Source organism: Wohlfahrtiimonas populi (assembly GCF_002006795.1).
Lineage (GTDB): Bacteria > Pseudomonadota > Gammaproteobacteria > Cardiobacteriales > Wohlfahrtiimonadaceae > Wohlfahrtiimonas > Wohlfahrtiimonas populi.
This window is the reverse complement of the sequence record NZ_MVDN01000001.1, coordinates 1-115,343: the sequence shown is the minus strand read 5'-3', so window position 1 is coordinate 115,343 and position 115,343 is coordinate 1. Positions and strand designations below refer to the sequence as shown.

General features: G+C 36.6%; 107 protein-coding genes, 15 tRNA genes, 1 other RNA gene and 1 riboswitch (1 of these 124 running past the window's edge). Of the genes, 89 read left to right on the top strand and 34 right to left on the bottom strand.

Translation table 11 applies throughout. The features are described from left to right. From BZK16_RS00605 to BZK16_RS00590, 4 genes are all read left to right on the top strand, one after another. A protein-coding gene (locus tag BZK16_RS00605) for an insulinase family protein (protein ID WP_077926966.1) crosses the window boundary here: on the top strand, positions 1-2,539 show its 3' portion. Its footprint begins 356 nt before the window's first position; only the last 2,539 of its 2,895 coding nucleotides appear in the window; its start codon lies off the left edge, out of view; the stop codon is at positions 2,537-2,539. 81 nt (positions 2,540-2,620) lie between these two features. After that, the gene (locus BZK16_RS00600) at positions 2,621-4,345 is read left to right on the top strand and encodes a coiled-coil domain-containing protein (RefSeq protein WP_233145137.1); all 1,725 of its coding nucleotides are present in this window, start codon (positions 2,621-2,623) and stop codon (positions 4,343-4,345) included. A gap of 21 nt (positions 4,346-4,366) precedes the next feature. Beyond that, complete coding sequence (locus BZK16_RS00595; RefSeq protein WP_077926965.1) at positions 4,367-5,125, top strand: Nif3-like dinuclear metal center hexameric protein; 759 nt, start codon at positions 4,367-4,369, stop codon at positions 5,123-5,125. Positions 5,126-5,134: 9 nt separating this feature from the next. After that, positions 5,135-8,404: a translocation/assembly module TamB domain-containing protein gene (locus BZK16_RS00590; protein ID WP_077926964.1), complete on the top strand. Its 3,270-nt coding sequence runs from the start codon at positions 5,135-5,137 to the stop codon at positions 8,402-8,404. 60 nt (positions 8,405-8,464) lie between these two features. On the opposite strand, the gene BZK16_RS00585 is transcribed toward BZK16_RS00590, so the two are convergent. From BZK16_RS00585 to BZK16_RS00575, 3 genes are read right to left on the bottom strand one after another with little or no spacing between them, the layout of a single operon-like run. Beyond that, positions 8,465-9,529, bottom strand: a complete 1,065-nt coding sequence (locus BZK16_RS00585; RefSeq protein ID WP_077926963.1) for a PilW family protein — start codon at positions 9,527-9,529, stop codon at positions 8,465-8,467. A gap of 19 nt (positions 9,530-9,548) precedes the next feature. After that, entirely contained in the window at positions 9,549-10,424 is an 876-nt protein-coding gene (locus tag BZK16_RS00580; protein WP_077926962.1) for a pilus assembly FimT family protein, read from the bottom strand. Positions 10,425-10,427: 3 nt separating this feature from the next. After that, on the bottom strand, positions 10,428-10,724 hold the full coding sequence (locus BZK16_RS00575; protein ID WP_077926961.1) for a pilus assembly FimT family protein: 297 nt from the start codon (positions 10,722-10,724) through the stop codon (positions 10,428-10,430). Between the two features lie 177 nt (positions 10,725-10,901). Between BZK16_RS00575 and BZK16_RS00570 the strand changes: the two genes are divergently transcribed. From BZK16_RS00570 to BZK16_RS00545, 6 genes are all read left to right on the top strand, one after another. Further along, positions 10,902-11,576: a site-2 protease family protein gene (locus tag BZK16_RS00570; protein ID WP_077926960.1), complete on the top strand. Its 675-nt coding sequence runs from the start codon at positions 10,902-10,904 to the stop codon at positions 11,574-11,576. Between the two features lie 9 nt (positions 11,577-11,585). After that, positions 11,586-12,578, top strand: a complete 993-nt coding sequence (gene trpS / locus BZK16_RS00565; RefSeq protein ID WP_077926959.1) for a tryptophan--tRNA ligase — start codon at positions 11,586-11,588, stop codon at positions 12,576-12,578. Further along, the gene (locus BZK16_RS00560) at positions 12,579-13,370 is read left to right on the top strand and encodes a segregation and condensation protein A (protein ID WP_077926958.1); all 792 of its coding nucleotides are present in this window, start codon (positions 12,579-12,581) and stop codon (positions 13,368-13,370) included. Positions 13,371-13,607: 237 nt separating this feature from the next. Further along, positions 13,608-13,682 (top strand) — tRNA-Gln (locus BZK16_RS00555). Positions 13,683-13,804: 122 nt separating this feature from the next. After that, the gene (locus BZK16_RS00550) at positions 13,805-14,755 is read left to right on the top strand and encodes a ribose-phosphate pyrophosphokinase (protein ID WP_077926957.1); all 951 of its coding nucleotides are present in this window, start codon (positions 13,805-13,807) and stop codon (positions 14,753-14,755) included. 66 nt (positions 14,756-14,821) lie between these two features. Next, positions 14,822-15,094, top strand: coding sequence for an oxidative damage protection protein (locus BZK16_RS00545; protein ID WP_077926956.1), 273 nt, complete (start codon positions 14,822-14,824; stop codon positions 15,092-15,094). 38 nt (positions 15,095-15,132) lie between these two features. Here the strand turns inward: BZK16_RS00545 and ddpX are convergent, their stop codons facing one another. Further along, the gene (gene ddpX, locus BZK16_RS00540; protein ID WP_077926955.1) at positions 15,133-15,696 is read right to left on the bottom strand and encodes a D-alanyl-D-alanine dipeptidase; all 564 of its coding nucleotides are present in this window, start codon (positions 15,694-15,696) and stop codon (positions 15,133-15,135) included. Positions 15,697-15,846: 150 nt separating this feature from the next. Here ddpX and BZK16_RS00535 point away from each other — a divergent pair. The 15 genes from BZK16_RS00535 to BZK16_RS00465 all read left to right on the top strand — a co-directional run bounded on the left by BZK16_RS00535 (position 15,847) and on the right by BZK16_RS00465 (position 30,101). Next, positions 15,847-15,923: transfer RNA gene (locus tag BZK16_RS00535), tRNA-Met, on the top strand. Between the two features lie 139 nt (positions 15,924-16,062). Beyond that, positions 16,063-16,365, top strand: a complete 303-nt coding sequence (locus BZK16_RS00530; protein WP_077926954.1) for a hypothetical protein — start codon at positions 16,063-16,065, stop codon at positions 16,363-16,365. 48 nt (positions 16,366-16,413) lie between these two features. Then, on the top strand, positions 16,414-16,647 hold the full coding sequence (locus tag BZK16_RS00525; RefSeq protein ID WP_077926953.1) for an RNA-binding S4 domain-containing protein: 234 nt from the start codon (positions 16,414-16,416) through the stop codon (positions 16,645-16,647). Positions 16,648-17,344: 697 nt separating this feature from the next. After that, positions 17,345-18,766, top strand: a complete 1,422-nt coding sequence (locus tag BZK16_RS00520) for an NAD(P)/FAD-dependent oxidoreductase (protein ID WP_077926952.1) — start codon at positions 17,345-17,347, stop codon at positions 18,764-18,766. Positions 18,767-19,126: 360 nt separating this feature from the next. Next, entirely contained in the window at positions 19,127-20,158 is a 1,032-nt protein-coding gene (locus BZK16_RS00515; protein ID WP_077926951.1) for a methionine ABC transporter ATP-binding protein, read from the top strand. A gap of 3 nt (positions 20,159-20,161) precedes the next feature. After that, a complete protein-coding gene (locus BZK16_RS00510) occupies positions 20,162-20,827 on the top strand; it encodes a methionine ABC transporter permease (RefSeq protein WP_077926950.1) in 666 nt (221 codons plus the stop codon). Positions 20,828-20,929: 102 nt separating this feature from the next. Further along, on the top strand, positions 20,930-21,610 hold the full coding sequence (locus tag BZK16_RS00505; protein ID WP_077926949.1) for an acyl-CoA dehydrogenase family protein: 681 nt from the start codon (positions 20,930-20,932) through the stop codon (positions 21,608-21,610). Next, positions 21,565-22,419, top strand: a complete 855-nt coding sequence (locus BZK16_RS00500) for an acyl-CoA dehydrogenase (RefSeq protein ID WP_077926948.1) — start codon at positions 21,565-21,567, stop codon at positions 22,417-22,419. The genes BZK16_RS00505 and BZK16_RS00500 overlap by 46 nt, the downstream gene beginning before the upstream one ends. A 93-nt stretch (positions 22,420-22,512) precedes the next feature. Next, complete coding sequence (locus BZK16_RS00495) at positions 22,513-23,346, top strand: MetQ/NlpA family ABC transporter substrate-binding protein (RefSeq protein ID WP_096777477.1); 834 nt, start codon at positions 22,513-22,515, stop codon at positions 23,344-23,346. Between the two features lie 25 nt (positions 23,347-23,371). Further along, on the top strand, positions 23,372-24,220 hold the full coding sequence (locus BZK16_RS00490) for a MetQ/NlpA family ABC transporter substrate-binding protein (RefSeq protein WP_077927376.1): 849 nt from the start codon (positions 23,372-23,374) through the stop codon (positions 24,218-24,220). Between the two features lie 21 nt (positions 24,221-24,241). Continuing rightward, the gene (locus tag BZK16_RS00485) at positions 24,242-25,099 is read left to right on the top strand and encodes a MetQ/NlpA family ABC transporter substrate-binding protein (RefSeq protein WP_077926946.1); all 858 of its coding nucleotides are present in this window, start codon (positions 24,242-24,244) and stop codon (positions 25,097-25,099) included. Positions 25,100-25,194: 95 nt separating this feature from the next. After that, positions 25,195-26,001: a sugar-phosphatase gene (gene yidA, locus BZK16_RS00480; RefSeq protein WP_077926945.1), complete on the top strand. Its 807-nt coding sequence runs from the start codon at positions 25,195-25,197 to the stop codon at positions 25,999-26,001. Between the two features lie 220 nt (positions 26,002-26,221). Next, positions 26,222-27,613 carry an NAD-dependent succinate-semialdehyde dehydrogenase gene (locus BZK16_RS00475; protein WP_077926944.1) on the top strand — a complete coding sequence of 464 codons (1,392 nt, stop codon included), beginning with the start codon at positions 26,222-26,224 and terminating at the stop codon, positions 27,611-27,613. Between the two features lie 228 nt (positions 27,614-27,841). Then, positions 27,842-28,264: a hypothetical protein gene (locus BZK16_RS00470; RefSeq protein WP_077926943.1), complete on the top strand. Its 423-nt coding sequence runs from the start codon at positions 27,842-27,844 to the stop codon at positions 28,262-28,264. 583 nt (positions 28,265-28,847) lie between these two features. Beyond that, positions 28,848-30,101, top strand: a complete 1,254-nt coding sequence (locus BZK16_RS00465) for a dicarboxylate/amino acid:cation symporter (RefSeq protein ID WP_077926942.1) — start codon at positions 28,848-28,850, stop codon at positions 30,099-30,101. 94 nt (positions 30,102-30,195) lie between these two features. On the opposite strand, the gene BZK16_RS00460 is transcribed toward BZK16_RS00465, so the two are convergent. Continuing rightward, entirely contained in the window at positions 30,196-30,660 is a 465-nt protein-coding gene (locus BZK16_RS00460) for a GNAT family N-acetyltransferase (protein ID WP_077926941.1), read from the bottom strand. 95 nt (positions 30,661-30,755) lie between these two features. On the opposite strand from BZK16_RS00460, the gene pdxR reads away from it, so the two are divergent. Then, complete coding sequence (pdxR, locus tag BZK16_RS00455) at positions 30,756-32,234, top strand: MocR-like pyridoxine biosynthesis transcription factor PdxR (protein WP_077926940.1); 1,479 nt, start codon at positions 30,756-30,758, stop codon at positions 32,232-32,234. Here the strand turns inward: pdxR and BZK16_RS00450 are convergent. Further along, the gene (locus BZK16_RS00450; protein WP_077926939.1) at positions 32,212-32,664 is read right to left on the bottom strand and encodes a YaiI/YqxD family protein; all 453 of its coding nucleotides are present in this window, start codon (positions 32,662-32,664) and stop codon (positions 32,212-32,214) included. The genes pdxR and BZK16_RS00450 overlap by 23 nt on opposite strands. A 152-nt stretch (positions 32,665-32,816) precedes the next feature. On the opposite strand from BZK16_RS00450, the gene BZK16_RS00445 reads away from it, so the two are divergent. Then, a complete protein-coding gene (locus BZK16_RS00445; protein WP_077926938.1) occupies positions 32,817-33,341 on the top strand; it encodes a hypothetical protein in 525 nt (174 codons plus the stop codon). Positions 33,342-33,380: 39 nt separating this feature from the next. On the opposite strand, the gene BZK16_RS00440 is transcribed toward BZK16_RS00445, so the two are convergent. From BZK16_RS00440 to BZK16_RS00415, 6 genes are all read right to left on the bottom strand, one after another. Next, positions 33,381-33,456 (bottom strand) — tRNA-Gly (locus tag BZK16_RS00440). Between the two features lie 66 nt (positions 33,457-33,522). Further along, positions 33,523-33,598: transfer RNA gene (locus tag BZK16_RS00435), tRNA-Gly, on the bottom strand. Between the two features lie 66 nt (positions 33,599-33,664). Next, positions 33,665-33,740: transfer RNA gene (locus BZK16_RS00430), tRNA-Gly, on the bottom strand. 66 nt (positions 33,741-33,806) lie between these two features. After that, positions 33,807-33,882: transfer RNA gene (locus BZK16_RS00425), tRNA-Gly, on the bottom strand. A 66-nt stretch (positions 33,883-33,948) separates the two neighbouring features. Continuing rightward, positions 33,949-34,024 (bottom strand) — tRNA-Gly (locus BZK16_RS00420). A 66-nt stretch (positions 34,025-34,090) separates the two neighbouring features. Beyond that, positions 34,091-34,166 (bottom strand) — tRNA-Gly (locus tag BZK16_RS00415). 164 nt (positions 34,167-34,330) lie between these two features. On the opposite strand from BZK16_RS00415, the gene proC reads away from it, so the two are divergent. The 8 genes from proC (at position 34,331) to BZK16_RS00375 (ending at position 41,503) form a co-directional block, all read left to right on the top strand. Beyond that, a complete protein-coding gene (gene proC / locus BZK16_RS00410; protein WP_077926937.1) occupies positions 34,331-35,155 on the top strand; it encodes a pyrroline-5-carboxylate reductase in 825 nt (274 codons plus the stop codon). After that, positions 35,155-35,724, top strand: coding sequence for a YggT family protein (locus tag BZK16_RS00405; protein ID WP_233145136.1), 570 nt, complete (start codon positions 35,155-35,157; stop codon positions 35,722-35,724). Before proC ends, BZK16_RS00405 begins: the two co-directional genes overlap by 1 nt. Beyond that, positions 35,724-36,014 (top strand): DUF167 family protein, encoded by a 291-nt coding sequence (locus tag BZK16_RS00400; protein ID WP_077926936.1) that lies wholly within the window; start codon positions 35,724-35,726, stop codon positions 36,012-36,014. Before BZK16_RS00405 ends, BZK16_RS00400 begins: the two co-directional genes overlap by 1 nt. Continuing rightward, positions 36,004-36,477: a tRNA adenosine(34) deaminase TadA gene (tadA, locus tag BZK16_RS00395; RefSeq protein WP_077926935.1), complete on the top strand. Its 474-nt coding sequence runs from the start codon at positions 36,004-36,006 to the stop codon at positions 36,475-36,477. Before BZK16_RS00400 ends, tadA begins: the two co-directional genes overlap by 11 nt. A gap of 9 nt (positions 36,478-36,486) precedes the next feature. Continuing rightward, on the top strand, positions 36,487-37,611 hold the full coding sequence (zapE, locus tag BZK16_RS00390; protein ID WP_077926934.1) for a cell division protein ZapE: 1,125 nt from the start codon (positions 36,487-36,489) through the stop codon (positions 37,609-37,611). A gap of 9 nt (positions 37,612-37,620) precedes the next feature. Further along, positions 37,621-40,518 (top strand): FAD-binding and (Fe-S)-binding domain-containing protein, encoded by a 2,898-nt coding sequence (locus BZK16_RS00385; RefSeq protein ID WP_077926933.1) that lies wholly within the window; start codon positions 37,621-37,623, stop codon positions 40,516-40,518. Between the two features lie 164 nt (positions 40,519-40,682). Further along, complete coding sequence (locus tag BZK16_RS00380; protein WP_077926932.1) at positions 40,683-40,976, top strand: TFIIB-type zinc ribbon-containing protein; 294 nt, start codon at positions 40,683-40,685, stop codon at positions 40,974-40,976. A 191-nt stretch (positions 40,977-41,167) separates the two neighbouring features. Then, positions 41,168-41,503, top strand: coding sequence for a YegP family protein (locus BZK16_RS00375; protein ID WP_077926931.1), 336 nt, complete (start codon positions 41,168-41,170; stop codon positions 41,501-41,503). Between the two features lie 62 nt (positions 41,504-41,565). Here the strand turns inward: BZK16_RS00375 and BZK16_RS00370 are convergent, their stop codons facing one another. Beyond that, positions 41,566-42,027 carry an Lrp/AsnC family transcriptional regulator gene (locus BZK16_RS00370; protein WP_077926930.1) on the bottom strand — a complete coding sequence of 154 codons (462 nt, stop codon included), beginning with the start codon at positions 42,025-42,027 and terminating at the stop codon, positions 41,566-41,568. Between the two features lie 151 nt (positions 42,028-42,178). Further along, a complete protein-coding gene (locus tag BZK16_RS00365; RefSeq protein ID WP_077926929.1) occupies positions 42,179-43,801 on the bottom strand; it encodes an FMN-binding glutamate synthase family protein in 1,623 nt (540 codons plus the stop codon). A gap of 268 nt (positions 43,802-44,069) precedes the next feature. Here BZK16_RS00365 and BZK16_RS00360 point away from each other — a divergent pair, with 268 nt between their 5' ends. The 25 genes from BZK16_RS00360 (at position 44,070) to purL (ending at position 70,219) form a co-directional block, all read left to right on the top strand. Beyond that, the gene (locus tag BZK16_RS00360; protein ID WP_233145135.1) at positions 44,070-44,576 is read left to right on the top strand and encodes a hypothetical protein; all 507 of its coding nucleotides are present in this window, start codon (positions 44,070-44,072) and stop codon (positions 44,574-44,576) included. Further along, entirely contained in the window at positions 44,566-44,976 is a 411-nt protein-coding gene (locus BZK16_RS00355; protein WP_077926927.1) for a regulatory protein RecX, read from the top strand. The genes BZK16_RS00360 and BZK16_RS00355 overlap by 11 nt, the downstream gene beginning before the upstream one ends. Beyond that, positions 44,976-46,007, top strand: a complete 1,032-nt coding sequence (gene lpxK / locus BZK16_RS00350; protein ID WP_077926926.1) for a tetraacyldisaccharide 4'-kinase — start codon at positions 44,976-44,978, stop codon at positions 46,005-46,007. Before BZK16_RS00355 ends, lpxK begins: the two co-directional genes overlap by 1 nt. Beyond that, a complete protein-coding gene (rnr, locus tag BZK16_RS00345) occupies positions 45,995-48,439 on the top strand; it encodes a ribonuclease R (RefSeq protein ID WP_077926925.1) in 2,445 nt (814 codons plus the stop codon). Before lpxK ends, rnr begins: the two co-directional genes overlap by 13 nt. Before the next feature lie 97 nt (positions 48,440-48,536). Further along, a complete protein-coding gene (gene pyrH, locus BZK16_RS00340; RefSeq protein ID WP_077925176.1) occupies positions 48,537-49,256 on the top strand; it encodes a UMP kinase in 720 nt (239 codons plus the stop codon). Positions 49,257-49,295: 39 nt separating this feature from the next. Continuing rightward, the gene (frr, locus tag BZK16_RS00335; RefSeq protein WP_077926924.1) at positions 49,296-49,841 is read left to right on the top strand and encodes a ribosome recycling factor; all 546 of its coding nucleotides are present in this window, start codon (positions 49,296-49,298) and stop codon (positions 49,839-49,841) included. 6 nt (positions 49,842-49,847) lie between these two features. Next, complete coding sequence (locus BZK16_RS00330; RefSeq protein WP_077926923.1) at positions 49,848-50,567, top strand: isoprenyl transferase; 720 nt, start codon at positions 49,848-49,850, stop codon at positions 50,565-50,567. A gap of 10 nt (positions 50,568-50,577) precedes the next feature. After that, positions 50,578-51,417 (top strand): phosphatidate cytidylyltransferase, encoded by an 840-nt coding sequence (locus BZK16_RS00325; RefSeq protein WP_077926922.1) that lies wholly within the window; start codon positions 50,578-50,580, stop codon positions 51,415-51,417. Further along, positions 51,414-52,586 carry a 1-deoxy-D-xylulose-5-phosphate reductoisomerase gene (gene ispC / locus BZK16_RS00320; RefSeq protein WP_077926921.1) on the top strand — a complete coding sequence of 391 codons (1,173 nt, stop codon included), beginning with the start codon at positions 51,414-51,416 and terminating at the stop codon, positions 52,584-52,586. Before BZK16_RS00325 ends, ispC begins: the two co-directional genes overlap by 4 nt. Before the next feature lie 3 nt (positions 52,587-52,589). Further along, a complete protein-coding gene (rseP, locus tag BZK16_RS00315; RefSeq protein ID WP_077926920.1) occupies positions 52,590-53,513 on the top strand; it encodes an RIP metalloprotease RseP in 924 nt (307 codons plus the stop codon). Further along, complete coding sequence (locus BZK16_RS00310; protein ID WP_077926919.1) at positions 53,506-54,096, top strand: site-2 protease family protein; 591 nt, start codon at positions 53,506-53,508, stop codon at positions 54,094-54,096. Before rseP ends, BZK16_RS00310 begins: the two co-directional genes overlap by 8 nt. Positions 54,097-54,185: 89 nt before the next feature. Continuing rightward, a complete protein-coding gene (gene bamA, locus BZK16_RS00305; protein ID WP_077926918.1) occupies positions 54,186-56,603 on the top strand; it encodes an outer membrane protein assembly factor BamA in 2,418 nt (805 codons plus the stop codon). A gap of 128 nt (positions 56,604-56,731) precedes the next feature. Next, entirely contained in the window at positions 56,732-56,845 is a 114-nt protein-coding gene (locus BZK16_RS00300) for a BamA/TamA family outer membrane protein (protein WP_077926917.1), read from the top strand. 19 nt (positions 56,846-56,864) lie between these two features. After that, positions 56,865-57,380, top strand: coding sequence for an OmpH family outer membrane protein (locus BZK16_RS00295; RefSeq protein ID WP_077926916.1), 516 nt, complete (start codon positions 56,865-56,867; stop codon positions 57,378-57,380). Position 57,381: 1 nt separating this feature from the next. Beyond that, the gene (lpxD, locus tag BZK16_RS00290) at positions 57,382-58,416 is read left to right on the top strand and encodes a UDP-3-O-(3-hydroxymyristoyl)glucosamine N-acyltransferase (RefSeq protein WP_077926915.1); all 1,035 of its coding nucleotides are present in this window, start codon (positions 57,382-57,384) and stop codon (positions 58,414-58,416) included. A 12-nt stretch (positions 58,417-58,428) separates the two neighbouring features. After that, the gene (fabZ, locus tag BZK16_RS00285) at positions 58,429-58,887 is read left to right on the top strand and encodes a 3-hydroxyacyl-ACP dehydratase FabZ (protein WP_077926914.1); all 459 of its coding nucleotides are present in this window, start codon (positions 58,429-58,431) and stop codon (positions 58,885-58,887) included. A gap of 24 nt (positions 58,888-58,911) precedes the next feature. After that, positions 58,912-59,703 carry an acyl-ACP--UDP-N-acetylglucosamine O-acyltransferase gene (gene lpxA, locus BZK16_RS00280; RefSeq protein WP_077926913.1) on the top strand — a complete coding sequence of 264 codons (792 nt, stop codon included), beginning with the start codon at positions 58,912-58,914 and terminating at the stop codon, positions 59,701-59,703. A gap of 12 nt (positions 59,704-59,715) precedes the next feature. Beyond that, the gene (lpxB, locus tag BZK16_RS00275; RefSeq protein WP_233145134.1) at positions 59,716-60,879 is read left to right on the top strand and encodes a lipid-A-disaccharide synthase; all 1,164 of its coding nucleotides are present in this window, start codon (positions 59,716-59,718) and stop codon (positions 60,877-60,879) included. Next, the gene (gene rnhB / locus BZK16_RS00270) at positions 60,879-61,493 is read left to right on the top strand and encodes a ribonuclease HII (protein WP_077926912.1); all 615 of its coding nucleotides are present in this window, start codon (positions 60,879-60,881) and stop codon (positions 61,491-61,493) included. Before lpxB ends, rnhB begins: the two co-directional genes overlap by 1 nt. Before the next feature lie 43 nt (positions 61,494-61,536). Then, the gene (gene mlaD / locus BZK16_RS00265) at positions 61,537-61,992 is read left to right on the top strand and encodes an outer membrane lipid asymmetry maintenance protein MlaD (RefSeq protein WP_077926911.1); all 456 of its coding nucleotides are present in this window, start codon (positions 61,537-61,539) and stop codon (positions 61,990-61,992) included. 2 nt (positions 61,993-61,994) lie between these two features. After that, entirely contained in the window at positions 61,995-62,735 is a 741-nt protein-coding gene (recO, locus tag BZK16_RS00260; RefSeq protein ID WP_077926910.1) for a DNA repair protein RecO, read from the top strand. Continuing rightward, a complete protein-coding gene (locus tag BZK16_RS00255; protein WP_077926909.1) occupies positions 62,732-63,745 on the top strand; it encodes a quinone-dependent dihydroorotate dehydrogenase in 1,014 nt (337 codons plus the stop codon). Before recO ends, BZK16_RS00255 begins: the two co-directional genes overlap by 4 nt. A 158-nt stretch (positions 63,746-63,903) precedes the next feature. Then, positions 63,904-65,319: a branched-chain amino acid transport system II carrier protein gene (gene brnQ, locus BZK16_RS00250; protein WP_077926908.1), complete on the top strand. Its 1,416-nt coding sequence runs from the start codon at positions 63,904-63,906 to the stop codon at positions 65,317-65,319. A 165-nt stretch (positions 65,320-65,484) separates the two neighbouring features. Next, positions 65,485-66,171 (top strand): thiaminase II, encoded by a 687-nt coding sequence (tenA, locus tag BZK16_RS00245; protein WP_198932419.1) that lies wholly within the window; start codon positions 65,485-65,487, stop codon positions 66,169-66,171. A 139-nt stretch (positions 66,172-66,310) separates the two neighbouring features. Continuing rightward, positions 66,311-70,219: a phosphoribosylformylglycinamidine synthase gene (gene purL, locus BZK16_RS00240; protein WP_077926907.1), complete on the top strand. Its 3,909-nt coding sequence runs from the start codon at positions 66,311-66,313 to the stop codon at positions 70,217-70,219. Positions 70,220-70,300: 81 nt separating this feature from the next. Here purL and BZK16_RS14205 read toward each other — a convergent pair whose 3' ends face one another. After that, complete coding sequence (locus tag BZK16_RS14205) at positions 70,301-70,468, bottom strand: hypothetical protein (protein ID WP_158076778.1); 168 nt, start codon at positions 70,466-70,468, stop codon at positions 70,301-70,303. Positions 70,469-70,490: 22 nt separating this feature from the next. After that, on the bottom strand, positions 70,491-70,793 hold the full coding sequence (locus tag BZK16_RS00235) for a hypothetical protein (protein WP_077926906.1): 303 nt from the start codon (positions 70,791-70,793) through the stop codon (positions 70,491-70,493). Between the two features lie 139 nt (positions 70,794-70,932). On the opposite strand from BZK16_RS00235, the gene ruvX reads away from it, so the two are divergent. From ruvX to BZK16_RS00220, 3 genes are all read left to right on the top strand, one after another. Further along, positions 70,933-71,352 carry a Holliday junction resolvase RuvX gene (ruvX, locus tag BZK16_RS00230; protein ID WP_077926905.1) on the top strand — a complete coding sequence of 140 codons (420 nt, stop codon included), beginning with the start codon at positions 70,933-70,935 and terminating at the stop codon, positions 71,350-71,352. A 58-nt stretch (positions 71,353-71,410) separates the two neighbouring features. Further along, a complete protein-coding gene (locus BZK16_RS00225; RefSeq protein ID WP_077926904.1) occupies positions 71,411-72,478 on the top strand; it encodes an ADP-ribosylglycohydrolase family protein in 1,068 nt (355 codons plus the stop codon). 72 nt (positions 72,479-72,550) lie between these two features. Then, positions 72,551-73,645 (top strand): adenosine deaminase family protein, encoded by a 1,095-nt coding sequence (locus BZK16_RS00220; protein ID WP_077926903.1) that lies wholly within the window; start codon positions 72,551-72,553, stop codon positions 73,643-73,645. A 128-nt stretch (positions 73,646-73,773) separates the two neighbouring features. Here the strand turns inward: BZK16_RS00220 and dcuC are convergent, their stop codons facing one another. The 9 genes from dcuC to pyrC form a co-directional block, all read right to left on the bottom strand. Further along, a complete protein-coding gene (gene dcuC, locus BZK16_RS00215; protein ID WP_077926902.1) occupies positions 73,774-75,156 on the bottom strand; it encodes a C4-dicarboxylate transporter DcuC in 1,383 nt (460 codons plus the stop codon). 153 nt (positions 75,157-75,309) lie between these two features. Continuing rightward, positions 75,310-75,825 carry a YcnI family copper-binding membrane protein gene (locus tag BZK16_RS00210; RefSeq protein ID WP_077926901.1) on the bottom strand — a complete coding sequence of 172 codons (516 nt, stop codon included), beginning with the start codon at positions 75,823-75,825 and terminating at the stop codon, positions 75,310-75,312. 118 nt (positions 75,826-75,943) lie between these two features. Next, positions 75,944-76,807 (bottom strand): ABC transporter substrate-binding protein, encoded by an 864-nt coding sequence (locus BZK16_RS00205; protein ID WP_077926900.1) that lies wholly within the window; start codon positions 76,805-76,807, stop codon positions 75,944-75,946. A gap of 355 nt (positions 76,808-77,162) precedes the next feature. Continuing rightward, positions 77,163-79,076 (bottom strand): TonB-dependent receptor plug domain-containing protein, encoded by a 1,914-nt coding sequence (locus tag BZK16_RS00195; RefSeq protein WP_077926898.1) that lies wholly within the window; start codon positions 79,074-79,076, stop codon positions 77,163-77,165. Positions 79,077-79,105: 29 nt separating this feature from the next. Then, a riboswitch (cobalamin riboswitch) is annotated at positions 79,106-79,229 on the bottom strand. Further along, the gene (locus tag BZK16_RS00190) at positions 79,220-80,215 is read right to left on the bottom strand and encodes a FecCD family ABC transporter permease (protein WP_233145133.1); all 996 of its coding nucleotides are present in this window, start codon (positions 80,213-80,215) and stop codon (positions 79,220-79,222) included. It overlaps the preceding riboswitch by 10 nt. Next, on the bottom strand, positions 80,209-80,967 hold the full coding sequence (locus tag BZK16_RS00185; protein ID WP_077926897.1) for an ABC transporter ATP-binding protein: 759 nt from the start codon (positions 80,965-80,967) through the stop codon (positions 80,209-80,211). Before BZK16_RS00185 ends, BZK16_RS00190 begins: the two co-directional genes overlap by 7 nt. Positions 80,968-80,994: 27 nt before the next feature. Next, on the bottom strand, positions 80,995-81,687 hold the full coding sequence (locus BZK16_RS00180) for an energy transducer TonB (RefSeq protein ID WP_096777476.1): 693 nt from the start codon (positions 81,685-81,687) through the stop codon (positions 80,995-80,997). A 90-nt stretch (positions 81,688-81,777) separates the two neighbouring features. Then, a complete protein-coding gene (locus tag BZK16_RS00175) occupies positions 81,778-82,479 on the bottom strand; it encodes a hypothetical protein (RefSeq protein ID WP_077926895.1) in 702 nt (233 codons plus the stop codon). 99 nt (positions 82,480-82,578) lie between these two features. Beyond that, positions 82,579-83,616 carry a dihydroorotase gene (gene pyrC, locus BZK16_RS00170; RefSeq protein WP_077926894.1) on the bottom strand — a complete coding sequence of 346 codons (1,038 nt, stop codon included), beginning with the start codon at positions 83,614-83,616 and terminating at the stop codon, positions 82,579-82,581. Positions 83,617-83,732: 116 nt separating this feature from the next. Between pyrC and BZK16_RS00165 the strand changes: the two genes are divergently transcribed. From BZK16_RS00165 to BZK16_RS00100, 14 genes are all read left to right on the top strand, one after another. Beyond that, positions 83,733-84,020: a hypothetical protein gene (locus BZK16_RS00165; protein ID WP_077926893.1), complete on the top strand. Its 288-nt coding sequence runs from the start codon at positions 83,733-83,735 to the stop codon at positions 84,018-84,020. A gap of 104 nt (positions 84,021-84,124) precedes the next feature. Continuing rightward, the gene (gene dksA, locus BZK16_RS00160) at positions 84,125-84,565 is read left to right on the top strand and encodes an RNA polymerase-binding protein DksA (protein ID WP_077926892.1); all 441 of its coding nucleotides are present in this window, start codon (positions 84,125-84,127) and stop codon (positions 84,563-84,565) included. Between the two features lie 76 nt (positions 84,566-84,641). After that, a tRNA-Glu gene (locus tag BZK16_RS00155) sits at positions 84,642-84,717 on the top strand. A 45-nt stretch (positions 84,718-84,762) separates the two neighbouring features. Next, positions 84,763-84,838: transfer RNA gene (locus BZK16_RS00150), tRNA-Ala, on the top strand. Between the two features lie 11 nt (positions 84,839-84,849). Continuing rightward, positions 84,850-84,925 (top strand) — tRNA-Glu (locus tag BZK16_RS00145). 67 nt (positions 84,926-84,992) lie between these two features. Further along, a tRNA-Glu gene (locus BZK16_RS00140) sits at positions 84,993-85,068 on the top strand. A gap of 67 nt (positions 85,069-85,135) precedes the next feature. Further along, positions 85,136-85,211: transfer RNA gene (locus tag BZK16_RS00135), tRNA-Glu, on the top strand. Positions 85,212-85,265: 54 nt separating this feature from the next. After that, the gene (gene yjgA / locus BZK16_RS00130) at positions 85,266-85,778 is read left to right on the top strand and encodes a ribosome biogenesis factor YjgA (protein WP_077926891.1); all 513 of its coding nucleotides are present in this window, start codon (positions 85,266-85,268) and stop codon (positions 85,776-85,778) included. Positions 85,779-85,850: 72 nt separating this feature from the next. Next, positions 85,851-86,225, top strand: coding sequence for a response regulator (locus tag BZK16_RS00125; protein WP_077926890.1), 375 nt, complete (start codon positions 85,851-85,853; stop codon positions 86,223-86,225). Between the two features lie 11 nt (positions 86,226-86,236). After that, positions 86,237-87,751 (top strand): hypothetical protein, encoded by a 1,515-nt coding sequence (locus BZK16_RS00120; RefSeq protein WP_077926889.1) that lies wholly within the window; start codon positions 86,237-86,239, stop codon positions 87,749-87,751. Positions 87,752-87,753: 2 nt separating this feature from the next. Next, positions 87,754-89,535: an Hpt domain-containing protein gene (locus tag BZK16_RS00115; protein ID WP_077926888.1), complete on the top strand. Its 1,782-nt coding sequence runs from the start codon at positions 87,754-87,756 to the stop codon at positions 89,533-89,535. 8 nt (positions 89,536-89,543) lie between these two features. Beyond that, positions 89,544-90,335 carry an ABC transporter ATP-binding protein gene (locus tag BZK16_RS00110; RefSeq protein ID WP_077926887.1) on the top strand — a complete coding sequence of 264 codons (792 nt, stop codon included), beginning with the start codon at positions 89,544-89,546 and terminating at the stop codon, positions 90,333-90,335. Continuing rightward, positions 90,332-91,108 (top strand): lipid asymmetry maintenance ABC transporter permease subunit MlaE, encoded by a 777-nt coding sequence (mlaE, locus tag BZK16_RS00105; RefSeq protein WP_077926886.1) that lies wholly within the window; start codon positions 90,332-90,334, stop codon positions 91,106-91,108. The genes BZK16_RS00110 and mlaE overlap by 4 nt, the downstream gene beginning before the upstream one ends. 35 nt (positions 91,109-91,143) lie before the next feature. Next, positions 91,144-92,796: a FecR domain-containing protein gene (locus BZK16_RS00100; protein ID WP_077926885.1), complete on the top strand. Its 1,653-nt coding sequence runs from the start codon at positions 91,144-91,146 to the stop codon at positions 92,794-92,796. Positions 92,797-93,269: 473 nt separating this feature from the next. Here BZK16_RS00100 and BZK16_RS00095 read toward each other — a convergent pair whose 3' ends face one another. The 5 genes from BZK16_RS00095 to BZK16_RS00075 all read right to left on the bottom strand — a co-directional run bounded on the left by BZK16_RS00095 (position 93,270) and on the right by BZK16_RS00075 (position 99,857). Then, positions 93,270-95,231, bottom strand: a complete 1,962-nt coding sequence (locus tag BZK16_RS00095) for a MacB family efflux pump subunit (protein ID WP_077926884.1) — start codon at positions 95,229-95,231, stop codon at positions 93,270-93,272. A gap of 4 nt (positions 95,232-95,235) precedes the next feature. After that, on the bottom strand, positions 95,236-96,468 hold the full coding sequence (locus tag BZK16_RS00090) for an efflux RND transporter periplasmic adaptor subunit (RefSeq protein ID WP_077926883.1): 1,233 nt from the start codon (positions 96,466-96,468) through the stop codon (positions 95,236-95,238). A 97-nt stretch (positions 96,469-96,565) separates the two neighbouring features. Further along, the gene (locus BZK16_RS00085; RefSeq protein WP_077926882.1) at positions 96,566-97,192 is read right to left on the bottom strand and encodes a hypothetical protein; all 627 of its coding nucleotides are present in this window, start codon (positions 97,190-97,192) and stop codon (positions 96,566-96,568) included. A 17-nt stretch (positions 97,193-97,209) separates the two neighbouring features. After that, positions 97,210-98,760 (bottom strand): apolipoprotein N-acyltransferase, encoded by a 1,551-nt coding sequence (gene lnt / locus BZK16_RS00080; protein WP_077926881.1) that lies wholly within the window; start codon positions 98,758-98,760, stop codon positions 97,210-97,212. Continuing rightward, on the bottom strand, positions 98,757-99,857 hold the full coding sequence (locus BZK16_RS00075) for a serine hydrolase (protein WP_233145132.1): 1,101 nt from the start codon (positions 99,855-99,857) through the stop codon (positions 98,757-98,759). The genes lnt and BZK16_RS00075 overlap by 4 nt, the downstream gene beginning before the upstream one ends. A gap of 154 nt (positions 99,858-100,011) precedes the next feature. Here BZK16_RS00075 and BZK16_RS00070 point away from each other — a divergent pair. From BZK16_RS00070 to BZK16_RS00055, 4 genes are all read left to right on the top strand, one after another. Beyond that, positions 100,012-100,087 (top strand) — tRNA-Phe (locus tag BZK16_RS00070). Positions 100,088-100,106: 19 nt separating this feature from the next. Beyond that, a tRNA-Phe gene (locus BZK16_RS00065) sits at positions 100,107-100,182 on the top strand. Between the two features lie 102 nt (positions 100,183-100,284). Next, positions 100,285-100,637: a transfer-messenger RNA gene (ssrA, locus tag BZK16_RS00060) on the top strand. Positions 100,638-100,794: 157 nt separating this feature from the next. After that, complete coding sequence (locus BZK16_RS00055; RefSeq protein ID WP_077926879.1) at positions 100,795-102,003, top strand: tyrosine-type recombinase/integrase; 1,209 nt, start codon at positions 100,795-100,797, stop codon at positions 102,001-102,003. A 51-nt stretch (positions 102,004-102,054) separates the two neighbouring features. Here BZK16_RS00055 and BZK16_RS00050 read toward each other — a convergent pair whose 3' ends face one another. Further along, positions 102,055-103,248 carry a hypothetical protein gene (locus tag BZK16_RS00050; protein ID WP_077926878.1) on the bottom strand — a complete coding sequence of 398 codons (1,194 nt, stop codon included), beginning with the start codon at positions 103,246-103,248 and terminating at the stop codon, positions 102,055-102,057. 146 nt (positions 103,249-103,394) lie between these two features. Between BZK16_RS00050 and BZK16_RS00045 the strand changes: the two genes are divergently transcribed. The 3 genes from BZK16_RS00045 to BZK16_RS00035 all read left to right on the top strand — a co-directional run bounded on the left by BZK16_RS00045 (position 103,395) and on the right by BZK16_RS00035 (position 104,544). Then, positions 103,395-103,565 (top strand): helix-turn-helix transcriptional regulator, encoded by a 171-nt coding sequence (locus tag BZK16_RS00045; protein WP_077926877.1) that lies wholly within the window; start codon positions 103,395-103,397, stop codon positions 103,563-103,565. Positions 103,566-103,644: 79 nt separating this feature from the next. Then, positions 103,645-103,824, top strand: a complete 180-nt coding sequence (locus tag BZK16_RS00040; protein WP_077926876.1) for a helix-turn-helix transcriptional regulator — start codon at positions 103,645-103,647, stop codon at positions 103,822-103,824. 234 nt (positions 103,825-104,058) lie between these two features. Then, positions 104,059-104,544 (top strand): hypothetical protein, encoded by a 486-nt coding sequence (locus BZK16_RS00035; RefSeq protein WP_077926875.1) that lies wholly within the window; start codon positions 104,059-104,061, stop codon positions 104,542-104,544. 48 nt (positions 104,545-104,592) lie between these two features. Here the strand turns inward: BZK16_RS00035 and BZK16_RS00030 are convergent, their stop codons facing one another. Together BZK16_RS00030 and BZK16_RS00025 are read right to left on the bottom strand one after the other, a co-directional pair. Then, positions 104,593-106,545, bottom strand: coding sequence for a DUF262 domain-containing protein (locus BZK16_RS00030; protein WP_077926874.1), 1,953 nt, complete (start codon positions 106,543-106,545; stop codon positions 104,593-104,595). A gap of 58 nt (positions 106,546-106,603) precedes the next feature. Further along, a complete protein-coding gene (locus BZK16_RS00025; RefSeq protein WP_077927372.1) occupies positions 106,604-111,607 on the bottom strand; it encodes a type ISP restriction/modification enzyme in 5,004 nt (1,667 codons plus the stop codon). A gap of 664 nt (positions 111,608-112,271) precedes the next feature. Here BZK16_RS00025 and BZK16_RS00020 point away from each other — a divergent pair. From BZK16_RS00020 to BZK16_RS00010, 5 genes are all read left to right on the top strand, one after another. After that, complete coding sequence (locus BZK16_RS00020; RefSeq protein WP_077926873.1) at positions 112,272-112,664, top strand: hypothetical protein; 393 nt, start codon at positions 112,272-112,274, stop codon at positions 112,662-112,664. A 203-nt stretch (positions 112,665-112,867) separates the two neighbouring features. Then, the gene (locus tag BZK16_RS14500; protein ID WP_233145131.1) at positions 112,868-113,257 is read left to right on the top strand and encodes an Arm DNA-binding domain-containing protein; all 390 of its coding nucleotides are present in this window, start codon (positions 112,868-112,870) and stop codon (positions 113,255-113,257) included. After that, positions 113,230-113,715 (top strand): tyrosine-type recombinase/integrase, encoded by a 486-nt coding sequence (locus BZK16_RS14495; RefSeq protein WP_233145130.1) that lies wholly within the window; start codon positions 113,230-113,232, stop codon positions 113,713-113,715. The genes BZK16_RS14500 and BZK16_RS14495 overlap by 28 nt, the downstream gene beginning before the upstream one ends. Before the next feature lie 78 nt (positions 113,716-113,793). Then, positions 113,794-114,012, top strand: coding sequence for a tyrosine-type recombinase/integrase (locus tag BZK16_RS14490; protein ID WP_233145129.1), 219 nt, complete (start codon positions 113,794-113,796; stop codon positions 114,010-114,012). Between the two features lie 382 nt (positions 114,013-114,394). Beyond that, complete coding sequence (locus tag BZK16_RS00010) at positions 114,395-114,655, top strand: hypothetical protein (RefSeq protein ID WP_143691115.1); 261 nt, start codon at positions 114,395-114,397, stop codon at positions 114,653-114,655. A gap of 496 nt (positions 114,656-115,151) precedes the next feature. Here the strand turns inward: BZK16_RS00010 and BZK16_RS14485 are convergent. Further along, on the bottom strand, positions 115,152-115,343 hold a 192-nt coding region (locus BZK16_RS14485), incomplete at its 5' end, for a hypothetical protein (RefSeq protein WP_233145128.1).

Here is a 115,343-nt window from a genome sequence, read left to right as displayed (position 1 = left end):
TGCAGCATTTTTTCCAAATTTAAACTACTACGATTTCTTGCAAGAAGGACATCGTTTTGAGTTTGAAGAAACAGAAAATCCTAAAAGTCCATTGGTTTATAAAGGCGTTGTATTCAATGAAATGAAAGGAGCGATGAGTTCGCCAATTTCGTTGTTATATCAAGAAATTTCAACGAATTTATTCCCAACTGTAACTTATCATCACAATTCAGGTGGTGATCCTAAAAATATCCCTGATTTAACACATGAAGAGTTGAAAGCATTCCATGCAAAACACTATCATCCTTCCAACAGCGTATTTTTCACTTACGGTAATTTAGATCCTAAAGATCATCAGAAAGTATTTGAAGACCGTGTGTTATCTCAATTTGAAGCACAGACTTTTGATTTTGCTGTACCAGATGAACAGCGTTTCACTGAACCAAAGCATGTGACAAGTTATTATCCATTGCCAAAAGAAGAGAGCATGGAAAATAAAACACATGTGATCAATGCTTGGTTGCTTGGCCCAATTTATGATAACTATGATGTTATGCGCGCACGTATTTTAAGCGGTGTATTGTTGGATAACTCAAGTTCTCCATTGCGCCATGTGTTGGAAACAAGTGATTTGGGCGTTGCACCATCTACATTCTGTGGCTTGGAAGATAGCACCAAAGAAATTTTCTTCAGTGCAGGCTTAGAAGGTGCTAATAGCGAAAATGCTGAAAAAATTAATGATTTAATCCTTTCTACTTTAACGAAAGTTCGAGATGAAAATGTAGATCCAGCTGTGGTTGAATCTGTATTGCATCAATTGGAATTATCCTCTCGTGAAATTGTAGAAGGTAGAATGCCTTATGGTTTGAATATGATTCTTCAATGCTTAGCACCAGTTTTACATGGTGGAGAAGCAGTGGATGCGTTGGCGATTGATAATGTATTGTTAAAAATGCGTGAAGAGATTCAAAACCCTAACTTCATCCCAGAGTTAATTGACCGTTTATTGTTAAATAACCCTCATAAAGTGTGTTTGACAGTTAAACCAAGCCATACAATGGCAGATGAAATTGTGGCGGAAGAGAAAGCACGTTTAGCAAAAATTCAGTCAGAATTGACAGAAGAACAAGCAGCTAAAATCATTGCTGAAGCCGTTGAATTGAAAAAACGTCAAGGTCAAGAGGATGATATCAGCGTATTGCCAATGGTAACACGTGAAGATATTCCTGCTAAATTAGCAATTCCAGAAGTTTCTGCAATTCAGTTGAACAATCAAACGATTTATACTGGTGCTGTGAATACAAACGGCATGATTTATCAAAGCTTAATCGTTGAGTTGCCAGCATTAACAGAAGATGAAAGCCGTTTATTGCCATATTTAAATGCTATTTTAACAGATGTTGGTTGTGGCCAATACAGTTATACAGAGCAACAAGCACGTATTTATGCTGTAACTGGTGGATTAAGCGCAACAACTGTTTATAAAACAGATCGTAAAGATGGCAAATTCAAAGGGCTTTGGATGTTATCTGGTAAAGCATTATCAGCCAATAGCCAGCACCTAACTGATTTGTTGAAAGCAACGTTCTTTGATGCACGTTTCGATGAAACTAAGCGTATTCAAGAATTGTTGAATCAATTGAAGTTATCGCGTGAAGAAGGTATTGTTTCTAACGGCCATTTATATGCGATGGGTTCTGCGAGCCAAAATATGTCTCAGATGAACTATTTATCTGAAGAAGTTGGCGGTATGAAAGGCATTCAGTTGGGCAATCAATTGACAGCGCGATTGAAAGAGTCATTGGCTTGTAATGATTTCTGCACGCAATTGAAATCGTTGTTACAAAAATTGAATGGCGCAAAATATGAATTGATGGCGATTTCAAGTGACAATGAATTGACACAGTTTAGTGATTATTTCACAAAAGCGTTAACGCATGATGTAACACAAACAGCGGCTTATAACTTCCCGTTTGCAGTGCCAAATGAACAGTTGAATATTGGCTGGGCGATCAATGCGCCTGTTCATTATTGTGGTAAGAGCTATAAAGTGGCAACAAGTGATCATGAAGATTCGCCAGCATTAACAATCTTAGCTGGCTTCTTACGCAATGGTTATTTACATCGTGCAATTCGTGAACAAGGTGGTGCTTATGGCGGCGGCGGAAATTACAATGGCAATGGTGGCTCATTTAATTTCTTCAGTTATCGTGATCCTCGCTTAACTGAAACATTGGCAGATTTCGATGCTTCTATTCAATGGATGCTCAATACAAAACATGAACAATTAGCATTAGAAGAAGCTGTATTGGGTGTGATTTCAGGTATTGATAAACCAGCTTCGCCTGCAGCTGAATATCAGCAAACTGCATTGGCAAATTATTTTGGTAATACGCCAGATGTTCGTGAAGCATTCCGTGCGAATATTTTGAAAGTAACATTGGATGATTTGAAAGCAGTGACAGAGAAGTATTTCGTTGATAAACCAGCTGATATTGCTGTGTTAGGCCCGAAAGAAGCTTTAGAAAAAGCTAACTTGAAGGTTTATACTTTAGCTTAGAATTGTTAAGATAAGCGCTCGCAAGGGCGCTTTTTTTATGCCTTTCATTTTTATTGATCACTTTAGCCTTGAGGAGACAATGTGTCTAAGAAAAGACTAATCCGTAGTTTTAGCCATGTATTTTTACTTTGGATCGTAAGTTTTGCATCAGTTGCAATTGCGCAAACAGAGCCTGTCGCATCAGCACCTGCAATTGCGCCATTAATAGAAAAAAATAATAATTGCTGTACAGAGTTGAACCAGATTGATCAATCCTTAAGAGAGAATCTGGATAAGCAAAAGCAACTTCAAGCTAGCTTAAAACAAATCAAAGATGAAGAGCGCATAAAGGAAATCAAAGCAAGTTTAGAAACATTGAAAGCACAGGAAAAGAGCCTAGAAAGTATATTTAATAAAATGGCTTTTGGCGGTGTAAATCCTAATGTATTGGTGAATAAAGCACCTGCTTCAGAAGATTTTAAGTGGCAAGAAGAACTATTGGTCATTGTTAAACCGCTATTTGCCGAAATGCGCTCATTGACAGAAAAACCAAGAGAAAGAGATCGCTTAAACTATGAAAATCTAGAGTTAGAAACGAAATATAAAGCGATTTCTGATGGTTTGAAATCCTTGAATGCAATTCCTACAGATCAAGTTTCGCCAGAAGCTAAAAAACGAATGGATGCATTGCGTAAGCAATGGACGAATTATCAACAAGAGTTATTGAATCAAAAAAATATTTTAGCACTTCAATTGAAAGAGTTGGAAGACGCTGAAGTGCCATTGGAAGATCGCATTAAAAATGCTTTAAGTTCAATCTTTTTAGGTCGTGGGCTGATTTTATTGATGGCTTTATTAGCAGGTGCTGGTGTTGTTTTAATTTTTGGCGTTGGCATTAAAAGAGCTATTATTCATTTTGAACATAAGCGTAAGAAACAGCGCAAATCACGCAAAGTAAATACACGTTTACGCTTTTTATGGATCATTTATAACTTAGCTGTTTATGTCTCAGCAATCCTTGCATTTTTAAGTGTAATTTATGTGCAAGGTGATATGGTTCTGTTCGGCTTGGCAGTATTGTTGATCTTCTTCGGCATCATTAGCTTAAGAAATTCTGCCCCCCAATATGTGAGTGAATTGAAAATTTTCTTGAATCTAGGTGCTGTGAGAGAAGGTGAGCGCATTATGTATCGTGGTATTCCATGGGAAGTGAAACGTTTAAGTTTTTACTGTACATGTGTGAATCCTGTTTTAGAAAATGGACGAATTCGTATTTCATTGAGCGAAATTGCAGACTTGAATTCTCGCCCATTTAATTCAGAAGAAGAGTGGTTTCCAACACAAGTGGGAGATAATATCTTCTTACCAGATGGTAATTATGCAAAAGTTAAGCGACAAACGCCTGAAATGGTTTATTTAGATTCATTTTTTAGAGAAATTATGATTCCAACGGCTGATTTTTATAGCATGAAGATCCAGAATGTTGCGGCAGGTTTTTATGTTTCACCAACATTTGGTTTGGATTATTCTCATACAGATTTACCAATTTCAGAAGTTAGCGTAGCATTTGAAGCTAAAGTCAGAGAGCGTTTGAATGATATTGGTGTAACGCAGTATTTACGTAGCATTAGTGTGCAAGTGAAACGAATCATTTACGGGCAAGCCATTGAATATGCTGTTGTGATGGAGTATGAAGGCGAATGTGCAGGATCATACTTTAGAATTGAACGTTTAACGAATCATGCATGCTTGGAGGTTTGCCAAGAGAAAGGCTGGAAATTACCACGCCAACAAATTTTAGTTAGCAATGATAAAGCTGTACAATAGTGGGCTTAGCAGGAGAATATCATGAATGTTTTTGAATTAGAAAAAATCCTAAATAATAAGCTTCAAGCAGATCGCATTAAAGATTATGCACCGAATGGTTTACAGATTGAAGGTAAGCATGAAATTAAAAAAATCATTACGGGCGTGACTGCATCACAACGTTTGATCGATGCTGCCATTGCTAAAAAAGCAGATTTAATTTTGGTGCATCATGGTTATTTTTGGCGCAATGAAGACATGCGAATCATTAACATGAAATACCGCAGAATTGCATCATTGATTAAAAATGATATTAATTTAATGGGTTATCATTTGCCTTTAGATATGGATCCTGAGATTGGTAATAATGCGAAAATTGCTGAATTATTGAATATTTTAGATGTTGAACCATTAGATCCAATGGATACTCAGCCTTTAATTTTTAAGGGCAACTTAAAGCAGCCAATGAAAGGCGAAGTTTTTGCTGAAATCATTGAGCATAGATTCAATAGAAAGCCTTTACATATTGCGCCAGAATCAGACAAATTGATCAGCACAATTGCTTGGTGCAGTGGCGGTGCACAAGATTATATTGATAAAGCGGCGGAGTTTGGTGTGGATGCTTATTTATCAGGGGAAATTAGCGAAAGAACAACGCATAGCGCTCGTGAATTAGATATTCATTATTACGCAGCTGGGCATCATGCAACTGAGCGATATGGTATTGAAGCATTAGGCGAATGGTTAAAACAAGAATACCAGTTAGATGTTGAATTCATTGATTGTGATAACCCAGTATAGAGAATATACATGACAACAGAAATAGCAGAGAATCAGGCGCCACTAGTAGAAGAGCAGCCAACTAAAAAAAAGAAAAGCCCTTGGCGCTGGTTGAAGCGTTTCATTTATTTGATTATTTTTCTATTAGTTTTAATTGTGGGATTTGTGGCTTTTGTTGTATTCACACCCCAAGGATTAAAACTTGTAGATTATGCTTTGAAAAAATCCCCTGTGAATGACATGGTGCAAATTGATGCACTTCGCGGAACATTGTGGCAAGGCATTCAATTTGATCGCTTGCATTTAATGTTGAACGAAGAAAATTACATAGAGCTTTCTAATGCAGAAGCACAATGGGATTTAAATAAAATCCTAGATAAATCTGTAACAGTTAAAAGCTTGTCTGTGGAGCAAGCAGATATTATCTTAACAAAGCCTGGGGAGCCAACACCAGCTGATCCTGATGCAGAACCATTTTTGCCTTTCTCATTTAAGCGCGGACAGTTACCAGTTGATATCACTATTGATTCTGTAAAGGCTACTGATGTCGCTGTGATTCTGCCTGATCTATCTGTCTATATGGAAACCGCTAAAGTGAATAATGGTGTGATCAGCCAAACCACTTGGGCATTTAAAGATGTGGCATATAAAGGGTTATTGAATATTGGTGATAATGTCACCTTGCCTTTGAATGCAACAGCTAGTATTGATGCCAATAAAGAAACTGATGCTGTTAATATTCGTTTAAAAAATTCAACACAAGAAATGCGTATTGGTGAAGATTACTTTGATCATGCCATGAATATTTTGGTGACAGGTACTTTGAATGATTTAAAAGTCCATGATGCGATCACGTTTAATTGGCCAGATATGTTGGCAAAGCCTTTAGTGATTGAAACAAAGTTAAACATTAAGAATCAGGCAGATTTAAGTTGGGATTTAACGCTATTCAATATTTCCAACCAGCTCGCAACAACAGGGCAATGGTCATTGAATAATCCTAAAGCATTGACTGCAAATTTAGATCTGTATATGACAGAACTTAAGGATATTTACCCTGAATTAACAGGTTCTGTGAAAGGTGATTTTAGCTTTGCCGGTGATTTTAAAAAGCCATTATTATCAGGTGATATCACTGGTAAGAATATTAAAGGTTTCGGTGTTGTTTTAGATTCTTTGGATATTAAAGCTGATCATAATGAAGCACAAACAACAGCATTCACAGCAGATTTGAGCCAGTTGAAAGCTCAAGATTTAACCGTAAAATCTGGCAAAATTAAATTACAAGCTGAGAAAGTTGAGCAATTTGATTTCTCTGCCATTATTGAAAATATTGCTAATAAAGATAAAGTGATTGTTGATAAAGTGACATTAACATCAGCAGGTTCTTTAGAAGAGCACAATATTGACTTAAAAGTCCGCAGTATTTTGAATACCACTGATTTTGTTGGTGTTGGTCATGTGAACCGTGAGAATTATAAAGAGTGGTCTTTAGATATTAATAAATTGGATGTTTATAGTGACATCATTGGGAAATATAATCTCTCAAAACCTGCACAATTAAATGTTTCGCCTAAAAATATTAAGTTATCGCTTTTATGTTTGCAGGAATTGCCAACAACATTTTGCCTAGAAGGGCAAAAAACAGAAGCCCAAAGTTTTGGTTCTTTAGTGATTAGACGATTACAACCAAAGAAATTGAAATCTTTATTGCCACCAGAAATAGATATCAATACAACGGCTGATATGGTGATAGTAGGGCAATTTACAGATACAAAAAACTTTAATGGGGTTGTAGATTTATCTTTGGCAGAAGGGAATGTTCGTTATCGAATGCACGGTTATGAGTTGAATGTACCGTTGAAAAAAACAAAAGCTATTGTGCATGCTAAACCTGAAGAAGTGATGACAAAGTTGGATATCGACTGGGGAAAATATTTGCAGATTCATGGGGGTGGTACCATGAAAGAACCGTTAGGTAAGCAGCTTGTGGATGTAAAAGTGACAGGTAATGCGCCAACATTGAGTTGGATTTTACCTATTATTCCAACTTTGCAAAAGTTGGATGGTAAAGTGGATATGAAGCTTGAGACATCTGGAGAACTAGCTAAAGGTTTGGATATTGGATTTAATTTAGATTTGATTAATGGTGAAATTTATAATGCTGAATACAACTCTTTAATTAAGAATATTAATTTGAAAGTGGCTTTACAGAAAGGCAAGCCTGTATTGTCGGTGGATGGTGGATTACTTGCAGGTTCTGGGAAAATGGCTTTGAATGGCGCCATTGATTTGAAAACTATGGAATCTAATATCAAAATTCGTGGTGATTCACTATTATTAGCCGATAGTACAAATGTGAAAGCAGTTGCATCACCCAATGTTGATATCGCCATTAAGAATGGCGCGGCTGTCATCAAAGGAAACTTGTTAATTCCTGAATTGAAATTCTTATATAAGAGTTCTGATGATCCGCGTGGTAGTGTTCATAAGGTTTCAGAAGATACTATTGTGATTTCTTCAAAACGAGCTCCGATTGAGAAAAAAGAGCCATCAAAATTCTGGAATAACTTCACGATGGATTTCAAAATTGTATTGGGTGATAACATTTCTGTTGGCGCGGTTGGTTTTGTCGGAAAATTAATGGGAAGCATTGATCTTAAAAAATCAGTCAATAACCCTTTAACAGCCCTTGGCATTATCAATATGGGCAGTGGTGTTTATAATGTTTTAGGGCAAGAATTGACCTTGGATAAAGGGAAGATTCAATTCACAGGTTTGGATATTGCTAACCCAAATATTGAGTTCCAAGCTTCTCGTATGTTTGAGAATAAACGAACTGGTACAAAAGTGAGCGTAGGTGTTCGCGTGACAGGCACAGCACAAAATCCTAAAGTGAATCTGTTCTCTCAACCAGGTATGCCAACCAACTCAATTGTCTCTTATTTGGCATTGGGGTCAGATGTTGACTCATTGACAGCTGTAGAAATGCTTCAGATTGCTAAAATGGCACAGCGTATTGCATCTGGCGAAATTGTGACATCCAATGATAATGCAATAGCTAAAAGTGTAGGCTTAACTGACTTGGGTGTAATGAAGGATTTATCAGGCAATACAAGTTTGGGGATTGGTAAATACTTAACTGAGAACTTCTATGTGGGTGTCGGTGTGAGTATTTTTGAAGATAGTGGAGGGGCTTTTGCTTTAATACGTTATAATTTTTTAAAATATTTTAGTTTTGATGCTCAGATGAGTGATGAATATTCAACGATGGACTTAAGGTATTTTAAAGAAATATAAAGCATTATATTCTTTATAATTATAAAAATCCCCAGTTTTATTCAGGGGATTTTTATTTTATTACTTTTCTATTTTCATTAAGTGTGTGTTTTTAAAGCGAATAACTCGGGTTAATTTGCGCTCTGGTGCACCGTTATGTGCACCAAAAGTAAAGACAAATTTTATGGCACGAACTTGTTCAATTAATTCTTTTTTTAAAGGATATGTTTTAATAGATTTTCCTGTTACATCTGAATGTATAGTTTGGCTTAATAGTTCTGGGTTTGGAGTATTATTGCTACCGGAATTTTTATTTACAACTAAGTTATAGTTTTGATCAGATTTAAATGGGTCAATCCAGCCTCCTCGTTTAATATCAACCATTTCATTATTTGGAACATGTGTTAAATTTTCTCCTTCAGGAGAAAAACCTAGAAATATATCTACAGTGTTTTTACCGACGGAAATTTTGTCACTATTCTTTTCATCAGATAGAAACATAACTGTTGCATCATTCATTGTTGGGGTATAAAGCATTTCCGTTGTATTACTATTTTTTTCACGTCTTGACTGGACTGCTGATAATGACACAAATGCCATAATATCATTCGCCCTTGCGTTATATGTAGTGTCTGTAGTAATGACTGCATTCATAGGTAGCATTTCTAAGATTGTTGCACCAATATAAATTGAGCTTTTATCTTGACCACAACCAGCATCTTTAATGAGTATAGGCGTATAAGATTTTAAATCTTTTGATGTTTTGTTAAAATCCAACATGCCTAGAGCGGTATGTTGATATTCGGCAATGACAGGGTGGACAAATACAATTTGCTTGCGAGAGAGATTATCTCCAAGAGAAATAATATTAGTAGGGCTCCTGAAAGTATTTGTTGAATTTGCATAGGCATAAACTTGGTCTGGTGCTGCACATTCAAATCCACCTGTATTTTCAATATCCGTTTCTAATAAATTCATCATCTTACGAATCTGCTGTTGATCATTATTTGCTTGTTGGAAATCCACAACATTTTGTGAGCTGATACTATAAAATGCTAGCATTGAAAGGATTAGGATTAACCCAAGAGCAACCGCAACCATCAACTCAATAAGGGAAACACCTCTATTTTTATATATTTTTAGCATATCAAATCCTTAAGTGCAGTTATTGCAAAAATCTAGAGCCACAGATGTTTTGGCTAAATGAAGGTGGTGATCCACTTGTGCCGTTAACTTGAGTTGCGGAAAATGTTAAATCATTTTGGATTAGCCTTTTATTAAATGTATAGTTAATAACATCTATGGTTAATCCACCACCAATACGGCAGCCTGCTAATACCCCAATAGGGTCTGTAAACTTCGTTTTGATGTTGCCCCATGTCTTTGCACTACTAAAACTTTCATTTACAGAAGTTTTATCCAATACAAAAATAGGCATAATCAACGCACCAGATGGATAGAAGACTAAATAAGTTGGCTTTCCTACAACACTACCTTGCTCAGGAGCTTCTCGTACTTTACTATATCCTTCTATTTCAGTGTTAGCGCTAGACCCAGAGATTTTTTTCCGATCAATTGCATTATGTTCCTGACTATCTAATACATTTAAATGAAATGTATTGTTTGAAGTAAAAATTTGTTGTTGTGCGATTAAGTAATTTGGATTAGCTGTCATTTTTCCTCCATCTTCTATCCTTAAAGCTTTATCTTGCTCTACGATAGTTGTATGTTTATAGCCAATTGGCTTAAATGACATTATCCAGTCTTGATACCAATAAGTATCTTTATCTCTATTATGATCATAATCAAAATACCCTGCAGTATAAACATACACAATTCGATTTGTAGATGTTGCAATTTCTTGTGCCGAACGTAAAAAATTTGCAGCCTTAGCCATCTGGCTTTTTGCGCGAGATTGCTCGATAAAATCATAGAAAGCAGGAACGCCAAACATTGAAATGATTGCAAAAATGAGTAAGGTGATCATCAGCTCGATGAGCGTATAACCTTTATTAGTATGAAGTGATCTTTGTAAATTCATTTGTTATAACCTTTTTTGTTTGTNTTGATACCAATAAGTATCTTTATCTCTATTATGATCATAATCAAAATACCCTGCAGTATAAACATACACAATTCGATTTGTAGATGTTGCAATTTCTTGTGCCGAACGTAAAAAATTTGCAGCCTTAGCCATCTGGCTTTTTGCGCGAGATTGCTCGATAAAATCATAGAAAGCAGGAACGCCAAACATTGAAATGATTGCAAAAATGAGTAAGGTGATCATCAGCTCGATGAGCGTATAACCTTTATTAGTATGAAGTGATCTTTGTAAATTCATTTGTTATAACCTTTTTTGTTTGTAATGTAGAGTCTACAAATATTGGTTTTATAAATTCAGCATTATATCATTTCTCAGTGATTAAATTAACACTAAATATCAGTAACTAGGTCAAGTTTATAACAGATAGCTTTTCATTTTTTGTTACAATCAATTCTTTTGAATTTGGAAGATGATATGGAACTAGATTTTACAGTTCTCTTATTGATGTTAGTCCCTTTGGTTTTTGCAATCACTATTCATGAAGCTGCACATGGTTATATGGCATATTGGCTAGGTGATAATACAGCTAAGCTACAAGGAAGATTATCTTTGTCACCCATTCGCCATATTGATCCAATTGGCACGATTGCTGTTCCTTTAGGATTATTTGTATTATCGACATTAACCGGTTCAGGATTATTTCTATTTGGTTGGGCAAAGCCTGTGCCATTTGACCCACGTAAATTTAAGAACCCTCGCAAAGATATAGCCTTAACTGCTTTTGCTGGACCTGCTTCTAACTTTATTCAAGCATTTTTATGGGCGATTGTTTTGATCATCGTTTCTGGTATGGAATCCACTTATGGTGATGAACCAACCTTAACTAAAGGATTGCAGATCATGGCGCAATATGGCGTATTGATCAATGTATTCTTAATGGTATTGAATCTAATGCCAATTCCACCATTGGATGGCGGAAAAATTGCCATGATGTTATTGCCATACAATCTCGCAAAACAATTAGAAAAAGTTGAGCCTTATGGTCTTTGGGTGATCATTGGTTTGTTATACTTAGGGCTTTTACCTTTGAGTTTAATCTCAGGGATGATTGTTAAATTAATTTTGTCTATTTTGGGAATCTTTTTTTAGGATAAAGAAATGTCTAAACAAGTCGTATTAACAGGAATTACTACAACAGGAACGCCTCATTTAGGCAACTTTGCAGGTGCTGTTGGCCCTGCTATTAAAATGAGCCAAGAAAATGATAACTGTTTTTTCTTTTTGGCAGATTATCATGCGTTGATTAAATGCCAAGAGCCTGCGCGCATCATTCAATCTCGTCAAGAAATCGCTGCAACATGGCTATCTTTAGGTTTAGATACAGATAAAGCAACGTTTTATCGTCAATCTGATATTCCTGAAATTACGCAATTAATGTGGTTGTTAACATGCGTAACGTCGAAAGGTTTGATGAATCGTGCTCATGCTTATAAAGCGGCTGTGGATGATAATACTAATAATCAAGAAGATCCTGATAAGGGCATTACGATGGGATTATTTTCATATCCTGTGTTGATGGCTGCGGACATTTTAATGTTCAATGCGCATCAAGTGCCAGTTGGCCGCGATCAGATTCAGCATGTTGAAATGGCGCGTGATATTGCACAACGTTTTAACTATTTATATGGTGAGCATTTTGTATTGCCAGAAGCTAAGATTGAAGAAAGCGTTGCATTATTGCCAGGTTTAGATGGCCGTAAAATGAGCAAGAGCTATAACAATACGATTCCATTGTTCTTGCCTGAAAAACAATTGCGTAAATCAATCATGAAAATTGTGACAGATTCAACTGAACCTGGCGTTCCGAAAGATCCAGATCAATCCACTTTGTATGAAATGTATAAAGCATTCGCAACAGAAGCTGAATGTGCTGAAATCCGTAAAGCTTATGCTGAAGGTATTGCTTGGGGGGAAATGAAACAAGTATTGTTTGAGAAAATTAATGCAATCTTGATTGAGCCGCGCGAAAAGTACAATGAATTGATGGCAAATCCAGAATATGTGGAAGGTGTATTGTTAAAAGGTGCTGAAAGAGCTCGCGAGCATACAGTTCCTTTCATTGCTCAATTGAAAAAAGCTGTGGGTCTGTAAATGTTGTTTGAAGCTGAACAGGATAATGTTGGTGCAATTTATCGAGGTGAGCCTGTTCAGCTCCCTTTAGATCTATTCATTCCACCAGATGCATTGGAATTATGGTTAGAAGCATTTGAAGGACCATTTGACTTACTGTTGTATCTGATTCGTCGCAATAACTTCGATATTTTGGACATTCCTATTTCAGAAATCACGAGCCAATATATGGCTTATGTGGATTTATTGAAGAAAGATCGTTTTGAATTAGCATCAGACTATTTAGTGATGGCAGCATGGCTTGCTGAGATTAAATCGCGCTTATTATTACCAAAACATCCAACGGTAGAAGATGCAGAAGAAGAGAATGATCCAAGAAAAGAATTAATTGAACGATTACAGCTGTATGCTCAATATAAGCAAGCTGCGATGGATATGGATGCTTTACCTAGATTCGATGAAGAAATATTTCCAACATCGCCATCTTTACCTGAATTGATTCGTGAAGAAAGATTGCCTCAGATTCACATTGATGAATTGACAGTAGCATTGAAAAAGTTGTTAAAAGAGCAAGTGCACTTTACACAGCATGTCATTACGACAGAAATATTATCTGTACAGGAGCGTATGGTTAATATTTTGGATCATTTGAGTGATGTGAGTTATTTGTCATTTGAAAAAGTTCTGAATTTGAAAGAAGGGAAGTTGGGTATTGTGGTTTCTTTCATTGCAATCTTAGAATTATCTAAACAACAGATGATTGATATTGTACAAGATAGTGCTTATGGCGTAATTAACCTTAAATTGAAATAAATCGTGAGAAATTGCCTATATTTGAAGCAGTTTTTGAATTCTAGTGCTAGAATATAATCTTTGTTGGAGGTGACAAAAGGGCTGTAATACTATTGGATATGCATTTCATCAATGATTTTTGTATGAGATATAATATCTATGTGTTTGTTTTTGTTTTGATAAATTCATTTGATTAAAAGTTGTGCAGTTAAAGGGGTGGACAAGTGATTAAAAATCCCTATAATGCATCACATCTTTTGGGCTGTAGCCAAGCGGTAAGGCAGCGGGTTTTGATCCCGCCATTCCCAGGTTCGATCCCTGGCAGCCCAGCCAAAATTCTTCTTATGAGTTTGTAGATTACAAGAGCTTATCATGCTTATGCAAAATATAGTAATATATCACGGCTACAAACATCACCTTTATTTTAATCAATCTTTAATCAAGGAAGTATAATCATGAGCAATGCTCAGATGATGATCTTTGCTGGTAACGCGAACCCGGAATTAGCTAATAAAATTGTTGAACATCTTGGTATGACTCTTGGCGATGCCACTGTTGGTCGTTTCTCTGATGGCGAAGTAATGGTTTCAATTAATGAAAACGTTCGTGGTAAAGACGTATTCTTAATTCAGCCTACATGCTACCCAACTAATGATAACTTAATGGAACTTTTAGTAACGATTGATGCACTTCGCCGTGCTTCAGCAATGAGAATTACAGCTGTAATTCCTTATTTTGGTTACTCAAGACAAGATCGTCGTCCACGTTCTGCGCGTGTACCAATCTCTGCAAAAGTTGTTGCTAACATGATCACAAGCGTGGGGTGTAATCGTGTTTTAACAATTGACTTGCATGCGGATCAAATTCAAGGCTTCTTTGAAATTCCTGTTGATAATATTTATGCAACACCTGTAATGTACCGTGACATTATTGGTCTTCAACAAGAAAATTTATGTATTGTATCTCCTGATGTTGGTGGTGTATTACGTGCGCGTGCAATTGCTAAGCAATTGGAAACAAATGATTTAGTTATCATTGATAAACGTCGTCCAGCACCAAACGTATCAGAAGTAATGAACATCATTGGTGATGTTCGTGGCAAAAACTGCGTAATCGTTGATGATATCGTTGATACAGCAGGTACATTGGCAGCAGCTGCAAACGTATTGAAAGAAAACGGTGCAATGTCTGTTCGTGCGTACTGCTCACATCCAATCTTGTCTGGTAAAGCAATTCAGAATATTGAAAGCTCTGCATTAGATGAAATGATCGTAACAGATACAATTCCATTGTCAGAAGCTTCAATGAACTGTGAGAAAATTCGTGTACTGTCAGTTTCTCATATCATTGCTAACACAATTCGTCGCATTCACGCGGAAGAATCAGTCAGTAGCCTTTTTGCTTAATTGCAAAATTGAGTTATATTATAAAGCCAGATTATCTCTGGCTTTTGTTTTATATGAGGATTTAAAATGTCACGCACTGTATTTTGTCAAAAACTCAAAAAAGAGGCGGAAGGTTTAGCACGCCCAATGTATCCTGGTGAATTAGGAACGAAAATTTTTGAAAATATTTCTAATGAAGCTTGGCAGTTGTGGTTAAAGCAACAAACTATTTTGATCAATGAATATCGTGTGAATCCATTGGATCCTAATGCGCGTAAATTCATTGAAGAGCAAATGGTGCAATTTTTCTTCAGTGACAGTGATATTGAATTGCCAGAGCAATTTGTACCACAGAAATAAAAAATAACCGCTCAATGAGCGGTTATTTCATTTTATATTTATGGTTCGATCACGCCTAAGCGTTCATCTTCTAAGAGCGGATATTCATAGCTATTGAAGAATTGATAATGCCACCATTCATGTGAGTAATTATCAAAGCCAGCATTGAGCATAATACCTGCTAGAATTAAGCGGTTTCTTTGTGCTTCTATGGATACATTATAATTGGCATGCCATGATTCAGGTAAGAAGCTATCAAAAGGCGTACCCATTTCTAGCGGTTTTCCTGTGATGATATCTGCTAAACCAACATCAACAGCAACACCGCGAGAATGAGGTGAGCCACGTTTGTGTGGATTGGCTAGAAAATCTGGATTAGTAGAGTGATCCCAAAAGATAAACTGTGCTTTTGGTGGGCGATAAGCATCATAAATAATAAATTTGAGACCAAGGTGCTTGGCTTGCTCGATGGCTTTTTGAAGTTTAACTTCAGCATCTTTGTGGAGCAATACTTTGGCTTGATTGTAAACAGGCTTGCCTGTGAAATTTCTTTCATCGGCATATGGCATATCTATGAAAATATCGTGAGAATCTTCGGTGAGTTCGACTAAATCACTGCTCATGGTTCATCCTTTTAAACCCTGTTAAAACAGTTATAAATGATAACCTTTTAAATAAATTTATGTTGTTTTGTTTAAATAGTGAGCAAAAATTAATATTGGTGTTGACGATCTTATGAAACATCTCTATAATTCGACTCCTTAACACAATATGGACATGTAGCTCAGCTGGTTAGAGCACAGCACTCATAATGCTGGGGTCGGTGGTTCGATTCCACCTATGTCCACCATATTTAAAAAGCCTTTGCATTAGCAAAGGCTTTTTGCATTTAAGCTTTTCATTAAAAACTAATATCAAGCACTTTGATTATTCCTTCATATTCCTTAGATATAATATAGAGAGATTGATCAATCGTAGAGGAAGCTATAATGAAAAAGATTTTAATGATGAGTTTGGCTGTATTGGTAGGTTCAGTTGCTTATGCACAATCTACTGAAACTATTTTTATCATCCAAGACACAAAAGATGGTGAGCAGGTTGTAGATGTTCATTACAGAGAAAAAACATCTGATTTTGAGATTGATAGCTTTACTGAGGCCGATCAAAATGGTGATGGCTGTATTGATCGTACGGAAGCTCGTGATAAAGGCATTATGGATTTTAATCGCTTTGCAACGAGTAATCCGCAATGCTTGAATGAAGAGGAATATTTACGCGCTATGCATGAATAGTGTTTAGTGTAGAATGGCGGAATTTTAAACAACGAAGGTGAGATGGATATGTCACAGAAAATTGACTTCTATTTAGAAGATCATGCACACATTGCATTGAATGATTTATTGAAAATGACAGGAATCGCGGATTCTGGCGGTAGTGCGAAGCATATGGTGGCTGAAGGTTTAATCAATGTGAATGGTGCATTGGAATTGCGTAAAACTGCAAAGATTGTCTATGGTAGCAAAGTTACAGGTAAAGGCTTTGAGATTCTTGTGCATGCTGGGTTTGAAGGCTAATCCATCCAGAAAGAGATTATTGTATTACAGTGGTTGCTAATACATTTGAAGAATTCATTAAGTCTTTGGTTGCAGGAAATAAGTATGGAAGAATATTGGGAATTTTTCAGGTGAGTTTTTATTAGTTATTGTGAATTTTTGAAACATATTATTCGAATATTTATCATAAAATATATTTATTATTGATAAATTTTATTTAATAAGTGGTTTTTCTGAGCACTTTTACTGTATATTTAAGATTATCTTCTTATAAATAAGTTGCTATAAAATCGATAAATTATGATGATTTGTCGATTTTTTTTGTATTTTAAATGGCTTTTAAGCATTTCTGTTTATTTATAAAAATCCACAATTTTCATGTGAATATGGGTAAAAACACCTGTAATGGATAACGCAACTATTTTGTTATTTTCAATATATATCAAATGGATAGTTCTAATTAAGTAGCTTGTCTCTTGATTAACTTAAAATAGTATAAATAAAATAATTCATATTCAATTCAATAATTTATCTGTAAATATTTTCGTATTTTATTTAAAAGTATAAAAATTGATCAATATTTGAAGATAAATTGATAATTATCAATTAAAAAAAATTGTGTTATGCTACGCGCCTCTTATTCCTAGGAATTCTAGGAATTAATCCTAGCGATCCTAGGGATAGACAAACATTCAAGGTTTTATGGAGGTAGTAGTCAATGAAAATTTCACGTAGAAACTTTCTATTAGGGCTTGGCGCAACGGGTGTTGTTGCTGGTGGTGCATCTGTTTTGGTGCCAATGATGCAAAGAGAAGGGACTTTAGTGAATACTAAGTCACGCGCATTGCATGTTGATGGTACAGAAGGTCCTTTACCGAAAGAATCTGACGTTGTAATCATTGGTGCTGGTATCCAAGGCATCATGACTGCGATCAACTTGGCTGAAAGAGGCTTGAGCGTTACGATTTGTGAAAAAGGTGAAGTTGCTGGCGAAATGTCTGGTCGTGCTTATAGCCAGATCATCAGCTATAAAACTTCTCCACATATTTTCCCATTGCATCACTACGGTAAAAAAGTATGGCGTGGTATGAATGAGAAAATCGGTATGGATACAAGCTACCGTACGCATGGCCGTGTTGAAGCAATTCCTCATGAACAAGAATTAGCAGTGGTTGAAGAGTGGATTAAAGTAAACTCGGAAAATCCGGGTTTTGATACTCCATTAAAAACACGCATCATCAAAGGCGAAGAATTAGCAGCTCGTTTACCAGGTGCACAGTCTAAGTGGACAATTGGTGGTTTTGAAGAAGATGCAGGTAGTGTTGATCCAGAAACTGGTGTTTCTATGTTGGCACGTTATGCAATGCAGATCGGTGTAAAAATTTACACTAACTGTGCAGTTCGTGGCATCGAAACAGCAGCAGGTAAAATCTCTGATGTTGTAACAGAAAAAGGTTCAATCAAAACTTCTTCAGTTGTATTGGCTGGTGGTATTTGGACTCGTTTATTCATGGGCAACATGAATGTTGATATCCCAACATTGAATATTTACTTGTCTCAACAACGTGTAACAGCTGTTCCAGGTGCACCAAAAGGCAACGTACATTTACCAAACGGCATTCACTTCCGTGAACAAGCTGATGGTACATACGCTGTAGCACCACGTATCTTCACAAGCTCTATCGTAAAAGATAGCTTCATCTTAGGCCCAGGCTTCTTGCACTTGTTGGGTGGCGGTGAATTACCATTAGAATTCAAGATGGGTCCAGATTTATGGAATTCATTCACAACTAAGACTTCATGGAAAAATGATGAAGTTACACCATTTGAAGAATATCGTGTGGCAATGGCAACACCAAATAATGAACATTTGGATCGTGTATTCAATAAGATGAAAGCTGAATTTCCAGTATTTAAAGACTCTAAAGTTGTAGAACGTTGGGGTGCTGCAATCAACTTAACATCAGATGAATTGCCAATCATCTCTGAAGTTCCACAATATCCTGGTTTATTCATCAATACAGCAACTGGTTGGGGTATGACAGAAAGCCCAGCATCAGGTCAAATCACTGCTGACTTAGTAATGGGTAAAACGCCATTCATTGATGCAACACCATACAGCATGAAGCGTTTCGGTTAATACGAAATTGATGATGCTCAAGAGCCTTGATCGAAAGATCAGGGCTTTTTTATTGTCTGTGTTTCTAAAATAACCTGTATTGCTCCCATCAGGCGAAATACTAAATCTCAATGGTAATTTGTAAAGTGATTGAGCTATAAATATCTTGAAGAATAATTAATAACATTCTTGTCATGTATGTTTTATATGTAAATAATGCTTGCTTCTAGGATTTGTAAATGTTATAAATATTTCCATTCAATAGGATTTTATGGGGGCTTGCTATGAAAAAGTTAATGTCTATGATGTGCTGCTGTGAAATGCGTGTTTCTTCCAAACATTTTTTAAATCCAATTTCATATTTACAACGAGCGCACAATCATGATCGAGTTTCAAAACATCACTAAAGCATTTACAAAGAACAATCAAGAAGTCGTTGCACTTCATCCCATCAATTTAACCATTCAAAAAGGCGATGTATTCGGTGTGATCGGATATAGTGGCGCAGGTAAAAGTACGCTCATCCGCTTGGTTAACGCACTAGAAAAGCCAACATCAGGCGATGTTGTCATCAATGGGCAAGCACTCAGCTCATTAGATACTAAAGCATTGCGCAACGTTAAAAAGCGCATTGGCATGATCTTTCAGCACTTTAACTTATTAGAAACTAAAACGGTTGCTGAAAATATTGCATTGCCACTCAAATTAAACTCAAATTTATCTAAGCAAGAGATTGATGCACGCATTGATGAATTGCTTGCTTATGTAGAAATCCCAGATAAAAAGCATGCTTATCCTCGTGAATTATCAGGTGGGCAAAAGCAGCGCGTAGGTATTGCGCGCGCATTGGCTAATAATCCAGACATTTTATTGTGTGATGAAGCAACATCTGCGCTCGATCCACAAACGACACAATCCATTTTAAATTTACTGCGCAAAATTAATAAAGAGCAGGGTATTACAATCATGATGGTGACGCACCAAATGGAAGTGGTTGTATCCATCTGTAATCGCATCGCAGTGATGGATAAAGGTGTTGTTGTGGAAACGGGTTCAACCAAAGAGATTTTCCAAAATCCAAAAGAGCCAATGACGCGCAAATTCATCAATACATTGATTGAAGAAGAGATTCCAAGAAGCATCATTCGTAACATTGACGATGCATTGCCTAATCACATTTACCGTTTAGAGTTTTTGGGCGATTCAGCGAAAACGCCTGTCGTGAATGAACTGATTTTAACGAAAATTGTAGTCGTGAATATCCTATTTTCCAACATGATCGAGATCGAAGGATCTGTGATCGGCAGTATGTTTGTACAGCTTGTGGGTTCACAGGAATCTATTGTGGAAGCTGTCGGATTTTTAAGAGAACGTGGCGTTCGCGTTACGCTCAACCAGTTGGATAAGGAGTAAGTCATGAAGAGTTTATTTGTCACACAAGTTGGATTGGATGGTTTTTTACTTGCGGGTAAGCAAACATTAATCATGGTTTCAGTTTCCTTAGTGATTGGCGTGATTTTAGGTGGAATCATTGGGATTACCTTAGTGTTAACGCGTCCAGGCGGCATTCGCCCTAATCATGCTATTTATGCAATTTTAAACCCGATTGTGAATGTGATTCGTTCATTACCATTCATTATTTTATTGGTGGCAATCATTCCGATTACGCGTTTAATCATTGGTAGCTCAATTGGTACAGCGGCGGCGATCATTCCATTAACCATTTATATTTCGCCATTCATTGGGCGATTGGTGGAAACATCGCTGTTAGAAGTGGATCATGGGATCATTGAAGCAGCAAACTCCATTGGTGCCTCAACTTTTGAAACGGTTTGGTATTTCTTATTACCAGAAGCAAAGTCTTCTTTAATCTTGAATTTTACAACAGCAACGATCGGCTTAATTGGTGCCACTGCGATGGCGGGTGCAATTGGTGCAGGCGGTATTGGTGATTTGGCCATTAACTATGGTTATAACCGTTACGATAATGCTGTGTTGTTCTACTGTGTTGTGATTCTAGTCATCGTTGTACAAGCTGTACAAATGCTCGGTAACTATTTAGCGAAACGCGTTCGCGCATAATCACAAAATAACGATAGCATCCTTCCCTTCGGGAAGGATGCAGAAAGCTTCTTTTAAGCTGTAATTATTATCAATAAAAATCTCATACTTTAGGAGTATCTTATGTCTTTATTTGCCTATGAAAATATGGCAGATCGTCTTTCGTTGACTCGAAAAACTGCCTTGCCATTCAGAGAGCGTGCATCAGAACATGATCAATCCAATACTTTTCCATTCCAAAACATCGCAGATTTAAAGGCAATTAACTATCCTGCTTTAACATTAAGTAAAGAGTTTGGTGGATTGGGTGCATCATTGGAAGAGATGCTTAGGCATCAACAGATTATTGCAGAAATGGATGGCTCAACAGCTTTGGCGATTGGCTGGCATGTTGGCATCACAATGAATTTAGGTGAGCAGCAAGAGTGGGATGAAGCTGTATTTAAGCGTTTTGCAGATGATGTTTTAGCAACAGGTGCTTTAATTAATAATGCATCTTCAGAAGCTGCAACAGGTAGCCCAACGCGCGGCGGTTTACCTGAAACAATAGCACAGCAAAATGAACAAGGTTGGGTGATTTCAGGCCGTAAGATTTTTACAACATTATCACCAGTTTTGGATTATTTCGTAGTATCCGCAAGAATCAATGATAGTGATGAAGTTGGACAGTTTTTAGTGCACAAAAGTCGTGAAGGTTTATCCATTGATGAAACTTGGGATTCTGTTGCGATGCGCGCAACAGGTAGCCATGATTTAGTATTGGATCAAGTGCAGTTAGNAAGCGTTTTGCAGATGATGTTTTAGCAACAGGTGCTTTAATTAATAATGCATCTTCAGAAGCTGCAACAGGTAGCCCAACGCGCGGCGGTTTACCTGAAACAATAGCACAGCAAAATGAACAAGGTTGGGTGATTTCAGGCCGTAAGATTTTTACAACATTATCACCAGTTTTGGATTATTTCGTAGTATCCGCAAGAATCAATGATAGTGATGAAGTTGGACAGTTTTTAGTGCACAAAAGTCGTGAAGGTTTATCCATTGATGAAACTTGGGATTCTGTTGCGATGCGCGCAACAGGTAGCCATGATTTAGTATTGGATCAAGTGCAGTTAGATGCTGAAGATTTATTAACTAAAATCACACCAGGGAAAAAGCCACCACAAGGTTGGTTGTTACACATTCCCGCTGTTTACCAAGGTATTGCAACAGCAGCGTTTGAGTATGCTTTAAACTTTGCGAATACTTATGCGCCTAATAGCTTGGCTTCAGGCACAATCGCACAATTTCCGACAGTTCAGCAAAAACTGGGTGAGATGAAATTGAAGCTCATTCAAAATGAATATTTATTATATGGCGTGGCTCGTGATTGGGATCAAGCGGATTCTGAAGCGAAATTTGCATTAGCAGATGCATTGGCTGCAACTAAAGTTGCTGTTGTGAATAATGCTTTAGATATTGTGGATTTGGCGATGCGTTTAGTGGGTGCGAAATCACTCTCTGCTAATAATCCTTTACAGCGTTATTACCGCGATGTGCGCGCAGGATTACACAATCCACCCATGGAAGATATGGTGCTCGTCAACTTGGCTAAATCGGCACTGAGCAAGCTCTAAAGCACTCACAATTAATGTTTATGAATAGTCGCATTGACGCAGCAATCAATGCAACGGGATTTTGTACCTTCAATAAAGTGAAAAGGAATGAAAATGTTTAAGAAAATGGCAATTGTGTTGGGTATCGCTTTGGCAGTTTCAGCTTGTGGTAATGGCGATAAAGTTGAACAAGCTTCAAATGAAGCACCCAAAAAACAGAAGATTGTGATTGGTTTTGGTGTCGGCACTTACATTACGCAGTTTGATAAAGGTGTTCGTCCATATTTGGAGCAGAAAGGTTATGAAGTGGAAACAAAAACTTTCTCCCATAATAAACTCATTCCACAAGCATTGAAGGAAGGTGAAGTGGATGCTTCTGTGCATATCAGTACTGCGAATATGGAAGAGATGAACCGCCGTTTACAAGCAGATATGATTGTGTGGGCAGATACGCCAAGTGCGCCACAATCTTTGCGCTCAACAAAACATACATCATTGGATGTGATGAAAGATGGCATGACAATTGGCGTGCCGAATGATCCGATTAATTTAGAGCGTGCTGTGCGCATTTTGGAAGATTTGGATTGGGTGAATGTTGACCCTAATGTGGAAACCATCGTATTCAGCACAAATGCTGTGACGCCAAAGAAATTCAATGTGGATTTAAAACCAATGGATGCAGCGCAATTACCACGTGCGATGGATGATCTCGATTTTGCTGTGATCAATGGCAACTTTATTGCAAGCAAAGGTGAAAGGATTAGCGATGGTTTAGCAATTGAAAAATCCCCACCTGAGCATTTAGTGAAAGTTGCGATTCTTGAGAAAAATAAGGATCAACAATGGGCGATTGACTTAAAAGCAGCTTATCAATCCAAAGAGTTTGAAACATACATTAAAAATGAGTGCTTGTTTGATGGCTTTATCTACCCTGCACATTGGGAATAATTTAAGAGATATGATGATGAAAAGTATGATGAATTTAAAACAATTTAAAATTGCGATGGCTTTGGGTCTAACGCTGTTAGTCTCAGCTTGTGGTAATGGTGAGCCTAAAGCAAATGTTGAAAATAAAAGCACAGAGAAAAAGACAATTGTTGTGGCATTTGGTCCATCTTCTTATGGCACGCAATTTACAACAGCTATTCAGCCAATGTTGGAGGCGCAAGGTTATGAAGTTGTGCCGAGAGTATTTTCTCAAAATGCACAGATCAATCGCAGTATGAAAGATGGCGAAGTGGATGCTTCAATCTTTCAAAGCGTTGCATATATGGAGGATATCAATCGATTGTTGGGTATGGATATGGTAAAGCTTGCTGATACAGCAAGTGCACCACAATCATTACGCTCTTCACGCCATCAAAGTTTGGATGCAATTAAAGATGGTATGACAATCACTGTGCCAAATGATCCTGTGAATGCGGAGCGTGCAGCAAGAATCTTAGAAAATTTAGGTTGGATTAAGATTAAAGCTGGTGTTGATCCTGTTAAATTCAGCGTGAATGACATTGAAAAAGGTCAATATGATTTGGTGATTAAAGAAGTGGATCCCGCGCAGGCTTTACGCTCAATTGATGATGTGGATTTTGCTGTGATTAATGGTAATTACATCGCCAATATGGGATTGAAAATTACAGACTCATTAATTGTAGAAGATACGCCAGCAGAGCATGTTGTGATGGTTTCTATTTTAGGTAAAGATCAAGATCAGCAATGGGCAAAAGATTTGAAGAAAGCCTATGAATCAAAAGAATTTGAAAATTACATTAAAAATGAGCCATTATATGACGGTTTTATTTTCCCCAAACATTGGGATAATTAGTTAATCATAGAAGAGGCGGCAATGAAGTTGAATGGTTTGAAAGTAGCGGTGATGCTATGTGCATCATTGATTGTGTCAGCATGTGGCAATAATGAAGAGGTTGTGAAAACAGCTGAGCCAGTTCCACAAGTGGAAATTAAAGTGGGTTTTGGTCCTTCTAATTATGCTGTGCAATTTCAAGAATCCATTCAGCCGATTTTAGAGAGACAAGGTTATAAGGTAACACCGATCGTTTTCTCTCAAAATCCTATGATCACAAGTAGCATGCGCGATAATGAAATTGATGCATCCATTTCACAAAGTTACGCATTCATGTTGGACTTAAATCGTTTATTGAAAATGGACATGATGAGCGTTGGTCATACAGCAACGGCACCACAATCACTGCGTTCTAAAAAGCATAATTCATTGGATGATGTTCGTGATGGTATGACAGTGACTTTATCGAATGATCCGATCAATATGGAGCGTGGTGCTAGAATTTTAGAAAGCTTAGGCTGGGTAACCATTCGTGAAGGCGCAAAGCCTGCAACGTTCAGTTTAAAAGACATTGAAAAAGGGCAATATAATTTAGTATTTAAAGATGTTGATCCTGCACATTCTATGCGTTCAATGGATGATGTGGATTTTGCCATTGTGAATGGTAACTATGTTGTGAATATGGGCGAGAAGATTACAGATGGCTTATATGTGGAAAAAACACCAGATGATCATCGTGTGATTGTAACCATTCAATCGAAAGATAAAGATCAGCAATGGGTGAAAGATTTGGCAGCCGCTTATGCTTCTGATGAGTTTAGAGATTATATTTTGGCAAGACCAATGTATGAAGGTTTTATCATGCCAAAAGAGTGGAATCCTGTACCTGATCAAAAATAATCATTGAGTTTCGCTTTTTATAATTATAAACCTCGCAAATGCGAGGTTTTTTAGTAGGATAGTGTCATTGATTTTAATAATGATAGGAAATATCCATGAGCATAAAATTAATCGCAATTGATTTAGATGGCACTTTGTTGAATGCACAGCATCTTGTGAGTGATCGTGTGAGACAAAGCATTCAATATGCTCAGGATAAAGGCGTGCAAATTGTACTCGCAAGTGGTCGACCATATTCTGGCATGGCGTCAATCCTGCATGATTTAGGCATTTATAACGATAAAAACTATGTGATCACTAATAATGGCGCGATGATCCGTGACATTACAACAGGCAAAGCGATTCATGAAAATGTCTTAGGTTATGATGATTATCTTAAAATCGAAGCATTATCTCGTGAATTAGATGTATTCATGCATGTTGTGAGCGATCAATGTTTATATACAGCTAATCGAGAAATTGGGCGCTATACCGTTTATGAATCCTATTTATCTAACATTCCGTTGGTTTATCGCCCATTATCCGAAATGAATGAAGATGTTTGTTATAGCAAATGTATGTTTTCGGATGATCCAAATCTATTGGCTGAAGTGGAAAAGCGTGTACCACAAGAGTTTTATGATCATTATGAAGTGTTTAAAAGCGCATCATTCTACTTAGAATTTCTTCGTAAAAACTCCACGAAAGGCTATGCGTTACAAAAGATTGCCAATGAACTTAATTTAAAAAGTTCTGAAATTATGTGCATGGGCGATCATGAAAATGATTTTTCGATGTTTAAAGTGGCAGATACTAAGATTGCGATGGGCAATGCCATTGATTTATTGAAAGAACACGCAACATTCATTACCAAAACCAATCATGAAGATGGTGTGGCGATTGCGATTGAAAAATATATTTAAATCTTAAATGGATGTGTAGATATTAATCAAATATTTCAAGTGGTTAATATCTGTACAGAGTGTTCTGAATGTGAAATTATAAAGATAACTTTATGAAGTATAAGTGATAAATGTCATGATTTAAATTGTTTCTCGGAGTGATATGAATTTTTCGGTTTAACCTTGATGATAAAAGGAATATATTGATTCCGCATTTTGTTATCAACCGGAGGAAATTAATATGGCATTTGCAACAGTTAATCCTTATACCAACGAATTGGTTAAATCATTCCCAAGTGCAACAGACGCTGAAATTAAAGCCGCTGTTGATCGTTCTGATAAAGCGTTCCAAAGCTGGAAAAATTTATCCATTGCTGAGCGTGTGGGATATTTGAAAAATGCATCCGCATTGTTGCGCGAAAAAAGCGATGAATATGCAGCGCTATTAACATTAGAAATGGGCAAGATCTTTGGTGAATCAAAAGCTGAAGTTGAGTTGTCTGCACAGATTTTAGATTATTACGTGAAGCATGCTGAAGGCTTATTGGCACCAAGAAAATTGCCAGTTATGGATCCAGCTGAAGGCGAAGCAGAATTAGTGAATGATCCAATGGGTGTTTTATTGGCGATTGAGCCTTGGAACTTCCCATTCTATCAAGTGGCTCGTATTTTGGCGCCACAATTGTCAGCGGGTAATACGTTGATCTTGAAACATGCTTCAAACGTTCCACAAAGCGCATTAGCATTTGAACAATTGATGAAAGATGCAGGTTTACCTGAAGGTGTATTCATCAACTTGTTTGCTGAGCACGATAAAGTAGAAATGATTTTGGCTGATCCACGCGTTTGTGGTGTTGCTTTGACGGGTTCTGAGTTTGCAGGTTCAGCAGTTGCTCAAGTTGCAGGTAAGCACTTGAAAAAATCCATCATGGAATTGGGTGGTGCGGATGCATTCGTTGTATTAGATGATGCAGATATGGATAAAACCGTGGCTTGGGGCGTTTTTGGTCGCCATTGGAACGCAGGTCAAGTCTGTGTTTCTTCTAAACGTATGATCATTGATGCGAAAGTTTATGATGAATACTTAGAAAAATACACGGCAGGCGTTGCAGCATTGAAAGCAGGTGATCCAATGGATCCTGCAACACAATTGGCGCCATTGTCTTCACAACGTGCGAAAGATGGTTTGTTAAAACAAATCGAAGAAGCGGTTAAACATGGTGCTACAGCAATCGAGGTGGGCGAAAAAGTGCCTGCTCAAGGTTGTTTCGTTCAACCAACAATTTTGACAAACGTAACGCCAGATAATCCTGCTTACTACCAAGAATTTTTTGGTCCAGTATCTATGATCATCAAAGCAGAAGATGAAGCAGATGCGATCCGCATTGCAAATGACTCTCCATTTGGTTTGGGCGGTTCTGTGTTTACTTCTGATAATGCTCGTGGTCGTCGCGTTGCAGGTCAAATTTCTACAGGTATGATCTTTATTAACCATCCAACAATGGTTAAAGCAGACTTGCCATTTGGTGGCGTTCGTCGCTCTGGCTTTGGTCGTGAATTGATCGATTTAGGCTTGAAAGAGTTCGTTAACCAAAAATTGATTGATGTTGTGGATATTGATGCACCATTTTAATTGATTTTTAAATCTACCTAGATGAATAAACGCCACTCAATGAGTGGCGTTTTTTTATGTAGATTTATAGTGATGAAAGAATCTTGATCCATAACAAATAAAAGTTTACTTGATAGTTTTTTACTCACTATTCTCTTTATAATAATCAGGCTTTAATGAATAACAACTATACGTTAGGTATAGAAAAAGAACCCAAGGCTAATTTGTATAAAAAATTAAGGAATAATAATGAAAAAACTATTAATAATTTCAGTTTTAGGATTAAGCTTAGCTTCAGCACAAAGCTTACAAGATCGAGAAATACAGGCACAACAAGAAACTGCATTGCAAGAAACAGTTGTATCCATTAATCAACGCTGTGGCGATGCTAATTTAAAGGCAGGATTTGACTGGGCGCAGTTTACCTCAGAAGATTTAAAATCGTATGGTGTTGCAGGATATTGTGGCGAAGCATTATTGGCTGTAGCAAGAACTTGTGAAAGTTCAGAAATTGCAATGAAAACGGTTAAAGAAAAATTACAATCGGTGACTTGTGGTAAAGCAGCACCTCGTTCAATTGAATTGAATGATGGTAATTTGCGTTTCAATATAGATTTCAATGAAAGCAATGATGCCAATTTTGTTCATGAATTTTTAATGAAAAATTTATAAAGACGAATGGATTAATAAAGCTCTCAATGAATAACATTGAGAGCTTTTTTGTTTTTACCTAAAAAGATTTAGTTGCTGTGTAGCCTAAATATTGCATTGAGCTGTCTTGCTTATGAAACCTTATCGTATTACATATTTGCTGATGTTTTAAAACATAAAAATTACACGTAGTTTAATAAACAATCTTTTTTAAATAAAAATAACAGTGTTTGTTTATTTGATTAAATATATAATTTAACTGTATTTTTTATTTAAAAAATGATAAATTTCTTTCCGCNTAAAGACGAATGGATTAATAAAGCTCTCAATGAATAACATTGAGAGCTTTTTTGTTTTTACCTAAAAAGATTTAGTTGCTGTGTAGCCTAAATATTGCATTGAGCTGTCTTGCTTATGAAACCTTATCGTATTACATATTTGCTGATGTTTTAAAACATAAAAATTACACGTAGTTTAATAAACAATCTTTTTTAAATAAAAATAACAGTGTTTGTTTATTTGATTAAATATATAATTTAACTGTATTTTTTATTTAAAAAATGATAAATTTCTTTCCGCATTAAAACTACAAAAGGAATACATAGTGCGATTAGGAATATTAAAAAGTTTATACGTACAAGTAATAATTGCGATCATAGTGGGGGTATTATTAGGCCATTTTTACCCTGAGTTGGGTGAGAAAATGTACCCATTTGGGCAAGGTTTCATTAAATTAATCAAAATGGTGATAGCACCTGTAATATTTTGTACAGTTGTCACAGGGATTGCTGGGATGGAGAGCATGAAATCTGTTGGTAAGACTGGCGGTATTGCAATTTTATATTTTGAAGTGGTTAGTACAGTAGCATTGATTGTAGGTTTGATCATTGTGAATGTTATTAAACCCGGCTCAGGGATGAATATTGATCCTGCTACATTAGATGCTTCGGCAGTAGCGATGTATACAACACAAGCAGAACAGCAAACAGTTGTAGGATTCTTCTTAGACATTATTCCTACAAGTGTGATTGGGGCATTTGCGAGTGGTAATATTTTGCAGGTTTTATTATTTGCAGTATTGTTTGGTTTTGCTTTGCATAGAATGGGTGATAAAGGCGAGCTGATCTTTACTGTGATTGCTGACTTTTCCAAAGTGATTTTCAATATCATTAACATGATTATGAAGCTTGCACCTATTGGTGCGTTTGGTGCGATGGCATTTACAATTGGTAAATATGGTTTAAGTTCATTGGTTCAATTAGCAATGTTGATTGTGTGTTTCTACTTAACTTGTTTGATATTTATTTTTGGCGTATTAGGTGCGATTGCAAAATATAATGGCTTTAGCATTTGGAAGTTCGTTAAATACATTAAAGATGAATTATTGATTGTTTTAGGTACTTCATCATCTGAATCAGTTTTACCAAGAATGTTAGATAAAATGGAATATGCAGGTTGTGAAAAATCAGTGGTTGGATTAGTGATACCAACAGGGTATTCGTTTAATTTAGATGGTACTTCAATTTATTTAACAATGGCAGCTGTTTTTATTGCTCAAGCGCTTAACGCTGATATTAGTATTTGGAATCAGATCGTATTGTTGCTAATTTTATTAGTTTCTTCGAAAGGGGCGGCGGGTGTAACTGGTAGTGGCTTTATTGTTCTAGCTGCAACATTAGCGGCATTAAATATTGAAGGCTTGCCAGTTGCGGGTATTGCATTGATTTTAGGTATTGATCGTTTTATGTCTGAAGCTAGAGCATTGACCAATTTAATTGGTAATGGTGTTGCTACAATTGTTGTTGCGAAAAAATGTAAGCAATTAGATGAAGAGCAATTAAGAAAAGTTTTAGGTTAATGTAATAACTTTGAGAGTATTTATTATAAAATTAATGCCACTTTGTTTAAGTGGCATTTTTAGTTTTTTTACCTTTGCTTAGGAGTAAAAAGATTTAGTTGTTATGCAGCTGAATGTCGTATTTGATCATTCCTGGTTTAGTTGCAATCCAGTCATACAAGCGCTGCGCTGTATGATTTGTCTCTTGAGTATGCCAATAAATCTTCGAGCAATTATGCTTTTTGGCATCTTCAGTCAAGAATTCTATGAGTGCTTTGCCTGTGTGTAATCCACGGTGATGAGGCGAAACAAATAGATCTTCTAGGTAACAATAATTTTCTGTTGACCAAGTAGATTGATGATATAAAAAGTGTGCAAATCCTACGATTTCATCGCCTTTACGCGCAATGATGCAGTGCAATGGTGAAGCTTCATCAAAGAAGCGTTCCCATGTTTTTTGTGTAATAGCATCTGATAAATTCACTTTGTAAAACACTTGATAGCTTTTCCAATGTGGTAACCACTTCGCAAAATCTTCAGGCATCACAAAATCAATGGTTAATGTATTCGATTGATCCATATATTCCTCCGTGTTGATCATTTGAAGCATGATATTAATTGTTTTATTGGTTCTTTATAAGGTACACTTTTTGTATTTTTATAGGTGCCACTTTTATGAAGCCTAAAGCGAATTTTCCAATATTGCAGTTATCCGAAGGGCCATTGAATGATCAGGTTTATGAAGCTATTCGTGGGGCGATTTTGGATGGTCGCTTAAAAGCTAATATGAAGTTGCCATCAAGCCGAACTTTGGCAGAAATGATGTTGGTGTCACGCAATACGATTTTATCGGGCATTGAGCGTTTGATGGATGAAGGTTATCTCATGGCAAAAGCAGGATCTGGCACTTATGTGTGTGCTTTTGTGCCTGAAAAAAAGATCAATTGCCAAGCGCCTATTCAGCAGACGATTCAGCAACAAAGCACACCAAAATTGAGTGATGGATTGCAAAGCTTAATGCCGCGTTGGCAGCAATATCATGGAGCAGCTAAACAAAATAGAATGTTCAGCGTGGGTATTGGCTGTGTGGATCTGTTTCCTCAGCAAATATGGGGAAGAATTCTAGGGCGAGTTTGGCGCCATTCTCAAGCTGAATTAGCGAAATACAGTGATGTGCAGGGTTATCAACCTTTGCGAGAAGCGCTAGCGCAATATATGCGCTCTACGCGCGGGTTAAACTGCAATGCAGATCAGATCATGATTGTGAATGGTACACAGCAAGCGATAAATCTAACATCTCGAGCATTATTGAATTCTGGTGATGGTATTTTGATTGATGATCCTGGTTATGATGGTGCTTTGGGTGTTTTCCAAAGTTATGGCATGAAAACTCATGGCATAGCGAGTGATGAAGAAGGTATGTTGATTCCTGAATTAGTTCAACATAAAGAAGATATTCGCTTGGTTTATACTGCGCCATCACATCAATTTCCATTGGGTGGCACTTTAAGTTTAGAGCGTAGATTGATGTTATTGGATTGGGCAAAGCAAAAGGATGCTTGGATTTTTGAGGATGATTACAATGGCGAATTTCGTTATCATTCACGCGCGATTCAAGCTTTGCAGGGTTTGGATCAAGCAGGCAGAGTGATCTATTCAGGCACATTTTCTAAGATGTTTTATCCCGGCTTTCGCTTGGCATTTTTAGTATTGCCACAAGCATTGATCGAGCCTTTTAAAGTTATCAAGCATTATGCGGATTCATGCAATAGTTATTTAGAGCAAGCGGCATTAGCGGCATTCATTCAAGAGGGTGAATATGCAAAATATGTGCGTAAGGTTCGTAAAGCTTGCTTGGAAAGGCAACAAGCTTTAGTGAATGCTATTGAACAATATTTGCCACATGTTTTGGCGATTCAGCTATCGGATTCAGGAATTCATGCGGTTGCATGGTTGAAAGATGGCTGGGATATTCAGCAAATTATGGCAATTAGTCGATCTTTGAGATTAGGCATTCAGCCTCTGTATCGTTACTCCATGGAACCATTGCAAAATCATGCACTGTTATTTGGTTATGCGGCACATAAGCCTCACGAAATTGCTGAGAAGATTAAACAATTGGCAGAAGCAATTAAGCATTCTTACGTTGATTAAACCATTTATCCAATTCTTGGGCGAAGAGCTGGCGATCTTTTTGTGATAATGGCGGTGGCCCACCAGTTTGTACGCCGCTGGAGCGCAAAGTATCCATCAAATCACGCACAGTTAATCTTCCGCCAATGCTATCTTTTGTGAGTTGCTCACCACGCGGTGTAATCACGTTTGCTTTTTTGGCAATGGCATCTGCAGCTAATGGAATATCTGCAGTGATCACTAAATCACCTTCTACGATACGATTCACAATTTCATCATCAGCTACATCGAAGCCCTTTGGTACAGTCAATGTTTTGATGAATGGCGATGGTGGCACAGAGAGAATTTGATTAGCAACTAAATAGAGCATGATGGATTCGCGTTTAGCCGCACGATAGAGAATTTCTTTAATAACTTTAGGACAAGCATCTGCATCCACCCAAATCGACATATATTTCCTTTTGTTGAATCAATAAACTGTGAAGATGAATTTTGACAGGATCATTGAGATAAAGCGAATTAATTTAGTTTTTTGATGTGGCTATATATAGGGTTTTATGAATTCTGCTAGTATATTGGTCAGATAATAATAAGGAAAAGATGATGAAAATAATTAAAGTGGTTTTGGCTTTTTTACTGTTTACTGCTGTTTCTAGTCACGCAGAAACTCAATATCCTAAAAAAATTACATTTGGTAAATTAGAGTATTTTCATACTTATGAAGATACAAACGCTTCAGGTGATGTATTTGTGGTGGAATATTTGCCACAGGGTGAAACATTAGAGAAATTCAATCAGATGATCACATATTCAGAGTTGCGCAATGTCAAAGCCAAAGATTTAAAGCAATATGCGGAAACTATGTCGCAAGATACGACAGCCCCAATTTTTTCTAAAACGTATTACCGCAGTCAAGATTCTTCTAAAAATGAATATTACTTAATGAAAATGGGCGTGCAGGGCAGTTTGGCTGAATATATGGTTTTTCGTTTTATGGTGAAGGATGATCATATTGCTTATTATTTATATTCAGATCGCTCTTATAATGGTTTAAACGATGATTGGATGGAAAGAGTGAAAAGCCAAGGGAATCATTGGTTGGCTAATATTCGTGAATTAAATATTTAAGGCAATAAAAAAGCCCTTCGATGAAGGGCTTTTTTAATTTGGAGCGGGAAACGAGACTCGAACTCGCGACCCCAACCTTGGCAAGGTTGTGCTCTACCAACTGAGCTATTCCCGCAAAAAACGGTTTAAATGATGTTTTGGTGTTTCATCATTTTGCCTTAAATCAATAAGGACTTTAATTTGGAGCGGGAAACGAGACTCGAACTCGCGACCCCAACCTTGGCAAGGTTGTGCTCTACCAACTGAGCTATTCCCGCAAAAAACGGTTTAAATGATGTTTTGGTGTTTCATCATTTTGCCTTAAATCAATAAGGACTTTAATTTGGAGCGGGAAACGAGACTCGAACTCGCGACCCCAACCTTGGCAAGGTTGTGCTCTACCAACTGAGCTATTCCCGCAAAAAACGGTTTAAATGATGTTTTGGTGTTTCATCATTTTGCCTTAAATCAATAAGGACTTTAATTTGGAGCGGGAAACGAGACTCGAACTCGCGACCCCAACCTTGGCAAGGTTGTGCTCTACCAACTGAGCTATTCCCGCAAAAAACGGTTTAAATGATGTTTTGGTGTTTCATCATTTTGCCTTAAATCAATAAGGACTTTAATTTGGAGCGGGAAACGAGACTCGAACTCGCGACCCCAACCTTGGCAAGGTTGTGCTCTACCAACTGAGCTATTCCCGCAAAAAACGGTTTAAATGATGATTTGGTATTTCATCACTTTGCCTTAAATGAATAAGGACTTTAATTTGGAGCGGGAAACGAGACTCGAACTCGCGACCCCAACCTTGGCAAGGTTGTGCTCTACCAACTGAGCTATTCCCGCAGAAGAGAGGCGTATTATACATAAATCTCAGAAGATATTTGTATAAAAATTAACCATTCTCACATTTTTAAGAATTTAATTCATGATTAACCATAAATTAGTCACTATCAACTTTGCGCACACTCTTGTAAAATCTAATGATTTTAATGAAAGAGGGATGCAACATGAAAATAGGATTTATTGGTGGCGGCAACATGGCAGAAGGCATTATTGCTGGGCTTGTGCAGAATTTTTTGCCATCATCAATCTTTGTTGCAGATCCAAGTGCGGATCGCCAAGCAGTATTAAAGGAGCGTTATGAGATCAATACATTTGATCATCATCGTTATTTTTTGTCAGAAGTGGATTTTATTGTGCTGGCAATTAAGCCACAAGGCTTTGCAAGTTTCTTACCTGAAATAGCGCCTTTAATTCAAGAGCACCAAGTGGTGATCTCAATTGCAGCGGGCGTTACAATTGGTGTGATCAGCGATTTGTTGCAGGAAGAATTCGCAATTGTACGTGCAATGCCAAATATGCCAGCTAAAGTTGGACATGGCGTGACAGGTTTATTTGCCAATCCTCATGTTTCGGATGATCAAAAAAATGTAGTTTCTGAAATTTTTGAAGGTTGCGGTATGGCAACTTGGGTGAAAGAAGAAGCACATATTAACGCTGTGATTGCAGTTGCAGGTTCAAGCCCAGCATATTTCTTTTATTTTGCACAATTGGTTGGGCAAGTGGGTGCTAAATTAGGTTTGAATGAAGAAGTTGCCACCAAAATGGCAGTTCAAACAATGTTAGGCAGTGCAAAGCTTGCAGACATTGGTGATGTGAATTTAGATGATTTGATTCGTAGCATCTGTTCCCCAAAAGGCACAACAGAGCAAGCAATGATCTCATTTAAAGAGAGTGATTTAGAAAGTATTGTGGAAAAAGCTATGATTGCAACGGTTAAACGCAGTGAAGTATTAGCAGAAGAGTTAGCGGTACAGATCAAAGGACAATAATGATTGCAGGTATTTTAGAGTTCATCATCAAGTTGGTATTTAACTGCGTAAGCTTATTGGTGCTATTGCGCTTTTTACTGCAATGTGTGAAAGTTAATTTCTTTCATCCAATGGTACAAATGTTGGTGCGCGTGACAAATCCGATGGTGTTGCCTGTGCGTAGAATTACGCCAGTATTCAGCAGTTGGGATTGGTCATGCATCATCGTTGTGGTTATTGCAGGATTGATTAAATATTTGTTATTAATGGCATTAGATCGCGTTGCGATGGCGCCATTGATAGTATTGGGCATGATTCTGATTGATATATTGCAGGATATCTTGACGATCTATTTCTATGCGTTGATCTTCGTGGCGATTTGTAGCTGGTTTAGAGAATCACCAAATGCACGCATTATTTTGGATATTTTAGGCCGATTGACGAATCCTTTAATGAGATTATTGAAGTTTAACATTCGTTATCGCAGTATTGATTTCAAACCAATGGTTTTATTATTTGCCATCATGTTAGTGCAATCAGGTTTATATGTTGTAAAAGCCTTTTTGATCAATTTGAATCTAGGTTCATAATGGCAAATTCAGCATATTATTGGGATGGTGAAGATTTAATTTTAAATGTGCGAGTGACAACTCGTGCATCTAAAAATGAGATCCAAGAAATTGGTGAGGAAAGTATTAAAGTTAGGATTAATACACCGCCAGTGGATGGCAAAGCCAATGTCCATTTGAAGAAGTTTTTAGGCAAAGAGTTTGGTGTTGCACCAAGCAGAATCACAATCGAGTCGGGTGAGCTTGCGCGTGATAAACGTTTTAGAATCCCATCGCCCGCTAAGTTTCCAGAAGGTTTTCATGTTGAGTAGTGATGAATTATTTATGGCAGAAGCTTTGATTGAAGCACAAAAAGCTGCCGCTATTGGAGAGATTCCAATTGGTGCTGTCATTGTTAAAGATGGAGAGATCATTGCTCGTGGATTCAATGAGTCTATTACTAAAAATGACCCAACGGCGCATGCGGAAATTGTCGCCATTCGTCGTGCGGGTGAAGCTTTACAGAATTATCGTTTAATTGATTGTGAGCTATATGTCACATTAGAACCTTGCATGATGTGCGCAGGGAGCTTTGTTCACAGTCGATTAAAACGAATTATTTACGGCGCAGGTGATTCGCGCCATGGTGCACTTGGCACACAGTTGAATGTGAATACTTTTGAGTCTTTCAATCATAAAGTATTCATAACGGCAGCTGTGTTGGAAGAAGAGTGCCGGACATTAATACAGTCGTTTTTCAGAGAAAAACGCAAACAACAAAAAAGCAGCAAGTGAGGAGAAGATATGTCAACCATCAAGGATGCATACTTGAAAGAGATTGAGCAACGTGGTTATAACGTTGATCCAATTCAATTACGAGTGGCAGAAGAGTACGATAAGTTAAAAACGAAGATTATGAATGATGAACCTGCGGTAGATTCTAGCAAGGTTTCATTTTTCCAAAAATTGATGAAAACCGTGCCTGATAATGCCAAGCGTTATCAAGATCCTCGCGGTATTTATATTTATGGTCGTGTTGGTCGCGGTAAAACATTCTTGATGGATCTGTTTTATAACAATGTTGATGTCCCTAAAGTCCGTAGTCACTATTATCACTTCATGCAGGATGTGCATAATGAACTCCGTAGCTTTGCAGGTGAAAGTGATCCATTAAAATTAGTGGCAAAAAGCTATGCGAAAAAATGCAAAGTGCTTTGTGTGGATGAATTCCATGTAATTGATATTACAGATGCGATGATTCTTTATCGTTTACTCGAAGCATTCTTGGATGAAGGTATTTTCTTCATCACAACTTCAAACCGTGAACCTGATGAATTGTATAAAAATGGTTTACAACGTGAAAAATTTTTACCTGCAATTGAAATCATTAAGAAGCGCTTAGTTTCTGTGCCTTTAGATAGTGATAATGACTATCGTATGCGCCATTTGGAAGCCGCGGATGTTTGGTTTACAGGTTCTTCAGAGGAACAGCAAAAGCATTTTGAAGCTGCATTTGATGAGTTAGTAGGCCATAGTGATGGCCCAATCACACGCGATATTAATGGTCACTCATTTGAAATGCTCAAAGTAGGCGGTGATGCAACGTGGTTCACATTTAAAGAAGCTTGTGAAAAGCCAAGAGCTTCACAGGATTTCATTAAGCTAGCATCTGAATATGGCACAGTGTTTTTAAGCGCAGTGCCATTGTTGAATCGTGATCGTCAAAATGAAGCGCGCCGCTTTGTGATTATGATCGATGAATTCTATGATCAAGGCGTTAAAGTTGTGATTGGTGCAGAAACTTCCTTGGCAGATTTATATGAATCCAAAGGCACCAATGCATTAGATTTTGAATTCGATCGCACAATGAGCCGCTTGATCGAAATGCAGTCAGAAACTTACTTACATCAACCAAAACGTCAGGCATAAGGGAACGTAATGAGCACTTTTAGTTTAGAGAAATCAGTGAAAAATTTTATTGCTGATTTAGCAAAAACAAATTTCCAAGGTGATGTGGATGCCAATGAAGCAGCGCGATTGGTTCACTCAGTAGATAACTCCATTTATGAAGTGAAGCCAGCAGCTGTTATTTATCCTAAAAATAGTGATGATGTGGCGATTGTGACACAACTGTTATCACAACCAGAGCATCATCAAGTGAACATTACAGCCAAAGGCGGTGGCACGGGGACAAATGGTCAATCCTTGAATCAAGGGATCATTTTTGATCTATCTCGCCATATGAATCAGATTCTGGCATTCGATGCTGAAAAGCACCAAGTGATTGTACAAACAGGCGTTGTGAAAGATCAATTGAATGCATTTTTGAAGACACATGGCTTTTTCTTTGCGCCTGAATTATCTACATCGAATCGCGCAACGATTGGTGGGATGATCAACACAGATGCTTCAGGGCAAGGCAGTTATACATATGGTAAAACAAGTCATCACGTTGTTTCTCTAAGGGGTTATTTGCCGAATGGCCAATTCATCGATACCAATGAAATTGATCCATTACAGCAGCAAATCGCGGGTGTGATTGCACCTGAAGTGGATTCGATGAATGCGCATTTTCCTGAATTGAACCGATTTGTGACAGGTTATGATGCTAAGCACTTCTTTGATGATGAAAATCACAACTTGAAGCATTTGTTATGTGGTGCAGAAGGTACATTGGCTGTGCTTACAGAAGCAACATTGAATGTATTGCCCATTCCTAAATACAGCACGTTAGTATTGTTAAGCTACGATGATTTTATTTCGGCATTGAAGCATTCAACATATTTAATGGATGCACCAGTGATACCAACATCTATCGAAATTATGGATGATCGCGTTGTTGAACGTGCGCGTAATGACTTCATTTGGGAAGTGAATGCGCAATACTTTGAAGGCGTGGATTATGATCGCTTAAAAGCAATCTTGTTGGTGGAATTCAATAGTGATGATGAAGTTGAGTTACAAAAATCTGTAGAATCATTTGCTGATTATATGAAGGCAAGTAACTATGTTTCACTATTATCATCGAATGTATTGAATGGCGATGCAGCAATTAAGAACATTTATGCGCTGCGTAAACGTGCAGTTGGCTTGTTGGGTAATATCAAGGGCGAGCGCAGAACGATGGCATTTGTGGAAGATTGCGCTGTGCCACCAGAAAGCTTGGCAGATTTCATCGTAGAATTCAAAGCGGTATTGGATAAAGAAGATCTCATTTATGGTATGTTTGGCCACGTAGATGCGGGTGTATTGCATGTTCGTCCAGCTTTAGATCTCAAAACAGATGCAGATCGTGAAAGAATCCGTAAAGTCAGCGATCAAGTTTATGATTTGTGCGTGAAATATAAAGGTGCATTGTGGGGTGAGCATGGTAAAGGTGTTCGTTCTGAATATTGTGAGCCTTATTTTGGTGAGTTTTACCCAATCATTCGTGCCATTAAAACAGCATTTGATCCACACAATCAGATGAATCCTGGAAAAATTGCAGCGCCATTAGGTTCGGATTCAGCTTTATATAAAGTGGATTCAACGCCAATGCGCGGGCAAAAAGATCAATTGATCACAGAGAAAATGTGGAATGAATATCGCCGTGTGAATTTCTGTAATGGTAATGGTGCGTGTTTTAACTATGATCTACATTCGCCGATGTGCCCAAGCTATAAAGCCACGCGTGATCGTGTTCAATCACCGAAAGGTCGCGCTGTGTTGCTCAAAGAATGGGAGCGCCGTCGTTGTACAGATCAAAATACGCCAGAGTTTGAAGATGAGATTTTCACAGCATTGGAAACTTGCTTGAGCTGTGGCAGTTGTACATCTGAATGTCCTGTGATGATCAATATTCCAAATGGTCGCTCGCAGTTTGTGGAAGAGTATTATAAAACGCGCCGTCGTCCTTTGGTGGATCGTATTTTGGCTCAAGCTGAAGAAAATGCACCATTGATGTATAAAATGCGTAGCATCACTAATCCACTCTTTAAATTGCCAATGACGCAAGCCATTATGAAAAAGATTGGCTTAACAGATGCAACAATGCCACAAGATAATGGTATGCCAGCCTTGGTGAAGGCAGGGAAGTTGGTTGAATGGAATATTGCTGATATTGAACGTTTAACAGCAGAATCTATCAAAGATGCTAAAAATTCGGTGATCATTGTGCCAGATGCTTTGACCGAGTATTTTGATGGTAAAGTTCTCAAAGATTGCGTGGAATTACTGCATTCATTAGGTTTGACAGTTTATTTAGCACCTTATCAAAATTCAGGGAAGGCTTATCATGTTTTGGGTATGCGTGATCAATTCACATTGTCTGCTGAGAAACAGAATAAATTGCTATTGAAAATGGCGAAACTGAATGTGCCAATGATTGGTATTGAACCACCAATTACTGTGCTTTATCGTAAAGATTATAAGCAGATGTTTGGCGAAGCTGTGGATGTTCAGTTGGTGCAAGAATTCTTAGTAGATTATTTGAGTCAAAAAGATCAAGCAGTGCAAAAAGAATTGAAAGATAAGTTCTATTTGTTGAGCCATTGTATGGAAAAAACTGCGGTGCCAAATGCGCCAAGTTTATGGCAACAAGTGTTTAAATACTTTGGTTTAGGCATTGAAATTGTACCAACAGGTTGCTGTGGAATGAGCGGAACGTTCGGTCATTTAACCAAGCAAGTGGAACTGTCTGAAAAAATCTATGATCAATCATGGCGTGTGCAAATCGATGGCATTGCAGAGAAAGATCATGTGATGGCGACAGGATTCTCTTGTAGAACGCAAGTGGATCGTTTTTCTAAAGTTTCTGCATTGCACCCAATCTCTGTATTGAATCAAAGCATACAGTAATCTAGTAAAGTTATTTCATATCATTATCCCTTCCTTTGGAAGGGATAGTTTTAGTAGTAATTTTTATAGGTTGGTGAAATTAAAATTTTTGTAAATTTCATAGCTTTATTGAGGGTATTTCATAAAATACAGGCTCTTATGTGTAAAACGGAGAGTTTTAAATAATGAAATGCCCTGTTTGTGTTGATGCAACTTTGGTAATGTCTGAGCGTAAAGGAATTGAGATTGATTATTGTCCTCAATGCCGTGGTATTTGGTTGGATCGCGGAGAGATTGATAAAATCATCGAAAGATCAGTTGAGGAAATGATGACAGATGCGCCAACAGCTCAACAAGCCGCACCGCAAAGAGCCCCACAACAGTCTCAATCGCAACCTTATCCGCATCATCATCACGAAGATGATTATCATTATAGAAAGAACAAAAAGAAAAGTTTCTGGATGGAATTGTTTGATTAATTATCATTTGAACTTTGAGTTAAGAGCCTGCTAAATGCAGGCTTTTGCATATACGAATATAATAATTTGAATAATCAAAATTTCAATTTATAATCTTTAATAGATAGAGATAATATAAATAACTATCAATATGCGATGATTCATCCCCAGAAGTTCAACTTAAGCAATAAGATCTACATTTGGAGGTTTTTATGAGTGGCAAGTTTGAGATTTTTCTAGCAAAAAACAATGAGTTTTATTTTCGCTTAAAAGCAGGCAATGGTGAAATCATTTTAGGCAGTGAAGGTTATACAGCAAAAGCAAATTGTGAAAAGGGTATTGCATCTGTGCAAAAGAATGCTGTTGATCCTAATCGATATGAGAAAAAGTCTTCAGAAAGTGGAAGGTTTTCCTTTAATCTTAAAGCCACAAATGGGCAGGTAATCGGCACTAGTCAAAGCTATAAAACAGAAGCTACGCGTGATAATGGCATTGAATCTGTCACTAAAAATGCACCCACAGCAAAAGTGGTTGATTTGACAGAATAATAATCATTATGAATAACAAAGCCCGCTAAGTGCGAGCTTTTTGTTTGAATCTTAGAAATGAATTATTCAATATTCACTTCAAAAGTTTGTTTGATGTTTTGTAACGTCACCATGGTTTTGAAGCCATTGATATTTTCGTCATTGAATAATAAGCGTTCGGATAATTTTTCATATTCAGACATATCTGCAACTGTTATGATGAGTAAGAAATCAAAATCGCCTGTCACTAAATAAACTTGCTGAATCGCAGGTGTTGATAGAAAGATGGTTTTATGATGATCCATTGCCACTGTATGCTTATTCTTGATACGAACTTCTACAATCAATGTAATGGGCTTGCCAAGCTTTTTGTTATCAATGATGGCAATGTTGCCTTTAATGTAACCATCAGCTTCTAAGGCAGCAATACGACGATTTACAGCAGATGGCGATAAATTGACTTGCTCAGCTAGTTCGCGCTGTGAAATTTTATTATCACGCTGTAATAGTTGAAGAATTTTTTTATCAAAACCATCTAATTCCATAAATTATTGCCCATATCAAATAATCGAAGCCGAAGTATAGTTATACATTATTTTATTGTAATGTAGTCAGTCAAATATCAAAAAATTTTAAAACAAAACCTCATGTTTAGATACCTAAATATGAGGTTTATTCCAATAACTGATTAATTATTTAATAAGCATTTCTTCGAGAAACAGGTGCAAAGCTACTTGCTTGTGCTGTTTCCCAAACAGAAGCATAAAACTGACTTGGGATATTGTCACGCAATAAAGCGCCTGGTTCAATGTAGTAATAAGTATTGGAGAATAGGCGAACTTCATTGTCTGCTGTTCTCAATACTAAGTGGTGAGGTTCTAATTCGTTCACATGATTAATACCCGCTGAGCTTAGCATTTCAGCCAATGCATGCAATGTATTACGATGATAGTTATGAACGCGATTCACTTTATTTGTAACATCTAAACCTTTTTGTCTCATTAAGTCTTGTGTTGCAATACCTGTTGGGCAAGTATTTGTATGGCAACTTAATGATTGGATGCAACCTAATGCAAACATAAATCCACGTGCTGAGTTTACCCAGTCTGCGCCAATCGCTAATGTACGAGCGATATCGAATGCACTGATAATTTTACCGCTTGCACCAATTTTGATTTGATCGCGAAGATTCGCGCCTACCAATGTATTGTGAACGAACAATAAGCCTTCACGTAATGGTGAACCAATGTGGTCTGCAAATTCAATCGGTGCTGAGCCTGTGCCACCTTCTTTACCATCCACAACGATGAAGTCTGGCGTAATGCCTGTTTTAAGCATCGCTTTGACAATTGCAGCAAATTCCCAAGCATGGCCAATACACAATTTAAAACCAACAGGCTTGCCATCGCTTAATTCACGCAATCTTTGAATGAATTCTAATAATTCAATAGGGTTAGAAAACTCTGAATGATAAGGTGGAGAGATACAATCTCTATCCATTGGCACGCCACGAGTTTTAGCAATTTCAGGTGTAATTTTATCTTTTGGTAAAACACCACCATGACCAGGTTTAGCACCTTGGCTGATTTTAACTTCAATCATTTTGACTTGTGGTAACAGTGCTTTTTCTCTGAATTTTTCAGGATCAAATTTGCCATCTTCAGTACGGCAACCAAAGTAACCACTACCAAGTTCCCAGATTAAATCGCCACCATTTTGTAAGTGATAAGGGCTGATGCTACCTTCGCCTGTATCATGTGCAAAGTTACCCAATTTTGCACCACCATTTAAAGCTAATACAGCATTTGAACTTAATGCGCCAAAGCTCATTGCTGAAATGTTGAAGATAGAGGCACTGTAAGGCTGTTTACATTCACTGCCACCAATGGTGATACGGAAATCATCAGGGTTTGGCATTGGCACAGGTGCCATCGAATGGTTGATGAATTGGAAGCCTTTTTCATAAACGTTTTGAATCGTACCAAAAGCACGATTAGAGTTATGATTTTTGGCGCGGTTATAAACTAGTTCGCGTTGGCCGTGTGTGAAAGGTACAGCTTCAGAATCTGACTCAATGAAGTATTGGCGGATTTCTGGACGGAAATGTTTAAGGAGATATCTTAAGTTACCCAAGATTGGATAGTTGCGACGAACCGCATAAGTTTTTTGTAAAATATCAGCAAAACCAATGAGAGTCAGTACGAGCGCAACGGCAAAAACTATTTTGCCAAATGGGAAGTTGAGCACGATTGATGCGATGGTTGTAGCAATTGCAATCAAGAAAAGAGCGTAGCGCCCTAAGTATGCAACAGCGGTCATGATATCTCCTTTGATAAATTATGAGAATAGCTTAGAATAAATGGGAGATATCATACTCTATATAGTTTTAAATTATAAGGATTTACCGCTCAAATGTACTTAAAGAATAAAAAGGTTGACAGCGAAAATGACTGGGATTACAAGTCAGTGCCAGCTATCCCTTTGAAAAAACATCGATATAGTACAGATAGAGCCATTGCAAAAATCATTTACTCTAAAAATGTTGATGATGCGGANTGACAGCGAAAATGACTGGGATTACAAGTCAGTGCCAGCTATCCCTTTGAAAAAACATCGATATAGTACAGATAGAGCCATTGCAAAAATCATTTACTCTAAAAATGTTGATGATGCGGACCTAAAACTTCAGTTGAGAAGGGCAAGGCAATTGGCTTATGTAGAGCCTTGGTTTCAAGAGTTTTTGCCAGAAAAATTGAAAGGACGATTATTTATCGCATCTTTGGGGCGTAAATTTTGGTTGATTGGTGCATTGGACTCTTTATCAGGGAATAATTTTAAGTTTTATCAAAAAGAGATTAGGCAAACATTAGAAAACTATTTGAATACAATTTCGCAAAAAGAATGGAGCATTCCTGAATTCAAAGTTCAAATCATGCCAAAGAAGTCACAAGAATCTGTGCCTGAATTTCCTGAAGAGCCTGTGGTGACATTATCTGTGCGTTCAAATAAAAGTTTATTGGCAGATAAAACAAATCGCTCGATTGATGATATCCTAGCTAGCATGATGGATAACGCGAAAAAATATGGAAGATAATACAACCCTCGAAGATCAACAAAAAGAAAAACGATACTGGTTCGAACGAGCCCTAAATCTACTGATGCGTAGAGAACATAGTATTGTCGAATTGAGGCAAAAATTGACGTTGAAAGGTTGTGATGCTCAATTAGTGGAAGAAATCATTGCACAATGCATTGAGGCGAATTATTTGAGTTTAGAAAGATTTGCAGAAGTTTTTGCAAGAAACCAAGCACAATTGGGTTATGGCCCTAAGAAAGTTCAGTTCTTATTGAAGCAACATCAAGTCCCCAGTGATTTAGTATCCATTGCATTGGAAGAAGCCAATTTTGATGAAGCTAAAGCGATTGCATTGCGTAAAATCGGGCAAAAACCTGAGCCGAAATTAAAGGCTGCCTTATATCGTCGGGGTTTTTGATGAAAGCGCCTGATTTTTGGCAATCGAATAATTGGATTTCAACGTTCTTGAAGCCTCTGTCTTGTTTGTATCAATCTTTATCTGAAAAAAATAAGCTCAAAAAGCTGAAAGTACAGAAGAAACTCTCTGTGCCGGTGATTGTTGTGGGTAATATTAATGTGGGTGGCACAGGAAAAACACCTGTAACGATTGCATTGATCAGTGAGTTACAGCAACAAGGTTTGAACGTTGGTTTGATTTCTCGCGGTTATGGTCGCAAAGATGAATCAATCATCGTGAGTGATGAGAAAGTTTCACCAGAATTATTGGGTGATGAGCCTTATTTGATTTATCAAAAAACTAATGTACCTGTTGCTGTTGCTAATCAGCGCTATGATGCAGGTTTGGCATTATTGGCCAAATATCCTGATTTAGATGTGATTGTGAGTGATGATGGATTGCAACATTATGCTTTACATAGAGATTTTGAAATTGCTGTATTTGGCAAGCAAGGTGTTGGTAATGGTAATGTGATGCCAGCAGGACCACTTCGAGAAAGTGTTGATCGTTTAAATAGCGTAGATGCCATCGTGACAATTGATGATACTTTTCACTTTTTGCTTCCATATTCACAAAAATGTTATAAGATAGCGCAGCGCCTTGGTGTGCCATATCAATTAAATAATTTTAAACAAATTCAACAGTGGGAAAACTTCTCGCTTGTCAGTGCGATTGCAGGCATTGCGCACCCGAGTAATTTTTTCAACGCATTATCATCGAAGAATATAGAAGTTAGCGCTTATCCCTTTGATGATCATCATACATACAGTGCAGAGGATTTTGCTAATATGGCAGAACCGATTTTGATGACAGAAAAAGATGCCGTCAAATGCACACAAATTTTACATGACCATGATGCTTGGGTTGTTCCATTAGAAACAACATTGCCATCAGGTTTTATCGAAATGATCATTCAACATATTAATTTTAAAAAAGATATTGAGAAAATCGATCCAAAGAATTTTATAGGAGACAGTGAATGTCTAAATTAACAGAAGAACAAAAAGCATATTTCTTAGATTATGCAAAAAATGATCCAAATTTTAAGGAAGAACAAGAGAAATATACTCAAGCAATTCCAAGTCGCACATTTATTCAAGAAGTTTTAAATGCTGCAAAAAAAGTTACGTTTGATGAGTTGGCTGAGATTTTAAATCTAACAGAAGATTGGCAGTTAGAAGCATTGAGTAATCGTTTATACATTATGAATCGAGCGCGCCAATTACATTGCAATTCACGTGAAGAATTTCTGCCTGTGGGCGGTGAAGATACTGTGGTTGGCTTATTTGAAGGCACAGTGGAAGGTCACGGTTATGTGACAGTGAAGGATCAAGATTCCATCTATGTTTCACCAAAAGATTGTAAAAATGTAATGCACCATGATGAAGTTGAAGTGGTGATTACTGGTGTGTTTCGTTCGAAATCTATGCGACAAGGTCGTGTTGTTAAAATCGTAAAACGCAATTTGCATGAGCTAATTGCACGTATTTCTATATACGATGGTAGCGCAATGGCTGTGCCAGAAAATCGTAAAGTTTCACAGCATTTCTTGATTTTGGAAGATGGATTAAAAGAAGCCAAAAATCATGATCTAGTGAAAATTGAAGTGGATCAAGATGCTTTGAATAAAGGTAGTTTTGTTGCGAAGGTAACTGAAGTTTTTGGTCGTAAAATGACGAAAGATATCGCGATATTGCAAGCGATCATGGAGCATCAGTTGCCGCATGAATTTTCCAAAGCCACAGATTCATTGTTGAAAACAATTTCTGATGAAGTGAGCGAAGAAGATAAGGTTGGTCGTAAAGATTATCGTCATCTACCTTTGGTCACAATCGATGGCATTACAGCACGCGACTTCGATGATGCTGTATATGCTGAAAAAATGGAAGATGGTAACTTTAAGTTGTATGTTGCGATTGCGGACGTTGCCCATTATGTAAAAAATGGCAATGCAATTGATGCAGATGCAATTCAACGTGGTACATCAGTGTATTTCCCTGATCGTGTGATTCCAATGTTGCCAGAGAAGTTATCCAATGGTTTGTGCTCATTGAATCCAGATGTTGATCGCTTGTGTATGGTTTGCGAAATGATCATTGCACCGAATGGCGAAATACTTAAATTCGAATTCTTTGAAGGTGTGATGCGTTCACATGCGCGTTTAACTTATGAATTAGTGGCTGAATTGATTACAGAAGAGAATCCTATTCAAGAGGATTACACTGAAATCATGCCACATATTTTGAATTTATATTCATTGTATAAAGTGTTACGTAAAGCTCGTGATCAACGTGGTTCAATAGACTTTGAAACAAAAGAAACTGAAATTCTTTATAATGATGAAGGTTTGATCGATAAGATCGAATTCAGAATTCGTAACGAAGCGCACATGATCATTGAAGAATGCATGATTGCGGCAAATATTGCTGCAGCGACGTTCTTGGAATCGAATGAATTACCGGCCTTGTATCGTGTACATGCTAAACCGCCTGAAGATAAATTGGGTAAATTGCGTGCATTCTTAGTGGAATACAATTTGGGTGTGGAAGGTGGTGATGCACCTGAGCCAAAAGATTATGCGAAAACTTTGGCAATGGCTTCAGAATTGCCTGTGTTTGATATCATCCAAACGATGATGCTTCGTTCAATGGCGCAAGCAGTTTATCAGCCAGAAAACGAAGGGCACTTTGGTTTATCCTTAACGCATTATGCGCACTTTACATCGCCAATTCGCCGTTATCCTGACTTAACTGTGCATCGTGGTATTAAATATTTAATCAACAAAAATAAAGAAGGCGCTGCTAAGTATCCTTATACTGAAAAGATGATGATAAGCTTGGGTGAAAGCTTATCTGAAATGGAACGTCGTGCTGATAAGGCAGTGGATGATGTGGTTGCTTGGTTGAAATGTGAATATATGCAGCAGCACATTGGTAAAGTATTGAATGGCCGAGTTGCGGGCATTACAAAATTTGGTGTATTTGTTGAGCTAGATGATATTTATATCGAAGGCTTGGTGCATATGTCGAATTTACCAGGCGATTATTATCATTTTGATGATATTCGTTATCGCTTGATTGGTGAAAAAACAGGTATTTTAATCAAATTGAATGATGAAGTTGTGGTGCGTGTTTTAGATGCAAACCCTGAAACTAAATTCATTGATTTTGAAATGATTACATTGCCGAAAAGCGCTAAATTAAGTAAGCGCGAGCGCGAAGCAATTTTAGGTGAAATTGCAGCAGCGAAAGCAATGGAAAAAGCAGCGAAGAAGCAATCTTCTAAAAAAGGTCGCCCTGATAATCGCAAAGTGAAAGAGAAACGTCGAGGTTCAAGTGAGAAGCGTAAAATGGTTGCCAAGAAAGCTGAGAAGCCAGCTAAAAAGATGAAAAAGAAAAAAGTGAGTAAAAAAGTCAAGAAGTAATCTTTTAAATGTTTCGGCATTGCTATTAATTCCTTGTGAAATGTTTTAAAATGCCGAGTTATTTTGTGTCATTGACTAGTGTAAGGATGAAAGGATTATGAATAAGCCGCCCAAGTATAAACGTATTTTGCTTAAGTTAAGTGGTGAAGCTTTAATGGGATCAGGGAATTACGGTATTGAACCTGAAACAATTGGTCGCATTGCTGATGAAATTCAATCATTGAATGCAATTGGTGTGGAAGTTGGCGTTGTAATTGGTGGTGGTAACATTTTCCGTGGTGCAGGTTTAGCGAACAAAGGTATGGATCGCGTAACAGGTGATCATATGGGTATGTTGGCAACTGTAATGAACTCTTTGGCATTGCAGGATGCTTTAGAAGATCGTAATGTTTACGTTCGTGTAATGAGCGCACTTCGCATCAATGAAGTGTGTGAAGATTACATTCGTCGCCGTGCTGTTCGTCACTTAGAGAAAAAGCGTGTAACGATTTTTGCAGCAGGTACTGGTAATCCATTCTTTACAACTGACTCAGCAGCAGCGCTTCGTGCAATTGAAGTGAATGCAGACATCATGTTGAAAGCAACAAAAGTGGATGGTATTTACACAGCTGATCCAAATAAAGATCCTAACGCTGTAAAATATGATGTTGTGTCATATAAAGAAGCGTTGGCAAAAGATTTAGGCGTTATGGATGCAACTGCATTGGTAATGTGCCGTGAAAACAAATTACCAATTCGTGTATTCAATATCTTCAATCCAGGTGATTTGATGCGTACAGTATGTGGCGATGATATCGGTACATTGGTAACAGAGTAATAGCTAATCTATTTGAGTGAATTTAAGGAAATCTAGATTATGATTAACGAAATTAAACAAGATGCAGAACATCGCATGAAAATGTCCATCGAAAGCTTGAAGAGCGCATTGCTAAAATTAAGAACTGGCCGTGCACATACAAGTTTGTTGGATCATATTGAAGTTGAGTTTTACGGTTCTCCAACGCCATTGAGCCAAGCTGCAAACATTAGTGTGATTGATGCACGTACATTGGGTATTACGCCATGGGATAAAAACATGGTTGGTCCAATTGAAAAAGCTATTTTGATGAGTGATTTGGGTTTAAACCCTGCAACAACTGGCACTTTGATCCGTATTCCATTGCCGCCATTAACTGAAGAGCGTCGTCGTGACATGGTTAAAGTGGTTAAAGGCGAAGGCGAAAATGCTAAAGTTGCGATTCGTAATATCCGTCGTGATGCGAACCAAAAATTGAAAGATGCAGAATTATCTGAAGATGAAATTCGCCGTGGTGAAGATGTGATTCAAAAAATCACTGATGCAATGATTGCAGAAGTTGATACAGTTTTAGCATCTAAAGAAAAAGAGTTGATGGAGATTTAATCCTAAATGGCAGCATCTGAATCAAGAGTGTGTCGACATATTGCCATCATCATGGATGGCAACGGTCGATGGGCAAAGAAACGCTTTATGCCAAGAACAGTCGGCCATAAAGCTGGTGTTAAATCAGTTAAGCGAGTGGTTGGAGCTGCCATTGAAAATAATATAGAAGCTTTGACTTTGTATGCTTTCTCAACCGAAAACTGGTTAAGACCAGATGATGAGGTAAGCTTTTTAGTCAAGCTTTTTATTGATACTTTGGATAGAGAACTGACTGCATTACATGATGCAGGCGTTGCTATCCATTTTATTGGTGATACACAGAAATTTCCTCATCTTTTGCAGCAAAAATTACATGCTGCATCAGAGTTGACACAAAATAACACTAAATTAGATTTAATCATTGCTTTGAACTATGGTTCACGGGCAGAGATTGTGTCAGCATGTAAAGCAATTGCAAAAGATATTAAAAATGAGTTGTTCGAGTTAGATGATATCGATGAAATCATGGTGAGCCAGCGTTTGGCTTTGCATGAATTTCCACCTGTGGACTTATTGATTAGAACGAGCGGTGAAGAGCGTTTAAGTAACTTTTTATTGTGGCAATTGGCTTATGCAGAATTCTATTTTACAGAATGTTTGTGGCCAGATTTTACAGAAGTAGAATTTAATGAAGCATTGAAAACGTATGCTGAGCGTGAACGTCGTTTTGGCGCAGTAGAAGAGTGAGAATAATAATATGAAAGAACGAATTATCACAGGTAGCATTATGGCGCTAGTTGCGCTTTTAGCCATTAGATTTTTACCTTCTAATATTTTTCAATTGGTGTTGTTAATTATTTCACTGATTGGTGTTTTAGAATGGAAAAGGATGTTGCCGGTATCAGTTCGTTTACCTTATTTGATGTGTAATACTGTTTTATTGGTCATTGCATATCTGTTTTTGTTCACCAATACATTGTCATTATTATTGATTGTTAATGCTGTAGCAGCTTGTGTATGGTTAATTGTGCCATTGTTGTTATTTATACAAATTAAATCACCTCAGAAATGGTTGGTTTCTAAAGAAGTCACCATGGTTTTATCAACAATCATGTTGTTAGGTTTTTATGTATCCTTGAGTATGTTACATGAATTACCAGGTGGCTACGGTTATGGATTTGTATTGTATGTGATTGGTTTAGTTGCATTAGCAGATAGCGGTGCATATTTTGTTGGCCGTAAATTGGGTAGAAATAAACTTGCGCCTGCAATTAGCCCAGGTAAAACCATTGAAGGTGCATCGGGTGGTATTGTCATTGCAATGATCTTCTCATTGATCATCATGTTATTTTTACCAGCGTCATTCAACGGCTGGCAGAAAGTTGCATTTATATTAATGTCTTTAATTGCAGCGATGTTATCCATTGCAGGTGATTTGTATGAAAGCTTAATTAAGCGCCATGCTGGCGTGAAAGATAGTGGTAATTTATTTCCAGGGCACGGTGGAGTGTTAGATCGTATTGATGGTTTAATTGCAGGCTCTACATTTTTTGCGTTTGGTTTTTATCTTTTTCAAATGAATTTTAGTGCGATATGAAACAAGTTTCAATTTTAGGTGCAACAGGCTCAATTGGATCATCGACATTAACGGTGATTCGTAATAACCCTGCTCAATATCAAGTGCATTCTGTGGTTGCGGATCGCAGTGTGCAGAAAATGTTGGAAATCTGTAAAGAATTTCATCCTAAGTTTGTTGTGATGGCAAATGTTGATGCTGCGAGTGAATTAGAAACGCATTTATTCAGCTTGGGTTTATCGATTGAAGTTTTAGCAGGTGAAGAAGCGATTGCTGAAATTGTGAAAGCGCCTGAAATTGATTTGGTTGTCGCTGCGATTGTCGGTGCCAAAGGTTTTTTGTCTTCATTATCTGCAGTCAAAGCTGGTAAAACAATTTTACTGGCAAATAAAGAGAGCTTGGTGATGGGTGGCTCTTTGTTTATGCAAGCAGTGAAGGATTATGGCGCAACATTATTGCCAATTGATAGCGAACATAATGCATTGTTCCAATCGTTGCCGAAAGATGAGCAGGGTAGAGCAACTTTGGATGGGGTTTCGAAGTTAGTACTAACAGCATCTGGCGGGCCATTTCGCAATACTTCATTGAGCGATATGGCGAAAATTAAAAAAGAAGATGCTTTAAAACACCCGCGTTGGGATATGGGTGCAAAAGTGACAATTGATTCATCAACATTGATGAATAAAGGTTTAGAGTTCATTGAAGCTCATTTCTTGTTCAATATGCCACCTGAAGATATTGATGTTGTCATTCATCCTCAAAGTATTATTCATTCATTGGTGGCATATAAAGATGGTTCTTTATTGGCGCAATTGGGTGAGCCTGATATGACAATTCCTATCGCGCATGCTTTGGGGTATCCTAAACGAGTCTTGTCGGGTAAAAAACCTGTTGATATGACGCAAATGATGGATTTGACATTTGCTCAACCAGATTTAGAGCATTTTCCATGCTTAAGAATTGCAAAAGAGTGCTTAATTAAAGGCAATGCTTATTTGGTGGCTATGAATGCCATCAATGAAATTTTGGTAGAAGCATTTTTACAAGATAAAATCGAATACTTGGATATTCCTAAAAAATTAGAAGAGTTTTTATCTCAGTTGACTGTGTCGAAGCTTAATAGCTTTGAAGAAATCATAGAGTTTGATCAGCTTATTAGACAAGATACAATTGAAAAATTGAAGGCATAATTAATGATTGAATGGTTAGAATCCTTTTTTAGATCCATTGGTGGTTTCATCATCCTGATGGGGCTTTTGGTGACAATACATGAGTATGGTCACTTTTGGGTTGCACGTAAATTGGGTTTTGCTGTGACTAAATTCAGTATTGGATTTGGTAAAAATATTTGGAGTCGACAAGGTAAAGATGGTATTGAATATGCTATAGGTATGATTCCGCTGGGTGGCTATGTCGCTTTTGTAGATGATGAGAAGGATCATTCAGGCCCATTGAATGGCATGCCTTTTAAACAAGGGCAAATATGGCAGAAAACAGCAGTAGTTGCAGCTGGCCCATTAGCAAATATCCTGTTAGCAATTGTTTTGCTGTGGGGATTATTTATGTATGGTGTTCCTGCGTATAAGCCTTATATCGAGGTGGCTGAACAAAATACACCATTTGCAGAGGCAGGTTTTAAAAGTGGTGATTTGATTGTTTCGGTTGATGGCAGTAAGGTCAATAGCTTTGAAATGATGATGCAAAAGATGATTGAGCATCTAGACGATGGGCAGGCAGAAATTATTTATGAAAGAGATGGTAAAACTCGGCAAACTGTATTAGATATTGGTGGTGCATTACAATTAGATGCTAAAACAAATTTATATAAAGAATTGGGTGTTTCATTATATTTACCACCTTTGCCGCCTGTGATTGATGTGATTGTTGCAAATGGTGGGGCTGCTAATAGTGGCTTGGCTGTTGGGGACTTAATTACTAGCATTGCAGGAACACCAGTGGATGAATGGCGTGATCTGTTAAAAGTTGTATCCTCATTAAAAGTTGGTGAAGCAATCAATGTTGAAGTATTGAGAAATCATCAGGTTCAAACATTCAGCATGACACCACTAACAGATGAATCAGGGCAATTAAAATTAGGTATCGCTNCCAGTGGATGAATGGCGTGATCTGTTAAAAGTTGTATCCTCATTAAAAGTTGGTGAAGCAATCAATGTTGAAGTATTGAGAAATCATCAGGTTCAAACATTCAGCATGACACCACTAACAGATGAATCAGGGCAATTAAAATTAGGTATCGCTGTTAACTCTGAGATTTATAAAAATTTGGTTACGAAAGAGCGTTTAGGGCCTATTGATGCTTTTGGAGCAGCCATTACGAAAACAGTAGATGATGGTGCAATGATTTTTAAATTCATTGGACGTATGATTAAAGGTGATTTTCATATTAATACAATGGCTGGCCCTGTGAGTATTGCCAATATTGCAGGGCAAGCTTTGGCATCAGGCTTGGTATTTTTTGTTCAATTAGCAGCATTGTTTAGTATTAATATTGGTTTATTAAATTTATTACCCATTCCAGTTTTAGATGGTGGTCGTTTAGTAGGATTTGGGATTGAGAAAATAATGGGCAAACATCAGTTTCCAGACAGTATCAAGATTAAAGTATTACAAATTGGTGCTGCTATGATGTTTATTTTTATGGCAATTGTTATCGGATATGATGTTGTTCGATGGTTTTAGTCAATAATTAAATGAGTGGTAATTATGCTTCAAATTCTGTATATTGTCGCCTAGTTTGCCTTCTGATTTTATAGTGTTAGAGAATAATAATGGTCCTCAAGAATTGTAAAAAATCGATACTTGCAACAGCGTTGTTTTTAGCAATGCAACTTGTTTATGCACAATCGTATTCTGTACGTGATGTACGCGTTGAAGGTCTGCAAAGACTGAATGCAGGTACTGTATTCTCACAATTAGGTGGGGATGGTAGCGACATTAAACGTGGTAATGTTCAAGATACTATTTCTCGTTTATATGCGACAGAATTATTTGATGATGTCCGCATTAGCCAACAAAATGGTGTATTGGTGATTAATGTCGTTGAAAGACCTGTGATCGATCGCGTATTTGTGAATGGTAACAAGGATGTTTCAACTAAGCAGTTCAAAGATATGCTAAAAATGGCAGGCTTTTCTGAAGGCAAAACTTACAGTGCTGCAAAATTAGCGTCCGTGAAAAATAATTTGCTTAAAGCTTATGAAGAGCGTGGTAAATACACTGCTAAAATGGATGTTAATGTCATTGAACTCCCAAGAAATCGTGTCAATATTGAATTGAATATTTCTGAAGGTAAAACAGCAGAGTTAGCAGAAATCTCTTTCACAGGTAATGAAAATTACGGTGGCAATAAATTAAAGAAACAGATGCAAATTAAAGAATCTGGATTGATGACTTTGTTAACTAAGTCAGATCGTTATGATTCTAAGCGTGCCAATGAAGACATGGAAAGTATTGAAAAGTTTTATCAAGAACGTGGTTATATCAATGCTGAAGTGAATACAAATGTTGCATCTGTCACACCTGATCAAGAAAAAGTATTTGTAGATATCAATGTTCATGAAGGTAACCGTTACCGTGTCACAGACTTTGAAGTTGTGGGCAATACACACGTGCCTTTTGAAGAATTAACTGCATTAGTGGATATTGATAAAGGCAAATACTATAAAAAATCTAAAGTGGATTCAGCTGTTAAAGCGATTCAGGATCGTTTAGGCGATGATGGTTATGCTTTGGCACGTGTGAACGCAATCCCACAAGTGGATGAAGAAACAAAAACAGTTAAAATTTTATTCTCAGTGGATAATGGTGAAAAAATTTATGTTCGCCGTGTAAATATTGAAGGTAACGAGCGTACGCAAGATGGTGTATTCCGTCGTGAAATTCGTCAGATGGAAGGCAGTCAGTTTATTTCAAGTGATGTTGAGCGTTCAAAAGTACGTTTACAACGTTTGCCATATGTTGAAGAAGTCGATGTCGTCACGAATCAGGTGGATTCAGACTTGGTTGACTTAACATATAAATTGAAAGAGCGTAGTGCGGGTAGTATTACATTCGGTTTGAGCTATGGTATGGAATCTAAATTTGGTTTCAATATCAGTTTTGATCAACCAAACTTCATGGGAACAGGTAATCAATTAACTGTATCTGCTGAAACGGATGATGAATCTCAAACATTTAATATTTCTTATACCAACCCTTACTTTACAGATAGTGGTGTAAGTGCAGGTATTTCAGCACATTATAATAAACAAAAAAATAATAATGGTTATACTGCAGATTACTTAATGGATGGTTATGGTTTATCATTCAATTTTGGTTATCCTTTGACTGAGTTTACAAGTTTAGGGGCTAGTATTGGTTATGATCGAGTTAATTTAAAAACAACTCGAGACTCTCCTGTCGAAATTGTAAGTGCATTGGGTGGAAAATGTACACCAAGTACACAGCATTATGGCTATTGTAGTGGCTATGATAATTGGAATAGCTGGAATAGCTGGAATAGCTGGGATAACTGGAAGCCAGTAACTCAGAAAAAGAATTTATTCCGTTTTAGTGCAGGTATTTCACGTGATACACGTGATAGGACAGTTTTTGCAACAGAAGGCTCTGTAAATTCTTTTAATGTTTCAGGGACACTACCAGGCTCTACAGATCAGTTTTATATCTTGTCCGCAAAACACAGTAGCTTCTATCCATTATTCGATGGTGATGATTTTATATTAAATATTCGTGGTGATTTAGCAAAAGGCTATGGTTATGGTAAAACATCGGAGTTACCTTTTTATGAACGCTTTTATTCAGGTGGTTTAAGAACCGTTAGAGGTTATCGCACGAGCACTTTAGGTCCTCGTTATGCAAATGATCAAAGTGCCGGTGGTGATTTGCAAGTGAACGCAACGGCTGAATTGATTATGCGTGTACCAGGTTTTGCAGAAAGTAATAGTTTACGTTGGTCAATTTTCTTCGATGCGGGCCAGGTATATGGCTTGGGTGATCACTTGAAGAAAACTGATATTAATACTGGATATGACAAATTCAAAACTAGTGAGCTTCGTTATTCTGCAGGTGTAAGCATGGCTTGGTTCTCACCGATTGGGCCTTTGGTATTCTCATATGCAAATCCAATTAAATCTAAGTCTTATGACCGTAAACAAAAATTCCAATTCTCTGTTGGTATCCCGTTCTAATTGAGTGAGAGATATCTTTATGACGAAAAATATTAAAGCCATATTATTAATCTTAATTAGTAGTATGGTTTTAAATTTTGCAATAGCACAAGCTACCTCAGTTAAATTTGGTGTNTGCAGGTGTAAGCATGGCTTGGTTCTCACCGATTGGGCCTTTGGTATTCTCATATGCAAATCCAATTAAATCTAAGTCTTATGACCGTAAACAAAAATTCCAATTCTCTGTTGGTATCCCGTTCTAATTGAGTGAGAGATATCTTTATGACGAAAAATATTAAAGCCATATTATTAATCTTAATTAGTAGTATGGTTTTAAATTTTGCAATAGCACAAGCTACCTCAGTTAAATTTGGTGTTGTGGATATGGCTCGTTTGGTCGAAGAATATTCTGGTATCAAAGGTGTTCAAGGGATTTTGCAAGAAGAATTTTCTGCAAAAGATGAAGCATTAAGAGCATTGGCATTGGAAGTAAAGCAAGCTCAAGATTTAACTATGGACATAGATTTAGCAGATGGTACGCGTAAAGAATATGAGCGTAGATTGTTAAACCTAGATCGTGAATATGCTCGTTTAGCAGCTGAGTTTAGGCAAGATTATAATCTTCGTCGCAATGAAGAATTGTATAAGATGCAAAAAGAGATTACAGATACAATTTTGGAATATGCCGAGCAAAACCAATATGATCTGATTTTAGAATCAGGCATGATTTATGCATCCGATAAGTTGCAGCTCACAGATTCAATTTTAGATGTGCTGCGTCAAAAATTAGAGAAATAATATGTTATTGTCAGAAATTTTCGCACATGTTGTTCAACATGTGAATGATCTTGTATTGCAAGGTGATGATGCTTGTGAAATTCAAAGATTGGCAACAATCCAAAATGCTCATCAAGGTGAAATCGCGTTCATCAATAATGTTAAATATCGTCAATATTTGGATGAAACAGAAGCATCTGTTGTGATTTTATCGCCTGATTTAGCGGAAGGTTATCAAGGTAATGCATTAATTACTAAAAATCCTTATTTAGCTTGGGCATATGTTTCTCATTTATTTGATACACGTAGAGCGAGCTTACCTAATCAAATTCATTCTTCTGCAACGATTGCTGAATCTGCCATCATTGGTAAAAATGTTTTCATTGGTGCCAATGTTGTCATTGAAGATAATGTAAAAATTGGTAGCAATAGTGTGATTAAAGCAGGCTCTGTGATTGAAGAAAACACAGTATTGGGCGAAGGATGTTTTATTTATCCGAATGTTACAGTTTGTTATAACTGTGTATTGGGTGATCGAGTGATACTACATCCTGGTGTTGTGATTGGGGCAGAAGGCTTTGGCTTTGCACCTAGTTCTAAAGGTTATGTGAAAATCGCACAAGTTGGTCGTGTAATTTTATCTGATGATGTAGATATTGGTGCTAACAGTTGTATTGATCGTGGCGCAATTGAAGATACATTCGTTGGAAAAGGTACTAAGATAGATAACCATGTACAGTTAGGCCATAATGGTTTAGTGGGTGAAAACACTGTTATTTCAGGATTTACGGGCATCGCAGGTTCATGCACAATTGGTAACAATGTTGTGATTGGTGGCGGTGTTGGTATTAATGGTCATATTAAATTGCACGATGGTGTAATGGTGACAGGCGATACAATGGTGACGCATTCATTAGTAGAACCAGGTGTTTATTCATCAGGCATGCCAGTGACTGATAATCGTACTTGGCGCAGAAACGTTGTGCAACTACAACAAATTGATAAACTCTATCGCCGTGTGAAGGCGTTAGAAAAGAAAATAGACTTTGAAGAATAAGGAAAAGGTGAGATTGTGTCTGAATCTAAAATTATTGATATCAACGAAATTATGAAGTATTTGCCTCATCGTTATCCGTTTTTGATGATCGATCGAGTGTTGGATTATGTAGAAGGTGAAACATTGGTTGCACGTAAAAATGTAACATATAACGAGCCTTATTTTACAGGTCACTTTCCAGTTAAACCTATCATGCCAGGCGTGATGATTTTGGAAGCAATCGCACAAGCAACAGGTATTTTAGCTTATAAAACTGCGGGTGAAGATGCAACGCCAAACTCAATCTATTATTTCGTAGGTATTGATAAAGCACGTTTTAGAAAACCTGTTGAACCAGGTGATACAATGGAAATCGAGGTGAAATTTTTGAAAGCTCGCCGTGGCATTTGGTCATTTGCTGGCGTAGCAAAAGTTGATGGTGCAGTTGTATGTGAAGCAGAAGTCATGTGTATGCGCCAGGAGGCTTTTTAACTCTAATTAATTAGGAGATAAATTATGCCAAACCAAAATTTAATTCATCCAACAGCAGTGATTCATGAAACTGCTGAAATTGGTGAAAATGTTAGCATCGGTCCTTTTTGTATTATTGGAGAAAACAGCAAGATTGGTTCAGGTACTCAACTAATCTCTCATGTTGTGATTGGTGCAAATACTACGATTGGGAAAGATAATACATTTTATCAATTCTCTTCTATTGGTGAAGTGCCACAAGATAAGAAGTTCAAAGAAGGTGACTTTACTGAGCTTCATATCGGTGATCGTAATACGATTCGTGAATATGTATCCATTAACCGTGGTACAACACAAGATGCATGCTTAACGAAGATCGGTGACGATAACTGGATTATGGCAACTTGCCATATCGCTCATGACTGTATTGTTGGTTCAAGAACGATTTTTGCTAACGGTGCATCATTGGCAGGTCATGCGATCATTGAAGATGATGTGATTTTGGGCGGTTATTCCATGATCTATCAGCGTTGTCGTGTTGGACAAGGTGCAATCACAGGGTTCTCATCGGGAATTCATCGTGATGTTCCGCCATTCATTACGGCAGCAGGTTATCGTGCTGAACCTGCGGGTATTAACTCAGAAGGTTTGCGTCGCCATGGTTTTGATGCAGATGCTATTTCTGCGACGAAAAAGGCTTATAAAGCTTTGTATCGCCAGAATTTAACATTGCAAGAATCCATTGATGAAATCAAAGTATTAGCTGCTGATTTTCCTCATTTGCAAAAATTAGTGGATTTTTTAGAAGTCGATACACAACGTGGTATTGTTAGATAATAGAGGTTCTGTGTGAAAGAAGTATCATCATCCCCGACATTTATGATGGTTGCAGGTGAATTATCTGGTGATATTTTAGGTGCAGGATTAATAAAAGCATTGAAAGAAGAGTTCCCTCACGCTGAGTTTTTTGGCGTGGGTGGACCTTTAATGATTGCTGAAGGATTAGAAAGTTTAGCGCCCATTGAAACATTATCAGTGATGGGGCTATTTGAAGTATTGGTTCATTTACCAAAACTATTGCGTTTAAAAGCACAATTGGTGAAAGAAGCCGAAAATCGTATGCCAATCGCATTCATTGGCATTGATGCGCCAGATTTTAACTTAAAAGTTGCGCATTCCATCAAACAGATCGGCATCACAACGTTTCATTATGTTTCTCCATCCATTTGGGTGTGGCGCGAAAAACGTATTTTTACAATTAAAAAATCAGTGGATAAAGTTTTATGTTTATTTCCATTTGAGGTGGATTTATACACAAAACATAGAATGGATGCGACTTGTGTGGGGCATCGTTTAGCAGATGAGATTCCATTAATACCCAATTCCGCTCAGGCTCGACAAACGCTTCAGATCACAGATAAAAATAAAGTATTGGCATTATTGCCAGGTAGTCGAGTGAGTGAAGTTTCAAGATTATTGAAAATTTTCGTGGAAACAGCTCAGTTATTATTAGCGAAAGATCCGACATTAACCGTTGTGATTCCTGCGGCAACTGATCATTTACATGAAACAATTCAACAAGAAATTAATATATTGCCAGAAGAGCAAAAATCATCTTTTATGATTTTAAAAGGTGATTCTCGTTTGGCAATGGAAGCAGCCGATGTTGTGTTATTGGCATCAGGTACTGCAACATTGGAAGCAATGCTATTGAAAAAACCAATGGTTGTGGCTTATAAGTTTTCATCTGTGACTGCTTATATTGCTAAGAAAGTTGTGCGCACACCATTCTTTTCTTTACCCAATATTTTAGCGCGTAAAGAATTGGTGCCAGAAGTATTCCAAGGTGATGTCGTTGCTGATCGCTTAGCGCCAATGGTGATTGAAGCTTTTAAAAAAACAGATGATCCTATGCTCATGAGTGAATATTTAAAAGTTCACGAATCATTGAGATTGGATGCGGATAAAGCGGCCGCACAAGCCATTATTAATAAATTAGTAAAGTCAGTTTAATGCAAATCGATTTATTTCTAACAGAAGATAAAGTGATCCTCATTGCAGGCGTAGATGAAGCAGGGCGTGGCCCTTTATGTGGCGATGTTTATGCAGCTGCTGTGATTTTAGATGAAGATCATGGCATTGAAGGCTTAACGGATTCTAAAAAGATCTCAGAAAAAAAACGTTACATTATTGCAGAAGAGATCAAGAAAAAAGCCAAAGCATGGTGCATTGCATCTGCTTCTGTAGAAGAAATAGATCGCTTAAATATCTTGCAAGCAACATTGCTGGCAATGCGAAGAGCAGTAGCAGGTTTACAGATTGCACCGCACTTAGTACGAGTGGATGGCAACCAAAATCCAAAATTTCCAGCGCAATATCAGTGTAAAACTGTTGTGAAAGGTGATTTACTGCACGAAGAAATCAGTGCAGCGAGTATTTTAGCGAAAACAGCCCGTGATTTATCCATGATCGAACTGGACCAGCAATATCCCGAATATGGATTTGCGAAGCATAAAGGCTATGGTACAAAGGTTCATATGGATGCAATTCAAAATTTAGGTGTTTTAGAAACACATAGACGAAGTTTTGCACCGATTCAAAAAGCTTTGGCAATGCATAAAACATAGAAAAGTAGTAGAATAATTCAGATTTTGTAAAAGTGAGAGCATTATGAATATGCGAGTGATGAATTTTGTTGTTGGTCTATTTGTGATTTTTGGTGTCGTTGCATTGGTTTGGCTCGCTCTAACAGCAAGTAGTACTGATGGCCGTTTTGGTAAGCAAATTACAGTATCAGCAGGTTTTGATAATGTTGGTTCTTTAAAAGTCAAAGCACCTGTGATGATTGGTGGTGTACGCGTTGGTCGCGTGTCACATATTTCGTTAGACCCTGATGATTTTAAAGCAATCGTTGAAATGCGCTTGGATGAAAAATATGAAATTCCTAAAGACAGCGTTGCAATGATTTATACAGCAGGTTTAGTGGGTGAACAATATGTTGCACTTGATCCTGGTGGTGCACCAATGCCATTAGAAAATGGTGATGCTATTCGTTTAACACAATCGGCCATTGTGATTGAGCGATTGATTGGTCAATTCCTAACCTCTATGGGGAATAAAGATTAATCGTGGCTTTGGAAACCTTAGGTGTTATTTTAAAGCGAAGTGCATATCAAGAAGATCGAGTTTTACTCGATCTTTTTACTGAGTGCCATGGAAAAATCTCAGTTTTAGTTAATCGATCACATAAAAGTAAATATTCGGATCAGATTTTCCAACTGGGTAAATGGCATTTGAAAGAAGGTAAGGTTTTCTATTTTTCTGATGATTATGATTCGGTACAGACATCTGCAATTCAAGGCTTGAATATTTGGTCAGGTTATTATTTGAATGAATTATTGGTGCGTTTATTGCCACGAAATCATGCAGATTCAGCACTGTTTACACATTATTGGCGCGCCATAAAAGCATTAGAATTTGGTGATAGCATTTTACAAGAGTGGATGCTTCGTTGCTTTGAACGAACTTTATTGGAATCATTGGGCGTTATGCCAGATTTATGGACAGATAATGATGGTGATGCTTTTGTAGAAAATCTCCTTTATCACTTATGTTCAGAAAGTGGCTTCAGTAAATTCAAAACAAAAACTCATCATTTCCCAATTCTGGGTGACAACATATTATTAATCAATGAGATCACAGATAATAATGACCATGCACTCATTGATAAAGAATTATTACTGATTTATAAGCGCATGATGCGCTATTTATTACAACCGTTATTAGGTAACCAACCTTTACAATCTAAGGTTTGGCTACAATCCCTACATTTAAGACAGCAAGAACGAGAGAAAAGGAGTTCCTCATGATGGATTTTGCCCGCAAACTTTTATTAACCATTCCTGCTGAAACAGCACATAATTTGGCAATCGCAGCATTACCATTATTGCCAGTGCAACAAACTTTGCCAGATGATCCCATTACAGTGATGGGATTAAATTTTAAAAATAAAGTGGGCTTGGCAGCAGGTTTAGATAAAAATGGTGAAGCATTGTCAGCTTGGGCAAAAATGGGCTTTGGTTTTGTGGAAATTGGTACAGTAACGCCATTGCCACAAGCAGGTAATCCTAAGCCAAGAATGTTCAGAATTCCTGAGAAACAGGCAATCATTAATCGTATGGGCTTTAATAATAAAGGTATTGATTATTTATTGCGTAATTTAGAAGAGTATCGTTTAAATACATCAGGTGGCCCATTGATTGGTGTGAATATCGGTAAAAATGCTATTACACCTATTCATAAAGCAACTGATGATTATTTAATCTGCTTAAAGAAAGCTTATCAATTGGCTGATTACATTACGATTAACATCTCATCACCAAATACAAAGAATCTACGTTCATTGCAAGGTAAAGATCAATTGCAACAGCTTTTAGAAACATTGAAAGCAGAGCAAATTGTATTGGCAGAAAAATATCAAAAATATACACCATTGGTTGTGAAGTTAGCGCCAGATATGAGTGAAGAAGAGTTGTTGGAATCTGTTGAAGTGATCAAAGCTGTAAAATTAGATGGCGTGATAGGTACCAATACCACATTGAGCCGCGTAGAAGTACAGGGTTTTGCGAATGCAGATGAAGCAGGTGGTCTAAGTGGTGGTCCATTGACAGAACGCTCAACTCAGGTTGTGAAAACTTTAACAGCACATTTACCAGAATCTATTCCTGTGATTGCAGCAGGTGGCATTATGAATGGTGACGATGCTGTCGAAAAGATTAAAGCAGGTGCAAAGCTTGTGCAAATCTATTCAGGTTTCATTTATGGTGGTACAGGATTAATTGAAGACGTTAATAAAAAATTGCTTGATTATCAATTATAAATAGTTTTTTAAATGGCTTTAGCTTGAGCTCTCTAATCTTTCGTGATATTTATTAAGATACCCAAAAGGTTTCCAATTACGTTTACCACAAGTAAACAGTGTCTTTATCCAAGACGATCTTAATAAATATTGACTAAATTGAAAAATTAGAGAGTACTATGACGGTTCGAAAAATTACAGCCATTGGGTTTATGTTGTTCGCCATTTTCTTTGGCGCCGGAAACTTAATTTTCCCACCTAATGCAGGGTGGTTGAGCGGTGGGAGCTTCACTCCTGCTATTATCGGTTTTGTTATCACAGGTGTGGGTTTACCACTTCTAGGTATTATTGCGGGTTCTTTCTCTGAAGAAGGATTCATTACAGAAACTAAGCGCATCAGCGTTGTCTTCTCTGTCATTTTCATGGTGGCGATTTATCTAACCATTGGGCCGTTTTTTGCAATTCCAAGAACAGCAACAGTGTCATATGAAATGGCATTGGTGCCATTAATTAAAGCAGATGGCGGTATTTTACATGGTCTTTTCCTAAGCATTGCTGAAGGCTTAAAATCAATGTTTTATGCGAATGATGCATCTGTCACTGCATTGGCTATGGTGGGTAAAGTAGGCTTATTCTTCTATACAGTTTTATTCTTTGCATTAGCATTTTGGTTGAGCTATAACCCAACTAAAATTGTTGATCGCGTGGGTCAAATTTTAACGCCAGCATTATTAGTCACAATGATTATCTTAATCATTATCTCATTTGCTAAGTTAAATGTTCCAATTGCAGAAATTGATGAAGCATATCAATTAGCACCATTTGCAAAAGGCTTCGTAGAAGGCTATCAAACAATGGATACGATTGCTGCAGTTGCATTCTCTATCATTGTATTGAAAGCTGTACGAGCATATGGCATTGATAACCAAAAAGACCTATTTAAATATTCTTCATACGCTGCATTAATTGCAGGTGCTGCGTTGGGTATTATTTATATCGCTTTAGGTTGGATTGGTAACCATTTCCCAATTGATGAAGTTGCATTTGCAGCCGCAGGTCAAGATCGTGGTACATACATCTTAACGGAAGTTGCTAACTTAACGATGGGCATGTTTGGTAAAGTCATTTTGGGTATCATCGTTGGTTTGGCATGTTTGACAACAGCGATTGGTTTAATCGTGTCTATCAGTAGCTATTTCCATAGCTTATTACCAAAAATTTCTTATAAGCAATTTGCGATCATTTTCACTTTGATCAGTTTTGGCTTGGCTAACCAAGGTTTGGCACAAATCATTAAAGGTGCAATTCCTGTATTGTTGATTGTTTATCCAATCACAATCACGTTAATTGCATTGATCTTCATTGATAAATTATTAGTGCCATTGGATAGAATTGAATTGCAGATCACAACTTATGTTGTATTGTTTGTGAGCATTTCGACAGTATTCTTCCCAACAGCAAGCTTTGTACAAATGTTGCCATTGAATGATATTTCTATGGGCTGGGTTGTACCTGGCGTGATTGCATTCTTTGCATCCATTCATTTGAATAATAATATTTTACTAAAGAAAACACGAAAAGATCTTACAAAATAAGCTATATATTTTGATATGAGTTAATATGAAAACCCGCAATAAAATGCGGGTTTTTTATTATGTATGATCAAATCTTCACTTTTATAAAATATAAGGTTTTATATTAATTTGGATGAGAATTTGATTATTTAATATTTTATTAATGAATTGATGTAAGGAATCGAGATGACTATTTCTTTTAGCCAGCAGATTTTTAACAGAGTAGAGCCACTGTGGCAATCGTACTTAACACATCCTTTTGTAAAAGGCATTGGTGATGGCACTTTGGATAAAGCAAAATTTATCCATTATATGAAGCAAGATTATATTTATTTAATCGATTATTCACGCTTATTTGCAATCGGTGCATCTAAGGCAAATGATTTATCAACCATGACATTATTTGGTGAATTATTGCATGGCACATTAAGCTTTGAAATGGATTTGCATCGCCAATATGCTGCGAAATTTGGCATTTCCGCTGAAGAATTAGAAGCAACAGAGCCTTCAGCAACAATGACATCTTATACAAGCTACATGTTAAGCCAAGCATCATTGGGTGGCGTTGAAAATACAATTGCTGCTGTATTAGCTTGTGCTTGGAGCTATAACTATATTGGCAACGCATTGGCAGAAAATCCTGCATCGAAAGAGCATGAGTTTTATGGTGATTGGGTGAATACCTATTCTTCATCTGAATTTACAGAGTTAGTGAATAAATGCATTCAGTTGATTGATAAAATTGGTGAAACTGCATCACCTGAAGCAAAGAAAAAGCTAGAAGATATCGTCGTTAACACAAGTTACTATGAATATATGTTCTGGGATATGGCTGAAAAACTCTCTATGTGGGATGTGCCTGTCACTGTATAAATATTTTTGCCAATACTAGATTTTAGTATTGGCTTTTTATAAAAATTCTCTGAGTATTTTGTGATTGGCAGTTTTTTTCGCAAGAGAAGTAGGGTATGATATTGCGCTTCTCTGACCATCTTTATTTGAGAGTAATGTAATGTCCTCGATTATTTCGTTATGTGGTTCACTGGCGCTATCCGACTTTAGATTGGATAAGTTAAGGCAAAATGCGGCAAGATTAAATTTACCGCCCGATATCAATATATCCGCCACTTATTGGTATTTTATAGAAAGCAAACAACCTCTAAACTCATCTTCTGTAGCATCTCTCTCGGCTATTCTAACAGCCACCGAAACAACACCTCCTCAGCTATCTTCTAGCGAACATCTCTTCTTAGTCACTCCTCGCATCGGCACTATTTCATCTTGGGCTTCTAAAGCAACGGATATCGTACACAATTGTGGTTTCAATGATATCTCGCGCATTGAGCGTGGTATTGCATTTGTGTTGAAAGGTGATTTAACAACGGCTGAGTTGCAGGCTTGGTCAGCATTGTTATATGACAGAATGACAGAATCATTATTAACGTCATTCAAAGAAGCAGAGCAGTTGTTTCATCATACAGAAGCACGTACATTTGAATCGATTGATATTCTTGGCAAAGGTATTGAAGCGCTTGTCATTGCTAATAAAACATTTGGTTTTGCATTATCTGAAGATGAAATTGAATATTTGTATGAAAACTATCAGAAATTGGGTAGAAATCCAACTGATGTTGAATTGATGATGTTCGCACAAGCAAACTCTGAACATTGTCGTCATAAAATTTTCAATGCAGACTTCGTGTTGAATGGTGTTCAGCAACCTAAATCATTATTCAGAATGATTAGAGATACGCACGCTAAAACGCCTGAAGGCACAATTGTTGCTTATAGCGATAACTCTTCAATTATTGAAGGTTACACAATTCCTCGTTTTTATCCAACATCACAAAACTGTGTTTATAACTATAATGAAGAATTGACACACATTGTAATGAAAGTGGAAACACATAACCATCCAACAGCAATTTCTCCATTTGCAGGTGCATCTACTGGTGCTGGCGGTGAAATTCGTGATGAAGGCGCAACAGGTCGCGGTGCTCGTCCTAAAGCCGGTTTAACAGGTTTCAGTGTTTCCAACTTGCAGATTCCTAACTATGTTCAATCATGGGAGCAATATGATCAAAATGGTGGCTATGGCAAACCTGATCGTATTAGCAGTGCATTTGATATCATGATGGATGGCCCATTAGGTGGCGCGGCATTTAACAATGAATTTGGTCGTCCAAACTTATTGGGTTATTTCCGTACATTTGAAGCGCCTTATCAAGGTAAAGTGCGTGGTTACCATAAGCCGATCATGATTGCAGGTGGTTTAGGTAACATTCAAGCGAAGCAAGTGGAAAAAGGTATTTTCCCAGCGGGCGCTTTGTTGATTCAATTGGGCGGGCCGGGTTTATTGATCGGCTTAGGTGGCGGTGCTGCTTCTAGTATGGAAACAGGTGCGAATAGCGCAGATCTAGACTTTGACTCAGTACAACGTGGTAACCCTGAAATCGAACATCGTGCACAAGAAGTGATTGATCGTTGCTGGCAGTTAGGCGATGCAAACCCAATCATCTCTATCCATGATGTGGGTGCAGGCGGTTTATCTAACGCATTCCCAGAATTAGTGAATGATTCAGGCAGAAGTGCAATCTTTAATCTTCGCGCAATCCATTTGGAAGAAGAAGGTTTAAGTCCAATGGAAATCTGGTGTAACGAAGCGCAAGAGCGCTATGTTCTAGCAATTTTGCCAGAAGATTTGGATCGTTTCCGCGTATTGTGTGAACGTGAACGTTGCCCATTCTCAATCGTGGGTACAGCGACAGATGATGGCTTATTAAAAGTTAAAGATGAGTTATTTGATAATGAGCCAGTGGATTTACCATTGGATGTATTATTGGGTAAGCCACCAAAAACAACACGCACAGATCATACTGTAGAGAGCCCAATAGTGGCATTCAATGCAGATAAGATTGATCTAGTGGAAAGCACATACAATGTATTGCGCTTGCCAACAGTTGCGAATAAGAGCTTCTTAATCACAATTGGTGATCGTACTGTGGGCGGGTTGACTTATCAAGATCAAATGGTTGGCCCTTACCAAGTACCAGTATCAGACGTTGCTGTCACAGCGATGGGCTTTGATACATTGCATGGTGAAGCAATGACAATGGGTGAAAAAGCACCTTTAGCATTGTTTGATGCGGCAGCTTCTGGTCGTATGGCTGTGGGTGAAGCAATTACTAACATTGCTGCAACTAACATTGGTAAGATGAATAAAATCAAATTGTCTGCCAACTGGATGGCGCCATGTGGTTTAGAAGGTGAAGATGAGAAACTGTATCGTACAGTGGAATCAGTGTCTAACTTCTGTCAATCATTGTCATTATCGATTCCTGTGGGTAAAGATTCATTATCAATGAATACAGTGTGGGAAGACAGTGGCGAGAAGAAATCAGTTACAGCACCTTTGTCATTAGTGATCACAGCATTCGCACCAATTGAAAATATCCGCAAAACAATCACGCCAGAATTACAAAACGTGAAAGACAGCACATTGTTCTTGATTGATTTGGGTAATGGTAATAGTCGTTTAGGTGGTTCTGCTTTAACGCAAGTGAATGGTGAATTGTCTGATGTTTCTCCTGATGTCGAAACAGCAGATTTAGATGGCTTCTTTAAATTGATGCAAACAATGATTGCCAATGATCAAATTTTGGCTTATCACGATCGTGGCGATGGTGGTTTGGTTTCAACGATTACAGAAATGATGTTTGCAGCACAAAAAGGCGCAATATTAGATTTAACATCTGTATTGGCAGCACAAGCAGAATTCTCTGCACATGAATCAGTTGTCAGAGCATTGTTCAACGAAGAGTTGGGTGCTGTATTACAAGTGGATAATCGCTTTGTGGCAACATTAACTGATTTAGCGAAATCATTTGGCATCGAGCATTTAGTGCATTCAATTGGCCAAATTTCAGATGATTACTCATTGGCAATTTCTGCAAGTGGACAATCAATCTTGAATGAACAAGGGATTGCATTACAGAAAGCTTGGTCTGAAGTGAGCTATCACATGCAACGTTTACGTGATAATCCAGTTTCCGCTGATAGCGAATTCCAGTTGATTGTTGAACCTGATTTGAAGAAATTGTTCGCGAAAACGACGTTCAATGTGAATGAAGACATTGCAGCACCATACATCAATAAAGGCGCAAAACCTCGCATTGCTGTATTGCGTGAGCAAGGTGTGAATGGTCAAGTGGAAATGGCGGCAGCATTTACGCGTGCAGGTTTTGAAGCGCAAGACGTTCACATGAGTGATTTAATCACAGGCCGAGTTTCTTTGGAAGATTTCCAAGCATTGGCAGCTTGTGGTGGATTCAGCTACGGTGACGTTTTAGGTGCAGGTCAAGGTTGGGCGAAATCTATTTTATTCAACCAAACATTACATGCACACTTTGCAGCGTTCTTTGATCGTGAAGATACGTTGAGCTTGGGTATTTGTAATGGCTGCCAGATGATGAGCCAATTGTCAGCGATCATTCCAGGTGCTGAGCATTGGGCGCGTTTCGAGCGCAATGCTTCTGAGCAGTTTGAAGCACGCTTAGCATTGGTTGAAGTTGCAAAATCACCATCTATTTTCTTGAATGGCATGGAAGGTTCTGTGATGCCAATCGTTGTGAGCCATGGTGAAGGTCGCGCTGTGTTCCAAGATGATTCAATGAATCATGCGGATGTTGCATTGCGTTATGTGGATGGTTTAGGTCAAGTCACAGATCGTTACCCGTTGAATCCTAATGGTTCACCGAATGCAATCGCAGGTTTAACATCAAAAGATGGCCGTGCAACAATCATGATGCCACATCCTGAGCGTGTTTATAAGCGTGATCAGTTAAGCTGGAAACCTGAAGGTTGGGATGAATTCAGTGGTTGGTACAGAATGTTTGCTAATGCACGTAAATCATTCAACTAATCATTGTATTTGATTGAAAAATTAAGCCGCACTGAGAAATCAGAGCGGCTTTTTTGTGAGTTATAAGTTTTATCAGTTATTTTATAATGTTGAAATAAGGATATAAGGCGTATCTTTAAAATTAAAATCTGCAATTCTAACCATGCCAAGTTTGGCATGTGCACGAATGGAGCGAATATTATCTTCATTAATGAAAGCTATAGGTTTACCATGATTTTGGTAGCAAAGCTCATCAAATAGTGATTTCAAAATATTTCCACCTCTAAAGCTTTCAGTAATACAAAACAGGGCCATATAACCAATTATTCTTAACTAAATTAGGAAATTGTTGATTGATATGTGCAACAAGTGGTGGAAGTTCTGTATTAGCCATTGGAAAACTGAATGCAACACCTACGATGGCATCATCTTTTCTGGCAATAATAACAGCAAGGGATGTTGAGGCCATTGTTTTGATCTTTGCTAGAGAAAAATCACCAAGTAGCCCTCCATTTTGTGATGCAGAATAAGCTTGCAGTAATTGTGTAATTTGAGGTAAATCTTTTTCTGTCATTTGTTCAATAATGATATCCATATTTGTCTCCTGATAGAAAATGCTTCTTTGGCAATTGAATATTGGCCATGCAATATATGATCAATACTTAATTTTGTGTCATAGTCGTAAATATCGTTATAATCTTCAGGAAGTATATCATTGGCTAATAGGATTAAGCATGGAAGAAATAGTTTTGGGTTTTGATTTTGGTGTCAAAAATATTGGTTTGGCTGTGGGTAATCGCTTAACCAATACAGCACAACCCATTGCTATTTTAAAAGCTAATGAAGGCCAGCCTGATTGGGATGAAGTTGAAAAACACATCAAAGAATGGACACCAACATTGTTGGTAGTTGGCATGCCATATACGGCTGATGGTACAGAAACTGAACACATGAGAAAGATCCGTAAATTCATGAATCGTTTACATGGGCGATTTGGTTTGCCAGTTGAAGAAGTGGATGAGCGTTTATCATCGAAAGAAAGCGAACAATATATGAAACCATCGAAAAAAGGTAAGAAAGGGCAATTGGATGCCCATTCTGCGGCGATTATTGTGGAACGCTATTTGAATGGTGATTTAATCTTTTCTTTATAGTTTGCAAGTGAAACATTAAGTCTTATTCTTAAAAGAAATATATAACAAAAGATGGCTAATGATGAATAATAACCAAATATTAGGATTATTTTTAGGTACAGCTGTAGGTGATGCAATGGGATTACCGAGAGAAAATTTATCACCTAAAAGATCTATTAAATTATTTGGTATAAGTATTCAGCCTGCATTAGTAGCTATTCCAAAATTAACACGTTTTTCAGTATGCAGTGATGATACAGAGCATTTATGGATAACAGCTGATGCTTTAGTTCGTAGTCAAAGCTCACCAGAGCTATTCAGTCAGCTTTTATCACAAAATATGAAAAAATGGTTTTTAAGCTTTCCTGTTGGTGCAGGGAAGGCTTCAATTAAAGCCTCTGTGAAATTATTATTGGGCGTTTCCCCTAATCGATCAGGGATTTATTCAGCAGGTAATGGTCCTGCTATGAGAGCACCAATCATTGGTGCCTTTTTCGCAAATGATGCTGAAAAGTTGGATCAATTTTTAGAAATTTCGACCAAAATGACGCATACAGATTCGCAAACAGAAGAAGGTGCTTGGGTGATTGCACAGGCGGCAGCTTTAATCATGAGGGAAAAACCAAAAATAGCACCTACAGAAAATTTCTTTAATATAGCTTTACCTAAGATCCATTCTGAGCAATTAAAAAAATCACTACAACTGGCCAGAGATTATCTAATAGCAAAGCAATCATTTGAGGAGTATTTGATTGCAATGAATTTGGATAAACGAGGAGTTTCAGGATATATCGGGCATACAGTTCCTGCTGTTATTTATGCATGGCTTTATTATTTTGGTGATTATCAGAAAGGCATCGAAGCAATGATATTGGCAGGTGGAGATAGCGATACAACAGCAGCAATTTTGGGTGCATTGATGGGAATGTCTATAGATCATCAAAAAGATATTCCAAAAGAGTGGATGAATGGTATTTATAATGCTCCAATTTCATTGAATAAATTAATGCAAATGTCTGAAGCAGTGAGTAATCAGAATATAGCAGAGATTCCCAAAATATCTTGGGGATTACAATTACTCAAAAATGTAGCATTATTAGTTATTGTATTACTGCATGGATTTAGAAGGTTATTGCCACCCTATTAAAATGTTTTCAATAAAGGATAGAGAGATTTTGTGTAGAATGCTGGGCTATATGAACAAAAGGATCAAAGCACAATGTTAATTCTCTCTGAATTTTTGACTCAAATCCCTAAAGCTGAATTGCATTATCATTTGTTAGGTGGTGTTCGTATGATGACGATGCTCGACTTGGCAAAGAAATATGATGTACCACTCACGGAAAAAGAAGCCAAGAGTTATTACAGAGCCTATGCGCATGAAAATGAAGTGATGAAAGGTGGCATTGCTGCTTTGCATTTTTTATATCCTTTATTGAGAGAAACTGTAGATTATCAGCGTGTTGCACATGAAGTCTTAGAAGATGCAAAAAATACGGGGATTCGTTATGTAGAGTTCTTTTGGAATCCGAATGATACCAATTTGCCTTATAAAGATGTCACGATTGCTTTGGCTGAGGCTTTTGAGCAAGCTGAAAAAGAATGGAATATTTCGGCTTATTTGATTCCATCCATTAACCGTGAAAAACCACCAGAAGAAGCTGTAGAAATGGTGCAATGGATGATTGATTATCCTCATGAGCGAGTATTAGGGATTGGTATTGATTATCGTGAAGATCATGCACCTATTGAAAATTTCTGGAAAGCATATCGTTTAGCAGAGCAAAATGGTTTGAGATTAACAGGGCATTGCTCAGAATTTGGATTGCATTGGCGCAATGTGGAAACAGGTTTAGATTTAATTAATCTTGAGAGAATTGATCACGGTTATACAGTGATTGAAAACCCTGAATTAACGGCTCGTTGTACACGATTAGGTATTCCATTTACAGTTGTACCAAGCAATACATTTTTTATGAAAAAGTGGCCTGATCATAAAGATTGGCAGAAAAATCATCCAATTCGCCAAATGGCACAAGCAGGGATGAAGATCATCCCTGCAACAGATGATTGGCATATGCATGATACAAATGGTGTGAAATGCTACGAAGTGATGATCAATGATTTTGGTTTTGATTTAGATGGCGTTCGCCAATGTATTTTAAATGGCATTGATTCTGCATGGCAATCAGAGTCATTGAAGCAAGAATGGCGCTACCATTGGATGAAAGAATTCGATGATTTACGCGCTCAATTAGTTGAAGAACCAAAAATTGATCCTGAATTGCATGTTCAATATGGCCCTAGAACTTAATATTCATCCGCTAAAATGAGATAAAAATAAAGCCATCGTGAGATGGCTTTATTAATATGACTATTCGTGTCTCGCGCTACGCGCGAGATCACTTAAGTTCATGAGTTTTTAAAAGTGATATAAATATATTAACCAAAATAATAATAAGATAAGATTAAGCAGACAAAAATTCCTGTGAATACAGGAATAGAAGTACGTTTTACAATCTCAATTGGGCTAACTTTTAATGTAGAAGCTACAACAATAATCACAGCTGCAACTGGTGAAACAGATCTAATTAGATTGGCTGTTAATTGCATTGGTAATGCAACTAATACAGTGCTGACACCCATTTGTTCTGTAATTTCAGGAATGATTTTGATGAAAGAGTGGAATACGGCGATTCCGCTGCCGCTGATGAAACCGATCAATGCAGCCATACCAGAGAAGAATAGCATTAAGATTGATCCTGCTCCTTGAACATCATTCAAACTATTAGTTAATAAGCCAATTACACCGATAGATTTTAAACCTTCTACAAATAAGCCAGCTGCGATGATTAATGAGACCACTTGGTAAAATCCTTGTCCCATGCCTTCAAAGAATAAATTAAAATCTTTGATACTTTGTTTAATATCACCTTTACGAATCAACTCCACAAACATTGGGAGAATGATTGAAATTAAAGTAATTTCGACTAGGCCAAGGTTAATTGTTGATTTTTGTGTTTCAGGATCAATGAAGCCAAGATTAAATATGAGCAACAAAATAATAGGCATGACTGGAAAAATAGCATACCAAGATGGTGGCAAAGGAGCATTTTGTTCATCTTTTGTGTGTGGAATTTCGAAGGGAACATGTACAGTGCCTTGTCGCTTATCCATATAACGCTGCCAGAGTAAATGAGCAACAGCCATTGCAATTAGCGCAGGAATCGATACTTTTGCATGGAATTCCATGACATATTCTAAGGATGAAATACCTAATCGCTGTGCAACAACGACATTATCAGATCCTAGCGGTGTTGGGGTAATGGTTGCTGTTGTGGCAATCACTGCACCAGCTGTTAATGGTGACATTCCTGCCATTCTTAATGCTGGATATAAAGTAGCCATTAACAGGATTGCTAAGCCTGCAGCGCTTGGTAATACCATTTGTAATGCATTGCCTAATAAGAAAACTATTGGAACTAATATATAAACTGATTTAATTTTTTTGATAGGCTTAGATAATGTATGAACCATTGCATCATTGGCACCAATATGATTCATGTAGTTAGCAAAGCCAAACAGCACCATGATTGTTAAACCAACGATGCCCATTTGCATAGTGAATACATTGGTTGCCATTTTGAATGGATCTAGCCAAACAGAGCCCGTTGAGCCTTCTTGAAAGATAGGTTTGCCAATAATTACCGTTGCATATAGCAGGGCTAAACCTGAGAGAAAGAGAACAATTTTGGCATCATAGTTTTTGGCAATGAGATAGCCAGCAATGATTAAGAAGGTGACGCTTATGAGAATTTCGATCATGATGAGCTTTGTGAAAAAGATGAAATTTTAGCTCATTGTGCTTTAGATTCACATGCAAAATGACGATTTTTTAATAAATTTAATAGAAAAGCTCTCATTCAACTTATTATTCAAATTTGAAACCATAAGTTGAATGAGTAAATGAGGTATTTTTTACTTTGCTACTTTTAATGATGGTGCATTCAATTCTTTTGAATCATGCCCATGATGCTGGTGTCCGCTAGTATCTGTCCATAAATATTCACCTACTTCACAATTTTGAATCACAGGAAAATAAAGCGCTTCACTATTATTTGCATTGTCAGCAAAATAGCCTGTGATTGTGAATTCATCATAATATTGATCAGGCAACGAGCCTTCCCAAGTGATAGATGAAACTCCTTGGGTTACATCCTTGCCATATTGTTGGTACGTTTTAGCATATTGAATTGTTTCTGTTGAAAGTGTCCAGCCTGATTTGGACATAGGTTTAATACCAATCACTCCTTCAGGAATTTTGATCGTCACTTTAGTGGTTGGAGTGCCTTCACAGCCATGTGGGATGGCAAAAGTTGCTTTAAAGGGTTTGCCTTCTGTCATTGGTTTAGCATCTATAAAACTCACATGTGCTGTCGCGATTTGAGATAGTAATAGTGGGGTAATGATGAAAGAAGCGAATTTAAAATTCATACAAAAATCTCGTAATGTAATGGGGATTTTGATTGTAATTTATATTTGATATCTTGTATATACAAGTTTTGTGTAAAAAGCTATTAAACCTTATAATAGCTTGCTTAATAAGATGTCTTTATTGAGATAAAATTGTATGTAAACTTTTAAGTGTCGCAATCACAGCATCTGGGCTAGCAATAAATGTTGGCTCACCTTTCATCATATAGACTTGATCATTTGTAATGGCAGATAATCCTTGTAGGCTGCGCCAATTTGGGTGAATTTTTTCAGTTGTAATGGATCGTGATTGATCTAATTCTTTATTCTGATCACCTTGCAATAGGATAATAATGTCTGGGTTCAACATCAGAATGCCTTCTTGAGACATGATTGGTGCATTCAGCTCGCCTTGATAGGCATTTTGACCGCCAACAGCTTCTAAAATATCTTGATGGAAACTTTTACCTGCTGCGCGCTGAGGTAATTGAGTGAGATGATCATCACCTTCATATGAATAAAGTATTAAAACTTTAGGTGATTTATTTTCTAATTGGGTTGTTTTGAGTGTTAAATTAAACTCGTTTATTTTCTGATTGGCTTCGGCAGTGATATTACAGATTGCACCAATATTTTGAATGGCCTGTTGGATCTCATCTAATGAGGTAAATGTGAGCAATTTTGTATTAAATTTTAATGTATCAAATTTACGTTTTTGTGGACTATCTTCTGTGAGGTCTGCAAAAATAATTGTGGGGGAAAGTAGGGTGATTGCTTCGTAGTTGGGATCTAACATGCCACCAATTTGTTGAATGTGACTATCTTTTGGCAAGCGATCATATCTTGTACCTGCAACAATATTTTTTTCTAATCCTAATGATAATAATGTATCTGTGATGGTTGGTGATAAAGAGATAATTCTTTGGCATTGTTCGCTGACTGCTAATGCAGATGTACTGAATAGTGAAGCAGAAATGACCAATAACGATAAGAGCTTTTTCATTGTAAAATTGTAACCTTATTAAATCTCGCAAGATTAAAAAGAGGGTAAAACCCTCTTTTTTACTAATATTACTTCAACTTAGANGAATGTGACTATCTTTTGGCAAGCGATCATATCTTGTACCTGCAACAATATTTTTTTCTAATCCTAATGATAATAATGTATCTGTGATGGTTGGTGATAAAGAGATAATTCTTTGGCATTGTTCGCTGACTGCTAATGCAGATGTACTGAATAGTGAAGCAGAAATGACCAATAACGATAAGAGCTTTTTCATTGTAAAATTGTAACCTTATTAAATCTCGCAAGATTAAAAAGAGGGTAAAACCCTCTTTTTTACTAATATTACTTCAACTTAGAATGAAATTTTGACACCAATCGCACCATTGATGCGTTTCTGGCCGTAACCCCAAGCAGTATAATAATGTTCATCCAATAGATTATTCACGCGAGCATAGAAGCTAACATCATCATTGAGTTTGTAATCAGTTGCTAAATTAACCATCCAATATGATTTAAGGTTTCTTTTACCATCTAAAGCTGTGCTGTTGTATTTTGCTTCAGCAAATAAGTTCCATTGTTCAGTTGGTTTGAAGTTAATATGTCCACCAACCATATGTTTTGGTACGCGACTTGCCTTAGTGCTAGTTTTGATATTATTATCAATTTTGTAATCACGAGCTTCTGTATAAGTATAGTTCAGTCCAAATGCTAATTGATCATTGAGTTGAGTATTGCTTGAGAATTCAACGCCTTTAAATTCAGATTGATCACGGTTAATGTACGTGCTTGCCCAAGTAATTGGGTCAGAAACCCAAGTAATTCTATTGCGAATTTTTTGTTGGAAATAAGTAATGTTAATTTCTGTGTTATCAATCGGATTAAGTACTAAACCAATGTCAAAGCCTTTACTTGTTTCAGCTTTCAAATCAGGGTTGTTGCTGCCCCAAGTTGTGTCATATAAATTATAAAGTGACGGTGCTTTGAAACCCGTGCCATAGCTACCTTTGATTGCAATATAATCATTGATATTAAAGCGAGAAGTTAAGCGATACGTTGTTTTATCACCAAACTGTGAGTTCTTTTCATGGCGTAAACCAACAGTATTAAAGGATTTATCCCCAAAATTTAAGTGCTGATCGATGTATACACTTTTTGTATTAATATCTTTACCGTTAGGAACACCATCTGTTTTCATGGATTCTTTACTGTAAGATGCACCAAATAGTGTTTGGAAATTAGGATCTAAAATTAATGTATTTTGCCAAGTATAAGTTTGGAGCTTGCCATTGAAGAAGCTACGACCAGTCATTGAATTTGGATCGTTGAAATAGTTACGTTTAGTTTTACTACCATCATAAATCAATGAGCTTAACCATTTTTCATCAAATAGAATTGTATTGATGGCAAAGCGACCTAACCAACGTTTAGATTCTTGGTAGTAATCAAAATCATCTTTAACCGCTGAAGTGCCATCAGGATATTTGCCAAAGCCATCTAAATCTGTACGTTGTTGATCATAGCGAGCCATTAAATCAAAGTTGATCCAATCTAAAGGTGCATAATTTACATAGAATGAGCCATTACGGTTTTTAAAGCGATCACGTTCTGTATTACCTAGTTTTTTATCAGCAACAGAAATACCACGTTCTTGATTCAATCCTAAAGCGGCAGAATACATTAAAGTATCTGTTTGACCTTGTGTTTGAATCGTTGTTTTAACGTGTTCGTAACTGCCACCTTCTAATGTGACTGTCGTACGTTGAGGTCCACCTTTTTTGGTGAATACTTGAATCACGCCACCCATTGCACTGGAACCATACAGTGTACTTTGTGGGCCTTTTAATACTTCAATGCGTTCTACATTCAATGTATCTAGTGTGCTGAAGTCAAATCCTCTATTGCCATCTGCAGGATCGTTAACAATAACGCCATCCACCATGATTAGGATGTTGTTGCTGTTGATACCACGAATAAAAGCATTGCTTGTACCATTAGCACCATTGCTGACAATATTGACACCAGGTAATCTCGATAGTGCATCACTCATACGTTGATATTGACCATTTTCTAGTTGTTTTTCAGAGATAACATTGATGGTTGAACCAACAGTATCCAATTTTTGATCTGTACGGTTTGCTGTGAATACAATTTCGTTATTATCAGAAGATTGTGTGACACCTTGTTGATCATCATTCGATTGTGCAAATGCTAAAGGCGTAACAAAAAAGATAGCACCAAGTGCCACATACAATGGGTTAAGTTTCATAGAACACCTTATCCTAGTCCGCGAGGAGATTAATAATTTTTTTACACAAAGGTATTCCGACTTAGCTCAAAAGCATTACGATGGCGGGTCCGTGAGAGAATTGCACTCTCTTCCCCTTTGTGGCTTTTTTGATTATACAAGAATTAATTTTTTTTATCTTTGATTAAGATTAAGATAAAAAATGGTGCGCCTAATAGCGCTGTAATCACACCAACAGGTAATTCAGAAGGAGCAAATAATAAACGAGCTGCAAGATCAGCAACGACCAATGTTCCTCCACCTAAAAAGATCACGGCAATCCATAAATAGCGATGATCATTACCAATCAATTGTCTAGCAATGTGAGGAATAACTAACCCAACAAAGCCAATGGGACCGCTGACAGCGATCATTGTTCCCATCATTAAACTCACTAAAAAGAATAATGGTACAAATGTATATATGGGCTGTATACCTCTTGTAATCGCAATAGTATGGCCTGCATTCAATAAATTAAGTTTTGGTGTTAATAGAGCAATAATCATTGTGCTGATGATCATCACGATGACTAAAGAGCCAATTTCACTATAACCAACGTTGGCGATTGTGCCCATCATCCATTGCATTAAACGATAGCTATCTTGTGGTCGCCCAATGGCTTGCATAATCATCACTAAACTACTGCAAAAGAAGCTCAAAATTACACCAACGAGTAGCAGTCGAGAAACAGATTCCAAAGCATTTTTATTCAGTGAATAAATTAAAAAGGTAATCAGCATTGCCCCAATGAAAGCTGTAAAAGAGAGGCCAGAAAATAACCACAGAGAGAATGAAATACCTGAATGGATGTAAATTGCAGCGCCTAATGCGCTGCCACTTGCAATGCCTAACGTAAAAGGTTCTGCTAAAGAGTTACGTAATATGGCTTGAAAAACCATACCAGAAAGGGCAAGCATTGCACCAATTAGCCATGCGGTGATTACTCGTGGTACACGAATATTCCAAAAGATATTATGAATGGCAGGTAGATCTTGCCATAACATTTTTGGAGAAATATTTTCCATGCCAATGAAAGGTGTGATCAGAAATACAGTAATGCTTAATAAAGCAAAAGCTGTAATCATCCATAAGCGGTGCTGAGGCGTGATAACTTTTACCAAAATATTACTCCTTCTTCACTTGTGGCTTCGGTGAATCGATAGTTGTATAGCGAGAAAAGATTATCAGTATTAATCACATCTTGTGTTTTGCCATAGAAAATTTTTTCGCCATTTTTGATGGCTAAGCAGTGAGTAAAATAATGTGTAACTTCATTCACATCATGAGTCACTGAAATGATAGTTTTATTCATTTCAGTGGAAATATTGTGAACTAATTTGAGTAATTCGTGGGCTTGTTTAGGATCTAAAAAGTTTGTAGGCTCATCCAAAAAAATGATGGGCGTTTCTTGGCAGAGAGCACCCGCAATAAAAGCTCGTTGCCTTTCACCACCACTTAAATGTGAGAGGGGTGTATGTTTATATTGTATGAGTTCAGTTTTTTCTAAAATTTCATGAATAGTATTATGCTCTTCTTGAGTGAGAAAAAAACCAAATTTTTGATAAGGGAACCTAGCATAAATGCACCAATCCCACACAGAAATAGTTAGATTAGGATGTGTCTGTGGTACATAAGCTACAAGCTTTGCGAGTTTTTTTCTAGATAACGCTTGAATATTATGATCAAAATATTTTAATGACTGAAATGTTGCAGGAATGAGCTGTAACAATGCTTGTAAAGCGGTACTTTTACCTGCCCCATTGGGGCCAATGATTGCCACTCTGCTACCTGATTCAACATCCAATGATAAATTATTCAAACGAATTTTATCACTGGATCGAACGGATAGATTTTGGACAGATAGGGCAATCATCAAATATTTTATCCTTGAACAGATTATTTAATTCAAACGAAAACGAATGGGCTGATCAAAATGGCTGGACGATTTTTTACCATTCACCACTTTCGATTTCACTTTGAGTGATTTAACAGATTCTAACGCACATTTATCTAAACGAGAAAAGTTAGTGGATTGAATAATTTCTGTTTTGGTGGAATTGCCATTGGCATCTACATGAATTCTGACAATTGCTAAGCCTTGCTCGCCGCGCCTGCGGGAAATTAATGGATAACAGCGTTGTATATTGCGAAGTATTGTTTGATCGCTATTACCATTGGTAAAGCCAGCTGGGCCATCTATTGAATTTTTACCTGTTCCACTGCCAATTGCATTGCGATTGCCTGATCCTGTACCTTTTTGATTATGTGTATTATTGGCAGGTTTTGCTGATTTTACTGTTTTCTGTGTGGTTGTTTTCTCTGGTTTGGGCACAGTTTTCTTAGGTTGTATGTGCGGTTCAGGAGCCGATTCTGATTTTGCTTCAGGCTGAATGGTTTCTTGAATCGCAGGCTCGGTTTGGATTTCTGGTATAGTTTTTGGTTCTTCAATAGGTAATTCTGTTGTATTTGGATATGTCCAATCGCTTAATTCAACTGTAATCACATAAGCATCATTTTGATGTAGATATTTGGATTGGAAAGTTGTTGATTCTGAATTTAGTTCTGTTAATCCTTCTGATGAAAAATCAGTCATCAATAACTCATTCTCTGTATGTATGAATACAAGAAAAAGTGCACTATGACAAAAAATTACAAACAGAATGCTGAAGAATTTCATGAATATTTATAATAATTGGAAGAATGGTTTATAAGGTAGAAAGGGATCGTTAATAATAAAATTAATGATTAAATAATACGCACTAGTGCCAAACAAAATCACAAAGCTGAGTGCGAGTAATGTATTGAATTTTTTCCATAGAGAATTGGCAGAAAAGCTGATTTGTAATGGTGAAAAAATCACCAAGATAAACATTGCTAGATAGCTATAAATCACGCCATATAATGGAATTTCAATGGAATAAAGTTGATAAGGCAGGGCGGTGATTGCTTGGGTTACTTGATCCCATGAGAAGTTTTGTAGATATTTTTTAAAGGCAAAAATGCCTTGCCCTAACGGGATATTGAGTTCTAATAAAATTAGGTAAATATTGAAGCTTAATAGTGCTAATGCTGCAATGAATATGCTAGGAATCAATAAAAGGAATAGTTTTAAAAATAAGTGCATTTTGAATGCAAATATTCTTATATATATAATGAGTACAAATAGTGCAATAAATATGGCAATGGTTAAGAGAATTAACTCTCTTTGTTGATAAATCGTAAAATAACTGTTGACCTGTGTGAAACTAGTTTTGAAGTTTAATTTATATTGGTAATAGAATAAAGCTGCGCAAGCAATCATTGCAATGATCAGCCAAGCACAGAGCGATAGTGCTAGAAAGCGTGAGAATTTTGTTTTTGATTTTTGGTCACGATATTTCACCATATTAGCTCTTTCTATTGATGATTGGATCAATCATTGTAGACGAAGAATCATCAACTGTTCTACCAAAAGATAAAACAGTTGAGTGATATTTGATCAAGTTTATTTAACTTTCCATTTTAAAACTTGTTTTGCGCCTAAAGGGATCAAATGTTCGTTCTCCAAATATGGATATGAATCTGGTGGCGTCCAATCTTCGCGTACAAGTGTGATTGTTTCTGTATTTCTTGGTAAACCATAGAAATCTGCGCCATAATGGCCTAAGAATGCTTCTAATTTATCAAGCGCATTCATGCGCTCAAATGCTTCAGCATAATGAGAAATTGCAGTCAGGGCAGAGTAACAGCCTGCACAGCCACAGCTACTTTCTTTAGCACTTTGTGCATGTGGCGCACTATCTGTACCGATAAAGAATTTTGGATTGCCACTGGTTGCTGCTTTAATCAAAGCTTGACGATGTATTTCACGCTTTAAAATTGGCAAGCAATATAAGTGTGGTTTAATGCCACCGGATAATAATGAGTTACGATTAAATAAAAGATGTTGTGGCGTTAAAGTTGCACCGACATTGTCATTTGCGCCTAATACAAATTCAACAGCATCTTTGGTTGTAATGTGTTCTAACACAATTCTTAAGGTTGGAATTGCTGCATGTAATGGTTTTAATTCTTGTTCAATGAATGTTAATTCACGATCAAAAATGTCAATTTCAGGATCACTTGCTTCACCATGAATCAATAAAGGCAAGCCAACTTCAGCCATTTTTTCAAAAACTGGATAAAGATTCTTCAGTGAAGAAACACCTGCTGTAGAGTTTGTTGTCACGCCAGCTGGATACAATTTAACAGCATGAACAATACCAGAAGCTTTGGCATCTTCGATGATTTCAGGTGTTGTATCTGGTGTTAGATACAATGTCATTAAAGGTTGAAAGTCAGAGCCTTCAGGGATATGCTTTTGAATGCGTGCATAATAAGCTTCAGCATCTTGGCGATTTTTGACAGGTGGCGTTGTATTGGGCATTACAATCACGCGTTTGAAGCTTTGTGCTGCATGTGGCACAGTGGTTTTTAATGCATCATTATCGCGTAGATGAATGTGCCAATCATCAGGAAAAGTGATAGTCATTTGATTTGACATGAAAAACTCCTAAAACGTTGAGGGAAGTCGTAAATTTTGTAAAAGCTTTTTTTAAAAAAGGTATTGCATACTATACTATGCCTTTTTTCGGATAGGAATGAACGAGAGGAGGGCAGATGAAACAGCTCTATATTAATGGAAAACAAGCGTCTTTGTGGCAAAAAGTATTATTTGCATTGGCGACGATTGGCTTTTTAATTTTAATCATTCCATTAGGACTTGGAATTTTGGCAGTTGGTGCTATTCTAACTGTCGTTTTTTATTTATATCTTTATTTTAAGATTAGAAAGATAAACAAAATGTTAGGTGCTCAAGAGGCACAGATGTATCAACAGCAAAATAGCGCCCAAAATGCTAATCAAAAGAGAGAGGGAACTATTGATGGAGAATATAAAGAGTTGTAATCAGCTTAATTTTTGATTAAAGAGCTTACATATGTCTTTCTATTTTCTTAAATTTGTGCTTTGATACTGCACTGAATTTACAACGCAAGATGGAGATGTTTTGAATGAATAATAATAATAAAAATCCAACCGTATTTAAGAATTTTACACCTTACGTTTTAGCTGAAGGTGAAGATTACATGAATGATGCACAGAAAGAACATTTCCGTGCAATCTTGAACGGTTGGCGTGCACAGTTGATGCAAGAGAGTGAGAAAACTGTCTCTAATATGCAAAATGATGGTGCAACAATTTTGTCTGATCCTAATGACCGTGCAAGTCAGGAAGAAGAATTCTCATTAGAGTTACGTACACGTGATCGTGAAAGAAAGTTACTCGCTAAAATTGAGAAAACATTGCACAAACTAACAATTGATGATTATGGTTATTGTGAAACTTGTGGAATTGAGATTGGAATCAAACGCTTAGAAGCTCGCCCAACAGCTGAATTATGCATTGATTGCAAGGAAGTTGAAGAACAAAAAGAAAAAACTGGCGTTTTGTAAAAAAAAAGTTGACACCCTGATTTTTTTTGATATTATGCAACACCTCAGTTAGACGAACTAACTTCAAAACGGAAATGTCCCTATCGTCTAGAGGCCTAGGACACTGCCCTTTCACGGCGGCAACCGGGGTTCGAATCCCCGTAGGGACGCCAATTTAAAGTTGGTGATTTTGAAGTTAACCGCACCAGATTTTATCTGGGGCTATAGCTCAGCTGGTAGAGCGCTTGCATGGCATGCAAGAGGTCGACGGTTCGAAACCGTCTAGCTCCACCAAAAAGTACGATGTCCCCATCGTCTAGAGGCCTAGGACACTGCCCTTTCACGGCGGCAACCGGGGTTCGAATCCCCGTGGGGACGCCAATTTTAATTAATTGGCTGATTCGATAGTTGTAACTCTGTAGAGTAGAGTATAAAAATTCTAATATACGTCCCTATCGTCTAGAGGCCTAGGACACTGCCCTTTCACGGCGGCAACCGGGGTTCGAATCCCCGTAGGGACGCCAACTTATCTCTAGTGAGTTGGTGGATTCGTAAGCAGTCACTCATTGGTTGAGTATAAATACCTAATTTGTCCCTATCGTCTAGAGGCCTAGGACACTGCCCTTTCACGGCGGCAACCGGGGTTCGAATCCCCGTAGGGACGCCATATTTTAGAAGCCTGCACATCGTTGCAGGCTTTTTGCTATGAGGAGAAATAAACATGCATGAAGATGAATTTGATTATGGTCCAAGTAAGAGTCAATTGAAGAGAGAAGCAGATGCGAAGCAAGCATTGGGCACGACTTTAATTCAGTTATCTAAAGGTGATTTAGAAAACTTAGACTTACCAATTACATTATTTGAAGCTGTAACATTGGCTCAAGAAATGCGTAATGACTCATCATTGAAACGTCAAAAGCAGTTGATTGGTAAGTTGATGCGTCAATTTGATGATGAAGATTATGAGCGCTTATCTAAACGTCTTGAAAGATTGCGTTCAGGCAGTGAACAGCAAAAGATGATTGAGAAATGGGTTGAAAATAAAGTTGAGCGCTTACTCAATCAAGATGCTTCTGTGAATGATGAAATTCTTGAGCAATTAGAAGAAGTTGATTTCCAATATATGCGCCAATTGACACGAAACTCTATCAATGAGATCAAGAAAGGTGGTAAATCTCGTAGTAGAACTTTGTTATTTAGATATTTGCGTGATAAATTTCAAGAAAAGGCATAGTGAAAGTTACAATTATAGATATAATGTCCCACTACAATAGTTTTTCTGCAAGTTAGATAATGGAATATAAGAATGGCCAATAATTTTAAAATCATGGTAGTTGACGATAGCAGTACTGTTCGTAAAACAGCAGAATTAATCTTATCTAAAGAAGGTTACGAAATTGTTTCAGAGATTGATGGTTTTAATGCTTTGTCTCATTTAGAGGAAGTGAAACCTAACTTAATCTTTATGGATGTTATGATGCCTAACTTAGATGGTTATGACACATGTCAGATCATCAAAGGATCACCATCAGAGCTTTCTGAAACGCCAGTGATTATGTTAACCAGTAAAGATGGTGCATTTGATAAGGCACGTGGACAATTGGCAGGTTGTGATGCTTTTATTACTAAACCATTTACTCGTGATGATTTAATCAGCGTAATCGAAAAATTTAAACAATAAAGGATTTTTCAGTGATTGAAGAGAGTGAAGCAGTGATCACTGCTAGCCAGCCAGTTTGTAATCCTTATGAAAAACAAAGAAAGCAGCTTTCTGTGAGTTTCTTTGTTTTTGGCATTTTGTTGATAGGATTCATCGTTTTCGCATTCATTAGTTTGCCGAAGTATCAAACGAACCAAAATGTTGAGCATTTGTCTCAAGCATACGATGCTATTCGAGATATAGATAACTATATCAGTGTGCAGACGCAAGGTGGTCGTTTAAATGAAGCACAATTGAAAGAGAAAATTCAAAGTGTCACAGATAGTTTGAATCGAGTCACTGGAGATGATGCTCATAATGTTCAATTGATTTGGGGCGGCTTTAAAAAGCAACTCTCAGAACAAACTATCACTTTGGATACAATGAATGATGCCATTCAGCTAAAACTGAGAGTGGATAGTGCAAGTCAGTCGTTGTATCAAAATCTTTCATCAGTATCGAATCAGTTGTCAGAAGCACGCTCAGTGAGCTTAGAAACGGTACGCTATATTGATCAATTGGCAAACTCTGTCGTGCGTTTACACGCCAATATTACGCGTGTAATCAATAGTCAATCACAAGTAGAAATTAAAACAATTTCAGAACTGACAGATAGCTTATCTGTTGTTCAAAAAGGTCTCAATGTATTGATCATGGGATCTCCTGCAGATGCTGTACAAAGCATTCAAGGAACTTTAGAAGAAGAAAATATTATTGAGTCACAATTTGTATTCAATCAACTCGCAAGAGATGTTTCTAATCTTGTGAAAGATGCGAGTGGTATTGTGATGCTCAATCAAATGAAAACTCGTTTACAAGAAGAAAAAGATCACATTCAGAGTTTATTGCAGTCAACCATAGATCATGCTTATGCAACACAGCAGGAATACATTAAAGTTACGAATCAATCAGTATTCTTAATTTCATTGGTAGCATCCATTGGCACGGTTTTATTCTTCATCATTTTCTCATTCTTATTTTTAAGATTGAACAAATCACGTTTATCACTTGCTTCAGAGAAAGATGCAAGAGGACAAAGAATTGATGAAGTAATGGCAGTTGTGGAGAGATTTGTTGTATTGCGTAATCGATTATTGCCTCAATTAGAAATTGTTGCATCATTGAATAATGAAAGTGATCGTATTCTGAACAAGGGTCGAGAAGTTCGACAATCTGCGACAAGTTTTAATCATCTTGTGAAAGATATGGATCGCACTTACGAATATTTAGAACAAGCTTTTACACATGATTTAGCATTATTGAAACAAGATGGGCAGAGCCTGAATTTAGAAGAGTTGAGAACAACTTTAAAGCGACAATTACAGTTTTTTACAAGTCGCAAAGAAGAGTTGATGAACATGAAACAATGTTCTGTGTTAATTGATGAGTTTTTCTCGAATGTTGTGAGTAATACTAACGATTCTGTGATTGCTTATCGTGAAGTTGAGCAAGAATTAATGTTAATTATTTCAGAAATTGATCAGTTAAATAGAGACCTGAAGGAATAATAATGAGTGAAAATGTAATTAAACTAACTGATGGGGAAGTGGTTGAAGAATTAAAAAATATTGTGCAAAGTCTGCGCAGTACATTGGAAACATTATTAGAAAATTCTGATGATGAAGAACAAGAAAAAGATAATATCAGTGTCGCACTAGAAGAGATCTCTAATATTTTTTCTGTGTTAAATTGGCAAAAAGCGAATAACTATACACAGCAAGCATTGGAGCGAGTGCCTGAACTTTCTGCTTTTGGTGAAGATGCAGCTGAAAATTTTCTCTTACGCTATTGTTTGATTTTAGAACAAAGTATTGAAGATTATGCAGATTCGGGTGTGATTGTAGAAACTGAAATCGTTGCTGATTATGATGCAGATGCAGAACAAGCTTCAAATGAGATCAATGTAACTTTATTGAAAGTATTGCGCACACTTTATCAGCGCCAGTTATTACAACTCATTAAAAACTCTGATAAAACTGTGCCATTGAACACGTTAAATGCATTGAGCCGCGATATTACTGCAGCTTTACCCACATTAAATGCAAGAGATTGGCTGTTATTATCTTTCTATGTGCAAGCTTTACTCAAGAATCAACAAAATTTCGGTGTGGATACACATAGGATTTTAGCGCAATTGGATGGGCGTTTATCTCTATTATTGGCTAAAAAAAATATAGATGCTGATGTGTGTGATGATCTTGTGAAAGTGATTCGCACTTTGGATCAAGGTTCAGATTTCATTGAAAATAATGTCTTAATGCAAGATGTTTACTCAATTTCTCCATTGGTTTATAAGCGTTTTGGTTCAGCGCTTAAAGATGAATTAGTAAAAATTCATGAGCAGTTAGAGCGTATTTATTTAGATCATGCTCAGCGCTTACGTTTAGAAGATTCTTTGCCATTTTTGGAACGTTTATCCAATGTTCTCAAATTCATGGGATTGAAACGTTTATCATTATTGACAGATGATTTAGTGAAAGCATTCCGTCAATTGATTGCCAATCCCGTTGATAATGTTCAATTCAATGAGATTGTGAGCCAGTTTTGGGTATTAGAAAGTTTCTTGTCTGATTTATGGGTTCGACGTAGTCAAACAGTGCCATTGTCTTACAATGAAACAAAAAACTGGGCTTATATCAGCGCAAAACAATCTGCTGTGAAATTATTTGTTTCCCAATATCGTAAGATTCGTGAGCAAGCAACGAGCACTCAAGATGTGACTGAATTGAAAAAATTACAGCAAAATTTATTTGATACAGTTAAAGCTGAGTCAGTATTATCAATTGCGCATGGTTTAACGCGCTATTTTGTTGATGAGTTTATGTTGGAGGCTTTGTCTAAAGAGGATTTATTAGAAGCTACTTTAGCCATTGAATATATTAGCAACATGAATTTTGAAAACCGTGAAGTAGCGGATGATGTTATTCGTGGTGCGAAAGAAATTTTGCAAAAACATCAGCAAACTGCTGAAAGTATGGCAGAAGCACCAATATTTGATAAAGATGTGATCGAGGCTTTTACGGATGATTTACATAGCTTAGAAGCAGAATTTAATGAGCGTATTAACCAGCCAATGGATCACAAATCTTACGAGGATTTAATTCGCATCGCACACACATTACGTGGGAATGCGAATGTTGTGAAATTATCTGATGTTGTTAAATTAGCTACAGCACTAGAAAATAATATGCGCAACAATACAGAGCATGATGCAGCGAAGATGGATTTATATCGTCAGGCTTTTGTGGGAATCATTGAACAATTTAAAGCATTCTTGAAGCAACAAGGTTAGGAGTTTTAATGTCTGAAATGATCAGCTTAAAAGATGTTTCGCTATCGTTTGGACAGCGCATCATTTTTGATAATATTTCTATGTCTATTCCTAAAGGAAAAATTACAGCGGTAATGGGGCCTTCAGGCACAGGTAAGACAACTTTATTGAAATTAATGACGAAGCAAATTTTACCGCAATCAGGTGAAATCACTGTGATGGGTAAAGATTTAGAGCAATTATCACGTAATCAACTGTTTGATTTAAGAAAACAGATGGGATTGCTGTTTCAATCGGGTGCTTTATTTACTGATATGTCAGTGTTTGACAATGTGGCATTTGCACTACGCGAACATACAAAATTATCAGAAGAACTCATTAATACATTGGTGTTATTGAAGTTGGAAGCAGTCGGCTTACGAGCATTAAAAGATGCTAAGCCATCTTCATTATCTGGTGGTCAGGCGCGCCGTGTTGCGTTGGCGCGTGCAATTGCATTGGATCCACAATTATTACTATATGATGAGCCATTTACGGGGCAAGATCCTATCTCGATGGGCGTATTATTGCGTTTAATTAAGGATCTGAATGATGCTTTAGATTTAACCAGTATTATCGTTTCACATGATGTGGAAGAAGTTTTAAGCATTGCTGATTATGTTTATATTTTAAGCGGTGGCAAAATTATTGCGCATGGTACAGCAGAAGAAATTAAAGCAGATCAGAATATTTGGGTAACACAGTTTATTCAAGGCTTGTCAGATGGCCCTGTGCCATTTAATCTGCCAACGACTGCTTTGAAGGATGAATTATTATCATGAAGTTTATTGAAGCCATTGGACAAAAAACAATTCAGCTAATCAGCGCATTGGGTGACAGCGTTGTATTCTTTTTTGCCATCATTCGTCATTTTACTTATTTGTTCCAAAAGCCAAGCTTATTTATTCGCCAAGTTTATCAATTGGGCATTTTGTCTCTACCTATTATCTTGTTATCAGGATTATTCATTGGTATGGTTCTGGCATTTCAGGGCTATGTAAATTTAGTGCGCTTTGGTGCAGAAGCTTCTGTCGGCACAGTGACGGCATTGGCATTATTTCGTGAGTTGGCATCTGTTTTTACAGCACTGTTATACACAGGACGAGCTTGTTCATCATTAACAGCAGAAATTGGTTTAATGCGGGCAACAGAGCAGTGGTCAAGCTATGAAATGATGGCAGTAGATCCTTATCGTTATATTTTATTACCACGATTGATGGCGGGTATTATTGTTGTGCCTATCCTGACAATTTTCTTCTCAGATATTGGCATTTTAGGCAGTTATTATATCGCCGTAGATGTTTTGGGATTAGATGGTGGTGGTTATTGGTCACAAATGCAATCTTCTGTTATTTTCTATGATGATATTTTCAATGGTGTTATTATTAAGAGCATTGTATTTGGATTAATATGTAACTTGGTTGCGCTACGTGAAGGACTAATCGGTGGTGCAACATCGAGTGGCATTGCAAATTCAACAACAGCAACAGTTGTGAAAGCCTCACTATTGGTGTTGGCTGCAGACTTCTTGTTAACAGCTTTATTGTTTAGATAAAAATAATTTTCGATGTTGTTTAAGGGATAAATATCATGAGAACGATAATAAAAATATGGCTCCAAGCCATGCTAGCAGTTGCGTTATTATTTTCTGTTGCTTCGGCGCAGGTAGATCAAACGCAAGCTGATGAAGATATTTTCTTATATAAAACGATTCCAGGTGATAGTTTGTGGAATATCGCTCAGCGCCATTTACATAATATTAAATTATGGACAGAGTTAAAGAAAATTAATCATTTGCCCAATGATGATTACATTGAGCCAGGCACTTTGATTAAAGTGCCAAGAAAATGGTTGAAAGTTAACCAATCTACGGCGACTTTAGTGAATGCAATTGGTGGGGTTAAAATCATCAATGGTGAAAAGCAAACTTTAGAGTTTGGTAAAGATTTTACAGAAAAAGATAGTTTGATTTTATCTACGGGCGACACAATTGTAACAAGTGATGATGGTTTGGCAACAATCTTATTTAAAGATGGTTCACGTTTATTATTGCAAAGTAACAGTGAATTAATTTTGAATGATTTAATTGCGTTGGGTGATGGCTCATTGAGCGATATCAAGTTGCAATTGGATAAAGGCCGTTTAGAAAACCGTGTGTATTCAAGCCCAATTTCTAATACAAACTATGAGGTTAAAACAGCAACTGCAACAACATCAGTGCGCGGTACAGTTTTCCGTATGGGTTTGGAAGATGAAGACAGTGTAACAGAGGTTGTTTCTGGTAAAGTTGCAGCCAAAGCACAAGAAGGCGAATCTGCTGCCGAATTATTGGCAGGTCAAGCGATCATCATTTCTAAAGATGGTGATGCAAAGCAAGTTGAAATGTTACCACCACCAGTATTTGCAAATTTCCCACAGTTAATTGAAGCTGTACCAGTTAAAATTGATGTGGAAGCTATTGATGGCGTGATCGGTTATGCAACAAAGATCATTCCTGTAGGCAGTGATGAGCAAGATGCTGTTTCAAGCATGCGTTCAGAAGGTAATGTTTTGTTAGGTAATGATTTACCAGATGGTCGCTATCAAATGATGGTGAGTTCAATTGATCAAAATGGTGTAACAGGACAACCTGCAACATATGAGTTTATTTTAAATGCACGTCCATTTGCAGCAGTATTAGCAACGCCTGCTCAAGATGAAAAAGTTTTATTGCGCAATTTGACGTTCAATTGGGATAAAGCAACTGATGAAGCAAAGACTTTCTATCTACAAGTGGCAAGAGATGATAAATTTAGAGACATCGTTATTGATGCGGATAATTTAATTGAACCAACTTATAAACCTGAAGATTTGTTATCGGGTATTTATTTCTGGCGTGTGGCATCTATTGATGCAGAAGGCATGCGTGGTCCATTCTCTGCAACTAAAGATTTTAGAATCTTGTTGGAAGATCCAAATCTTGAAAAAGCTAATGTTAAAACTGTAGATGTTCAGTTGGAATGGGCACCATTAGAAGCAGGGACTCAATATTTAATTCAAATTTCTGATAGTACAAAATTTGAGAAAATTATTTTAGAGCATTCATTAACTGAGAATACAGTTTTTGTAGAGAACTTAGCACCAGGTACTTACTTCTTTAGAATCCAATCCACAGCTGGCGATAATTATTTTAGTGAATGGGGATTGCCTCATCAGTTTGAAGTCTTAGATATTCAGTCTGTTTCTGCAAAGATTAAGCCTTAATATTCAAATTCATTTGATGAATAGTAATAAAAAACATATTGCTAACATAAAAGCCCAATCGAATATTCGATTGGGCTTTTGTTTTGTATTCAATGATAGTAATGACGGTTTAAAAGAAGTTTATCTACATCCTTCCAAAAGGAAGGATAAACAGATTCTACNGAGAACTTAGCACCAGGTACTTACTTCTTTAGAATCCAATCCACAGCTGGCGATAATTATTTTAGTGAATGGGGATTGCCTCATCAGTTTGAAGTCTTAGATATTCAGTCTGTTTCTGCAAAGATTAAGCCTTAATATTCAAATTCATTTGATGAATAGTAATAAAAAACATATTGCTAACATAAAAGCCCAATCGAATATTCGATTGGGCTTTTGTTTTGTATTCAATGATAGTAATGACGGTTTAAAAGAAGTTTATCTACATCCTTCCAAAAGGAAGGATAAACAGATTCTACTATATTGATGATTGATTATGATCTTTCTAGCGCTTCGATTGGTGCTAATTGTGCAGCACGACGAGCAGGGAAGTAACCAAAAATCACACCAATGGCAGTGGATGCACCTAATGCCACCATAATGGAAATTAACGAGAAGCCAACGCTTAAATCAAGATCTAATTGATTAATGCCATAGCCAGTCGCATAAGCAACTAAAATACCCGCACAACCGCCTAATAAGCACACTAATACTGCCTCAATCAGGAATTGCATGGAGATATCGCTTTTACGCGCACCAACAGCCATTCTCATGCCAATCTCTTTTGTACGCTCTGCAACAGAGACTAACATAATGTTCATGACGCCAATTCCACCAACAATGAGTGAAATCATGGCAATAGAGAAGATTAGGAAGCGCATCACAAATGTTGTTTCTTCTACTAATTCTTTAAAAGAATCTGCGGTGAAAATGAAGAAGTCTTTGGCGCCATGTAGTTGTGTCATTAAACTTGTGAGTGTTTGCTCAGCCAACTTCATATCAATGTTATCTTGTACTGTGACAGTGATATTGCGTAGATAACTTTGTCCTAATAAACGTTTCATGGCTGTTGAATACGGAATGAACACTGTTAGGTTGCTATATCCTCCTGTTTTTTGAGTTTTAGATGTTGCAATACCAATTACGCGCATAGGCAAACGATTGAGTGTAATCACTTCTCCAATAGGGTTTGTGCCATCTGTAAATAACTCATCACGAGTTGCTTCATCAATTACAACATCGAGGCTGAGTTTTTCTTCACCTTCCTCATCAAAGAAAATACCTTCCGATGGTGTATAGCCTTCAGTGTCAAAATATTGCGTACCAACGCCCATAACTGAAACGTTTTTTTCTAGGCTGCCATAGCGCGCCAAAGCATTGGTGTTCACAACTGGTGTAACATTTTTAATAAAGGATTGTTGACTCAAGAAATTAACATCATTGGGTGTTAAGCTTCGTACTCTGCCTGAGCGAGCATCACCAAAGCCACTGCCAGGATAAATCGTTAATGTACTTGTTCCCATGGAATTAATATTGCTGAGAATCTGATTCATGGTGCCTTGCCCAAGTGCAATCACAAGAACAACAGATGCAATACCAATAATGATCCCCAGCATGGTTAAAAATGTTCGCATGCGCTGCATGGACATTGATATCAATGCCATTCTGAAGGCATTAATGATGCGATCCAGTAAGAGTAACCATTCTGTGCTGCGCTGTTTTTTCAATTGTGGTAATTGAACAGGGGCTTCTTGTGTTTCAGGAATCGGTGGTGGTGTATTGGTGCGATCCTCAATTACTTCACCATCTTTCAATTCAATCACCCGAGTTGCATGGTTGGCAACATTCTTATCGTGAGTCACTAAGATGATTGTATGCCCAGCTTGATTCAGCTCTTGAAGGATTTTTAATACTTGCTCGCCACTTTCACTATCTAACGCGCCTGTTGGTTCATCGGCTAGTATAACTTCACCGCCATTCATCAAAGCTCGTGCAATACTTACGCGTTGTTGTTGTCCGCCTGATAACTGCGTTGGATAATATTTGATGCGCTCTTGTAATCCTAAAGCGCTTAATAAAGCTTCTGCTCGAGATTTACGTTGTGCAGGTGAAAATCCAGCATACACAGCAGGAACTTCCACGTTACCTTCAGCATTCAATGTTGATAATAAGTGGTAGCGTTGAAAGATAAAGCCAAAATGTTCACGGCGTAACTTAGCTAATTGATCATCCTCATATTGGCCAATATTCTCACCATGAAATATATAGTCGCCAGATGATGCTTGATCTAAGCAGCCCAAAATATTCATGAGTGTTGATTTGCCAGAGCCTGAAGCACCAATGATAGCAACCATTTCACCAGCTTGGATGCTAATATCAATACCTTTTAGTATTTGAACGGTTTGATCGCCAGATTTAAAGGATCGAGTAATATTTTTGAGTTCGATTAAAGCCATGATATTACCTCATGCGTGGCATGCGATTTGGACCTGCTTTAGCATCACCAAAAGATTCAGATAAAATCACTTGTTCATCACCATTTAAGCCTGCAATAACTTCTGTATAAATATTATTGCTGATGCCTAAAGTGACTTTTTTAGGGGCGATTGAACCATTGCTTTCTTGTACCCAAACATAAGCTTCTTTACTATCACGTTTTTTACGATCTTCGCTTGAGTTATTATCATTGGGTAAATCAAAGGATGACGGCTTAAATCGTGTTGCCATTGTTGGAATGACTAATTTATCCTTCACGCTATCCACCACGATGTACACTTGTGTTGTCATATCGATGCGAAATAGATGCTCTTGATTATCAACCTTTAAAATACCATTGTAATAAATGGCTTCTGTGCTAGCTGTTGTTGCTGTATTGCCTGTTGTGGTTTGGAATTTTTCAGGTGCAGGCTCAGTAGATTCTAATAGAGCAGGGTAACGATTTTTAGGTTCACCTAAAATCGTAAAATAAGCAGTCATGCCAGATTTGATTTTTGTAATGTCCGCTTCAGAGATCTGTGCCTTGATGTTCATCGTATCTAAATCAGCAATTTTTACGATGGTAGGCGCAGTTTGTGCAGAGTTAACGGTTTGACCTTCTTTCACCACAGTTGCCACGACAACGCCATCAATGGGTGCAATAATTTTTGTATATGTTAAATCTAGCTGTGCTGTATCTAAAGCAATTTTTGCTTGAGCAATTTGTGCATCCAACGCATCTAATTCTGCCTCTAATACTAATAAATTAGCTTCAGCAATATCCACTTCAGATTGTGTAGTTGCTTTCTGGCGGATCAAATTCTGCTGACGTTGCAATGTAATACGAGCATTCACAATTTGCGCTTGTTTTGCAACTTTAGAAGCTTCAACATTTTTTAGTCGAGCTTCACTATCTTTAACCGCATTTAATTGTGGTAAATCATCAATTTCAGCAATGAGTTGCCCTTTTTTAACTGCATGGCCTAAATCAACATGCAACTTTTTGATTTGCCCTGAAACCTGAGCGCCCACTTCAACTTGTTGAGATGCTTCGAGCTTGCCATCAGCCAAAATAGTGACTTCAAGATCCTGCTTTTTAACAGACTCGGTTAAATAGCTAATAGGAACTTCAGTGAAGTATTTTTGATAGACAGTAAAGCCGACAATTGTGAGTGCGATTAATGAGAAGATCGCTGTTTTAGTATTTTTGATTTTCATGAAAGAGAATTGTTCTTAAATAGGAATTGCGGACATTATATAGAATTAACCTTTGTAAGTTGTATAGAGAATGTAAAGGTTGTGAGGAATTGGCAAATTATGGAAAGTATTCAATAATTCTTGTGCGAATCATAGGTTTATCATTCGCTTTCTCTTCTTTTTGTTGAATCCAATTGCCATTTTTATCCAATTCTAAATTAGTCACAAACACATAATTTTCTTTAATTTCAGGTTTTGGATCATTCATATCTACATATTGATATTGGGTGATTTCATCAGGTTTTGTTGTGCTGTCCATGAACAATTCATGACGAGTTGCTTTGCCTTCTGAATCAAAAAACGTGTCAATGACTAAATCACCATCATCAAATCGAATATGATTTTCGGCTAACCAAGTTGTTGTTAATTCTTGGCGCTGTTCTTCACCTTCAGCTTCGTAAATGAATGCAATATTACGAACTTTACCTTGGTAAGGTTCAAAAACTTGCTTCAATGAATCATCGTAAATGATCTCTGTAATGAAGCCTTGCTCATTAAAAAATGTTTGAGTTTTTTGTAGTTCTTCGCCATCTTCACGAGTTTCTTGCACAGTGATTTGTTTGACAGGCTGATTTAAGCCCGCAAAATGCCAATCATTTTGGATGGTGAAATCATCTGCAAAAGCTGTATTTAAAAGCAAAGATCCTGCTAATAACAAGGATAATGATGTAGTGGTATTTTTCATGGTGGCGATCCTAAAAATTAATAGTTTCTTCTGTATTTATTTTTGCGATTTTTGATGGATAAAATAATGGTCAATAAAAATAGCGCGCTAGCCACAATGATCCAAGGATTGTCTCCATATTTGACATAAGCAGTTAAACCATTTTTACCTGTAATGGATGTGGATAATGTTGTGGCTTCAAATTGTGGTGCTTGTGCGATCACTTCGCCATTGGCAGCGACAAATGCTGTTAAACCTGTGTTGGTTGCACGAGCAATTGGGCGTGCAAATTCAATTGCACGCGCTTGCACGATTTGCAAATGTTGCCAAGGGGCTAAAGAATCACCAAACCAAGCATCATTACTGATATTCACTAAGAATCCACTTTGATTCGCTTGATAACGTAAAGATTCACCAAATACAGCCTCAAAGCAGATGGAACCTGTTGTTTGCGTTGAAAATTGCGAGAATGTGAATGGTGCTTGCTGAGGTGCACCTTTGGTAAAACCTGCCAATGGAATATTGATCCATTCATAGAAAACACCAAAAACTTCTGGAATTGGAATATATTCACCGAAAGGTAATAATCTATATTTATCATAGAACTGATCTTGCGAGGGCGATTGACCTAAATGTAAAAATGTATTGAATTCTTGTGATTGCTGTGCGCGTGGAATGCCTAAGAGAATTTCTGTATCTGTGTAATCTGACCATTTGCGGAGATTTGCCATCAAGCCATCCATGTGGTGATAATAAGCAACCACAGCAGTTTCTGGCCAAATCACTAAATTTGCTTTGGTAATGACGCTTTCTGTGAGAGATAAATAAGTATTAATAGAAGCTTCAAATTTATTCTCATCAAATTTTTGATCTTGTGTGATATTGCCTTGGATTAATGCAATATTAACGGATTCAGATTGATCTCGAATAGGATCACTTAAATATTGCTGTAAACTGAATGTGCTACCTACAATGATTAAGGCTGAAGCAATAATTCCAGTAAGAGAGCGTGCAAATGATCGTTGGCTGAAGGCAGTGATGATCAATAATAAAGCGCCTGCAACCCAATAAACTACAAAGCTACTGATTAAAGCGCCAAATACAGGGAATAAATACTGAGCAAATATCGTTGGTGTTAATGTATAGCCCATTGCTAACCAAGGGAAGCCTGTAAAAACATGAGCACGCAATACTTCTAATAAAACACCTGCGGTTGGGAATAGCAGCAAATAGCGTGTTGTAATGCCCAAATTAAACTTTTTGGTGAGATAGCCCAATAAACCATAATAGATGGCAAGGTAGCTCGATAATAGGACAACTGCTGCGATCGCTAATGGTAATGGCGCACCACCAAATTGGTTAACACTAATTCGTACCCACCAAAGCCCAACGGTGAACATACTCAAGCCAAATATGTAACTCAGCCAAAAGCTTCGTGTATTAGAAGCTTTTTTGATGGTTAATTGCCACGCCATTAATAATAATGGTACTAACCACCATTGATTAAATGGCGCAAATGCTAATGGCATTAATGCACCTAATGCAATGACGATGATGAGTTGAATCAGTAAATTGCCAGATCGCTTCATTGATTTAATCCTAGTGATCGATAGATTTCATTCATGATATTTTTGTATTGTCCCGCCCATAAAACATCACCTAGAAATCGGTGCTGATTGCGTGCAGGATTCAATACTTTACTATGTTTTCGATTGGTTAAATAGATAATTTTTAAATCATATTTGGGATCAATCACAACGACGCAACCTGTCCAACCTGTATGTCCATAAGCTTCTTCAGATGCATAATGACCAAAGTGATAAGCCATATCGCCACCTTTGTTTAAACGCCAGCCTAAACCAAAGCTGGGATCATCCGATTGGCTCTGTAAAAATTCAGGTGGAATATTCATGAGTTGCAAAGCAGAGTAGAGCGCTTCACAATTGGCAAATAAGCCTGCATGCCCAGAAATTCCATTCATGCAGTGATAAGCTTTTTCATCTTGTACTTCGCCATGAATCGTTTCAGTGCGGATATTGTCAAAATGAATGAATCCATCACGTGTATTGCCATGTAATTCTGTTGGGGCGATTTCTGATTTTGAATAGCCGTGTTGTAAAGGTTGATAGCAAACACGTTGATTGTGTAATTCAGGAAATGTTGCTTGAAAAAGTACATCAATTTTTGTTTGTAATAGATGCTCTAATATAAAGGTGAGCAGCATGAAATCTACATCTGAATATAAAGAGCAGGATTGTGGTATATGAATCAACGGAGCTTTGAGTAATTTTCCTAAAAACTCATCACGATTTTGGCAGAAAAGTTCTGTGTTATAGTTTTTATCATAGAAAAGTGGATTCGGTTCAAAGCCTGCTTCGTGTGCCAAAAGCATTTTAATCGTAATATTGGCTTTATCAGCCAAGGATTGATCTTCAAAATAGTGCGGAAAAATTTCTTTTAATGTTAAATTCAAGTTTATTTTGCCTTGAGTTGCATAAACTTGATACAAAACTGTTAAGGAAAATACCTTAGTTAGGGAAGCAATATCATATAAAGTGCTTAAGTTGGCATCGCCATACGCAGAATGTTTAATGATTTTATGGTTTTTTACGATCAAAACTTGAGCAGAATCTAAACCTGATTCAATGGATGAATTAATCATTTGATCGAGATTACTTAATAGCATTTCAATGGCTTCCATGGGATGTGTGTCGTATATTTTAGATCACAAAACATATAAAAATAACATGTGATTAAAAGTTAATCATATATGATACTTGACCAAATGAAACGAATAGTGTTTAATGCTCACCTGCTTAGCGATGACACATCGCATAAATGGCTCGATAGCTCAGTTGGTAGAGCAGCGGATTGAAAATCCGCGTGTCGACAGTTCGATTCTGTCTCGAGCCACCATTTAAGCAGAAGCCAAAAAGGCTCGATAGCTCAGTTGGTAGAGCAGCGGATTGAAAATCCGCGTGTCGACAGTTCGATTCTGTCTCGAGCCACCATTTTTTGAACAGTAAAATTTCCCGAGAAAGTTTGTGTGTTTAACCTTAACGATTTGGAAGAAGTTTTGCTGTTTTTGTGTTACAATTTTAAAAGTTTCAAATGGGGGCGTTCTTGGATTCGACGGGGATGTTGAAGTTTGAGGTGCATGTCGAGAAGGTCGAGAGTCTCGTAAAAACGCGGCAAACAGTTATAATTGCAAACGATAATAACTACGCTTTAGCAGCTTAAGCCTGCTAACTGAAATTAAGACTGTGTTCGTTCAGTTCTAATTTCAGTCAACTTAAACGATCTAGAGAGATGTAAGTCCAGGTGCTCCCTCTCGAAATTTACTGGAACAGCTGCGCTTTGTCCTGCCGATCGGATTAAAGCCAGTTAAATTAAAGATCCGGCTAAACATGTAGTACCAAGGATGGATAGTTTTCGGACGCGGGTTCAAATCCCGCCGCCTCCACCACATTGAAGTATCTTAGAGGATCAGATAGTTTTATAAAGCGCATAATATCAACGGTTTATAAGAATATCAAGTATCACTAGGTTGCATAAAAAAGCATAACATCTTAATATTATTTAGTACTAAATATTAGTACCAAATGAATTAAGGTGTTTTTTTTATGTCTAAATTAACTGATACTAAAATCAAGTCTTTTAAAGTTCCTAAGGATGTTGGTAATCATCTTGATGGTAATTATTTGTATGTGGTGGTTAGTCCGAAAGGCTTGAAAAGCTTCAAAGTGGTCTACACATATTTTGATAATCAGAAGAAGCAGAAACAAAAAACTTGTGTGATTGGACGCTATCCTGATATGTCATTAAAAGAAGCTAGAGATGAAGCTAAAATAGCAGTAGATACTTATAAAAATGGTGATGATTATGCTCAAGTCTTAAAAGATAAAAAGCGAGAAGCAAAAACAGATAATTCTTTTAAGTATTGGTCTAATGAATGGCTTAAAACTAGAATTAATAAGATTGATGAGAAAAGCTATAAGAATACAGAGGGGCGTTTGAAGAATCATATTCTTCCTACTTTTGGTAAAAAGAAAATTACAGATATAAAACCTAAAGATGTTATCGCTTTAATTCGATTGATAGGCAGAGATGGGGCAATTGAAACAAGTAAGCGTTGTAAACAAATTATTAGCCAAATCTTTAATTATTGTATTATCCATGAGGTTTGTTCTATTAATCCAACCATTGGTATTGATTCTGTTTTGCAAAAGGCAGCATCTAAATCAATGCCAACAATTACTAATCCTAAAATGATAGGGCAATTGTTGCGAGATATTGAAACTTATAAGAATCGAGGAAGAGTCGTTACTTGGTATGCATTAAAAATGATGCCATATTTAATGCTTAGACCAAATGAGGTTTATGAGTCAAAATGGGAATATATTGATTTTGAAAATAAAATTTGGAAAATACCTGCTGAACAAATGAAAATGAGTAGAGATCATCTTGTGCCATTATCTGATCAGGTGGTGGTGTTATTGAGGGAGCTATTTGAGATTACGGGTCACGAAATTTATATTTTTCCTAGTAATACAAAATCAACCTCCTTTATGAGTAATAATACTGTAAATATGGCTTTAAAACGCTTAGGATATGAGAGAAAGATAGTTCCTCATGGCTTTCGAGGAATGGCTAGCACTTTGCTTAATGAACAAGGGTATAATTCAGATTGGATTGAAAAGCAATTAGCCCATGAAGAAGGTAATTCTATTCGTAGAGCTTATAATCATGCAGAATATTTGGATGATCGTAGAATGATGTTGCAAGAGTGGGCGGATTATTTGGATGTATTGAGAAGCCAATCAGTGAAATAGGTTATTTAAACAGCACTTTAAAAATTAAGTGCTGTAATTTTATTCATTTGTTTATTTTTTTCGTGTATGTAATGAAAAATTTATAATCTCTGAAAGATTAGGGTTTTTGGCTTTATTGAAAAAGTCATCTTTACCTGAAGCAAATAATTTTCGATCAAACTCTATGCATTTTTCCCATAATTCTTCTTGTGTCATTGTACATGTTATTCCATCTGTATCTATTAGGCTTGGGTCTTCTTTAATTAATTGCATTAGAGCGGCATTTCTTTTTTCGGGTTTTGATTGTTTTTTAGGTTTGTTTATTCCTAATTTAGTAAGTTGTTCATTCGAGATATAGGCTTGATTAAAGTGTAAAGATATGTTAAAATACTCTATTGGCAGAGTTAGATATGATTGTATGTCTTTTAGGTTTCCTTTTAGATACTCTATGTTTTCATTAGTTGGTACAATGATTTGGCGATTAGATATATCTGTCAATGCAATGTTATTTAAAAAGACAGAATTAACCTGAATCGATTGTTCAGTATAATCAATTTTGTAGTCATTAGATATTAGTACATCTTCAGGGCTAATTTCATAAAAATTATTATCTCGAGCTGTGAAAGTTAATTTACAGTTAGGGAATAGTTTTATTTTTTTCTTAGAGACTTTTAAGGATTTATCAATATAAAAATACAGCATGGGACGTTTTTTAATAATTTCTCTAAAATCCGCCCTAGTGGCTATTTTGTCTAATAATACTGAGTTACTTAAATCTATATTGTTTATTTGAAAAGGGCTGATTGCGTCTATAATCAACTTCCATACATTGATTAATGCATTATATAAGCTTTGTTTGAATTGATAATTACATTCCCAATATTGAAATGGAGTATTTGGAGTGATCTTTTCTTGTAAACAAGATCGTATAAACTTAATTTCATCAGGATTGATGCCTAATTTGAATTGTTCTTCTTCTGTAGCGGTTGCGCCTAATAATTTTTTGAATTCATATATCAACTCATCCCATTCACATTGATTTTGATTGGGAAATAAAGCGTAATTATTTATAATGAGCTTTCTAATTAAACTATCAATATGAATGCATTCCTCGATCTTATCAAACTCTATATAGTCATGATTAATCACATTTGGCAATGTTGTTAAATTATTAATATCTGCCCAAATTTTTTTAGGAAGATTATTGTAGAAGTCTTCAAAGTTATCATCCATAAATGATTCAAATTCGTTATCTTTATCAGTCATATTATTCCTATCTTTAATGTAGGGGAAAAAAATCCCCCACATTATCCCCTATATCCCATCTATTTAGTGAACCTTATAAATTATAAAATTGATTCATAGTTTTCGAAAACTGAATTTTAAATTTTTAAATTATTTTTGAGGTAATTATGAATAGGATTTTACGAATGAATGAGGTTGTAGAAGTAACAGGATTGTCCAAAGCAACAATCTATCGTCACATTAAAGAGGGGCGATTCCCTAAACAGGTTCAGCTATCAGCTAGGGCTGTGGGATTTAAATCTAGTGANCACATTATCCCCTATATCCCATCTATTTAGTGAACCTTATAAATTATAAAATTGATTCATAGTTTTCGAAAACTGAATTTTAAATTTTTAAATTATTTTTGAGGTAATTATGAATAGGATTTTACGAATGAATGAGGTTGTAGAAGTAACAGGATTGTCCAAAGCAACAATCTATCGTCACATTAAAGAGGGGCGATTCCCTAAACAGGTTCAGCTATCAGCTAGGGCTGTGGGATTTAAATCTAGTGATATTTATGCGTGGTTAGATGGGCTTAAAAAAGCTGCATAGATAGTAGTTCCTAGTTTGGTTTGAAGATTGTTAGTTGTATAAATATTAGATAAGAAATAAACAAGATAATCCACGCTTCTGTTCGCTGGTTCAATCCTTTATTTGAAAACAAATGAATTTAAATTAGCTGCTCTTAACCTGAGCGGTAATGGGTTCTTATTGTCTAAATTCTACTACTAACAATCTTTCTTACCTCAATGATTATTAATATTGTATTAGATGAGAATTGTAAGAATGAGTGAAGCATATTGTAAAACTAAACAAAGGGCAAAAAAAGAAACCATTGAATGGTTGCATGCTCTTGCTACTAGAAATGAATGTAACTACGCATTAACTATTAATCCAAATGATGAGAATCTGAGTTTAGAGATCATAAAAGAAAGGATGAAAAAATTAGATAAGAGAATATTGAGTACATGCTATAAAAATCGAAGTAAAAGAATGGAGTTCTTTTTTATTGCGACTTTTGAACATAGTTATGTAGATTCATATCATGTTCATTTAGTGCTTAGAATTCCTGATGGTACAGATATAGCATTTAAGAGTCATATAAAGGATGCAATTAAAGGTTTATTCCCAAAGGCATCATGTGACTTAAAAGCAATTTTTGATCTGTATGAGTGGGTTTCTTATATAACCAAGCAGCAATGGCATGATAACTTGAACAATAACTATTGTTTCAGTAAAACAGGTGGTGTTCCTAGCAAGTGGGTACGCTAAATTATAAGCCCGCATAGTAGCGGGCTTTTTTATTTTAGCAGGTTATTTTTATATTAAAAAATCTAATCCAAGTAGTTTTAATTTTTCTTCTTCAGTTAATAAGGTAGAAGGTTCATTTAGCTTGTATAAAAGGAAGTTTATCATATCCAAACCTCTTCTTTTAATTTGTTCTGGTGTCCAGTCAGGTTCTTTTGCAATAATCTGAGCGCTGATAGAATCATGTATGTAACCGCGATTAATGTACTTATCCTCTTTCTTTGATTGATCAACTTTGTATTTAAATGGATCATTATTAAAACTAGCATTATCAGAATTAGTCAGTGGTAACAAATTTCCTAAGCTGTTACAAAATCTTTTTTTCTGTAACAAGGTAAAATCTTTAAATGCGTCCCAATCACCATTTAAATTATTTTCACTTTCATAAGCACTTTGTGGATATATGTGCTCGATAGTTTTTTTATTAATAAAATCCTTCCAATTTAATTCAGATATTGCAGTATTTGTCTTATTTTGAGCTCTTAAATGATTATCATATTCGAAGAGTAAATATTTTAAACCAACCCAATCATAATAACTATTAGCAGACTTCGTGAGGTCGGCTATCCATGTTTCAAATAGATTAAAGTTATAATACTCTGATGTGAATTCATTTATTTTATTGATAATGTATTCTAGGTCTATGGTTTTATTGTATAGGTTACCAGCTAGGGAAAATAGTTTACTATCACCAGTATTGGATTGTCTTCCTGTAATTAAAAAGACCTTGAGAGAAAAGTTTTCAAGTGCATTGATCACATCTAAAAATACTGAATTAGATGGATATTGTAGCATCGTAGATAGGATCAAAGGCTTGAATGCTGCTCTAAATCCTACTCTATATAATCTGCGTAATCCTTCTTTAATGTCAGGATCATCAATAAATTCTACATTGTGAATTTGATTCCAAAAATTAGAGCTTTGTTGTAAAGATAAAACATAGTTATAAATTTCTACTTCAGTAATTTTTTTTGCATATACTTGATCAATAGTGAAATAATCATTAAAGAGTTGATTTGAATATACATTTGCTTCTGATCTATCGTATTTACCAAAGTACATAATCCAATGTGCTTTGATGAATGCATCATCATCTAAGGGGTTATTTTTATTAGCACCTAAAGATTGATAGATAGTAATCCATGATTGATTGATAGAATTGATTAAACTTGTCTTTATAGAAGGGGCAATATCTAGTTTATCTGCGAGATACATTAATCTGTTTTTAAGTTTTTCTAATTGAGATAAAGGTTTACCTCTATTATTCATTGTTTCGAATACTACATATTCGTCTAGTTCATCGGGTAACACATATTCATTTAATCTTAGATTTGTAGTAACTTTTGTGAATAGTTTTGTTAGGGCTAATTTTTTATCATCATGCTCTTCTAGATAAAAACTAACAGCTTGTTCAAAAAATTTATAAGCTTTTAATAAATTTTCTGTATAGATGCTCTCTTTGCTATCATCTAAAATAAGATCATTTAAACCTAGAACATATTTTTTGAAAAATTTATCGCTTGGATTGTCTTGGTCATAACCAAAAATACATGCTTTGGATGTTGAATGAGTAATATAAAGATATTGAAAGCCCGCATCTTCCTTGCGTATACCATAATAATGGTCATATTGTTCTGCATATTTTATTAATACAGCAATTAAAATTAAGATTGATGTAATTCGTTGCTGACCATCTACAATAGCAAACTGTTGGTAATTAGTTAAAAGAGCAGTATCAGGGTCATTATTTTCCATTTTTACTAATGTTAGTAGCCCTGTGTAATGCCATTTATTATCAGGAATGTTTTGAATATCATTCCATAGATCTATGAGTTGTCCTTTTATATCTTTTAAGTCATCTTTTTTTGTAGGAAATTTATTATTTCCCCATGAGTATCCTCGTTGATAAGAAGGGATTCGTAAGATTCTATCTTTAAAAATAGTGTGAATAGATTTTAATTCCATATTTATTATGACTCCTAGATAAATAAAAACAGCCTACTTTCATAGGCTGTTGTTTTTGTTAATCCTTCAATAAATCCAATTTAGGTAAACCATTCACAATCTTCTGAGTTTCTAAGCTCACTGTAACCACACGCAAGAATAGCTCTAATGGATAGCGTGCATTCTTCATTGTTTCGATAGCCCAATCATTCGCATCATTAGTAATGCCTGAATCTTTATGAGTAGTAACAGATTGGCGTTCCATAACCCATTCAAGGGCAGGCTTGCCATTAACCACGTAGTCATAAGCTTCTTCAGGGATATTTTCAATCGTAATGAAGTTGTTATAAATCACTGTAGATTTATCATCTACATTCTTATTTGTTTCTTCATCTTTCTTCTTACCAAACTTCATCTTAGTAACGTAGTAATCGCTATCAGAACCGCCTTTAATCGCTTGTTTGGTTACTGTATACCCATTCTTACCAGTAAGCTTTGCTTTGTCGAAAATAGACACTGTTTCATAGTTCAAATGAAGCTCAGCTAAATCACGACCAGCATTAGAGAAGTGAGTAAAATCTTTGTATGTTTTAACTCTAGGAATTCGTGGTAATTGCTTAGTTAAGTTGTCAGCATATTTCTCACGATATTCTTCACTATGCAATAAACCATAGATGTAATAGAACAAATCTTCTTTGGTGATTGCATTGTCAGGATAAGCATCTTGGAAGTGTTTTAATGCTTCATCAGTAATAGCATCTTTACGAGTATATGCGTCCTCTTGAGTTGTTTCATTACCTTGATCAAACAGATCATGATACCCTTTGGTTAAATCTTTCTTTTCATATAGATATAATGGAAAACATTGCCCTTTAGAAATCATTTCATAATCAGGAATGAGATCGCTCATCATGGTTGAAAATTCTTTAGTTGCTCCACGCCCAGTGATAGAAAAAATAAGATTTGTATGTGATGCAGTTGGGAATAATTGCGGGATTTGGTAAACACGCTCATTTAGATTTCTATCGAAATAACAATATTCTTTAAAGTAAGGTCTATATAGAGATGGACGAATATTATCTTTATTAAACGGTAGTTCTACTCTCTTATTAAAGTATGTTTTTAAGTTTCCGCTCCAGCTGATTTGAGACGGATTTTTATTGATATTAATATCCTCTACATCTAAATTAGCTTTTGTTGCTTTTGATAGCTCTTCACTATACACAAGAAGCATATTTTTAATATTATTTTTTACTGTAGACTCTGATGTATTATAGCACCATGCATCTCTACTAGTGAGTAGCCCTTGGGAGTAGTTTTGAAAAATATTAAGGCTATTTTTATCTTTTTTATCACCTAAACTTAAGTAATTATCAAAATTAGGGTCACGTTGGTTAATCCAATCACCAAATTGATCAGGGATAATTTCAGTCCATTTATTCTCTTGAGTAATGCCATTTAAGCTTTTAAGCTCTTGAATAATTTCTAGTTTATCAGGGCGATTAATGTAATCACCAATATCATGGAAGAATATTTTTCCATGTTCTTTAGTATTAGAGTTTTTAACTAATAAAGAAATTGCAATTGGTGCTCTGCTACCTGAATCAAATATTTTTCCACCTTCTTTACGTGATCTTTCTCCTGATGTTCTTTGATTTCCTCGTAAATGAAATATGTACAAAGAACTAAATTCTTCTACTAAACATTTACGTAATCCATCCATAGAATTACTATCTACAAAACTTGCATTGGTCACGAATCCAATTACACCACGATCTTTAATGCGGTCAGATGACCAACGAATAGCACGTATATAGCTATCATATAAGTTTTTTTGTAGAGTGGCGGTAGATTTAGCAGCATATGTATTACTAATGATTTCATCTAGTTTAGGATAAGCCACATTCTTATTGCCATCGTTTTCACTTTCTTGACCTGCTGAATATGGTGGGTTGCCTATGATGACGTTAATCGGTAATTCCTGTTGGCGTTTACGGCGTGAGCTATTTTCTTCCAAGAGCACATCCACAAGATCAGCTTTTTCATTCATTTGGAATGTATCAGTTAAACAGATGCCTTCAAATGGCGCGTAGGGGATGTCTTTCTGAGTATCATCATTTTCGCCATGAATGTTATTGTTTAATATTCCATGATAAGTGGCTTCAATATTGATAGCGGCGATATAGTAGGCTAGCAATACAATCTCATTCGCATGAATTTCATTTTTATATTTGTAGGGTAGTTTTTCTTTTGGAATGATACCGCTTTGCAATAAGCGAGTAATGAATGTACCTGTACCTGTGAATGGGTCTAGGATGTGAACATTATCATTGGCTAAGCTTGTATTAAACTCTTGCTTTAATACATCTTCTACAGAATGGATGATGAAATCCACTACTTCAATAGGGGTATAAACAATCCCTAATCGTTCTGTCATTCGTGGGAAGGCATTTCTAAAGAACTTATCATAAAGTTCCACAACAATACGTTGTTTACCTTCAGCACTTTGAATGCCTTCAGCTCTCATTTTTACTGATTCATAGAAGTCATGCAATGTCTTAGATTCTTTATCTAATCTATGCTCTTGTAAGCGGTCTAGAACAGCTTGCATAGCCTTAGACATAGGGTTATGCTGTGCAAAGCTATATTTATCAAAGAGCGCATCAAAAACAGGCTTAGTGATGATGTGCTGTGCTAGCATCTCAATGATTTCAGCATCAGTGATAGAGTTATTTAAATCATCTCTTAATTCACGTGCAAATTCATTAAAAGCAGCTTGTTCATTGACGTTCTCAGGATTTTCTAAAATACCTGTAATACGATCTATATGCGTTCTAGCGATCTTAGCAATGTCATTAGCCCAATCTTCCCAATGAAAGCGATTGCCACATTTTTTAACGATCTTAGCGCATAAAGCTCTTTCAATAGCACCTACTTCAAAAGTGAAAGTATCTTGTATTGGTTGTGGTTCTGCTGAGCCAATGGATGAGCCACCTTTAGCTTTACCTGCTGACTTCTCTTTAGCTGTTTGTTTAGTTGCTTTACGATTTACTTGATCTACCATCGCAATGACTTCCATGCGATTACGATCATTACCGTTGAACTCCATTTTATTGATCATGGCATCAAAGCGGTTGTCATGTGACCTTAAAGCATTCAATACTTGCCATACAACTCTATAGGTTTGGTTATCATCCATAGCTTTTTCAGGTTCTACACCAGCAGGGATAACTACAGGTAAAATGACGTAACCTAATTTCTTATTAGGTGCTAAACGCATTACACGACCCACAGATTGAACAACATCTACCTGTGATGATCTAGGTGTTAAGAATAGAACAGCATCCAAAGAAGGTACATCTACGCCTTCAGATAAACAGCGTACATTAGAAAGAATACGGCATGTATTATCAGGTGTTGCTTCTTTTAACCAATCAAGCTTACTTTCTTTTTCACTAGCATTCATTCCACCGTCAACATGCTCAGCTTCACATTTCATTGATAGGGCGATTGGTAGTTCTTTATCAGGATTTTCTAATAATAACTGAGCTTGTTCATATTTTTGATACTCTTCTACGACAGCACCAAACATCTCAGAGATTTGGATAGAGCTAACCTTATGAGCTTTACCTTTATATTCTTTATTGATCACCTGACAGAAAGCAACCGCACGTTTCATAGGGTCAGTATCATGATCATCAAAGCCTTGCTTAGATAGTGCTTTCCAACAGCCTACAATCTTTGCAGCATCATCTACTTTTAAAGAGTTATCATCATCTTTTAATAGATTCTGTAATGATCTGCTGATTTGTGATTCTTCAACAGCTAATACCACAACTTTATAATCAACTAATAAGCCTAATGAAACAGCCTGTGAGAATGTGATAACGTGTAAATCTTCACCAAATAAAGACTTATCATCCATTGAACATAATTCTACATTCTCAGTTTGTTTAGCATTCTCACCATAGATTCTTGGTGTTGCTGTCATGTATAAGCGTTTTTTACCTGCGACATAATCATTATTGTGAATGCGTACAAAAGTAGATTCATCTTCACCTTCAAATGTAGCGCCTGTAGTTCTATGTGCTTCATCACAAATGATTAGATCAAACTCTTTCATTTGGAAAGCTTTCTGTGCTTCATTAATTACGGCGATTGAATGATAAGTAGAGAATACTACAGTCATTGCATCATTGTTGTGTTTAGCTTCTAATGTATAGCCTAATGATTTTGCATTTGTTGTAGCAGGGTATTGTAGATCACTCATGCCAGCAATAACTTGATCATCATCCTGACCATGTTTTTTACCCACGTCACTATCTGAACATACAGCAAAGCTTCTCAAAGGAATGGATGATTCTTGTGTCCATTCTGTTAAGGATTGAGAGAGCAGGGATAAGCTAGGCACTAAGAATAAAACTCTTTTACCAATACCAGCCATTTTTTCAGCGATCTTTAAGGATGTGAATGTTTTGCCTGTACCACAAGCCATGATCAACTTGCCACGATCTTCTGTAGCTAGCCTACGAATAACATCACTGAGCGCACTTTTTTGATGAGGTCTTAATTGCTTTAATGGCTTTAATGTAGGCTTTAGTTTTTCATGGTATTGAGACCAATCAATTACGCTATTTTCTAAAGCATATAAATCTATTTTAGATACAGGAGGGTTTTGATTTTCTAAGGAATCAGCGGCGTTTTCTGTCCATTGTGTTGTGGTACTAACAATGATTCTTTGTGAGAAATAGTTTTTGCCTGAAGCTGTAAAGAAGCTATCAATATCCTTCTTTGATAATTTGTAATCTTCAGCATAGTTTTTGCATTGGATAGCATGGAATGATTGATCTTCTGTGACTGCAATTAAATCAATGCCAGTATCTTTTTTATTGGTAATACCTAATTCTTCACCATATTTTTCTACCCAATCAGCGTAGGATAATACATCAATATATTTCTCTTTATAGAATGGTTCTGTCTTAAAGTATTGAACGATTAAATTCTCGAAACTTGTTCCTTTATCACGTTCTGTCAATGTTCTATCACGAAACTCTGTTAGTAGCTTTCTTAATGGTGTTGTCATATTAGGCTCATCATAAACATAGAAATAATGAGGCTTATCATACGGTATTAAGCAGCATTTATCGAGTTGAAAAACTAGGATTGTGGTNTCTTTATAGAATGGTTCTGTCTTAAAGTATTGAACGATTAAATTCTCGAAACTTGTTCCTTTATCACGTTCTGTCAATGTTCTATCACGAAACTCTGTTAGTAGCTTTCTTAATGGTGTTGTCATATTAGGCTCATCATAAACATAGAAATAATGAGGCTTATCATACGGTATTAAGCAGCATTTATCGAGTTGAAAAACTAGGATTGTGGTTGCTGTAAAAAAGTTCTACAAAATTTTTTAGATGGAATTTTTGGCTTAAAATCAAAGAGTAAGATCATAATGTGTATAGGCTAAAAAATATTCCCGCAAATTTTTTGTGTTAAAAAGCCAATGCCAGTAGTGGAACATATATTTAATTGTAGAATCATCGGTGTTATTTACAATGATTCAGAGAGGGAGTTTAGAGCAAAATATATATGTATCTTTAGGTCAGATTGAAAAAATTTGTTTAAATTATACCATCAGACTATATAAGGTGCAGTTTAGTCATTGTCACAATGATTGATGTTATGTATGGTAAGCATCGAAGTTACATAAAAATTTTATTGATTCATTTTTGGATAGTGAGTTTTAGATGAAATTACATGAATTAAAAGCAAAACATAAATTTAATCAAAATACTTTTTACAAGTGGATGCGTGATTCAAATTTAATAAAGAAAACAGAATTAGGTTATGTAGTTGGAGATGATGCATTGGCAGGGATGAAAACATTAGTGACGCCTATGCTTAATAAAGAAACTGGTGAGTTGAGAGATTCTTGTCAGGTTACAATTGATGATGAGCAAGCAGATTTGTTAGTAGAACTGTATTTAAATTCAGGGCTGCCCAAATTGTATTCTCCTGCTAAAAATGATACAGATAATAACTTTGCTCAAGAAGAGTTAGAAGAATTAAGAGATAGAATTGCTATTTTAGAAAATCAGGTAAATATTTTGACTATACAGCTAAAGCAATTGATGAAATAATTTTTATAAGTGGGATTAACAAATTGATATGAATTTAGTTCAATATTATTTTTATTAGTACTGAATTTTAGTACTAAATGTAGATTGAATTCACTTTATATATTTGTTATCAATGTGTTATTGTTTTGGTTTAGAGTCCGCCGCCTCCACCAGATAGTATAAATGGTAGTATATTAATTTTACTCAATAGATATACTACTATTATGGCTAGAATCATCGTACCACTGACGGTTAAGCAAGTGAAAGATGCTAAACCACAAGAGAAGCTTTATAGATTATATGATGGCAATGGCTTGCAACTTTGCATTCACCCAAGTGGGAGTAAAGTTTGGCGCTTTGATTATCATGATTATAATAAAAAACGAAAAACATATACTATTGGTGATGCAAATTTAATTACATTAGCAGATGCAAGAATAAAGCGTGATGTATTAAAGCTTCAGTTAATTAATGGTGAAACTATTCAAACTAGTAGCAATCATACATATGAATCCGTTTTTATGGATTGGTATGAGCGTTGGAAAGTGAACGTTAGTGAGCGGCATCATACTCGTGCAATGAATATATGGTTGCTGATGTATTTCCTAAGATAGGTAATATGAAGATCCATGAGATTGAAGCTAAGCACATTGTGGATGCGCTTTTGGCTGTTGAGGCACGAGAAGCATTAGCTCAATTAATTAAAACTAAATCATTTATAAAGCTGACATTTGATTTTGCGGTAGCACGAGGTTTATGTAAGTATAATCCTGTTATTCAGGTATCTACTCAGGCATTTAAAGTAAGAAAGCCTAAAAATTATAAATCTGTAGATCAAGATAAAATCTATCAATTTTTTGCAATATTTCAGAATGAAAAGATTAATTTGTCTGGTCGATTGTGCACTGAATTTATATTGAGAAATATTACAAGACCAGTAGAATCTGCGGCAGCCAGATGGGATCAATATGATGAAAAAATGAAATGCATAGTCATTGATGGGGAGGAAATGAAGATTGATCGCACTCATTACATCCCTTTATCTTGGCAGTCTGTTGGAATTTTGGACTAAATTAAAGCTCAAAGCCAAGGTGGAGAGTATATCTTTCCTGGTCGAAATTTTTCAGGGCATATTAGTGTTTCATATCCTTTGGCGCTAGCCAAAAGGCATGGTATTGATACAACAATTCATGGGTTAAGGCATTTAGCTTCAACAATTTTGAATGAAACAGGTTTGTTTGATAAAGATGTGATTGAGTCGTGTTTAGCACATGTTGATGATAATAAAACTCGTGCTATCTACAATAAAGCGAATTATATCAAGCAAAAAAGAGAGGTTTTACAGTGGTGGAGTGATTTTATTGATTAATGCTCAACTCAAAAAGGTAATGCTGATGCGTTGGATGAGATATATTTAGATTAAAAATAGTTTTGTGCCAATTTTTTATTTTTATTTTGTGGTTTGTTGTGATTTTTATGAAATCTTTGTTTTTTAATTGATTGATATTTAATATTATATTATATTATATTTTATTTTTTGATAAATTTTTAATTAGCTGTAAGAATAGTTATCTCTTGAATTTATAAGGTTTGTACTACTATTATAGCTAGGTTGATCATACCGCTAACGGTTAAGCATGTGAAAGATGCTAAACCGCGTGAAAAATTATATAGATTATATGATGGTAATGGATTGCAGCTTTGTATTCATCCCACTCTGAACAAAAAGATTAAGGAATATGGGTTGCGAGATGAAAATCAAAATTAACCATGAGATTTTAGACTTCAATTTGAATGAAGTAGTGCGCCAAGCAAGAGCTAGCAAGTATGGCAGTGCATCCAACAAAAAGAAGCTCGTACGTGATTTATATTTTCAGATCAAGCCACAGGTTAAAGGAGTATTGAGTGGTAAATATCACATCAATGCTCTTTGGCTTGCAACTGAATTTGAAAGACTATTTAATGGTCTTCTGTATTTAATATCTATTTGTTGTATTAAAATAAGTCATTAATTTATTTTATAAGTATTTTTGTTGACGGGGTGATTAATATAGTAGATATTGAATCTGGAGATGCTGTTAGTTTGATGTGTAAAAGACCTCATAGAAATATGGGGTCTTTTGTTATAAGCCATCTAGTATAGTAAAGATATTTAATTGTTGAGTAAATTATTCAGTGTATTTTTATATATACTGATAGTAATCATATAGTTTTATATTTGGTTGTTAATTTTAATTGTAATAGTTTAATCTATATGGGCTTAGAGAAATCTGAGTGGATAATTACAATTTAGTGGTATTACTGCCCCATTCAGTTGGGGTTTTTTTATGTATTAAAATAAATACAGCTAGCTCAGATAGTATTTGTTCTTAAGTGTAAGATTGACATTTTTCTAGTAAAGTTATATAAAGTAAGTGCTAAACAATTAGCTCTCCTTTGGTAAAAAATCCCTGCTTCGACACTCCCAGTCCTCCCAAGCAGGGTTTTTTATGCCTGTAATAAACCCTATTAGCTCAGTTGGATAGAGCAGCAAGCTTCTACCTTTTGTTGAAATTCATTTTCATCGATATCAAAGCCATGCTTGCATGTTGTGCATGAAACAGTAAGCCTGCTAATTGATTCAGCAATTATTTTGGCGCATTTAGGGCATTTGGCATTAATGAGATGAGCTTCTAAGTTTAAGTTATGCATGACACTCTC

Coding starts and splice junctions, on each gene's coding strand:
- BZK16_RS00595 (WP_077926965.1), top strand. CDS start 4,367: ATGAATGTTTTTGAATTAGAAAAAATCCTAAATAATAAGCTTCAAGCA.
- BZK16_RS00590 (WP_077926964.1), top strand. CDS start 5,135: ATGACAACAGAAATAGCAGAGAATCAGGCGCCACTAGTAGAAGAGCAG.
- BZK16_RS00585 (WP_077926963.1), bottom strand. CDS start 9,529: ATGCTAAAAATATATAAAAATAGAGGTGTTTCCCTTATTGAGTTGATG.
- BZK16_RS00580 (WP_077926962.1), bottom strand. CDS start 10,424: ATGAATTTACAAAGATCACTTCATACTAATAAAGGTTATACGCTCATC.
- BZK16_RS00570 (WP_077926960.1), top strand. CDS start 10,902: ATGGAACTAGATTTTACAGTTCTCTTATTGATGTTAGTCCCTTTGGTT.
- trpS (WP_077926959.1), top strand. CDS start 11,586: ATGTCTAAACAAGTCGTATTAACAGGAATTACTACAACAGGAACGCCT.
- BZK16_RS00560 (WP_077926958.1), top strand. CDS start 12,579: ATGTTGTTTGAAGCTGAACAGGATAATGTTGGTGCAATTTATCGAGGT.
- BZK16_RS00550 (WP_077926957.1), top strand. CDS start 13,805: ATGAGCAATGCTCAGATGATGATCTTTGCTGGTAACGCGAACCCGGAA.
- BZK16_RS00545 (WP_077926956.1), top strand. CDS start 14,822: ATGTCACGCACTGTATTTTGTCAAAAACTCAAAAAAGAGGCGGAAGGT.
- ddpX (WP_077926955.1), bottom strand. CDS start 15,696: ATGAGCAGTGATTTAGTCGAACTCACCGAAGATTCTCACGATATTTTC.
- BZK16_RS00530 (WP_077926954.1), top strand. CDS start 16,063: ATGAAAAAGATTTTAATGATGAGTTTGGCTGTATTGGTAGGTTCAGTT.
- BZK16_RS00525 (WP_077926953.1), top strand. CDS start 16,414: ATGTCACAGAAAATTGACTTCTATTTAGAAGATCATGCACACATTGCA.
- BZK16_RS00520 (WP_077926952.1), top strand. CDS start 17,345: ATGAAAATTTCACGTAGAAACTTTCTATTAGGGCTTGGCGCAACGGGT.
- BZK16_RS00515 (WP_077926951.1), top strand. CDS start 19,127: ATGATCGAGTTTCAAAACATCACTAAAGCATTTACAAAGAACAATCAA.
- BZK16_RS00510 (WP_077926950.1), top strand. CDS start 20,162: ATGAAGAGTTTATTTGTCACACAAGTTGGATTGGATGGTTTTTTACTT.
- BZK16_RS00495 (WP_096777477.1), top strand. CDS start 22,513: ATGTTTAAGAAAATGGCAATTGTGTTGGGTATCGCTTTGGCAGTTTCA.
- BZK16_RS00490 (WP_077927376.1), top strand. CDS start 23,372: ATGATGAATTTAAAACAATTTAAAATTGCGATGGCTTTGGGTCTAACG.
- BZK16_RS00485 (WP_077926946.1), top strand. CDS start 24,242: ATGAAGTTGAATGGTTTGAAAGTAGCGGTGATGCTATGTGCATCATTG.
- yidA (WP_077926945.1), top strand. CDS start 25,195: ATGAGCATAAAATTAATCGCAATTGATTTAGATGGCACTTTGTTGAAT.
- BZK16_RS00475 (WP_077926944.1), top strand. CDS start 26,222: ATGGCATTTGCAACAGTTAATCCTTATACCAACGAATTGGTTAAATCA.
- BZK16_RS00470 (WP_077926943.1), top strand. CDS start 27,842: ATGAAAAAACTATTAATAATTTCAGTTTTAGGATTAAGCTTAGCTTCA.
- BZK16_RS00460 (WP_077926941.1), bottom strand. CDS start 30,660: ATGGATCAATCGAATACATTAACCATTGATTTTGTGATGCCTGAAGAT.
- pdxR (WP_077926940.1), top strand. CDS start 30,756: ATGAAGCCTAAAGCGAATTTTCCAATATTGCAGTTATCCGAAGGGCCA.
- BZK16_RS00450 (WP_077926939.1), bottom strand. CDS start 32,664: ATGTCGATTTGGGTGGATGCAGATGCTTGTCCTAAAGTTATTAAAGAA.
- BZK16_RS00445 (WP_077926938.1), top strand. CDS start 32,817: ATGAAAATAATTAAAGTGGTTTTGGCTTTTTTACTGTTTACTGCTGTT.
- proC (WP_077926937.1), top strand. CDS start 34,331: ATGAAAATAGGATTTATTGGTGGCGGCAACATGGCAGAAGGCATTATT.
- BZK16_RS00405 (WP_233145136.1), top strand. CDS start 35,155: ATGATTGCAGGTATTTTAGAGTTCATCATCAAGTTGGTATTTAACTGC.
- BZK16_RS00400 (WP_077926936.1), top strand. CDS start 35,724: ATGGCAAATTCAGCATATTATTGGGATGGTGAAGATTTAATTTTAAAT.
- tadA (WP_077926935.1), top strand. CDS start 36,004: ATGTTGAGTAGTGATGAATTATTTATGGCAGAAGCTTTGATTGAAGCA.
- zapE (WP_077926934.1), top strand. CDS start 36,487: ATGTCAACCATCAAGGATGCATACTTGAAAGAGATTGAGCAACGTGGT.
- BZK16_RS00385 (WP_077926933.1), top strand. CDS start 37,621: ATGAGCACTTTTAGTTTAGAGAAATCAGTGAAAAATTTTATTGCTGAT.
- BZK16_RS00380 (WP_077926932.1), top strand. CDS start 40,683: ATGAAATGCCCTGTTTGTGTTGATGCAACTTTGGTAATGTCTGAGCGT.
- BZK16_RS00375 (WP_077926931.1), top strand. CDS start 41,168: ATGAGTGGCAAGTTTGAGATTTTTCTAGCAAAAAACAATGAGTTTTAT.
- BZK16_RS00370 (WP_077926930.1), bottom strand. CDS start 42,027: ATGGAATTAGATGGTTTTGATAAAAAAATTCTTCAACTATTACAGCGT.
- BZK16_RS00365 (WP_077926929.1), bottom strand. CDS start 43,801: ATGACCGCTGTTGCATACTTAGGGCGCTACGCTCTTTTCTTGATTGCA.
- BZK16_RS00355 (WP_077926927.1), top strand. CDS start 44,566: ATGGAAGATAATACAACCCTCGAAGATCAACAAAAAGAAAAACGATAC.
- lpxK (WP_077926926.1), top strand. CDS start 44,976: ATGAAAGCGCCTGATTTTTGGCAATCGAATAATTGGATTTCAACGTTC.
- rnr (WP_077926925.1), top strand. CDS start 45,995: ATGTCTAAATTAACAGAAGAACAAAAAGCATATTTCTTAGATTATGCA.
- pyrH (WP_077925176.1), top strand. CDS start 48,537: ATGAATAAGCCGCCCAAGTATAAACGTATTTTGCTTAAGTTAAGTGGT.
- frr (WP_077926924.1), top strand. CDS start 49,296: ATGATTAACGAAATTAAACAAGATGCAGAACATCGCATGAAAATGTCC.
- BZK16_RS00330 (WP_077926923.1), top strand. CDS start 49,848: ATGGCAGCATCTGAATCAAGAGTGTGTCGACATATTGCCATCATCATG.
- BZK16_RS00325 (WP_077926922.1), top strand. CDS start 50,578: ATGAAAGAACGAATTATCACAGGTAGCATTATGGCGCTAGTTGCGCTT.
- ispC (WP_077926921.1), top strand. CDS start 51,414: ATGAAACAAGTTTCAATTTTAGGTGCAACAGGCTCAATTGGATCATCG.
- bamA (WP_077926918.1), top strand. CDS start 54,186: ATGGTCCTCAAGAATTGTAAAAAATCGATACTTGCAACAGCGTTGTTT.
- BZK16_RS00300 (WP_077926917.1), top strand. CDS start 56,732: ATGGCTTGGTTCTCACCGATTGGGCCTTTGGTATTCTCATATGCAAAT.
- BZK16_RS00295 (WP_077926916.1), top strand. CDS start 56,865: ATGACGAAAAATATTAAAGCCATATTATTAATCTTAATTAGTAGTATG.
- lpxD (WP_077926915.1), top strand. CDS start 57,382: ATGTTATTGTCAGAAATTTTCGCACATGTTGTTCAACATGTGAATGAT.
- lpxA (WP_077926913.1), top strand. CDS start 58,912: ATGCCAAACCAAAATTTAATTCATCCAACAGCAGTGATTCATGAAACT.
- rnhB (WP_077926912.1), top strand. CDS start 60,879: ATGCAAATCGATTTATTTCTAACAGAAGATAAAGTGATCCTCATTGCA.
- mlaD (WP_077926911.1), top strand. CDS start 61,537: ATGAATATGCGAGTGATGAATTTTGTTGTTGGTCTATTTGTGATTTTT.
- BZK16_RS00255 (WP_077926909.1), top strand. CDS start 62,732: ATGATGGATTTTGCCCGCAAACTTTTATTAACCATTCCTGCTGAAACA.
- brnQ (WP_077926908.1), top strand. CDS start 63,904: ATGACGGTTCGAAAAATTACAGCCATTGGGTTTATGTTGTTCGCCATT.
- tenA (WP_198932419.1), top strand. CDS start 65,485: ATGACTATTTCTTTTAGCCAGCAGATTTTTAACAGAGTAGAGCCACTG.
- purL (WP_077926907.1), top strand. CDS start 66,311: ATGTCCTCGATTATTTCGTTATGTGGTTCACTGGCGCTATCCGACTTT.
- BZK16_RS00235 (WP_077926906.1), bottom strand. CDS start 70,793: ATGGATATCATTATTGAACAAATGACAGAAAAAGATTTACCTCAAATT.
- ruvX (WP_077926905.1), top strand. CDS start 70,933: ATGGAAGAAATAGTTTTGGGTTTTGATTTTGGTGTCAAAAATATTGGT.
- BZK16_RS00225 (WP_077926904.1), top strand. CDS start 71,411: ATGATGAATAATAACCAAATATTAGGATTATTTTTAGGTACAGCTGTA.
- BZK16_RS00220 (WP_077926903.1), top strand. CDS start 72,551: ATGTTAATTCTCTCTGAATTTTTGACTCAAATCCCTAAAGCTGAATTG.
- dcuC (WP_077926902.1), bottom strand. CDS start 75,156: ATGATCGAAATTCTCATAAGCGTCACCTTCTTAATCATTGCTGGCTAT.
- BZK16_RS00210 (WP_077926901.1), bottom strand. CDS start 75,825: ATGAATTTTAAATTCGCTTCTTTCATCATTACCCCACTATTACTATCT.
- BZK16_RS00205 (WP_077926900.1), bottom strand. CDS start 76,807: ATGAAAAAGCTCTTATCGTTATTGGTCATTTCTGCTTCACTATTCAGT.
- BZK16_RS00195 (WP_077926898.1), bottom strand. CDS start 79,076: ATGAAACTTAACCCATTGTATGTGGCACTTGGTGCTATCTTTTTTGTT.
- BZK16_RS00185 (WP_077926897.1), bottom strand. CDS start 80,967: ATGATTGCCCTATCTGTCCAAAATCTATCCGTTCGATCCAGTGATAAA.
- BZK16_RS00180 (WP_096777476.1), bottom strand. CDS start 81,687: ATGACTGATTTTTCATCAGAAGGATTAACAGAACTAAATTCAGAATCA.
- BZK16_RS00175 (WP_077926895.1), bottom strand. CDS start 82,479: ATGGTGAAATATCGTGACCAAAAATCAAAAACAAAATTCTCACGCTTT.
- pyrC (WP_077926894.1), bottom strand. CDS start 83,616: ATGTCAAATCAAATGACTATCACTTTTCCTGATGATTGGCACATTCAT.
- BZK16_RS00165 (WP_077926893.1), top strand. CDS start 83,733: ATGAAACAGCTCTATATTAATGGAAAACAAGCGTCTTTGTGGCAAAAA.
- dksA (WP_077926892.1), top strand. CDS start 84,125: ATGAATAATAATAATAAAAATCCAACCGTATTTAAGAATTTTACACCT.
- yjgA (WP_077926891.1), top strand. CDS start 85,266: ATGCATGAAGATGAATTTGATTATGGTCCAAGTAAGAGTCAATTGAAG.
- BZK16_RS00125 (WP_077926890.1), top strand. CDS start 85,851: ATGGCCAATAATTTTAAAATCATGGTAGTTGACGATAGCAGTACTGTT.
- BZK16_RS00115 (WP_077926888.1), top strand. CDS start 87,754: ATGAGTGAAAATGTAATTAAACTAACTGATGGGGAAGTGGTTGAAGAA.
- BZK16_RS00110 (WP_077926887.1), top strand. CDS start 89,544: ATGTCTGAAATGATCAGCTTAAAAGATGTTTCGCTATCGTTTGGACAG.
- mlaE (WP_077926886.1), top strand. CDS start 90,332: ATGAAGTTTATTGAAGCCATTGGACAAAAAACAATTCAGCTAATCAGC.
- BZK16_RS00100 (WP_077926885.1), top strand. CDS start 91,144: ATGAGAACGATAATAAAAATATGGCTCCAAGCCATGCTAGCAGTTGCG.
- BZK16_RS00095 (WP_077926884.1), bottom strand. CDS start 95,231: ATGGCTTTAATCGAACTCAAAAATATTACTCGATCCTTTAAATCTGGC.
- BZK16_RS00090 (WP_077926883.1), bottom strand. CDS start 96,468: ATGAAAATCAAAAATACTAAAACAGCGATCTTCTCATTAATCGCACTC.
- BZK16_RS00085 (WP_077926882.1), bottom strand. CDS start 97,192: ATGAAAAATACCACTACATCATTATCCTTGTTATTAGCAGGATCTTTG.
- lnt (WP_077926881.1), bottom strand. CDS start 98,760: ATGAAGCGATCTGGCAATTTACTGATTCAACTCATCATCGTCATTGCA.
- BZK16_RS00075 (WP_233145132.1), bottom strand. CDS start 99,857: ATGCTATTAAGTAATCTCGATCAAATGATTAATTCATCCATTGAATCA.
- BZK16_RS00055 (WP_077926879.1), top strand. CDS start 100,795: ATGTCTAAATTAACTGATACTAAAATCAAGTCTTTTAAAGTTCCTAAG.
- BZK16_RS00050 (WP_077926878.1), bottom strand. CDS start 103,248: ATGACTGATAAAGATAACGAATTTGAATCATTTATGGATGATAACTTT.
- BZK16_RS00040 (WP_077926876.1), top strand. CDS start 103,645: ATGAATAGGATTTTACGAATGAATGAGGTTGTAGAAGTAACAGGATTG.
- BZK16_RS00035 (WP_077926875.1), top strand. CDS start 104,059: ATGAGTGAAGCATATTGTAAAACTAAACAAAGGGCAAAAAAAGAAACC.
- BZK16_RS00030 (WP_077926874.1), bottom strand. CDS start 106,545: ATGGAATTAAAATCTATTCACACTATTTTTAAAGATAGAATCTTACGA.
- BZK16_RS00025 (WP_077927372.1), bottom strand. CDS start 111,607: ATGACAACACCATTAAGAAAGCTACTAACAGAGTTTCGTGATAGAACA.
- BZK16_RS00020 (WP_077926873.1), top strand. CDS start 112,272: ATGAAATTACATGAATTAAAAGCAAAACATAAATTTAATCAAAATACT.
- BZK16_RS14500 (WP_233145131.1), top strand. CDS start 112,868: ATGGCTAGAATCATCGTACCACTGACGGTTAAGCAAGTGAAAGATGCT.
- BZK16_RS14495 (WP_233145130.1), top strand. CDS start 113,230: ATGGTTGCTGATGTATTTCCTAAGATAGGTAATATGAAGATCCATGAG.
- BZK16_RS00010 (WP_143691115.1), top strand. CDS start 114,395: ATGAAAATCAAAATTAACCATGAGATTTTAGACTTCAATTTGAATGAA.